The organism is Allobosea sp. BH3, from assembly GCF_025499465.1.
GTDB lineage: Bacteria > Pseudomonadota > Alphaproteobacteria > Rhizobiales > Beijerinckiaceae > Allobosea.
The window spans coordinates 112,735-224,681 of record NZ_JAIMCA010000002.1 but is presented as its reverse complement, the minus strand read 5'-3'; the positions used below and the strand labels follow the sequence as shown (position 1 = coordinate 224,681).

The following is a 111,947-nucleotide window of genomic DNA, read 5'->3' as shown; positions in this document are numbered from 1 at the left end:
GCGTGCCGTCGATGGGATCGACCACCCAGACGAAGCGGTGCGACAGGCGCCTCGCATCGTCCACGGTTTCCTCGGAGAGCCAGGCTGCTTCCGGCAGCAGAGCGGAGAGCCGCACGCGCAGGAAGGTGTCGACGCCGATATCGGCTTCCGTGACAGGCGAGCCGCCGTTCTTCGACCAGGTCCGCGCCGCTGTCCTGGCCCCGGGCCGGAAGAGGTCGAGCGCCAGCGCGCCCGCCTCGATGCAGCTCTCACCGGCCGCCTTCAGCAGTTCAGACGCGATCGGTGGCGTGATGGCGTTCATGCTTTGGTATCGGCCTCGAAACGCGCGGTTTCAAGCTGAAAATGCGGCGCTGCATCCTAAAAATGCGGCACTGCGTCGAATCCCGGTGCCTCTCGCTGCGGGGCTGACTACGTCACGCGTCACAGAAGCTGGAGCAGCCTCCAGCCGGTCCAGCCGAAGGCCGCGATCCAGGCGGCGGTTCCGGTGAGGGCCAGCAGCGCATTGGCCACGGCGACATCGATGGCGCCCAGCAGGCGCCGCATGAGGAAGATCGCCACGGCTCGCGCTCGGTCGGTTTCGGCGCTCAGATTTCAATTCGTCGAGATGAAACGTGCACCTCCCAAATGGGGGCCTGACCCAAAGCACCTGCCTCGATCGGGCAGGGCAGGGACTTGGATCGAATGCGCTCTCGCTCAGTGACAAGGCGTAAACCATTGATCTCGTTAAGGCGTCTTTCACCGAACGCCTTAAGTGCTCGGACACGGCCTGCCTCCATCCTCATACGACAAGCACGAGAGCTCCCGCATTCACAGAGGGCTCCGCTGCACAGGGATCAAAGAGGCGTTAAAACCGATGGCCAGCGTCACGCCGGCTGCCGGGGAGGGCGGTTTTGCGCCGCATCTCCCCGGTGGGTCGACCTACACAGCGATCGTTTCCCACAATCCGATGCCGGCCCGCCCGGCCGCGCCCGCGATCGAGCGCGTCGGTTCCGTGCGGATCCTGCAGAGCTCTCCCCGTTGGCGCGGCGTGGCGCTGCGCCTCGCCGACCCGATGGGGGACGACGAGCGTTTCGAACTCGCGCTGACCGCCGGTGACGGTCGCTCCATCGTGGTCGCCTGCGTGGATCGCGAGGAGGCTGTCGCGCTCTGGCGTGATTTCGGCCGGACGAGCGGCCTGCCGCTGTTGCTCGAGACGCCGGATGGCGTCGTCAGCGAGCCGTTTCCCCAGATCGGCCGTCTCGCGCTCGGCCCGGTGCGGATCAGGCGCCGCTACGGCTTCCTCAACGGCCGCCGCCCGCGCTTCCTGACCCGCCGCAAGACCGGCCGCCTCGCAGAGCTGCCGGTGATCGTCGCCGGCGACCGGCTGACGGATTGATTCAGACCCCGAGCACCGCGCGGCTGATGGGATCGAGAGCGAGCCCCGCGGCCAGAAGCAGGCCGGCATACTGATTCGAGCGGAAGATCCGGAGAGCGACCGGCGAGGTCGCGCCCGGAATGCGCTTGACCTGCCAGGCGAGATGGACGGCGAAGGCGGCAAAGCCCAGCCAGGCGAAGAGGCCTCCGCCGACGAGCCAGATCGCGACGCCCGAAAGCATCAGCGTCAGCCCGAAGCAGAGCGCGACGGCCTCGCGGGTGTGGTTTCCGAAATAGCGCGCGCTCGACTTGATGCCGACGATGACGTCGTCCTCGATGTCCTGCATCGCGTAGATCGTATCGTAGCCGACGGTCCAGGCGACGGCGGCCGCATAGATCAGGAAGGCCGGCGGATCGAGCCGCCCGAAGACGGCGCTCCAGCCGAGCAGCCCGCCCCAGGAGAAGGCGAGTCCCAGCACGAACTGCGGCATGTTCGTGACGCGCTTCATGAAGGGGTAGATCGCCACGATCGCGAGCGAGGCGATGCCGAGCCAGATCGTGAAGCGGTTGAATTGCAGCAGCACGACGAAGCCGAGGAGCGCCTGCGCGACCATGAACAGGGCGGCAGCCTTTGCCGTGACCTGCCCGGATGGCAGCGGCCGGCCGCGCGTACGCGCCACCTCGGCGTCGAGCTTGCGGTCGATGATGTCGTTGAAGGTACAGCCTGCGCCGCGCATGAGGACGGCGCCGACGAAGAAGAGCAGGCAGTGCCAGGGATTGGGATAGGGCTGTCCGGCTGCGATGGCCGCGAGCCCCGCTGCCCACCAGCAGGGCATCAGCAGCAGCCACCAGCCGATCGGCCGCTCGATCCGCGCGAGCTTCAGGAAGGGCCTCGTCGCACGCGGCGCGCGCGTGTCGACCCAATGGTCCGTCAGGGCGTCGGGGAGGGGGGCGTCATGCCCCGGCATGGCGGGCACAGCTCGCCCGCGGCGTCAGAGGGCGCCCTGCGGAATGCGCAGGCCGCCGCCCGCGCCGCTGGTGATGGAGTCGGCGCCGCCGAAGGGGTTGGCGCCCTGCGCCTGCTGGCGCGCGCGACGCTCCATATCGGCCTGCTGCTTCACGGCGTTGCAGGCCTGGCCGCGGAAGGTCAGGACCTTCGCGTTGTCGGCCTTCATGCCTTCGATGAAGGTCGGGGGAATCTGGCACCAGTCCTGATTGGCCGTGGCGAACTTGATCGCAGCCTCGCCATTGTTGACCAGGCGTCCGAAGGTGCCGCAGGCCTCCTGCGGCGTCATCTTCTTCTTGGCCTGCTGGGAGGAGGCGAGCCGCTGGACGATGGTCTGGCGCTCGCCCATCAGCTTCTGGAGCTGCTCGCAGCCGGAAGCCTGGGCCCTGGCCGGTGCGGCGTCCAGGAAAATGGCAAGGGACATCGTCGCCGCAAGGCCGAGTGTCGCGGTGAATCCCGAAGCCGTCCTGCGCCGCATGGTCCCCTCTCCAGATTGCGGCCTGCCTGGCCGATCTTTAAACATGTCCCTAACAGCAGGCGCTGTTAACGCCAACGACCCTTGCGAGTCTACTCGCCATATGTTGGGGAGCTGTCCTCCTAATAGAGGATTGTGGCGTTTTTCTTGAGAGGGCGCCTGCGCGCATGGCCATTCCCGATTTCGCCCGTCACCGCCTCTTCATCGAGGGGACCTTCACGCCTTCCGCGACGCTCCCCCTGGAGCGCGAGCAGGCGAACTACCTGCTCAACGTCTTGCGCCTGAAGGCCGGCGACACCGTGCTCGTCTTCAACGGGTGCGACGGCGAATGGCTCGCATCCATCGCGCCGGAAGGGCGCAAGCAGGCGAGCCTCTCTCTCCTGCGGCAGGTGAAGGCGCAGCCCCCGGCCTCCGACCTGCATTATCTCTTCGCGCCGCTGAAGCATGCGCGGCTCGACTACATGGCGCAGAAGGCGGTCGAGATGGGGGCAGGGCTCCTTCAGCCGGTCATCACCCGCCGCACGCAGGTTTCGCGCCTCAATCTCGATCGCATGCGCGCCAACGCTGTCGAGGCGGCAGAGCAATGCGGCATCCTGAACCTGCCGGAGGTCGCGGTTGAAAAGCCCCTGGAGGCTGCGCTTGCCGATCTCGAACCCGAGCGGCTCCTGATCTTCTGCGACGAGGCCATGGAGGAGGCGAGCCCCGTTTCGGCGCTGGCCGCGCGTACTCCTGCATCGCTGGCTGTCCTGATCGGCCCGGAGGGCGGCTTCGACGAGGCCGAGCGGCGCCTGATCGCCGCGCGGCCGAACACCTTGCCGATCTCGCTCGGGCCGCGCATCCTGCGCGCCGACACTGCGGCGGTCGCGGCGCTAGCCCTCGTCCAGGCCGTCCTGGGCGACTGGTCGCGGCGCTGAACGCCGATCGGACGCACCCGCGTCCCTCCATCTGCCGCGGGGGCGACCTTTCACGAATGCAAGGAGCCGGTCGTTGTCGAGCGTCCGGCGCTCGCCTATGTGTGACGTCCACAATGCTGCCACCTTCCGGCTTTCGCCGGTGGGACGGTGGCTCACGCCTGATATTCTGCCGGAGCACCCATGGCTCGCGACGTGTCCGATTCGACCCCGATCGGTTCGAAGGATGAACTGATCTCCTGGATCGCCGCCGGGGAGAAGCCGGCTTCCGCCTTCCGGATCGGCACCGAGCACGAGAAGTTCCCGTTTTACCGGAGCGATCTTGCACCTGTGCCCTATGAGGGCCGGGCCGGTGCCGGCGGCATCCGCGCCTTGCTCGAGGGCATGCAGCAGCGCCTCGGCTGGGAGCCGATCCTCGATGCCGGCCACATCATCGGCCTGGCCGGGCCGGATGGCGGCGGTGCGATCTCGCTGGAGCCCGGCGGCCAGTTCGAGCTCTCGGGCGCGCCGCTGGAAACGCTGCACGAGACCGACAGCGAGCTCGCGGCGCATATCGCGGACGTCAATGCCGTCGCAGCCCCGCATGGTATTGCCTTCGCCGCGCTCGGCGCCTCTCCGCTCTGGACGCGTGGCGAGACGCCGGTGATGCCCAAGGGCCGCTACAAGATCATGGCGAACTACATGCCGAAGGTCGGCACGCTCGGCCTCGACATGATGTTCCGGACCTGCACCGTGCAGGTCAATCTCGACTTCGGCAGCGAGGCGGACATGGTCCGCAAGCTGCGCGTCTCGCTTGCCCTGCAACCGCTCGCCACGGCGCTCTTCGCCTCCTCGCCCTTCCTCGAGCGCAAGCTCAACGGCTTCCAGTCGATGCGCTCGGAGATCTGGCGCGATACGGACAATGCCCGCTCCGGCATGATCGCCTTCGCCTTCGACGAGGGCATGTCCTACGAGTCTTATGTCGATTGGGCGCTCGACGTGCCGATGTATTTCGTCAAGCGCGGCGATACCTATCACGACGTTGCCGGCGCCTCCTTCCGCGACCTGCTGGCCGGCAAGCTGAAGCAGTTGCCCGGCGAATGCGCCACGATGTCGGACTGGGCCAATCATCTCTCGACGCTCTTCCCGGAAGTCCGGCTGAAGCGCTTCCTGGAGATGCGCGGCGCCGATGCCGGCCCGGCCGACATGCTGACCGCTTTGCCGGCCTTCTGGGTCGGGCTGCTCTACGACCAGTCCGCGCTCGACGCTGCCTGGGACCTCGTCAAGGGCTGGAGCGATGCCGAGCGCCAGGCGCTGCGCGATGCCGTCCCGAAGCAGGGGCTCGCGGCGACCATCGCCGGCCGCAAGCTCGCGGAGATCGCGGGCGAAGTGCTGGAAATCTCGCGTGCGGGCCTGGCGCGGCGGGCGCGGCACAACCGCCAAGGGCAGGATGAGGGCATCTTCCTGGCGCCGCTGCAGGAGATCGTGTCGAGCGGGCGGAGCCTCGCCCAGGTGCTCGAGGCGCGCTATCGTGGGCCCTGGGGCGGCAAGGTCGAGCCCGTGCTGACGGAGCTCGTGCTCTGAGGTTTTGCGCGCCGTCCCGGTTGGGTTGCCGAATCTGCAACTCAACCGTGTATTTCGGCGACTGCATTAACGTGTTGGAATGAGTTGTCGCCTAACCTAGCGGCATGAAGCAGCTCGCCGCCAGCTTTGTCAGGTTCATCCGCAATGAGCGCGGCACCACCGCGATCGAGTATGCGCTGATCGCCGGCCTGATCTCGATCGTCATCGTTGGGGCGGTCACCGCGGTCGGGGTGAACGTCGGCAATCTCTTCGCCAGCATTCTGCCCGGCCTGGGCTAGCAGCAGGTCCTACTCCGCCGCCGTCTTGAAGCTCGCCAGGTTGTCGAGGCTCTGGATGATGTGCTCCGCCAGCGCATTGGAGAGCACCGATGGGTCGAAGCGCGTGCGCAGCAGCCCGATCTTGCAGGAGGGCAGGGTGGCGAAACCTTCCGACGGGCCGAGGATGCGCATGCCGGGCCTGACCGCGCTTTCGGGGAGCACCGAGACAGCGAGCCCTGCCAGCACTGCCGCACCGACCGCCGTCGAATTCCAGCTCGCATAGAGCACGCGGAAGCGGCGGCTCTTGGCCTCCAGCGCATCCACCGCGGCCTGACGCCAGTTGCAGGTCGGCCGGCCGAGCGCCAGCGGCAGCGGGTCCTCCTCATGCACGCCATGGCGCGCCGAGGTGACCCAGAGCAGCGGCTCGATGCGGATGATCTCTCCCTGCCCCTTGCTCTCGACATGGGTGATGATGGCGAGGTCGATATCGCCGGTCGCGATCCGCTCGGCCAGCATAGGCGTCGGCTCGCAGACGACTGTGACCTCGGCGCGCGGGTTCGAATGGGAGAAGCGCGCCAGGATCTCCGGCAGGTAGCGATCGGCGTAGTCGTCTGGCACGCCCAGTCGGATGCGGCCCTTGAGATCCGCATCGGCGAAGGAGGCGACGCATTCGAGGTTCAGCCGCACGATCCGGCGGGCATAGTCGAGCAGCCTCTCGCCATCCTCGGTGAGCTTGGCGTGGCGTCCGTCACGGCCGAAAAGGGGCCGCCCGATACGCTCCTCCAGCCGCTTCATCTGCATGGAAACGGCCGACTGCGTCTTGAAGACGATCTCCGCAGCGCGCGTGAAGGAGCCCGTATCGGCAATGGCGACGAAGGTCTTGAGCTGATCCGCGTCGAGCACATGGGCCATGGCGATCCCTCGTCCGCTGTCCATCAATATCCGTGTTGTGAGACATCATAACCATTCGTTTGGCTGATGACCAGAGCCTTGATAACGTTTCGTCATTCTCCGCATCTGTCGGTCAACGGTGCGTCCGGACCGGGCGGAGATGTCGAATATCGCCGATCCTGTCCTTTCCGCCCCCTGGAGGTCGTCATGCTACTCATGACCGTTGCCGCGAAGTCGCTCTCGTCCGTTTCGGCCGGCGCCACGCGCGTCGCCGTGGTGGGCAGCAGGCGCATCATCCGCCTGACGCGGGCGCTCATTCACCGCCGCGAGGTGATGTTTCTGGGCGAGCTCGACGAGCGCGGGCTGAAGGATATCGGTCTCGTCCGCTCCGACATCGCCGGCGCGCTCGCGACATCCTGGCTGGATGATCCTTCGACCGTGCTGGCGGCTCGCTCGCAGGCCCGTTCGGGTGTCGCCGCCGCCCGGCGCGAGCAGGCCCAGCGCCATGCCGAGCCGAAGCCGGCAGTCCCGGCCAAGCCGATCGCCGTCGCACGCTGCGCCTGACCCCTCGGGAACAGCGTCTTCTGGGCGGAAGCCAGGTGCTTCCGCCCTTTTTTGTTTTTCCAGGATTCGCAGAAAAGCGGCACGCTCCAGACGTGTGGTGCGCCTCAGCGCCGGCCCTGGCCGCCGCCGAGCATGGCGTCGAGGATATCTTTCATCGCGTTCTGGTGACCTTCCTGGATCTGCCGGCCGGTCTTGAACATCTCGTTCAGGGCATCGAGGCCGATCGAACCCGGACCCGTTTCCGAGGATGGGGGCGGCATCTCGTCGTCCATCTCCGGCCCGGGCTCCGGCGCGCGACGGGGCGGGGCGCTGCGTCGCTGCGGTGCCGGCGCTTCGGGCTCCGGCTCGGGCTGGGAAAACGCACCGCCGCCCAGCATGCCCTTGAGGACCTGTTCGAACAGGCCGCCGAAAGGATCGGTCGGCGCGCCCTGCCGCGGATCGGACTGCGGCGGCGCGGCGCCCTGCGTTCCCCCCGGCGTTCCCTGGCCGAACATGCCGCCGAGCATCGCTTCGAACGGGTTCTGAGGCATCGGCGGCATTTGCGGCGGCCGTTGCGGAGCCGGCTGGGCGCCGCCCATCTGGCCGCGCATCGCCTCCGCGAATTGCCCTAGGATGCCGCCGAGTCCCGTATTGCTGCTCGACTTGAACAGCCCGCCCATCAGCATCGAGGCGATGATCGGCAGCATCTGCTTGAGGATGGCCTGGCTGACGCCGCTCGTCGCCGCAGCCTGCGCGGCGAGCGCCCGGCTGACCTCCGGAGAACCGAAAAGCTGGCTCAGCACGTCGTTGCCGGCGGTCTGCGCTCCGCTGGGGATGCCCTGGCCCGCGGCCTCGAAGAAGCGGGCGTAGGGCGAGGCCGTCATCATCTGCGCCAGCGAGCCGAAGGCGTAGGGATCCTGCGTCTGCCGCTGCAGCCCCATCGAGAAGGCCGGCAGCAGCGCGTCGAGCGCGGCCTGTGTCTGCTGCAGCGTCAACCCGTATTGCCGGGCCAGGTTCTGCATTGCCTGGCCGTTCTGGGCGGATTGCATGATGTCGAACAGGTTCATCGCGATCGCCTCCCGAGGCTGGCATCGATCATGCCGCCGGCACGGACGATAGCAGGCCGGGCATAGCCGGCCAATCGACAGAACGTCAGCGCTCCGGTTCGCCGACCCCGCCGACCGCGACCTCGGCGCCGCCATCCTCGATGACCTGCTGCGTCTCGGCGTTGAGCGCCTTCGACTTGCCCTTGGGCAGCACGAGCGGCTCCGGCGTGACGCGGGGCACCCGGTCGAGCGCCGCGGCCAGCCCCTCGCTGAACTGGATCTCCATGCGCTGCGCATCGCGGTCGCGGACATGGTCGATGATCAGATCGGCCTCGTCCCGCGTCAGCCCGACCGTCTCCAGCGTCACCCGGCCGAAATCGAGCGCCGATTCAAAGGTCTCGCGCATCTGGAAGTCGACATTCGCCTTCATCAGCTCGATGGCGTGGATGCGGTCATAGGCCCGCACATGCAGCCGCGCATTCGGGAACTCGGCCTTGGCCATTTCGACGATGCGCAGCGCGGCCTGCTTGTCGTCGATGCAGATGCAGATGACCTTGACCTTGGCCGCGCCGGCGGCACGCAGCACGTCGAGGCGCGTGCCGTCGCCGTAATAGATCTTGAAGCCGAAACGCGCCGCCGAGCGGATGCGCTCGACGTCGGATTCGATGACCGTGACGTCGATATGCTGGAGCAGCAGCGCCTGCGTCACGATCTGGCCGAAGCGCCCGAAGCCGACCACCATGACCTGGCTGCCCTCGGCGCCATCGAAATCCTCATCCATGGTCTCGGGCTTGATCCGCGCCAGCAGGGCACTGTCGATGAGCTTGGCGAGAATGGGTCCGATCAGCATGCTGATCGCAGCCAGGGCGGTTGCGATCGCTGCCTGCCTTGCATCGAGCAGTCCCTGGGCGAGGCCGAGTGGCAGCAGGACGAAGGCGAACTCGCCGGCCGGCGAGAGCAGGGCACCGGCCCGGATCGATTCGACCCAGGACGAGCAGGACAGCCGCATGATCGAGGCGACGACCGCGATCTTGAACAGGATCAGCAGCGGCGCGGCGAGCGCGAGCAGAAGCGCGTTCTCGGCGACCAGCTTGAGATCGATCGACATGCCGACCGCCATGAAGAACAGGCCGAGCAGCACACCGCGGAACGGCTCGATATCGGCTTCGAGTTCATGCCGGAAATGCGAGTCGGCCAGCATCACGCCTGCGAGGAAGGCACCCATCGCCATGGACAGGCCGACATGCTCCATCAGCAGCGCGGCGCCGAGCACGATCAGCAGCGCTGCGGCCGTCATCACATCCTTGGCGCCGCTGTTGGCGAGGATGCGGAAGAACGGGTTCAGCACATAGCGTCCGGCCAGGATGATCGCGACGAGCGCGACCAAAGCGATGCCGAGGCTCGCCAGCGCCGGCATCATCGGCGCATCGGCCGCCCGGCCCGTGGTGGCGAGCAGCGGCAGCAAAGCCAGCGCCGGCGCGATCGCCATGTCCTGGAACAGCAGGATCGAGAAGGTGCGCCGGCCATACACCTCGCCCACATCGCCGCGCTCGTCGAGCAGTTGCAGCGCGATCGAGGTGGCGGAGAGGGCCAGCGCCGTGCCGACCACGACGGCGCCGGGGCCGGACAATCCGAGCCACCAGGCGATCAGGCCGATGCCGGCGGCGCTCAGCGCCATCTGCGCGATGCCGGAACCGAGGATGTCCTTGCGCATCGAATAGAGGCGCGACGGCTGAAGCTCGAGCCCGACCAGGAAGAGAAGCAGCACGACGCCGATCTCGGCCGTGCTGCGGATCGCATTCGGGTCCTTGATGACGCCCAGAAGCGAGGGGCCGATGACGACACCGGCCGCGAGATATCCAAGGACCGCCGATTGCCCGAGCTTGCGGAACAGCGGCACGGCGATCACCGCCCCGGCACAGAAGGTCAGGATTGGCGGCAGGTAGCTGGCATGCGAGGCGGCGTCGGCCATGCGGGACTCGTGAACGTAAGCGGGGGGCGGGCATGACGTCGCGGCGTGACGCGGCGAGGCTTCCTGCTATCTAGGCGCTGGAGCGCCTTCCTGCGAGGGGCAAGGCACGTGCCAGGGACGGGGCGCGGTTGCGCTTCCTTGACATCGCCACGCTCCCGCCGAAAGAAGACGCTGACCGATCGGAGTTTCCCTGCGCGTGACCAAGCCGCCGCTCGACATCCTGCTCTGTGCCCCGCGCGGCTTCTGCGCCGGGGTGGTGCGCGCCATCGACGCGGTCGAGAAGGCGCTCACGCTGCATGGTGCGCCGGTCTATGTCCGCCATGAGATCGTCCACAACAAATACGTCGTCGAATCCCTGAAGCGGAAAGGCGCGGTTTTCGTGGCCGAGCTTTCGGAGGTCCCGGACGCGACGCGCCCGGTGATCTTCTCGGCGCATGGCGTCGCCAAGGCCGTGCCGGCCGAGGCCGCATCGCGCAATCTCTTCGCCATCGACGCCACCTGCCCGCTGGTCACCAAGGTCCACCGCGAGGCAGAGGTCCATCACAAGCGCGGCCGTCACATCCTGCTCGTCGGCCATGCCGGCCATCCGGAGGTGATCGGCACCATGGGTCAGCTGCCCGAGGGCGCGATCACGCTGATCGAGACCTTGGCCGATGTCGCCGCGCTTGAGCCGCCGGCCGGCCGGCCGCTCGCCTATGTCACCCAGACGACGCTCTCGGTGGACGATACCCGCGGGATCGTCGAGGCACTGCAGGCCCGCTTCCCGGAGCTGATCGCCCCGCACAAGGAAGATATCTGCTACGCCACCACCAACCGCCAGGAAGCGGTGAAGCGCGTCGCCCCGCTGGTTGACGGGCTGATCGTCGTCGGCTCGCCCAATTCCTCGAACTCGCAGCGCCTTCGCGAAGTCGCCGAGCGCGCCGGCTGCCCGGTCGCGCGGCTGGTGCTGCGCACCGACGAGATCGACTGGTCGGTCTTCGGCGATATCCGCAGCCTCGGCATCACGGCCGGCGCCAGCGCTCCTGAAGTGCTGGTCGAAGAGATCATCGACGCTTTCGCCGAGCGCTACGAAGTCCGCGTCGAGACGGTCTCGACCGCCGACGAGAACGTCTTCTTCCCGCTGCCGCGCGAGCTGCGCGGCGAGGCGACGCCCACCGCGGCGGAATGATTTCCAGCAAGAGAGCCCGATCTTGGCCGTTTATACCGAAGTGCCCGATGATGAGATGGCGGCGTTCGTCGCGCGCTATGGCATCGGCGATCTCCTCTCCGCCAAGGGCATTGCCGAGGGCGTCGAGAACTCGAACTTCCTGATCCATACGACGCAGGGCACCTATATCCTTACCCTCTACGAGAAGCGGGTGAATCCGGACGATCTGCCCTTCTTCCTCGGACTGATGCAGCACCTCGCCACGCGCGGGGTCATCTGCCCGCAGCCGGTCAAGGATGGCCGTGGCGAGATGCTCGGCCGCCTCGCCGGGCGCCCCGCAGCCATCGTCACCTTCCTTGACGGGCTCTCGGTGCGCCGGCCGACCGCCGCCCATTGCCAGGAACTTGGGCGCGGTCTCGCGCTGCTGCATCAGGCCGGAGCGGATTTCGCGACCGAGCGGGTCAATGCGCTCTCCGTGCCGGGCTGGCGGCCGCTGGCGGAGCAGGCCGGCACTGACGCGGACAAGGTTTCACCCGGCCTCAGCCAGCGGATCATGGCCGAGATCGGCGTGCATGAGGCGAGTTGGCCGCAGGACCTGCCGCGCGGCGTCATCCATGCCGATCTCTTCCCCAACAACGTCTTCTTCATCGGCGACAAGCTCTCGGGGCTGATCGACTTCTATTTCGCCTGCACCGACACCTTCGCCTACGACCTCGCGATCTGCCTGAACTCCTGGTGCTTCGAGGCCGACGGCTCGTTCAATCTCACCAAGGGGCAGGCGCTGCTGGCGGGCTATGAGAGCGTGCGCCCGCTCAGTGAGGCAGAGATCGAGGCGCTGCCGCAGCTTTGCCGCGGCTCGGCGCTGCGCTTCCTGCTGACGCGGCTGGTCGATTGGCTCAACGTCCCGCCCGGCGCGCTGGTCAAGCCGCATGATCCGCTCGAATACGACCGCAAGCTCGCCTTCCACCAGCGCGTCGCCGACGCACGCGACTACGGGCTGAAGCGGTGAGCGACACGGTCGAAGTCTGGACGGATGGCGCCTGTTCCGGCAACCCCGGCCCAGGCGGCTGGGGGGCTATCCTGACCTTCAACGGGGTCGAGAAGGAGCTCTCCGGCGGCGAGCAGCTCACCACCAACAACCGCATGGAGCTGATGGCCGCCATCGCGGCGCTGGAGGCGCTGAAGCGGCCCGTGACCGTCGCGCTCCACACCGACAGCCAGTATCTGCGCCAGGGCATCACCGGCTGGATCCATGGCTGGAAGAAGAACGGCTGGAAGACCGCCGACAGGAAGCCGGTGAAGAATGCCGAACTCTGGCAGCGCCTCGAAACCGCGCTCGGCCGCCACAAGATCGAGTGGAAATGGGTCAAGGGCCACGCTGGCGACGAGATGAACGAGCGCGCCGACGCGCTGGCGCGCGCCGGCATGGCGCCGTTCAAGCCGGCTGCGAGATAAGCTGCAGGCGATCCCCCGAGATTATCCGCTGCTCAGGCCGAGTATGTCGTCGCGATCAGCTACGAGCTGGAGCGCGAGCTGAACGAGCGGCGTCTCGACCTCGCCATCCTTGTCAATCCGATCGGGCGCCGGGGCATGAAGCTGCTGCCGCTGGGTGTGCAGGACACGGCCTGGGCGGCGCCGCGATCATGGAACATCAACCCCCTGGCTGGGCCGGCCGATCTCTACCACCTGCCGATCGTCAGCAATCCGCCGCGCTCCGCGATGTTCAGGCAGATCAAGGACTGGTTCGCCACGGCGGGCCTCGAACCGGCCCGGCTCGACATCTGCAGCAGCGTCGCCGTGATCGGACATCTACCTCAAGGTTCTCGGCTGAGCGCGACGCGCCTCCACGAAAACGTCGCACGCTCCGGGCGGCTTGGGCTCGTCAGATTTGCGACCTTGCGAGGCTGGAGAGCCAATCCGAGAACTTTTCGTTGGCCGAGCGGTTCTGCCAGTCGGAATGCGTGTAGGGCCTGGCGGCTGCGGCATCCTTGTCGAACAAGGCCGCCTGCGTGGCGGCGAATTGCCGGTCGAACAGGTTGATGTTGGCCTCGTCGTTGAGCCTCAAGGCGCGGTCATCGATGTTGGTCGAGCCGACCGATGTCCAGATGTCGTCGACGATCACCAGCTTGCAGTGAAAGAACGTGGGCTGATACTCGCTGATCCTGATGCCGGCCTGAAGCAGATCGCCCCAAAGATGCCGCGACGCCTTTCTGACGATGCGCGCATCGGTCTGGGAGCCGGGAACGAGAATCTGGATATCGACGCCGCGCTTGCGGGCCTCCAGAAGCTGCTGCCTTGTCAGTTCGTCGGGCACGAAATAGGGCGTGGCGATCCGGACGCTCGCCTGCGCGGACGCAAGCGCGGTCATCAGCATGAGATGCATGACGTTGCGCTGATGGGTGGAGCTCATGACGACCTGGACCGCGTGATCGCCCGCCGGGGAAAGCTCCGGAAAGAAGCGATCCCCCAGCAGCAGCTCGCCGGTCGCCTCGATCCAGTGCTCCGCGAAGGCGGCCTGGAACTCCGCTGCGGCCGGCCCTTCCACGCGGTAGTGAGTGTCGCGCCATTCGTTCGGGGAGCGCGCATCCCCGTTCCATTCATCGGCAATGCCGACCCCGCCGGTGAAGCCCATGCGCCCGTCGACGACCAGCAGCTTGCGGTGGGTGCGGTTGTTCACCCGGTCGAGCGTGTACCAGGTGAGAGGGCGGAACCGGACGACCTCGACGCCGGCATCCTTCATGCGCTGGACCAGCCCCTCGTCCATCGGAAGGCTGCCGACCCAGTCGAGCAGCACCTTCACGCTCAGCCCCTCGCGGGCCTTGGTCGAGAGCGCCTCGGCGAATTCCTCGGCGATGGCGCCGCGCCAGTAAATATAGGTCTCGAAACTGATCGTCTGCTTCGCCTCGCGTATGGCCTGCAGCATCGACGGAAAGATCTGGGCGCCGTTGACGAGTGTCTCGACCCTGTTGCCGGGGACATAATTCGAGCCAAACAGAGCGCCCATGGACGTCTTGAGCTGGCGATCCGAGAAAGCGAGATTGTGCGGAAGCGGCTGCCGCAGTTCCTGCGGCTCCGGCAGCAGGTTGCCGACGACGAGGCTGCCCAGGACGCCGAGAGCCGCCGAGACGATACCGATGATGAGGGGATGGCGCCGGAGCTTCATGGACATGCGAACCTGGAAGGTGCAGGCGTCAATTGCGCCCTTGGTCGTTCTTCGGAGGCTGCTGCCTGGCTGCCGAATCGCCGGGTGGAACCGACCATGTCGCGGTCCAGGTCTCGCTCAAGGTTCGGTTTCGCGTTCTCAGGAACATGCGCAGCTCGGCTGACTGACCGTCCGGCAGCGTCGCATCGACGATGGCGCGCGCGCCCTTCAGCGGGGCGTTGAAGGTCAGGATCCTGGATGTGATCGTCCCGCCCGTGGTGGTCGCGACGAGTTCCAGGCGATCGGGATCGTTCTGGTAATAGGCGAGGTCGCCACCGGCGAAATCGACGATGAAGCGCTTCGTCCCGTTCCCGTCGACGACGCCGTCCTCGACGTCCGAGCCGTTGAAGGACTGCTGCACCTGCGCATAGGGGTGCAGCTGCGAGGTCGTCGATATCGCCGAGATGCGATACCGGAACTCCGTGGCCTCGCCCACCGGCAAGGGCTTGTTGGGCGTCCAGCAGGCGACGATGTTGTCGAAAGCCTCGTTCACCGTGGGGATTTCGATGAGGTCGATCCGGCCTTCGCCCCAGTCGCCTTGCGGCTCGACCCAGTAGCCCGGCCTTTGATGATAGCGTGCCTCGAGGTCCTGATAGCTGCCGAAGTCGCGGTCCCGCTGCATCAGGCCGAAGCCGCGCGGGTTCCTGTCGCCGAAGCTCGATATGCGCAGCGCCTTTGGGTTGCGAATGGGCCGCCAGATCCATTCACCGCCGCCGGACTGCATCATCAACCCGTCGGAATCGTGAATCTCGGGGCGGAAATCCGTTCGCTGGCTGAGGTCGCCCTCGCCGGCCTGGAACATCGAGGTCAGCGGGGCGATGCCGATCCGTTCGATCTCCTTGCGCGGGATGATCGTCGCGGTGACGTCCATATGGGTTTCCCGGCCGGGACGGACGACATAGCGAAAGGCTCCGGCGACCGAAGGCGAATCGAGCAGCGCATAGATGACGAGCTCGGTGGAGTCGCGCGAGGGTTCCTCCAGCCAGAGCGCCCGCATGAACGGAAACTCCTCGGGCTGCGCGCCGCCGACATCCAGCGCCAGCGAACGCGCCGAAAGCCCGTAGCTGTGCCCCCGCCCGATCAGCCGGAAATAGCTGGCTCCCAGGAACGAGATGATCTCGTCCTGCACCTTCGGGTCGTTCAGATTGGTGGTCACGGCGAAACCCGCGAAGCCCAGGGCAGGCGAGAGACCTTTCGGAACGGGCACCTTGCCGTATTCGAACAGGCTCGTCGTGAAGGGGATCGGGATCGCGTTGCCGTGATTGATGATGTGAAGCTGGACCGGCTTGTCGTGCAGGAAGCCGAGATGGAACGGCAGCAGGCGGAAATCTGAACCGCCGTCGCGCCAGAAGGCCCTGTCGCGGCGAAAACGAATCTCGCGGTAGCTGTCATAGGTCAGCTTCGACAGCTCGGCCGGAATCTTCGCGCTTTCCGCATCGAAGGGCTGCTTCGCCAGCGCCAACGCCTGCTGGACGACATCGCTGAAGCCAAAGCCTTTAGCGGTCCCGGCTGGCGGCTGCTGAGCCTGGACGGCGCGTGTCCCAGCCATGCAGGCACTCGACAGCAGCGCGAGCGCCGCGCGACGAGACAATCCAGACATCGAAGCCCCCTACAACCACATCCGCTTTCGGCGCAGATTCTAGAACGTCGATAGGTGTTGGGGGTTCCGGGGCATTTCTATGTCGCTGGCAGGCCCGGCAAAGGGCAGCCGATCCTGCCATAGCGCGCCGCGGCTACGACGCTGGAACGCGGCTGCCGGTCTTGAGCATGCCGGAAAGATAATCGCGGAGCGGATCGAAGGCGATCTCTCCCGTGAAACCGATATGGCCGTCCGGCCGGACCAGCGTCAGCGGAGACAGCGCCCCGCCGAAGGCGGCGGCCACGCTGCCATCCGGATCGGCGATGATCGTGACACCCGGCGGTTCGTCCCAGGTCGCATCAGCCGGACTGAAGGCAACGACCGAGACGAGCCCGGGCCACTTCGCCTGCAGCCGGGCGGCGAGACCTTCCAGCTCCGCGAGCTGATGCGGCGCGGGCGCGGCCAGCAGGGTGAACCAGGGCCCCTTCGCCAGCTCGTGCAGGCGCAAGGGGAAGCCGATGCCGGCCTGACGGAGACCGGTCGCGTCGGGCAGGCGGTCCCCGGGGCGCAGCGCTCCGGACGCAGGGCCACTCGCAAGCCGCCCTCCGGCATAGCTCACCAGAACCTGAGTGTCGTGCAGGCGATGCTGTGGAGCGGCCGGCTTGCCGAAACCCACGCTGCGCCGGACCGTATCCTCGATGACACCGGCGGCCACGGGTTGCCGCTCTTCCTCGTAGCTGTCCAGCAGGGTGGGATCGGCCTCGCCGCGCGCGACCAAAGCGAGCTTCCAGGCCAGGTTGCAGGCGTCCTGGATGCCGGTGTTCATGCCCTGGCCACCCGTCGGCGGGTGGATATGACAGGCGTCGCCGGCAATGAGGACGTTGCCTTTCCGGTAGTGCTCGGCGAGCCGCATGCTGATCCTGAAGATCGACGACCAGCGCAGGTCCGACAGCGTCGGCTTGCCCGGCACCAGCTGGTCGGCGACCTCCTGGAGTTGGGCGAGGCTGGGTCCGGGCCATTCCGATTGAATGCCATGCCCGGTGTCGGCGCGATCCGCATCCCCATCCAGCGTCGTCGGCGCCATCATCGAGACGCGGTAGCGCCCGCGCCCGGGCAGCGGGATCGCCACGAAGAAATCCGGGGGCGCGTCCTGTGCCGGGCGGATCGCCTGGAACGTCGCTCCACGGGCCAGGTCCCAGTCGATATGGACGTCGCCCAGCATGAATTCATAGGGGAAGGCCTCACCCTCGAAAGCGAGCCCCAGCGCCTTGCGCACCACGCTATGAGCACCGTCACAGCCGACGACGTAATCGTAGCGCTGCCGCTCGATGCCCTCGCCACGCTGCAATGTGACGGTTCGGGCATCCGCTCCCTCCTCGAGACCGAGCAGCTTCGTGCCGCGCCCGACCTCCACACCAGCGCGCTGCAAAGCCCGTTCGAGAACGGCCTCCGTCCGGTCCTGCGGCACGCAGAAGGGAGCGAAGGGGAGATCCGGGAATGCGATCGGTTCGTCCTGGACAAGCGTCTTCTCGCCGCGATGCAGGACCGCGCGGCGCAGGCCGACCCGCAGCCCTTCGGCAATGAGTTCGCGGGCGACACCGACAGCATCGAGTTGCTCGAGCGTGCGCGGACTGACGCCGAGCGCCCGGCAATAGGGGGAGGGGCGTAGCGCGCCGTCGACGATGTCGGCGCGGACGCCGCGAACCGCAAGTCCGAGCGCCAGCGAAAGCCCGACCGGGCCGGCACCGACGATGAGGATGCTCGACGCCATCCTTGCCTCTCAGGACTGCTGCACGGAGTCGGAGCCGCGCGCTCCGCGCTGGCTCTGCGTGAACTTGAACGCCCCGACCAGCGCGACCACGATCACGAACACCGGCATCCGGTGGGGCAGCGCCGGCCAGGCGAGCATCGCAAGCTCGGCGAGCACCATCACCAGGAAGGCGCCGGCCCAGACCATAGAGATTACGTCGTTCTTCCGCTTGAATTCCGGGCTGGACCAGAGCTCCGGCGCCACGCTCTCTTTCGCATATTGGAGGGTGAATGGCAGTCCGATCAGGATCGAGAGAACCACGATCAGGAACAGTCCGAGGTCGACGGCGAACTTCGCGCCGATCAGGGAAAGGCGGGCGCCGCTCAGATACTCGAAGCCGGCGAGAGCGCCGAAGAGAACCAGCGATCCGACTTCGAGGAGCTTCGCGGACCGGCCGCTCAGGAGACCGTGGCCGACGAGGATCGCCGAGGCCAGCGCGCCGAGCAGCAGCGCTGCGACAGACCCCAGCTCCGAGATGCTGACCGCGAAGACGATGAACGGCATGAATGCGAGAAGCAGCTGCATGACGGCCTTCCCTTCAGTGTTGGCGGGTTGGAAATGCGGTGCAGTCAGTCGGCGGGTGATGTGGGCCGTGTCAGCCCTGTTGAAAGTACGGCTTGGAGCGCAGGCGCAGCATGACGATCGGATAGGCCATGATCAGTGCACCGCCGACGATCGCGCCGAGCGTGGTTCCGAGCGTCAGGACGCCGTCCGCTGCCGCCCGCAGCCAAACCGAAATTCCGACCGGCAGGAACAGGATCACCGCCGTCGCGACCCCGGGCGAGAAGCGTCCACGGGTTACCAGCATCGGGCCGACATGAAAGAAGACTGCATTGATCAGCATCAGCGAGGCGAAGATCAGCGGGGCGAGCGGCAGGCTCGGCGCCAGCATCGCCTGGGCGATCCCGAGCGCGATGACGATGGCGTTCGTGACATAGAAATCAGTCCATTCGACCGGCAACTTGATGACGCCGCGCGCCCAGCCGCGCCAGTCGAAGGAGAACTCCTCCATGATGTGCAGCGCATAGGCGGCCATGGCCAACCAGGCCAGCGTGGTCAGCGAAAGCGAAGACATTGGCGAGATTCCTTTCGAGGCGGATCGGGGGCGGGCGCCGGAGCACCCGCCCCCAGCCTTCGGCTCAGTAGATGACCACCGGACCCCAGGGGCCCCAGGGTCCGAAGTCGAAGGCATCCTGGTTCATGGATGCCGTCATGCGCCGCTCGTCGGCGAGGTTCTTCTGGAAGACCATCTGACGGTACTGCCCATAGGCGTCCTGGCTGCCGACATAGACGCACTGGCAGACGATCGGATCGGCATAGACGTAGACGAAGTCGCTGCCGTTCGCCTGCCGGACGAACTTGTTCGGGGGCAGCTTCTTCATCGAGGCCTGGCGCTGGGGCGTGTTGGCGGGCTGGGCGACGAAGCCGGCGGCGGCGAGCAGGTTTTCCTTGTTCTCGATCTTTTCCGGCACCGATTGGCAGGCGCCGAGCGTCAGGGCCGCACCGGCAAGCATCGGCAGTATCGCAAGTCTGGTCATCTCAAGTCTCCAGGGGTTTTTCGGTCATCGTCAGAGGCCGAGATTGCTCTTCTCGTTCCTCAGGAACATCATCTGGTCGGTATAGGCGTCGACGAGGCAGTCGATGTCGGCACGGCAGGCGTTGCGACGCGCGACGAACCGGCTCTGCATCTGTTTGACGCGGGCGACTGTGGCTGCGGGTGCTCCGCCGCCGACGATCTGGAAGTACGTCCCGGCGGTGCTCTCATCGAGCCTGCCGAGATTGGCGTCGGAGCAGATCGTCCTCTCGGCGGGCAGCGTGGCCCGGCGGCAATCGAAGGATGCCGCCTCCGCCCTCGGCGAAAGCAGGCTTGCGAGGGAGGTCAGCATGGCGGCTGCGGCCAGCAGCCGGGCGCCATGGACTTGGGAGGTTCCGGACATCGGCGCACCTCGTCAGCGGGTCGAACAGGACTGGGTGCTGCCACCACGCCGCAGCGTCGCGCCATTGCCCTTGATCCAGAATTCGACATCGCCTGCTGCGTAGCGCCCTCCGTCAGCCGCCATCACCTGAGGCAGGGTCAACGACCGGCCATTGCCGAAGGTCAGTTCGACCTGACCCGTGGCATAGCTCGGCGGCGAAAAGCGCGCGGTGAGCGAAACGCCCTCGCTGCACTTGTAGGTCGCCGTCGTTGCGAAAGCGGCATCGATGCAGGCGACAGTCAGGGCGGCGACGGCGCCCCGACGCAAGGCAGACCTAGTCATGGCGTGTCCTCCTACGCGGCGCCGCTGCGGGATGCCGGGCTGTGCTCAGCCTTCGTCCTCGAACAGCCAGAGCTCGACCAGCGGCTGCGGCTGGCCGAACCGGCCTTCGCGCAGGCCGAGGAAGGCCGGGATCCGTCGCCGCTGTGCCTCGGACAGCGCTGCGACGAGCGGCTTGAGCGCCCCCCCGACTGTCTTGACGTCGGCTGCCCGGGCGGCTTCCGCGTCGGCGGAGCGCTCAAGCATCTCGACGAAGCTCGCAGCCTGCGGAGCTTTCTCGCGCTGATCACGGCGTTCGATCGCGTTCTTCGCGACCTGCCGGATGGCAGTCTCGACAGGAGCCCACAGCTTCTCCTGTTCGGTCGTCATAGCGATGACGACCTTCAGCGCAGCGAGGCGGGCGTCGAGCACGGCCGCCGCGTCGGTGGGGGTGACGAGTTCGATGATCGGAAGCGGCTCCGGCTGCGGAGGGGTGGGCTGAACGGTCTGGGCATTGGCGGAGCCGAAGCTCAGGGCCACCACCGCGATGGCGGCAGCCGAAAGGGATGTCTTGATCATGGATTTATCCAGTCGATGAAGCGAGGGAACGGAACCGGTCACTTCCAGCCACCGCCGGGAAGACGACCGTGATACGCCGTGTTGCGGCAGTGACCCCAGGGGCCGTGCCAGTAGCCGGGAGGGCAGCCATTGCCGAAAAAGTCGGCGGCGCGCTCCGGAGCACCAGCCCAGCCGCCGCCGGGCAGCGGTCCGGTATAGGGCGTATCGCGGCAGTGGCCCCAAGGACCGCGCCAGGCATAGGGGCCGCAGCCGCCTGAAACCGTGACGATGTCGCTGGGAGCGGCCGTCGCAGCGATCGCCGTGATGCCGGGTATCGATGCAGCCGTGGCCGGAGCCGACAGGGCCGCCGCGAGGCCGAAGCTCGCGGCGAGAAGGGCAATCGTCTTCATCATGATCCTCTCTTTCCGATGCTAAAGGCGACGTCTGTGTCGCCGAATTGACGTTTGGTAATGCTGCTGGCACGGCTATTCCGCGCCCGGCAGGGCTTGGAGCGGAGTCGGCCAAAGGCCGGAAGTCGGTAAGCTTTAAGCGTAGGTTCTCGGTCCGGGGCGACGGCACCGGGCAATCTTGGTGATCGCTTTTCCAAGCAGGTCGCCGGGCGGAGCCGGAGGCCTTATTCGCCGTTGCGGCGGATGCGTTGACTCATGCGCAGCTCCGCTTCACGGGAAGTCGATGACGTCGAGCACGACGTCGAAAAAGGCTTCGGGCGTCATGCCTTCCGGCAGGCTCGCGAAGGTCGGGCCGAGGCGGCCATCGATGTAGAGCATCGAATAGCCGTGGATCATGGCGCGCAGGGCCGTGCGCTCCGCAGCCGCCCGGACCGGATCGAGCTTCTTCTTTTTCTGGTTCTCCGAGGCGATTTCGTCGACCATGCGCCGTGCCTCGGCATCGGCTTCCTTGATCGACGGGCGGTCGCGATAGAGGCGGTTGCTGCGCGACATCAGCGTCACCAGCCCCGGATGCTCCACGGCGAACTTGAAATAGGTCCGCGCGATCGCATGGGCCCGTTCGCGCAGATCTGGGCCTGCTTCCTTGACCGCCGCGGCCTGCCGCGCCGCCAGGCGCCGGATCCCGTCGGCCGCCAGCTCGCTGAGCAGCCCCGGCAGATCGCCGAAATGATTGGCCGGTGCCGCATGCGTCACGCCCAGGGCTTTCGAGATCCCTCGCAGCGAGAGCGCATCGAGGCCGTCATTGTCGATCACCCGCTCCGCCTCGGCCAGCAGGGCGGCGCGAAGGTTTCCGTGGTGATGGGCGCTGGGGTCTTTGACTTGGGGCATGACTCGATCCGTGGACGGCGGCTGTTTACGGTGGTAACTTTCCACCGTCAAGTGACGTAACGTTGCATGCCGTGCATGGCAGATTTGCATAAACTTACCTATGGTGACTTTCTGACGGTAAGTTGCGGGAGCGCCGTCATGGTCGAGCTGTCGGCGCCCGCGCTCTTGAAGCGGGCATGATGCCTCTTTGGGCTGTCTCGCCGGGGCCGCGATCAGAGCGAGGAGGCTTTCGCCAGCGCCCGCGCATGGACCGGCACGGAGAGATTCTCGATCGCCGATTGCTGCTGGGCGCCGAACACGTCGCGCTCGTCGGGCGAGGCCGAGATGTTCTGCCGGTCGACCGACACCTTGATCGCATTGCAGCTGTCGACGAAGAACGTCCCGACGACGCGGTCGAACGGAACGCCCAGGACGCGCGCCATGTTGCGGCGCGTGAACACGTTCGAATTCAGTGCGATCTCGTAGTTTTCACCGGAGGTGAAGATGATGTCGAAGGTGAGTCGGTTGATGCCGGCATCCTTCGAGCGGATGACGACGGCCATGTCGAGCAGGCGGTGATCGCCTACATGGTCCCCGGGGGCGGGAACCTCCTGGATGAGCGAGAGCGTGCGGTCGTCGAGATTGCCGGTGTAGCCGGTCTCGCCGATGTCGAAGTAATGCGGCCGCGCCTCTCCGGTTTTCGTCCAGTTCGCGCCCGTCGCGTCGAAATAGGCGATCGGGAACATCACGTTCTTGATGACGTCCTCGTTCTGGAGAAGGTGGTAGAGCGTCCACTCATAGGCGTCGGGTGCGTCGAGCCCGATCAGCGAGCCGGATTTTGGGGTGACGAGCCCGGTGATCCGCGCCACCTCGTCGGCATGCCGGGAGGCGAGTGCCGCCGGGTCGCGGTCGATCGTGCGCAGGAGGATGGCCGGCGCCGTCTCGTCGGCGTCGATGATCCGGTAGGTCGCTTCCTTGAGCGCGTTCGGGAACTCGGCCTGGATCAGCTCGATGACGGCCTGCTTGATCCTGGCGTAGTTGGCGAAGAACACCGGATCGCGTGTGCCGCTCGGCACGATGGCGCCGTAGCTGCCGTCTTCCCTTCGGAAGCTGACGAGGTTCGGCGACAGCGGGTAGGCGATGTTGCCGGCCGTCGCCTTGCGCCCCGCATAGCCGTAGTGGATCAGGTAGTGGGTCAGCAGGCTTGCGAGCATCACCGCCGCCTCGGCGGTCTTCGCCGTCGTCTCGATGATGATCCCGAGCTCGCGCTGGCCGGGGCCGACCGGCCGCGCCTGGACGCCGTTGCGGCCATAGACCAGCACGTCGGCCGGCACCTTCGCGAGATCGGCTGGGTCGATGTGGAGCAGCGACACCTTGCGGGCGCCGAGCCGGCGCGAACCTTCCAGCTTGATGCTCCATGGCCAGGGCTTGGTGGAGCGCACGAAGCGGCTGCCGCGGATGCCGGCTGTCCGCGCATCCCGCGCGAAGAAGCTGGTCTTCTCCATCGCGAGGATGCCCTCGGGATAGAACTGGAGCTGAGGGTGGCTCTCCTCGTAGAGCGAATGGGCCGCGATCGAATAGGAGGTGCAGCGTCGCGCGGGGTTGGGCGCCACGAACAACGCCGAGCCGTCATCATAGATCTCGGCGACGAGGCAGTCCGACGGCGAGCCCGGATCGCAGGCCAGCGCGCCGCATTCGAGGACATGCCCGACATGATAGGCGAGGCCGGCATCGATGCCGCGGCGGATCATGTCGGAAGCGAACAGGGCGATGTCGCAGGAGCGCCCCGCGAAGATGTACTGCGCGCCGCTCTCCAGCGCCGTGATCAGCGGGTGGATGCCCATCTGGCCCACGATCGTGCTTTCGCGCAGCGCGGCCTCGTCGAGCTGCGGACCGGCACCGGTCGCGCGCAACGCGCCGGCCTTGAACTCGGACACCACGATCTCCGGATCGAGCTCCGCACTGATCACGGCCACCTTGGCACCGGCGATCCCCAGCTCGGCGAAGACCTCCCTGGCGATGGCCAGCATGTATTCGAGGTTGCGGTCGCCCCCGGCCATGCCGCAACTGCCGAGGATGACGGGCACGCCGAGCCGGGCGCCGGCTTCGACCATGTGCCTGTAGTCCAGCTTGACGGCGTCGCGCTCGAAATACTCGGTGCCGGTGCCGAGATAATAGGGGCCGGCATCCATGGAGCCGGCGTCGGAAACGATCGCATCGACGCGATCCTTCAACGCCTCGTCCAGGGACTCCTTCGGGTAGCCGTAGCCCAAAGCTCCGCACGCGGAGACCACGCGGTAGACCAGTTTTGCCATCGTCTTGCTCCTGTGAGCCGGCTGCCGTTGTCAGCCCGGTTTCGCTGGGGCGCAGACAAACCTTGGCGATGGCGACGGCACAAATACCGTCTCGATATGCAGCTATATCCGCTGCCGATACGTCATCCTTCCCCGCCATCCGGGTGTCCTGCCTCCCGTCCCCGTGCTTGATCGTTCAGGCTGCACCGACGACGCTTCCATCCCTCGGTCATCCGTGGAAAATGCCTGCCTTACGCGGATAGCAAGCGCTCCGGCTGCGGCCGGCCCAAGGGAGCCGACCGACCCCATGAGCGCGAAGTGGCATCATCGCCTTGCAGGAGCACGCCTCGCCTGGGTGCCGCTATGGGGCTCCCTGGCGCTGGCGGCGTCCTTCGCGGTTGTCCTCCTCCTTCCGGCCGCGACGCCCCACGCTGGACTCGTCCTGCCGCTGCTCGGAGGCTTCGCCTTGGCGGCGCTCGCACGCCGCGTCAGGCTGCTTCAGGGCATCGGCGCCGCGCCGCTTCTGGCGCTGCTCCTGCCATCGTGGCTGGTTTCCATCGATGTGATCCCGGAGGCGAGCCTCTCCTCCCTGCGCACCATCCTGCGTGAGACCGACGCCCTCGGCCTCTTCGTCACAATGCTCGTCATGGGCAGCGTTCTGGCCCTGCCGAAGGAGATGCTGTCGAAGGCCGCCTGGCGCGTATTCTCGATCAGCGTGGTCGCAAGCGCGGCTGCGCTCGCCGCGGGCGCCCTCGCGGCAGGCCTCCTTGGGCTGCCGGTCCGGGAGGTCGCCTTCCTGGTGCTGGCGCCGGCTTCGGCGGGCGGCATCAGCGCAGGAGCCATGCCGCTGGCGAGCGGTTACGCGCAGCTGTCGGCTGCGCCGCTCGGCGAATTGCTGGCGCGGATGCTTCCATCCATTTTCGCAGCAAACCTTTTCGCCATGCTGCTGGCCGGCATCATCCGCTCTGATCGCGGCAGGGAGGAGATCACTCTCGTCGACGTCGCGTCTCCGGTTGCCGCGATCTCCACGCGTCCGGTTTTCTCTCGTGCTGCGTGGCTTTTCGTTGCCGCCCTGGCCCTCTGGCTTGTCGACGAAGCCGTCTCGGCGCTCGCCTTGGCCAGCGGCTGGCCGGCGAGCCTCCTCATGCTCGTCGTGGCCGCAACCTGGTGCCTCTTGGGATGGGGGCGGCGTCTGAGAGATGGCATCGTCGATCTGTACCGGCTCTGCCTGCGCTTCCTGATCTACCCCATCATCTTCATTGTCGGCCTGCTGTTGGTCCCGTGGAGCCAACTGGTCGAGGGCTTCACTTCGCCGGGCCTGGTGCTGCCCGTCGCCGCCGCGGTAGCGGGAATGGCGACGGGCGGCGCGGCCGTTTCTCGCCGGCTGGGGCTGACCCGTGCAGAGGGCGCGATCCTTGCGCTGACCCGGGCCGCAATGGGCGGCACGGGTGCGGTCGCGATCCTCGGTGCGGCCGGGCGGCTGGATCTGATGTCGCACGCCCAGATGATCACGCGTTTCGGCGGGGCGCTGACCCTGGCCGTCGCGTTGACGGCGGCCGGGATCGTCGGCATCTGATGTTCACGTTCCTCGTCGTGTCCCGGCGAGCCCAAACGGCAGTGGCGATACCCATGCGCTCCTGATATCCGACGGATACGGGGCGAACGGCGCGGGGGGCGGCGTGCAACTGCGGCATCTGCGATATTTCGTGAAGATCGTCGACGCCGGCAGCTTCTCGCGCGCGGCGGCGATCGTGCATGTCGCCCAGCCGGCTCTCAGCCAGCAGATCTCGGAACTCGAGGAAGAGTTGGGCGTGGCGCTGCTGCTACGCCATCCGCGCGGGATCGCGCCGACCGCCGCCGGCGAGACGTTCTACCGGGAGGCTGTCGCCATCCTCCGTCAGATCGAGCAGCTGCCCGGGATCGTGCGCTCGACGGGAAGCGAGCCGCAGGGCGTCGTCGATTTGGGAATGTCCTCCACGCTCGCGGCGACGATCGGAGGGCCGTTCATCCAGTCCTGCCGGGAACGGCTCCCCAAGATCATGATCAAGTTCCACATATCCGACAGCGAAACGCTGAAGCGCAGTGTCGCCGCAAATGCGCTCGATCTTGCTCTGGTCTTCGAGGATGAGCTCACCGCGGGCTATTCCCGCACGCCGCTATATCGTCAGCGCCTCTACTTCATCACCGGCACCCCCCACGACGATCCCGCCGGTTCGATATCGAGCGAGCGCCTCGCTGAATTTCCCCTCGTGATGCCGACCGCGCCTAACATCTCCCGCTCGGTGCTCGAACGCCGGTTCGCCGCGATGGGCGCAACGCCGAACATCGTCAGCGAAGGCGACCAGCTGAGCTCGATCATGTCGCTCGTCCGGCAGGGCCTCGGCGGGACCGTGCTGCCGCGCGGCTCGGCCTTCGATGACAGCGCCGATCTCGGGCGGCCGCTGTTGATCGAGCCACCCCTCTTTCTGACGGCCTCCGTGCTCTGGTCAGGCGATTCCGCTCTGGGCACGGCGGCGGAAGCCGTCAAGCTGGCCCTGACCGCGCATATCGGCGCGCGGATGGGCGATGGCATCGAGCCGGGTCTGGAGCCGATCGAACCCGACCGCTCGTAAACCACGCAGGCATCGAGGTCTCGGGGCCCGAATCGCGCGCAGCCATGCGATGTCCGAACCGCCGGCGCTCGGCCGCTACACCCTTTTCTCGTGCGGCAGAGCATCGTCCGCCGCCGCGACGGCCGCCCAGGGGCTGGTCGGATGGGCCATTCCGATGAAGCCGCCTTCGATGGCCATCACGGCCGAGGGGATCGAGAAATTCACGGGATAGAGCGTGTCCTCCACCACCTCGACGGGGAAGGCGCGCGCGACGGTCGCCGCGACATTGGGCTCGGCGCGTGCATCGATCTTGATGCGCGGCGTCGAGGCGTCGAGGCGCGGACGGTGGAAGATCTCCTCCAGCGACAGGCCGAAATCGGCCATGCCGGAGATCAGCTGCAGCAGCGTCGGGAAGATGGTGCGTCCGCCGGCCGCGCCGATGGACAGGACCGGCCGGCCCGCCTTGCTCAGGATGAGCGGGCACATATTCGCCAACGGCTTCTTGCCGGCCGCGATGGCGTTGGGTTGGCCAGGGCGCGGGTCGAACCACATCATGCCGTTGTTCATGATGATGCCGGTCTGGGGCAGCGCAACCTTGGCGCCGAAGCGCGAGAGCAGCGTGTTGGTCAGCGAGACCATAGTGCCCGTGCGGTCGACGACGCTGACATGCGAGGTGCATCCGGCCTGTGGTGTCGCGGCATGGCCGAGCGTCGTCAGGCGCTTCTCATAGGCCCCGCGGATGGCGGTGGCATAGAGCAGTGCCGCCTGTGCCGGCGAGGTATCCCGCGACAGCGGCCCGTTGGTGAGACGCTCGGCCGCGTCGAAGAAGGTCGGCCCGCCGCTCAGTCCCGGGATCGCCGCGATGTCGAAATCGCGATAGCGACCGGTCAGCGCCGGCGCCCAGACGACCTGATAGGAGGCGAGGTCGCCGGCGCGCAGCGGCGAGCCGCCGGCCTCGAGATCGGCCGCGATCGCCGCGGCGCTCTCACCCTCATAGAAGTCGCGCGCGCCGGCCTTGGCGAGCCGGCGCAACAGCTTCGCCTTCAGCGTCATCGGCTTGAAGCGCCGCGTATCGGCGCCGGCCTTCGGGCCATGGCCGTCATCGAGCAGGATCGCCGACAGCGCCGGGTCTCGGGCGAGACCAGGCGCTTCGATCGCGATGCACAAGGCGGCGAACCAGTCGATCTCCAGCCCGCGCTCGGCATGCTCGATCGCGGGCTGGAGCGCCTCTTCCCAGGAGATCGAGCCGTGGCGCTCCAACGCGGCGGCAAGGCCTGCGATCGCGCCGGGCACGCAGATCGAGCCATAGCCGGAGACGTTGCGGTCCCCGACAACCGAAGGCCAGCTGAACCAGTTGCCGGCCTGGGCATCCGCCAGCGGGTAGTCTGCCGGGTCTAGCTCGGTGGCCGAGCGGACATTGAAGTCGAGCGTTTCGGTCACTCCGGTCCTGCCATCGGCATGGACGAGGAAACCGCCGCCGCCGATGCCCGAGAGCCAGGGCTCGACGGTGCTGAGCACGAGCGTCGCGACGACGGCCGCATCCATCGCATTGCCGCCGCGCGAGAGAACATCGGCGCCCGCCTGCGCCGCATGGCGGTTCTGTGCAGCGACGAGCCCGTGCGCCGAATGAACGGCAGGCCTCTGGATGGTGAAGGTCTGCATCAGCGCGGCGCTTTGAAGCGATGCGGGGCGCTGGCTTCGGGCAGGCGCATGGGCACAGCGAAGCGCTTGGCATTGGTGCTGGCGGCGTGATGGGCGGCCAGCTCGCCGACGGTCGCGATCCAGGTTCCCGGCGAGGCGATGACGACGTCGAGGAGCTTCTCCAGCATGCGGATGCGGCCGGCCCGGCCCGAAATCCAGTCATGGATCGTCAGCATCATCATCCGGCCCTCGCGGTGCAGCACATGCCATTCGTCGAGCCAGGCATCGAGGATGCCTCCCTGCGGAGAAGGCGGGGCGCGGTCCGTCGGGCTGCCGGTGAAGCGGAAATAGATCGCATCGTCGACGGCCCAGAGCACCGGCACCTGTGTCACGCCATCGATGGTGTACGGGTGGTCGAAGCCCATCAGCGAGGAATCGTAAAGGCCGCGGCGCTTCACCTCGGCCAGCATGAAGGGCGTCATCTCCCAGGCCGGCGAGCGGAAGCCGGTCGGCACGACGCCAGCCTGGCTCTTGAACAGCGCCAGCGATTCATCGAGCGCGCGGGCAAACTCTTCCGGCCCCGCTTCGGTGGCGAGTTCGTGGAAATAGCCATGCAGGCCGATCTCGTGGCCGCGCGCGACGAAGGCCGGCAGCAGCTCCGGATGGTTCTTGGCGACCAGGCCTGGCACGAACAGCGTCGCCTTGATGCCGTAGCGGTCGAGCAGGTCGAGGATGCGCCAGATGCCGATGCGCGGCCCGAACAGGCGCTGCTCGATCTGGCCGAGCGTCTGCGGCGCGTCGACCGGCAGGTTCCATTGATAGGGGCTCTCGGCATCGACATCGACGCTGAAGCAGAAGGCGCTGCTCTTGCCCTGCGGCCATTCATAGGCCGAGACGGGGAAGTTTGCCGGTGGCAGTATGGCCGGGCTCATGATGCGGCCCTCACAACGCGCTCTTCTTGTCCTGATGGACCGCCAGCGTCCCGGCCGAATTGCCGCCATCGACCGTCAGCGTCGCGCCGGTGACATAGGAGGACGCGTCGCTGGCGAGATAGAGCAGCGCGTTGCCGACATCCTCCCGCGACGATGGGCGGCCGAGCGGGATTTGCGAAACCGTGTTGCGGATATGCGCATCGGACAGGTTGCTGACCGTGCTGCCGGCGGCGAAGCCGGGCTCGAGCGCGTTCGAGCGAATGCCGTACTCGGCGAGCTCGACGGCAAAGCCCTTGGTCAGGCGGTCGAGCGCGGTCTTCGAGGTGGAGTAGACGGTCGCCGTGCGCCGCATCTTGCGCGAGGCGCCCGAGGAGATGTTGATGATCGAGCCCTTGACGCCCTTGCGCACCATCTGCGTCGCCAGCTCGCGGCTCAGGATGAAGGGCGCGCGCAGGTTGATGGAGAAGATGCGGTCGAAATCCTCGGTGGGCGTGTCGAGCAGGAAGGCGCTGGGATAGATTCCGGCATTGTTGACGAGGATGTCGACGGCGCCCCAGCGCTTTCCGATCTCTTCGGTCAGGGCTTTGATCGAAGCCTCCTCGGTGAGATCGGCGGTCTTGACGAAGCTGTCGCCGCGCAGGCCCAGCGTCTTGGCGAAGGCTTCCAGTTCGCCTTCCTTGGCGTCCGTCAGCGCGAGCGTCGCGCCGGCTTCGTGAAGCGTCTCGGCGATCCATTTTCCGATCACGCCGCAAGCCCCGGTGACGAGCGCGCGCTTGCCCTTGATGTCGTCGAACATGGTCCGCTCCTCAGCGAAAATGGGGGTCGAGGCGGTCGCGCAAGGCGTCGCCGGTCAGGTTGACGGTGAGCACCAGCGCGAACAGGCAGAGCCCGGGTAGCGTTGCGACCCACCAGGCAGTGGCGACGTAATTGCGGCCGGTGGAGAGCATCGAGCCCCAGCTCGCGGTCGGAGGCTGCACGCCGAGGCCGAGGAAGGAGAGCCCCGCCTCGAACAGCACCATCAGGCCGAATTCCAGGGTCGCCACGACGATCAGCGTGCCGGCGATGTTGGGCAGGATATGCAGGAAGAGGATGCGCGCATTGCCGGCGCCGGAGAGCACGGCATTCTCGACATAGGACATGCCGGCCGTTGCAAGTGTCTGGGCGTGTGCCACGCGGGCGTAGCGGGGCCAGCGCGTCAGCGCGAGCACCAGCACGACATTGACCAGGCTGGGACCGAGAACCGCGACCGTGATGATGGCGAGCAGCACGGCTGGGATGGACAGGAACACGTCGGCGACGCGCATCACGACGGTTTCGATCCAGCCGCGCCGATAGCCGGCGATCAGCCCCAGCGCGGTTCCGACCGCGCCGGACAGCAGCACGGACAGCACCGCGACGAGCAGCGAAACGCGCGTGCCATGGATGATCCGGCTGAGGAGGTCGCGGCCAAGCTCGTCCGAGCCCAGCCAGTAGTGGAAGCTGCGCGAGACAGTTCCCGGAGGTTTCAGCCGCCCGACCAGGTTCTGGGCGTTGGGATCGTACGGAGCGAGCAGCGGAGCGCAGATCGCGACCACCACGAACAGCGCCAGGATGGCGATGGGCCACCAGCGCTTCAGCGGGAAGCGGCGGCGTTGGGGAAGGGCAGGCGCGTTCATCGTCCGCCCCCCAATGCGATGCGCGGGTCGACGATGCTGTAGAGAAAGTCCGAAAGCAGGTTGAGCCCGATCGTGACGAGGGCTCCCAGCATGACGACGCCCTGCACCACCAGGAAGTCACGGGCGAGGATGGCCTGGACTGTGACCTGGCCGAGGCCCGGCCAGGCGAACACCGTCTCGACGATGACGGCGCCGGCAAGCAGGTTCGAGATCTCGAGCGCGGCCACGGTGATGAGCGGGATCGCGGCATTGCGCGCGACATGGCGCAGCAGCAGGCGCACGGGGCCGACGCCGCGGGCGCGCGCGGTTCGGACATAGTCGCGGGTGAGCTCCTCGATCAGCGCGGCCCGTGTGATCCGCGCGAAGGTCGCCATCGAAAGCAGCCCGAGCGCGATCGAGGGCATGACGAGATGCGAGAAGCCGCCGGTGGAGGATGGCGGCAGCCAGCCCAGCGTGACGGCGAAGAGCAGGATGAGGAGAATGCCGCTCCAGAAGGTCGGCATGCTCTGGGCGGCGAGCACGAAGCCGGCTGCGAGCTTCGCGGCGGCGCTGTCCCGGAACAGCGCGAGCAGGATTCCGACCGGTATCCCGATGCCACAGGCGACCGTCAGCGCCCCGCCGGCCAGCATCAGCGTATAGGGCAGGCGCGAGCCGATGATGTCGATCACCGGCACGCGCTGCACCACCGATTGCCCGAGATCGAAGCGGGCGAGGTCGGAGAGGAAGCCGAGATACTGGACGAAGAGCGGCCGATCGAAGCCCAGCGCGTGGCGCAGGGCGTCGATGTCGGCCTTGGTCGCGGTCTCCGGGACGAGCAGATAGGTAGGGTCGCCCGTCAGCCGCTGGACGAAGAAGATCAGTGTCGCGACGCCGAGGATCGTGACGAGCGCCTGCCCGGCGCGTTGCAGCAGAAAGCCGGGCACTCTGGCTCAGTCCTTCCAGCTCATGCGGTTGACGAAGATGCTTTCGTTGGGCGTCGGCGTCCAGACGAGGTTCTTCGACGTGCCGTACATCTGCGCCGCCTGATAGAGCGGGATCACGAAGTGCTCGCTGGCGATGCGTTCATGTACGGTCCTGTAGGCGGCGAGGCGCTTGGCGGGATCGAGCGTCTGGCGTCCGGCCTCGAGCGCATCCTCGATCGTCTTGTCCTTGGCGTTGGCCCAGCCGCTGGCGCTGTGCAGGATCGGGAACAGCACGCCGTCGGCGTCCTGGCAGCCGCAGGACCAGCGGCTGAAGGCCATGACGGGGATGGAATCGGGGCCGCTCTGCATGCGCTTCAGCCAGGAGCCCATGTCGGTCATCTCGATTTTCACGTTGAGACCGGCATCCACCAGCATCTGCTGCAGCGCCTGCACCACGCGCTGATCGTAGACCGGCGCCGTCACCAGCGCGATCTCCTGCTTGGCCTTGGGGCCGACCTCGGCGAGCTGCGCCTTGGCCTTGGCGAGGTCGAAGGGGAGATCCTTGATGCCCTCGACGAAGCCCTCATGGGCCGGCGAGAGCATCTGGGCCAGCGGCTTCTCGGTGCCGCCGAGCACGCCGTCGGTGATCGCCTGCTTGTCGATGGCCTGGGCGATGGCGCGGCGCACGCGCGGGTCGTTCAGCGGCTCCTTCTGGACGTTCATCGCCAAATAGGCGACGCGCTCGGTCAGCACCGGCACCGGCATGGCGCGCTGCGAGGTCTTGAGCTGCGCGGCGAGATCGCCGTCGAGATTGGCGGCGAGGTCCGAGGTTCCGGCCATCAGATTGGCGACGCGTGTCGACGCGTCCGGAATGGCGCGGAAGACGACGGTCGGGAACGGCGCCTTGGTGCCCCAATAGGCGTCGTTGCGTGCCAGCGTCACCGACACGCCGCGCTGCCAGGCGCCGAACTTGTAGGGGCCGCTGCCGATCGGCGCGAGGTTGAAGGCGTCCTTGCCCATGGCCTCGACGGCCTTCTTCGGCACGATCGAGAGCTTCACGAGCTGTGCCAGCAAAGCGGGATAGGCGCCGTTAGTGGTCAACGTCACCGTCTTGGCGTCGGTGGCGACGGCGTCGGTGATCTTGTCGAACTGGCCGAGCTGAGGGCTGGCGAACTTCGGATCGGTGATGCGCTTGACGCTGAAGACGACATCCTCGGCGGTCAGCTTCGAGCCGTCATGGAAGGTGATGTCGTCGCGCAGCTGGAACTGGATCTGCGTGTCGGAGAGCTGCTTCCACGAGCTCGCAACCTGCGGTGCGATCGCGCCCTTGTCGTCGCGGGTGACGAGATTGTCGAAGATGTTGCGGTAGACGTAGTAGCTGTCAGGGTTCCACTGGACATGCGGGTCGAGCGAGTTCGGCTCTCCCACGAGATCGATCGTCAGGCGTTCCTTGGCGGCGAAGGCCGCGCCGCCCGGCAAGGCCAGGCAGGCTGCGACCAACGCGCTTGCGAGCATTCGGCGAGTTCGCTTCATCGATTGTCTCCGCTCGTTTTTGGCGGCGGCGCGCGGTTCTCCTCCCGACGCCTGGCCATGCGGTTTCAGTGGCTGGTGCGACCGGTCAGTCGCTCCAGCTCATCCGGTTCAGGAACATGCTTTCGTTCGGCGTCGGCGTGAAATTCAGGTTCTTGGTCGCGCCATAGATCACGACGGCCTGATAGAGCGGGATCACCGGCGCCTCAGCCGCGACGATCTCGTGGACCTGCTTGTAGGCGGCGAGGCGCTTATCCTTGTCGAGGGTCTGGCGGGCTTCTTCCAGCAGGCCGTCCGTCTTCTCGTTGCGATAGGCCGACCAGCCGCTGCTCTTGTGCAGCAATGGGAAGAGCACGCCATCGGCGTCCTGGCAGGCGCAGGACCAGCGGCCGAAGCTGAGCGTCGAGGTGCCCTCGGGCCCGGCCTGCGCGCGCTTCAGATAGCTCGCCATGTCCGACATCGCGATCTTGACGGTGAGCCCGGCCTCGCCGAGCTGCTGCTGCACGGCTTGGACGATGCGCTGGTCGAAGACCGGCGCTGTCGAAAGCTCGATCTCGGCCTTCGCTGCCGGGCCTGCCTCGGCGACCAGCGCCTTCGCCTTGGCGAGGTCGTATTTCGGCCCCGGCATGCCGTCGATCCATCCGAAGATCGCGGGCGTCAGCAACTGCCCGACCGGCTTGTCGAAGCCGCCGAGCAGGCCCTCGACCAGCCCTTCCTTGTCGATGGCGAGCGCCGCCGCCTGGCGGACCTTGACGTTGTCGAAGGGCGGCTTGGTGGTGTTAAGGCGCAGATAGGCGACGCGCTCGGTCAGGCCGGTCAGAGGCTTGGCCTTCGCCGCGGATTTCAGCTGTGCCGCCTGATCGCTGTCGAGCGTCACGGCGAGATCGCTGGTGCCGGTCTGGAGGTTCGCGAGGCGGGTCGCGCTGTCCGGCACGGCCCGGAAGACGACGCTCGGGAACGGACCCTTCGTGCCCCAATACGCGTCGTTGCGGGAAAGCGTCACCGCGACGCCGCGCTGCCAGCTCTCGAACTTGTAGGGCCCGCTGCCGACCGGCTTCAGGTTGAAGGCATCCTTGCCCACCGCCTCGACGATCGCCTTGGGGACGATCGAGAGCTTGACGAGCTGCGCCAGCAAGGCGGGATAGGCCCCGCTGGTCGTCAGCTTGAGCTTGGTCGGCGAGAGCGCGACGGCATCGGTGATCTTGTCGAATTGCCCCAGTTGCGGGCTGCCGAAGCTGCGATCGGTGATGCGCTTGACGCTGAAGACGACATCGTCCGCCGTCAGCTTCGAGCCGTCATGGAAGGTGATGTCGGGGCGAAGCTCGAACTCGATCTCGGTATCAGACAGGTATTTCCATGACGTCGCCACTTGCGGGACGATCTCGCCCTTGTCGTCGCGGGTGACGAGATTGTCGAAGATGTTGCGGTAGACGTAATAGCTGTCCGGGTTCCACTGAACCTGCGGATCGAGCGAGGACGGCTCGTTCACGAGGTCCACCACGAAGCGCTCTTTCGAGGCCTGGGCCGGGGCGATGCTTCCCAGAGCGAGCACCGCGGCGCAGGCGGCCGCGAGAGGATAGGTTCGCCAGGCAACTGTCATGACTGCTTCTCCTTCGACAAGGGGATCGGCCGATCGGCTGCGATGAGCGGCGATAGCGGGGCGCCACGTTTGCGGGCGGAACGAGCGTGCGGGCGTGGCGGCTGCGCCGAGATCGCGAGGAAGCCGTGGGCGACCGCATCGGCGAATTCCCGATGCTCGCGTTCGATCGCCCGCCTGGCCAGATCGGCATCGCCTGCCTTCAGCGCCGCAACGAGTTCGCCGAGGTCCGCCGGCGGGATGGCATGGCCGCTGAGATCGAGCATCCGCACGATCCGGTCCCAATGATCCCAGATGCCGCCGAGCCAGTCCCCGGCGAAGACGCCTGCGCCGGCAGCGAGCAGATTGCGCAGCTGGCGCTCGGCGGCGCGAGCGGTCGCCAGCGCTGCGAGCTCGGTCCGTCCCGATACGGATTGCACCATCCCGAGCAGCGTCACCGCCGTCGAGAGCGCGGGCTCCGACAGCCTGTGCGCCGCCAGCGACGGTTCGAGCCGGCGGCGCCCGTCGAGCACAGCCGCGATCAATGCGCCGTCGATCGGCGCGATCCGCCACCCCTGCCGCGCATGCCGGCTGACGAAGCGAGCCGCGGCGAGTTCCGTCAGCGCGACGCGAACGCTGGCACGGCCCAACCCGAAGCGCTCGGCGAGCCCCGCCTCATGGGCAAAATCGCCGGGGGCGAGTTCGCAGGTGACGATCGCCTGGCGCAGCCGCCGCGTGGCGACATCGAGCCGGGCTTCGGCGATCGGGGCAGGGGCGAATGGAGAGGCGGCGTCGAGCATGAAGCCGAGATTGGATCGCCGCGTGAGATTTCACAAGACCGTTGTAAGATTTTATGTGAGCTTCCACAGACGCGCCTGCGCTGGCGCCCGCGGACTTGTTCCGCGCAGCGCCCCGCAGTTCAGCGATGAGGTGAGGACCGGGAGGTCGAGTGCGACGTAGCCTCAGCGCCAGCCGAGCGCAGGCGCAACGTGCTTCAGGATCGCCTCGATGACATGGGCGTTGTAGTCGACGCCGAGCTGGTTCGGCACGGTGAGCAGCAGCGTGTCGGCCTCGGCCACCGCCTCGTCCTTCTTCAGCTCCTCGATCAGCTTGTCCGGCTCGGCGGCGTAGCTGCGCCCGAAGATCGCGCGGGTGTTCTCGTCGATGAAGCCGATTGAATCGTCGCTCTGGTTGCCGCGGCCGAAATAGGCGCGGTCGCGGTCGTCGACGAGCGCGAAGATGCTGCGGCTCACCGAGACGCGCGGCTCGCGCGCATGGCCCGCTTCCTTCCAGGCCTCGCGATAGGCGCGGATCTGCTTGGCCTGCTGGATGTGGAAGGCCTCGCCGGTCTCGTCGTCCTTCAGCGTCGAGCTCTGCAGGTTCATGCCGAGCTTCGCCGCCCAGACGGCCGTGGCGTTGGAGCCGGCGCCCCACCAGATGCGCTCGCGCAGCCCTTCCGAATGGGGCTCCAGCCGCAGCAGGCCGGGCGGGTTGGGGAACATCGGGCGCGGGTTCGGCTGCGCGAACCCCTGGCCCTGTAGCACGTTGAGGAACACCTCGGCATGGCCGCGGCCCATATCGGCATCGCTCTGGCCTTCGCCCGGCTCATAGCCGAAATAGCGCCAGCCATCGATGACCTGCTCCGGCGAGCCGCGGCTGATGCCGAGCTGCAGGCGCCCGCCCGCGATCAGGTCGGCCGCGCCGGCATCCTCCGCCATGTAGAGCGGGTTCTCGTAGCGCATGTCGATGACGGCGGTGCCGATCTCGATCTTGCTCGTCCTGGCGCCGATGGCGGCGAGCAGCGGGAAGGGCGAGGCGAGCTGCCGTGCGAAATGGTGCACGCGGACATAGGCGCCATCGAGCCCGAGCTGTTCGGCCGCGACGGCGAGGTCGATCGATTGCAGCAGCGCATCGCCCGCCGAGCGCGTGCCCGATTGCGGGGAGGGCGCCCAGTGCCCGAACGAGAGAAAGCCGATCTTCTTCATGTTTCCACGCCTCGCGCTCGCCCCAGGGCGATCATTAACCGCCGATATAGTGCGGTTTGCGACGAGGCGCGCATGCGCTCATGCACGCTGATCTCTGCGCCGATGCCATGGAGACGTCATGCCCGGGCTTGACCCGGGCATCTCTCGAAGGAAAGGCGCTTCTTTCGGCATGAGATTCCTGGGGTAAGCCCGGGAATGACGCGCAGTCGGCTCAACCCAGGGGCTGGCGGTAGACGATGAAGCCCGACTTGTCGGCGACCTTGTTGTAGAGTTCCTGCGCCTGCACGTTCGTCTCATGCGTCTGCCAGTAGACGCGGAAGCAGTTCTTCTCGCGCGCCATTGTGTTTACGGCCTCGATCAGCATGCGGCCGACGCCGGTGCCGCGCGACTCCGGCACGGTGAAGAGGTCCTGCAGGTAGCAGATGTTGCGCTCGCTCCAGGTGGTGCGATGGATCACCCAGTTCGTCATGCCGAGCGCCTTGCCGTCGCGCTCGGCGATGAAGCCGCCCATCGGCTCCTGCCCGCCGGTCAGCCGGCCGAAGGTGACGTCGTCGATGTCGGCAGGCAGCGTGGCTTTGTAGAAATGCAGATAGCCGTGCCAGAGCGGCAGCCAGGCGGCACGGTCGCTCGCGACGAGGGGGCGGATGGTGATGGTCGACATAGGCAGGTTCCTCCGCGGCATAAATTAGCTGCGCCGTGGCGGCATGTCTCATGACAAGCAGCGATCGGATCGATCAGCAGAATAGACTCAACGGCGGGGCTGCCGCCGCTAGAATATCCGACTTCCGTTAGCCGATTCCATCTACGCCGAGCTGCGATCTGCCATGAACAGCCTTCCGAACTTCGACGAGCGGATCGAGCGCCGCGGCACTCACTCCGCCAAATGGGATATGATGGAGCGCCTCTACGGGGTGCCGTCCGATTCCGGCATCTCCATGTGGGTTGCCGATATGGATTTCCGGCCGCCTGCCTGCGTTCAGGCTGCGCTGGAGGGCATGACCACGCACGGCATCTATGGGTATTTCGGCGACGATCGAGCCTATATCGAGGCCATCCGTTGGTGGATGTTGCATCGGCACAATTGGGACGTCGCGGCGTCCTCGATTTTCACGACCCACGGCCTCGTTAACGGTACGGCGCTGTGCGTCGATACCTTTACCCAGCCAGGCGACGGCGTCGTCCTGATGACACCGGTCTATCACGCCTTTGCGCGCGTGATTTCCTTTGCGGGTCGGAAGGTCGTCGAATGCCCCCTTGCTGTGGAAGATGGGCGCTATGTCCTCGACGTCCCGGGCTGGGACGCCCTGATGAGCGGCAACGAACGGATGCTGATCCTCTGTTCGCCGCATAACCCGGGCGGGCGCGTCTGGTCGCGCGACGAACTGCAGCAAATCGCGGCCTTCTGCGAACGCCACGATCTCATCCTCGTCTCGGACGAGATTCATCATGACCTGCTCATGCCCGGCCAGAAGCACATGGTCATGCCGCTCGCGGCACCGGAGGTCCTGGATCGGCTCGTCATGATGACGGCGACGACCAAGACCTTCAACATTGCCGGCGCGCATATCGGTAACGTCATCATTCCGGACGAGGGATTGCGGGGCCGCTTCCAGCGACGCCTGAGCGCAATGGGCATCTCCCCGAACTCTTTCGGCATGGCCATGGCGACCGCAGCTTACAGCCCTGAGGGCGCAGCCTGGGTCGATGCGCTGAAGGGCTATATCGACGGCAATCGCCGTCTCTTCGACGAAGGGGTGAATGCGATCCCGGGGCTGCGCTCGATGGCGCTCGAAGCCACCTATCTCGCTTGGGTGGACTTTGCCGGGACCGGAATGGAGGCGGCCGAGTTCACACGGCGGGTCGAGAAGCAGGCACGCATCGCGGTCAATCATGGCCCGACCTTCGGAAAGGGCGGCCAGAGCTTCCTCCGGTTCAACATAGCGACGCAGCGAGATGTCGTGCGGGAAGCCGTGGAGCGTCTGAAGAACGCCTTTGCCGATCTGCAATAGCCAGTCGGAACACTCACTGCGCCGAACGGGTCGGCCCCATGCTAATGAAAAAGCCCGCGCGGCAGCACCGCGCGGGCTTCAGAACATTGTCGTCAAAGGCTCAGAGCTGGCCGAGCATGGTCTCGGCACCGGACATGTCGGCCTTGCCGGGTGCTTCCTCGATATTGAGGGACTTCACCACGCCGTCCTCGACCAGCATCGAGTAACGCTTCGAGCGCGTGCCCATGCCGAAGCCCGAGCCGTCCATGCTGAGGCCGATCTCCTTGGCGAAATCGGCGTTGCCGTCGGAAAGGAATTCGAGGGCGCCGTCCGCGCCGCTCGCCTTCGCCCAGGCGTCCAGCACGAATACGTCGTTGGTCGAGGTCACCAGGATCGCGTCGACGCCCTTGGCCTTGATCGCGCCGGCCTTGTCCACATAGCCGGGCAGGTGATTCTTGTGGCAGGTCGGCGTGAAGGCGCCGGGCACCGCGAAGAATACGACCTTGCGGCCCTTGAACAGATCGTCCGTGGTCTTCGGCGCCGGGCCGTCGGCCGTCATGACGCGGAACGTCGCCTGAGGAAGCTTGTCACCAACCTTGATCGTCATGCGCCAGTTCTCCGTGAAGCTCGCAGCCGGGTCGAAATCCCCGGCCGCCCGGCACGGGATTAGAGCATCGGACCGAAAAGTGGAAACCACTTTTCGGAAGGACCCGATGCTGGAGCTAATGGGTGGATCGCCACTTCGCATCCGACAGGACGCGCGATGATCTACGGCTTCGTGGCGGGGATATCGAGTTCGAGCCGCGTCTCGACCGGCTTCGGCCGGCCGCGCATCGTGAAGATCAGCGGTATCTGCCCGCTCGCACCCTTCGGCCGCTCGTTGATCCGGACCTGCGCGACCAGGGTGCCGTCCGCCTGCGGCGTCATCCGGGGCTTGCCGAAGGACCACATGCCCGGCCCCTCGACGAAGATGTCGTCGACCTTGCCCTCGGGCGGGACCTGCAGCGTCAGCCGCAATCCGGGATCGACCACCGTGTCGTCGAGCTTTGCCTCGACAACCGAGGCCTTTTCCTTATGGGTGCCGGGCTTCACAGCCACCGGCACCTTGGCCTCGAAGCTTTCCAGCCGCGGAGAGGTCACGGTCGTGACGCCGGGCTCCAGCCACAGGCTGGCCTCGCCCCGGGCCGGAATGCAGATCTTGTCGCAGACGGCGTATTCGAGCTTGAGCACGACCATCACCGGCTTTGCGGGATCGACCGGCTGCACCGAGACGGGGATCACCACCTCACCGACATAGCCGATGGAATAGCCCGCCGAATCCTGGAAGCGCTCCGGCACCGGCCAGCGCACGTCGAGCCCGCCGATATTGGACGAGCCGGTCCAGTCGAAAGAGGGAGGCACGCCGAACTGGCCGGGGCTGCGCCAATAGGTCTTGTAGCCCGGCGACATCACGATCTCGACGCCGATGCGCTGCTTGCCGCTCGGCAGGGTCGGGCCGGCGATCAGGCGCAGCTTGGCGTGTTCGCTTGTGGACCAGGACGAGGTCGCGGCCTCCGTGAACGCCTCCTGCGCGAGTGCGACTGTACCCGGCGCGAAAGGCGCCCAGGCGAACAGGGGTGCGGCCAGCAGGGGAAAAACTCGGTTCACCGCCTTGCCTTATCCGTTGCCAAGCCGAAATGCGAACAAAACCTGCTCCTTGCGCCAGTTCCGGCGATATCTGGAATCCCTTGCGCGGAGCAGGACCCTCGCGTGGAAATGGGGCGCAATCGCGAAGGTGGCGTGGGGCGGTCGGCCTTCCCAGCCGCCGCACGCGAATGTGATCGACGGGGCATCGCCGCCGCGCGCCGCGATGGCCGGCGGGCCTTCAAGCGCGGCTGCCGAAGCTTACCTATGGAATGCCTTGCCGATCATCCCTAACAGACTCTAGCATGCGCAGATGAAGATCGGCTCACAACCACGTCTGGGCGGCCGCAGCTATCTCGACGGGCAATGCCTGATCGCGATGCCCGGCATGGCCGACACGCGCTTCAGCCGCAGCGTGGTCTATGTCTGCGCGCATTCCGAGGATGGGGCGATGGGCATCATCGTCAACAAGCCCGCCGCGGACACGAAATTCCCGGACCTGCTGGTTCAGCTCGACGTGATTCCCTCCGATGAGGTGATCCGCCTGCCGAGCCGGGCCGAGCGCATGCAGGTGCTGCGCGGCGGCCCGGTCGAGACCAAGCGCGGCTTCGTGCTGCACACCGCGGATTTCTTCCTGGAATCGGCGACGCTGCCGATCGACGACGGCATCTGCCTCACCGCGACGCTCGACATCCTGCGCGCTATCGCTGTCGGCAGCGGGCCGGAGAATGCGGTGCTGGCGCTGGGCTATGCCGGCTGGGCGGCGGGGCAGCTCGAAGCCGAAATCCAGTCGAATGGCTGGCTGCATTGTGCTGCTGATGCCGAGCTGCTCTTCGACGAAAGCCTCGACACCAAATACCAGCGCGCGCTGGGCAAGATCGGCATCGACCCGGCCTTCCTCTCACGCGAAGCCGGGCACGCCTGAGCAGCGGGCGTCATGCGCGGGCTTGACCCGAGCATCTCTGAAACCAGTGCCCTCTTGTCCCGAGATTCGTAGGGTCGAAGCTTCGCTCCGCCCGAGAATGACGGGCGCCCTGGTCAGGCCGCTTCCGTCGCCGCAGCAGCGGCCGCACCCATCAGGCGGCGTGCTTCCGCCGCCGTCATCGGCTGGCCGAAGATGTAGCCCTGCGCGTATTGGCAGCCGAGCTGGTAGAGCTCGATCGCATCCGACTCGCTCTCCGCCCCTTCCGCCACAACGTCCATGCCGAGATCGGCGGCGAGCTGCACGATCGAGCGCAGGATCACCGGCGGGCGGCCATTGCCCATCTGGCGGACGAAGCTCTGGTCGATCTTGATCGTGTCGAAGGGGAAGCGCTGCAGATAGGAGAGCGAGGAATAGCCCGTGCCGAAATCGTCGAGCGACAGGCCGGCGCCGAGGTCGCGGATGCGCTGCAGCATCTGCGAGGCATATTCCGGGTTCTCCATCACGAGGCTCTCGGTGATCTCGAGCTTCAGCGTGCCAGGCAGCACGCGCCGGCGGCCGAGCACGGTCTTCACGTCGTGCAGCAGGTCGTGGCGCAGCAGCTGCCGGCTGGAGACATTGACGCTGGCGAAGATCGGCGGCTCCACTTCGAGCGCCGCCTGCCAGGCTTCGAGCTCGCGCGCGGTCCGGTCCATCACATAGACGCCGAGATCGACGATCAGCCCGGTTTCCTCCGCGATGGCGAGGAAGTCCTGCGGCATCAGCCGGCCTTCGCGCGGATGGTCCCAGCGTACCAGAGCCTCGAAGCCGGCGATGGTGCGATCCTCCAGCCGGACGATCGGCTGGTACATGACCTGGATCTCGCTGCGCTCGATCGCCCGGCGTAAATCGCTCTCCAGCGCCAGCCGGTCGTTGCGGTCGGTCCGCATGGCCGGCACGAAGACCTCGATCTTGTTGCCGCCCTGCCGCTTGGCATGGGCCATGGCGAGCTCGGCGTTCTTCAGCGCGTCGTCCTTGCGGGCGGCGGGAGCGGGGTCGAACAACGCAAGCCCGATCGAGGGCGTCAGTACGATCTCCCGCTCGGCATAGGTGATCGGCGTCGACACGGCGCGCCGGACCAACTCCGCCAGCGCCAGGATACGCTCCGGATCGCGCTCGGAAACGAGGATCATCGCGAAGGTGTCGCCGCCGATGCGGGCGAGCGTGTCCTGCGCCCTGAGCAGCCGCCCAAGCCGGCGCGACAGCGTCAGCAGGATCGAGTCGCCCGCCGAGAAGCCGACCGATTCGTTGACCTGCTTGAAGCGGTCGACGTCGATGACGAGCACGGTCGGGCGGATGTTGTCGTCGGCGCGGGTGAAGCCGAAGATCGCCCCCAACCGGTCCTGGAACAGCTTGCGGTTGGGCAGGCCGGTCAGGTTGTCGTGGACGGCGTCATGCAGCAGCCGCTCCTGCGCCGTGCGCTGCTCGGTGACGTCGGAGAGCGTGCCGATGACGCGGATGACCTCGCCGTCGGACCCGATGACGGGCCGCGCCTTGACGTTGAACCAGTGATAGGCGCCGTTGGCGGAGCGCAGGCGCAGGTCGAGATTGAGCTTGCCGCGCCGCTGCTCCAGCACGGCATCGAGCGTCACCCGGTAACGATCCCGGTCGGCGACATGCATGTGCTCCAGCCAGCGCGCGGCCGAGCCGTCGAGCGCGCCCTTGGGCAGGCCGAGCAGTGACTCGATCTGCGGCGAGACGAAGACCCTGTCGGAGCTGACGTCCCAGTCGAAGACAAGATCGCCCGAGCCGGAGAGCGCCAGCGCGCGCCGCTCGGTGTCCGAAACCAGCCCCTGCGAGATCGCGCCGCCCGCGAAGGCGTGCTGGATGACGGTGAAGCCGATCAGCAGCACGATCAGAACTAGCCCGCCCAGCAAGGCAGGCGCGACCAGATCGCGCTGGAACTGCCCGGTCACGGTGAAGCTCGCCGCCGTGACCCAGACCGCCAGCAGGAACCAGGTCGGGATCAGCATCAGCGCCCGCTCGTAGCCATGCGTGGCGAGATGCACGACGAGCACGAAGCCCACCGCCGCGACGGCGGCGATCGAGATGCGCGCGATGCCGGACGCCATCGGCGCATCGAAGACGGCAAGACCGATCAGGCCGATGAGCCCGAGAATCCAGATCGCGGTGACATGGCCGTAGCGCACATGCCAGCGCTGAAGGTTGAGATAGGCGAAGAGGAAGACGAGCAGGGTTGCGGCCAGCACGACCTCCGCGCCTGCCCGGTAGATCCGCTCGATCGCAGGCGTGAGCGGGAAAAGCCGCTGGAAGAAGCCGAAATCGAGACCGGCATAGGCCAGAACCGCCCAGGCGAGCGCCGCCGCCGCCGGGAAGATGACCGCGCCCTTGACCACGAAGATGATGGTCAGGAACAGCGCGAGCAGGCCGGCGATGCCGATGATGATGCCCTTGTAGAGCGTCAGCCCGTTGGTCTTCTGCCGGTAGGCTTCGGCCTCGTAGAGATAGAGCTGCGGCAGGTTCGGCGATTTGAGCTCCGCCACGAAGGTTACGGTCGTGCCGGGGTCGAGCGTGATCAGGAAGACGTCGGCATCGGGGCTGGGCTCGCGGTCGGGCGAGAGGCCCTGGCTCGCCGTCACCGCCTCGATGCGCCGGTCGCCGAGATCGGGCCAGACCACGCCGGAGCCGATCAGCCTGTGGAAGGGCGCAACCAGCAGCCGGTCGATCTGCTCGTCGGAATCGTTGGTCAGCGCGAAGACGATCCAGTCCGGCCTTGCGCCCGATTCGCGCGCCCTGACCGCGATCCGCCGGACGATGCCGTCCGGCCCCGGTGCAGTCGAGATCTGGATGACGTCGCCGTCGGATTTGTTGCGTTCGACGACATTGGTGAGGTCGATCACCGGCACATCGACCGGCACCCGCACCGCGTCGACCGCGGCAGCAGGTGTCACCGCCCCGAGGCTGAGCCACAGGGCAAGGCCGGCGACGGCAAGACCGATCCGGAGGATGCGCTCGGAAATGGACAAGCGGTGCTCGGCTGACAGACGTAAGATGATCGTTCGAATTGGAACCATCCCTACCGGCCCCTCGTGGCGAGGGCAAGGCGGAGCGGAGGCTTGGCTGGCCGCCGCGTTCACGGCCTCTCTCTGACCTGTGGATCGGTGGAGAGCGCGGCGTAGAGCAGGTGGTCGGCCCACACGCCGTTGATCTTGAGATAAGCGCGTGCCAGTCCCTCATGCTGGAAGCCGACCCGCTCCAGCAGCCGCCGCGACGGTTCGTTGTTCGGCAGGCAGGCGGCCTCGACGCGGTGCAGCGCCAGGTCCGAGAAGGCGAAGCGCACGGCGCCGCGCACGGCCTCCGTCATATGGCCCTTTCCGGCATGGCGCTTGCCCATCCAGTAGCCGAGCGTGCAGGCCTGGGCGACACCGCGCCGGATCAGCCCGAGCGTAAGCCCGCCGAGCAGCGCCTCGGAATGCGCCTCGAAGATGAAGAGCGAGTAGGCCTCGTCGGTGGCGATCTCGCGCGCCGCGCGCTTGGCGCGCAGCCGGAAGGAGTTGCGGGTGAGGTCGTCCTCGTTCCAGCTCGGCTCCCAGGGCGTCAGGAAATCGCGGCTCTCCATCCGCAGCATCGCCCAGGACGAGAAATCGCTGGCATCGGGCGCGCGCAGGAAGAGGTTCTGCGTCCGGATCAGCGGGCGGCTCGGCGGCTCGCTCGGGAAACGGAAGAGAGCCATCGCGTTCAGTCCGCCGCGCGGGCCGCCTGCCGCAGCCGCTTGGCCGGGGGCAGGCCGTGGATCGGGCCGATGGCCGCGATGGTCGGCTGGTGGCCGAGCAGCGAACGGCCGGCCGCGCGCACATCCTCGAGCGTCACCGCGTCGAGCCGCGCCGCCAACTCCTCGCGCGGGATCGCCCGGCCGAAGATCAGCACCTGCCGCGCCATCTGCTCCAGCTTGCCACCGGGGCTTTCGAGGGAGGCGAGCAGCCCCACCTTCATCTGGGCGCGGGCGCGGGCGACCTCGACCTCGCTGACATCCTCCGCCGCCTGGCGCAGGCAGCCGAGCGCGACCTCGATCAGCTCGCCGACATCCTCCGGCGCGGTGCCGGCGCCAATGCCGAACACCCCACAATCGGAGAAGGGCCAGTGGAAGGCGTCAATCGCATAGGCGAGGCCGCGCTGCTCGCGCACCTCCTGGAACAGCCGCGAGGACAGCCCGCCGCCGAGAACCGAGGCGAAAATCTGCATCGGGTAATGCGCGCCGCCCGTGAAGGGCAGGCCGGGCAGGCCGAGCACGAGATGGACCTGCTCCTCGTCGCTGCCGATGCGCGCCTCGCCGCCGCGATACTCACCGGATTCCCGCAAGGGAGGCTGGGCGGGCCTGGCGGGCAGATTCGCGAGATGCTGGCGGGCAAGCGCCACGAGTTCGTCGTGATCGACCGCGCCGGAGGCGGCGAGCACCATGTTGCCGGCATGGTAGTTCCGCGCGAGATAGGCGCGGATCGCATCCGACGTGAAGCCCTTCACGGTCTTGGCCGTGCCGAGGATCGGCCGGCCGATCGGCTGATCGGGGAAGGCCGCCTGCAGGAAACGGTCGTAGACGAGGTCGTCGGGGGTGTCCTGCACTGCCGAGATCTCCTGCAGGATCACGCCCTTCTCGCGCTTCAGCTCCTCCTCGGTCAGGGCCGGGGAGGAGAGGATGTCGGCGAGGATATCGACGGCGAGGCTGAGATCGGAGCCGAGCACGCGGGCGGTGTAGCAGGTGTATTCGACGCTGGTCGCGGCGTTGAGGTCGCCGCCGATGTTCTCGATCTCCTCGGCGATCTGCAGCGCGCTGCGCCGGGCCGTGCCCTTGAAGGCCATGTGCTCGAGCAGATGGGCGATACCGTGCTCATCCGGCAGCTCGTCGCGCGCGCCGGCGCCGATCCAGATGCCGAGCGACACTGTCGCGGCATGATCCATGCGCTGCGAGACGATGCGCAGCCCAGAGGGCAGGGTGGTCAGCGCGACGTCTGGGTCGTGTATCCCTTCCGGCCGCACCGAAGCGGCGACCTCGACCGGTCCGGTGACGTTCACGCTGCCGCCCCACGTACGGCGCGGGCATGCTCGCGCACGAAATTTTCGATTGCGGCGAGATCGTTGGGCAGGAGCGTCAGGCGCTCCTTCCGCTCCATCAGGTCGGCAAGATGCGCCGGCAGCACGGGCTCGACGCCGCTCGCAGCCTTCACCGCCGCCGGGAACTTGGCGGGATGGGCCGTTCCGAGCACGATCATGGGCGTCGCCGGGTCGTGCTTCAGCGCCTGCCGGGCCGCGCCGACGCCGATGGCGGTGTGTGGATCGAGCAGGTAACCGGCTTCGGTCCAGCTTTTCCGGATCTCGCCCGCGACCTCGTCCTCGCTCTGGGCCGCCGCATCGAACTCGCCGCGGATGCGCGCGAGCGGCTCCGGCCCGATCTCGAAGCGGCCGGACTGCGTCAGGGACTGCATCAGGCGGCGCAACGCCGCGCCGTCGCGGCCATGGGCCTCGAAAAGCAGCCGCTCGAAATTCGAGGAAATTTGGATGTCCATCGAGGGCGACGTCGTCGCCGCCACGCCGCGCATCTCGTAGACGCCCGTTTCGAGCGTGCGCGTCAGGATGTCGTTGCTGTTCGTGGCGATGACGAGCCGCTCCATCGGCAGGCCCATCTGCTTGGCCACCCAGCCGGCGAGGATGTCGCCGAAATTGCCGGTCGGAACCGAGAAGGAGACCTTCCGCCCCGGCCCGCCGAGCGCGACGGCCGAGGTGAAGTAATAGACCGCCTGAGCCGCGATACGCGCCCAGTTGATCGAGTTCACGCCGGAAAGCCCGATCTCGTCGCGGAAGGCGTGATGGTTGAACATCGCCTTCACGAGGTTCTGGCAGTCGTCGAAGGTGCCTTCGACGGCGATGGCGTGGACGTTCGGCGCATCGACCGTGGTCATCTGCCGGCGCTGCACGTCGGAGACGCGGCCCTGCGGATAGAGGATGAAGACATCGACGCTCTTCAACCCCTTGAAGGCGTCGATGGCCGCGCTGCCGGTGTCGCCTGATGTCGCGCCGACGATGGTGGCGCGCTGGCCGCGCTGGCCGAGCACATGGTCCATCAGCCGCCCGAGCAGCTGCATCGCCACGTCCTTGAAGGCGAGCGTTGGGCCGTGGAACAGCTCCAGCACGAAGAGGTTGTCGCCGATCTGCGTCAGCGGGCAGATGGCAGGGTGGCGGAAGCCGGAATAGGCCGCGCGGATCATGCCGGAGAGCGCGCCGCTCTCGATGTCGCCATCGGTGAGCGCGCCGAGCACGCGCTCGGCCACGGCCGTGTAGGGCTTGCCCGAAAAGCCTTCGATCTCGCTCGTGGAAAGCTGAGGCCAGCTCTGCGGCAGGTAAAGCCCGCCGTCACGGGCGAGCCCGGTCAGCAGGGCATCGGAAAAGCTGAGCGCCGGGGCTTCACCCCGGGTGGAGACGTGCAGCACGATCTTGGCCTCGGTGATCTTTGCCGAATGCTATAGGCCGGTCCGGCGCGTTCGGCAAAAAGGTTGAAAGGGTCAGGCGGCGGCTGCGCCCCTGCGCGTCTGCCAGGCGTAGGCCGCGAAGACGCCGATGAGCGTCAAGGCCAGCCCGAACCAGGTCAGCGCATATTGCAGATGGTTGTCGGGGATGCGTGCGATCAGCTCGCGCACATCGACGCCGGCCGGAGGTGTCAGCCCGTCGCCCTCGCGCGCCGCCTCCAGGTAGAACGGAGCCGGCGGCAGCCCGAGTGCGGCAGCGATGGCTGCAGGATCGCGCGTATAGAATTCGCGGATTTCCGGCAGATCGTGCGGGGTGAAGCTGTTGCGGCTTTCCGGCGCCCGCAGGAAGCCACTGATCGTGTCCGGCCCGCTCGCCGGGCCGATCTGGCCGATCCTGCTTTCCGGCACGAAGCCTCGATTGACCAGGATGACCCCGCCATCCTCGAGCCGGAAGCCCTGGAAAACCCAGCGGCCGAAGCCGGAGAGCTGACGCGAGCCCGGCGGACCGGATGCGATCGTCGTCCGTACCCCCGCGATCGGGCCATCGATGAAGCTGCCTTTGGCAACGACATGGGTGAGGTCGAGCGAAGCCGGGTCGAGCTTCGCCCAATTCGCACTCGGCGGCATGGTCGCTGGCTTGCCGGCGGCTTCGGCCTGCAGGCGGTCGATATACGCGTGCTTCTCGCTCATGCGCTCGAGCTGCCAGGTGCCGAGCATGCACAGCACCAGCGTACCGACGACCGTCAGCAGCGAGGGCCAAAGGAGGCCGGGCCTGCGGGGCTGGGCGGATGGCGTGGTCACTGCTGCCGCCTGCCTTCCTCGGCCTTGTGGGCATATTGCAGCGCCACGGCGAGCCCCTTCATCGGTCTCAGCAGCGCCAGGCAGACGATGACGGCCAGCGGCAGCCATATCGCCAGATGCAGCCAGATCGGCGGCTCGTAGCTGATCTCGACATAGAGCGCCGCGCCGAGCACGAGGAAGCCGGCGATCAGCATGATGAACACAGCCGGGCCATCCGCCGAATCGGCGAATTTGTAGTCGAGCCCGCAAGCGCTGCAGCGCGGCTTCAGCTTCAGGAAGCCGTCGAACAGCGCGCCTTCGCCGCAGCGCGGGCAACGCCCGGCGAGACCCGTGGAATAGGGCGAGGGCGGGGTGTTCTGATGGTCGTCGGCCATGTCGGCCTCCCGAAATAGCGAAAGGCGGCCGAGGCCGCCTTCCAGTGTTTCTGCCGGGCGGCCCGCCTCAGTGCGCGGCGGGAACGCCCGCGCCCCAGACATAGATCGCCGCGAAGAGGAACAGCCAGACCACGTCGACGAAGTGCCAATACCAGGCGGCGAACTCGAAGCCGAGATGCTGCTGCGGCTTGAAGTGCCCGAGATAGGCCCGGTACAGGCAGACGGCCAGGAAGATCGTGCCGATGAAGACGTGGAAGCCGTGGAACCCGGTCGCCATGAAGAAGGTGGCGCCGTAGATGTTGCCGGAGAAGGCGAAAGTGGCGTGCGAGTACTCGTAGATCTGGCAGATCGTGAACAGCACGCCGAGGATCACGGTCAGCCACAGACCCTGCTTCAGGCCGGCGCGATCGCCGTTGATCAGCGCATGGTGCGCCCAAGTCACGGTGGTGCCGGAGGTCAGCAGGATCAGCGTGTTGAGCAGCGGCAGGTGCCAGGGGTCGAAGGTCTCGATGCCCTTCGGGGGCCAGTGGCCGCCGGTGAACTCATAGCGGACGTAGTTGATGTGCTCGCCGGAGAACAGGCTGGCGTCGAAATAGGCCCAGAACCACGCGACAAAGAACATCACCTCGGAGGCGATGAACATGATCATGCCGTAGCGGTGATGGATCTGGACGACGCGGGTGTGGTGACCTTCGGTCTCCGCTTCGCGCACCACGTCCATCCACCAGGACAGCATGGTGTAGAGCACGCCGAGCAGGCCGGCGCCGAAGACGAGCGGGCCGAGGTGCATGCCGCCGACGGGCATCGCCTTCATCCACATCACGGCGCCGATCGCCATCACCGTCGCGCTGGCGGCGCCGATGAGCGGCCACGGGCTCGGATCGACGAGGTGGTAGTCGTGGTGCTTCGTATGGGCCCCGGCCATGATATTCGGTCTCCGCGACGTCTTGTCCGCGCTGATGCTCCAGCGCGTTCTACAGTTTGGAATTGCTCGCGTCACCCTTCGGCGAACCGGCCTTGTCCTCGGCGACAGGCTGGCCCGACTTGGAGGCGAAATAGGTATAGGACAGCGTGATGGCGTGGACGCCGTCGAGTTCGCGATTCTGCGCGATTTCGGGGTCGATATAGAACACCACCGGCGCCTCGAAGCTCTCGCCCGGCTTGAGCGTATGCTCCGTGAAGCAGAAGCACTGGATCTTGACGAAATAGGCCGCGCCCTTGTCGGGGGCGACATTGTAGGTCGCGATGCCGGTCACCGTGCGATCCGAGCGATTCGTCATCTTGTAGAACACGGTCTGCGTCGCGCCGACCTTGACCTTGATCTCGGGGCTCTCGGCCTCGAACTTCCAGCCGAGCCCCGGCGCGACATTGGCGTCGAAGCGGACCGACATCTCGCGGTCGAGGATCTTTCCCGCGCCGGCCGTGCCGACCATCGGCGTGCCGCCGAAGCCGGTGACCTTGCAGAACAGGTCGTAGAGCGGCACCGCCGCGAAGGAGGCGCCGAGCATCCCGAAGGCCACGCCGACGCAGATCAGCGCGGTGCGGCCGTGCTTCGCGGAAGGGGCAGGGGGCAAAGGGGCGGGAGGAACGGCGCCGGTCATCACAGCGGCCTGTTCAGTATCGCGGGGCCGGTCTTCACCAGCGTCACCACGAAGAAGAAAATCACCAGCCCGCCGAGCACGAGCGCGAGCGCGACGGAACGCCGGCGGCGTCGTGCCATGTCCTCGGGTGAGAACGGGGCCGGTGCGACCTGCTTGGGGGGCTGCTCGCTCATCCCAGCACCTTCGGCAGGGCCCACATCAGCCCGAAGCCGTTCTCGGCGATGAGCACGGCGAAAAGCAGGAAGAGATAGAGGATCGAGAAGCCGAACAGCGCATAGGCGGCCTTGGTCGCGGCCTGGCCTTCGGTGCGGCGCCAGACGCGGACAGCTAGCCCGATCATGGCGAGCCCTGTCGTCACCGAGACGACGAGATAGATCAGGCCGCCGAAGCCCATCAGTGCGGGCAGGACCGCGACGGGCGCCATCAGCAGCGAATAGAGCACGATCTGCCGGCGCGTCGCCTCGGGACCCGCGACGTTCGGCATCATCGGGATGCCGGCGCGCGCATAGTCGCCGGACTTGACGAGCGCGAGCGCCCAGAAATGCGGCGGGGTCCACAGGAAGATGATCGCGAACAGCACCAGCGAGTGCCAGCCGAAATCGCCCGTTACCACAGCCTCGCCGATCATGGGAGGGAAGGCGCCTGCCGCGCCGCCGATGACGATGTTCTGCGGCGTCCAGCGCTTCAGCCACATCGAGTAGACGACGGCGTAGAAGAAGATGGTGAAGGCCAGCATCGCGGCCGAAAGCGCATTCGCCACGAGGCCGAGCACCAGCACGGAGCCGATCGAGAGCGTGAGCCCGAAGGCAAGGGCTTCGGAAGGCAGGATGCGACCCGACGGGATCGGCCGCTTGGCGGTGCGGCTCATCAGCGCGTCGATGTCCGCGTCGTACCACATGTTGAGGCAGCCCGAGGCGCCGGCACCGACCGCGATCGCCAGCAGCGCGGCGAGGCCGAGCACGGGGTGCACCGAACCCGGCGCCGTCATCATGCCGGTCAGTGCGGTCACCACGACCAGCGACATCACCCGCGGCTTCAGCAGCGCGAAGAAATCGCGGGCTTCGCCGGTGGAGGCGGTCAGGGCATCGGTGCGGGTTTCGAACGCGGCGGACATCGATCTGATCGTCTTCGTACTCTTGCAACAGCGCCCATGGACAAAAGCTCCAGGGCGCGGGGTGTTCGCAGCAGGGATTCTGCCGCCCGTCTCCGGAACGCCTGTCGCGAGGCGCTCGGGGGAAGGGCGGCGGCGGGCCGGTGAGGCCCGCCGCCTGTATTCTTAGTGGTCCGAGCCGGTGATGCGCGGCAGGGTCTCGAACTGGTGGAACGGCGGCGGCGAGGACAGCGTCCACTCCAGCGTCGTCGCGCCTTCGCCCCACGGATTGTCGCCGGCGAGTTGCTTCTTCGTGAAGGCGACCACAAGGCCGTAGAAGAAGATCAGCAGACCGCCGGCGAAGATGTAGGAGCCGATCGAGGACCAGTAGTGCCAGCCCGCGAAGGCGTCCGGATAGTCCACATAGTGACGCGGCATGCCGGCCAGCCCGAGGAAGTGCTGCGGGAAGAACAGCAGGTTGGCGCCGACGAAGGCGACCCAGAAGTGCAGCCGGCCGATCCAGTCCGGGATCACATAGCCGCTCATCTTCGGGAACCAGTAGTAGAAGCCCGCGAAGATGCCGAACACGGCGCCGAGCGACAGCACGTAGTGGAAGTGCGCCACGACGTAATAGGTCGCATGCAGCGAGCGGTCGACGCCGGCATTGGCCAGCACGACGCCGGTGACGCCGCCGACGGTGAACAGGAAGATGAAGCCGATCGCCCAGATCATCGGCGCGGTGAAGCGGATCGAGCCGCCCCACATCGTCGCGATCCAGGAGAAGATCTTCACGCCCGTCGGCACCGCGATGACCATCGTCGCGAACACGAAGTAGCGCTGCGTGTTGAGCGAGAGGCCGGCGGTATACATGTGGTGCGCCCACACGATGAAGCCGACGACGCCGATCGCGACCATGGCGTAGGCCATGCCGAGATAGCCGAAGATCGGCTTCTTCGAGAAGGTCGAGATGATGTGGCTGACGATGCCGAAGGCCGGCAGGATCATGATGTAGACTTCGGGGTGGCCGAAGAACCAGAACAGGTGCTGGTACAGGATCGGGTCGCCGCCGCCGGCCGGGTCATAGAAGGTCGTGCCGAAGTTGCGGTCCGTCAGCAGCATGGTGATCGCGCCGGCGAGAACCGGCAGCGAGAGCAGCAGCAGGAAGGCGGTAACCAGCACGCCCCAGGCGAACAGCGGCATCTTGTGCATGGTCATGCCAGGCGCGCGCATGTTCAGGATCGTGGTGATGAAGTTGATCGCGCCCAGGATCGAGGCCGCGCCGGCAAGGTGCAGCGACAGGATGCCGAAATCGACCGAGGGGCCGGGGTGGCCGGCGGTCGAGAACGGCGGATAGACCGTCCAGCCCGTGCCGACGCCCTTCGCGCCCGGAGCACCCTCCACGAACATCGAGATCACCATCAGGATGAAGGCCGCGACGGTGAGCCAGAACGAGATGTTGTTCATGCGCGGGAAGGCCATGTCCGGCGCGCCGATCATCAGCGGCACGAACCAGTTGCCGAAGCCGCCGATGACCGCGGGCATGACCATGAAGAAGATCATGATCAGGCCGTGGCCGGTCACGAAGACGTTGTAGCTCTGGCCGTTCGCGAAAATCTGCATGCCGGGGTACTGCAGCTCGATCCGCATCATGATCGAGAGGAAGCCGCCGACGAGGCCCGCCATGATCGAGAAGATCAGGTAGAGCGTGCCGATGTCTTTGTGGTTGGTGGACAGGAGCCACCGGCGCCACCCGGTCGGATGGTCGTGATGGGCTTCGTCGTGGTGGCCGGGAGCGTGCTGAGCCGCGGTTGCCATGGTCTAGTCTCCTCGGCGAATTACTTGGAGGCGACAGCGAGCTTGGAGCTCGCGTCCTCGGCATTGGCGAATTTCTGCTTCGCTTCCGCGAGCCAGGCGGCGTAGCGCTCCTGGCTGACGACGCGGAACGCGATCGGCATGTACGAGTGGTTCTGGCCACAGATGAACGAGCACTGACCGTAGTAGATCCCCTCGCGCTCGGCCTTGAACCAGGTTTCGTTCAGGCGGCCGGGGATGGCGTCGATCTTAACGCCGAAGGACGGCACCGTGAACTTGTGGATGACGTCGGCGCCGGTGACCTGGACGCGGACGATCTTGCCGACCGGCACCACGGCCTCGTTGTCGACGGCGAGCAGGCGCGGGGCCTCCGCGGCGGCGATCTTGTTGGAGGCGATCGCCTCGGCGCGCTGCTTCTCGTCCAGCATCAGCGAGTCGAAGCCGAAGGCGCCGCCTTCCTGGGCATACTCATAGGACCAGTACCACTGCTTGCCGGTCACCTTCATGGTGATGTCGGCCTGCGGCACCTCGAGCTGGAGCTTCAGCAGGCGGAAGGACGGGATCGCGATCACGACGAGGATCAGCACCGGGATGACGGTCCAGGCAACCTCGAGCAGGGCGTTGTGCGTGGTCTTGGACGGGACCGGATTAGCCTTCTCGTTGAAGCGGAAGGCGACATAGATCAGCAGCCCGAGCACGAAGAGCGTGACGATGGCGATGATGATGTTCAGCCAGTCATGGAACCAGTGGATGAACTCGGCGACGGGGGTCGCTGCACCCTGCAGGTTCATCTGCCAGGGGGAGGGCATGCCGGTGCCGGCGATGGCCGGGACGGTCGCCAACGCGGCGAGGCCGAGGGCCGTGGCGGCCGCGGTTGCAAAGGTCCTGCTCAGAAATCGCATCGATCCGACATGCTCCTCAATCGACTTGCTTGGGAGCCGACCGGCTTTGTCCCACGCATGAAGGGGCGACCGTGAAGCCGCCTCATTCTTCGAGATTGCGATAAATCAAAGATCACGCTTGCGCCAGTGGGGCAATGAACACTGCCCACCTCCATCATGCGGCATAATCACGCGAGACCTTGCAGCTCGCGTTAGGGCACGCATGGCGCTCGCCTCCGCGCCTTGACAGGACCCTGTCTGCATGGTCCCAACACTTTTTATGTTGAAGGGGCCGCGGGATTCTCTGGCGCAGCCGGCGTTTTGCCTGAATTCTGCGTTCCTGCTGCGGCTTTGGTTCCGCATTGGAAGGATGGCAGGATGATGAGGATCATCAGGGCGGCTGGCGCATTGGCGCTGGCGCTCGTGGGGACTAGCCTTGCCGCCGGCTCCGCTTTCGCGCAGGGCGCGGTGCGTTCCACACATGGCGACTGGCAGATGCGCTGCGAGGTGCCGCCAGGCGCCAAGGCCGAGCAATGCGCGCTCGTCCAGAACGTCGCGGCCGAGGACAGGCCGAATCTGACGCTGCTCGTCATCGTGCTCAAGACGGCGGATCAGAAGAGCCGGCTCCTGCGCGTGGTCGCGCCGCTCGGAGTGCTGCTGCCCTCCGGCCTCGGTCTGAAGATCGACGACAAGGACATCGGCCGTGCCGGCTTCGTGCGCTGCCTCACCACCGGCTGCGTCGCCGAAGTGGTGATGGACGACACCCTTCTCGGCCAGCTCAAGGGCGGCAAGAGCGCGACATTCATCGTATTCCAGACGCCGGAGGAGGGGGTGGGCGTGCCCGTCTCGCTCAACGGCTTCGGCCCTGGCGTGGAGGCGCTTCCGTGATCGACCTGACTTTCCGCGCGAGCCGCTTGCTCGCGCTGCCGTGCCTGTGCCTGACCCTGGCTGGTTGCGGATCGTCTTCCTCATCGTCCTCCGGCCAGCCGAGCACGCTGCAGACGCTCGGCAATGTGGTGATGTTCCAGTCGACGAAGCCGCCGGCGCCGAACCAACTTCCCAAGGACGCGGAAGAGGAGGTGATCTGCCCTGAGGTCATCATCGCCGATGGCGGCGCGGCGCTGCGGGCCCAGTCCGGGCAGGACAGCGGCAGCCTGCGTCACCAGATCTCGATCGTGAACGTTGCACGCGAGTGCACAGCCACCGGGAACGGCTCCTTCCGCCTCAAGGTCGGCGTCGAGGGCCGCGTGCTGCTCGGCCCGGCCGGCAGCCCCGGCAGCTATGGCGCGACGCTGACCACGACGGTCACTCGAGGCACCACCGTCGTTGCGCGCCGCACGGCCCGCGTCGGCGGCACGATTCCATCCGGCCAGGGCGGTGTCGACTTCTCGCATATCGAGGAGGGCATCGCAGTGCCGGCAGGAGGGAGCGACGTCGAGGTCATCGTCAGCCTCGGCCAGGGCGGCGCGGTCACGCCCGCGCGCTCGCGCCGCAGATAGCGGCTTTCCAAAGCAGCTTTGCCGTTAAAGGAGGCGCCGCCCGGATTGACTGGGCCGGCGCCTTCTGTATCTCTGCCCGAAGCCGCATATCCCCGCGGGAGAGACCGGGACTGATCCGTCAGGCCCGGCGCCGAAGGCGCAACCGCCCCGGAAACGCTCAGGCAAAAGGACCGCTGGGGACTTGGCGCTCTGGAAAGCGGCGGAAACAATTCCGCCCACCGACGGGTGTAACTCGTTCGGCCTCATGGGCTGGCGGGGAAATCTCTCAGGTCCCGAGACAGAGGGGGCGCGTTCCGGACGATACCGTCCGGGACTTGCGCTCGATTCTGGAAGGGGCATGCCATGGCTGCCGAGGCCGAAGCCACAACCCACGATGCCGGCGCGCCCGCGCCGCTCAAGACCCCGCTCCATGCCCGGCATGTGACGCTCGGCGCCCGCATGGTGCCCTTCGCCGGCTACGACATGCCGGTGCAGTATCCGATGGGTATCCTGACCGAGCATAACTGGACGCGCGAGAAGGCCGGTCTTTTCGACGTCTCGCATATGGGCCAGGCTTTCCTGATCGGCCCCGATCACGAGACCACGGCCAAGGCGCTGGAAGCGCTGATTCCCGCCGACATCCTGAACCTCGCCCCCGGCAAGCAGCGCTATTCGCAGCTTCTCAACGAGGAAGGCGGCATCCTCGACGACCTGATGGTGACGCGTTCCGCCGATCCCGACGAGGACGGCGCGCTCTATCTCGTCGTCAACGCGGCCTGCAAGGAGGCCGACTACGCCCATATCGAGCCGCGCCTGCCGCCGAATGTGAAGCTGATCCGCGCCGAGCATCGCGGCCTTATTGCCCTGCAGGGGCCGGGCGCCGAGGCTGCGCTTGCCGCCATCGCGCCGGACGCCGCTGAGATGGGCTTCATGACCTCGCGCACCATGAAGGTCGCCGGCATCAAGGCCAATGTCAGCCGTTCGGGCTATACAGGCGAGGACGGCTACGAGATCTCCGCCGCGGCCACGAAGATCGGCGAGATCTGGGACACGCTGCTGCTCGACGCCAACGTCAAGCCGATCGGCCTCGGCGCCCGTGATTCGCTCAGGCTTGAAGCGGGCTTGTGCCTCTATGGCCACGACATCGACACCACGACCTCGCCGGTCGAGGCCGCGCTGAACTGGTCGATCCAGAAGCGCCGCCGCGAGGAGGGGGGCTTCCCGGGCGCTGCGCGCATCCAGCGCGAGTTTGCCGAGGGCACCTCCCGCATCCGCGTCGGCCTCAAGCCGGAAGGCCGCGCGCCGGCCCGCGAGGGCACCGAGATCGCGACGCCCGAAGGCGAGGTGATCGGCACCGTGACCTCCGGCGGCTTCGGCCCGACGCTGAACGGCCCCTGCGCCATGGGCTATGTCGCCAAGGCCCATTCGGCGCCGGGCACCCAGCTCAATCTCATCGTGCGCGGCAAGCCGCTGCCGGCCGTCGTGGCGACGATGCCTTTCGTCCCGAACGGCTACAAGCGCTGAGCCCTTTTCCAGACATCTGACGCCAATTCTGATCGAACGCCAGGAGGAAACCATGGCCGAGACCCGCTACACCAAGGACCACGAATACATCCGCATCGAGGGCGATACCGGCACCGTCGGTATCAGCGATTACGCCCAGGGCCAGCTCGGCGACGTTGTCTTCGTCGAGCTGCCGGCCGTCGGCAAGGCGCTGACCAAGGGCGGCGAGGCAGCCGTCGTCGAGAGCGTCAAGGCGGCCTCCGAGGTCTACGCCCCGATCTCCGGCGAGGTCGTCGAGGTCAATGGCGAGCTCGAAGCCACGCCGGGCACCGTCAACGAGGACCCCGCCGGCAAGGGCTGGTTCCTCAAGATCAAGATCGCGGACGCAGCCGAGCTCGAGGGGCTGATGAACGAGGCCGAGTACCAGAACTACGTCAAGACGCTCTGACCCGAGGCGTCATCCCGCACGCGCCGCAGCACGAAGTGCTGCTGCGCAGATGCGGGATCGTCGTCAGGACAAGGCGCCTTCTCGTCATGCGATCCCGTGTTTGCGCAGCGGCACTTCGCGCCGCAGCGCGCACGGGATGACACCTAGCACCGCGACCCATCACGGAAGCACACCATGCGCTATCTCCCGCTCACCGATACCGACCGCGAGGACATGCTCGCGCGAATCGGCATCTCCGATATCGACGCGCTGTTCAGCGACGTGCCTGCAGGCAAGCTGCTGAAGGCGCCGGTCGACCTGCCGCGCGCCAAGGGCGAGCTGGAGGTCGAGCGCATCCTCGGCAGGATGGCCGGCAAGAACGCGGCCGCCTCGGCCGTGCCGTTCTTTGTCGGCGCGGGTGCCTACAAGCACCATGTCCCGGCGACGGTCGATCACCTGATCCAGCGCTCCGAGTTCCTGACCAGCTACACGCCCTACCAGCCCGAGATCGCGCAGGGCACGCTGCAATATCTCTTCGAGTTCCAGACGCAGGTCGCGGCGTTGACCGGCATGGAGGTCGCCAACGCCTCGATGTATGACGGCTCGACCGGCACGGGCGAGGCCGTGCTGATGGCCCACCGCGTCACCAAGCGCCGCAAGGCCGTGCTCTCCGGAGGGCTCCACCCCCATTACTCCGAGGTGGTGCGGACGCTCTCGCACATGGCGAATGACGAGGTCGTCTCGCTCCAGCCCGATGTCGCGGCCAGCGAGGACATCCTGTCCCAGATCGACGACAGCGTGTCCTGCGTCGTCGTCCAGTCGCCGGACGTGTTCGGCAACCTGCGGGACCTGAAGCCCATCGCCGAGAAGGCCCATGCCCATGGCGCCCTGCTGATCGCGGTCTTCACCGAGGTCGTCTCGCTCGGCGCGGTGTCGCCTCCGGGCGCACAGGATGCCGACATCGTCGTCGGCGAGGGCCAGTCGATCGGCAATGCCCTGAACTTCGGCGGCCCCTATGTCGGCCTCTTCGCCGCCAAGTCGAAATATATCCGCCAGATGCCGGGCCGGCTCTGCGGCGAGACCGTCGATTCGACCGGCCAGCGCGGCTTCGTGCTGACGCTCTCCACCCGCGAGCAGCATATTCGCCGCGACAAGGCGACCTCGAACATCTGCACCAATTCCGGCCTCTGCGTGCTGGCCTTCACCATCCATATGACGCTGCTGGGCCAGGCGGGCCTCGCCCGTCTCGCCGAGGTGAACCACGCCAATGCCGTGAAGCTCGCCGACCTGCTGGCCGGCGTGAAGGGCGTCTCGGTGCTGAACGAGAGCTTCTTCAACGAGTTCACCGTGAAGCTGAAGAAGCCGGCCGCCGAGGTCGTTGAGGTTCTTGCCGCCAGGGGCATCCTGGCCGGCGTCCCCGTCTCGCGGCTCCTGCCCGGGGCCGGGCTGGACGACCTCCTCATCATCGCCTCGACCGAGGTGAATACCGACGAAGACCGGGCGGCCCTCGTGGCGGCGCTCGTGGAGGTGCTGTGATGCTGAACCGTCAGGGACGTCCCACTCAGGCCGGCGAAGCCGCTCAGGTCGAGCACGCCACCTTCACCGGCAACAAGGCTCTCCAGCAGATCGAGCCGCTGATCTTCGAGATCGGCCATCACGAATCGACCGGCGTCGATATCGAGAAGCCCACGCCCTTCAAGCCTCGCCTGGGCAAGCATGCGCGCAAGGGCGAGATCGGCCTGCCCGGCCTCTCCGAGCCCGAGACGATGCGCCACTATGTGCGCCTCAGCCAGAAGAACTACGGCATCGACACCGGGCTCTTCCCGCTTGGCTCCTGCACGATGAAGCACAATGCCCGCCTCAACGAGAAGGTGGCGCGGCTTCCGGGCTTCTCCGATGTCCACCCGCTGCAGCCGCTCTCGACCGTGCCCGGCGCGCTCGACCTGATGCTGGAGCTCGCCCGCTACCTGATGACGCTGACCGGCATGCCGGCCGTGGCGCTATCGCCGAAGGCCGGCGCCCATGGCGAGGCCTGCGGCATGATGGCGATCAAGGCGGCCATCGAGGCCAAGGGTGAGGGCGCGACCCGCAACGTCGTGCTCGTGCCCGAATCGGCGCATGGCACCAATCCGGCCACCGCCGCGCTGATCGGCTTCTCGGTGAAGGCCGTTCCCGCCCGTCCGGATGGCACGGTCGCGGTCGAGGACGTCAAGGCGCTGCTCGGGCCTGACATCGCTGCGATCATGCTGACCAACCCGAACACCTGCGGCATCTTCGAGCCTCAGATCGTCGAGATCGCCGCGGCGATGCATGAGGCCGGCGCCTATTTCTACTGCGACGGCGCGAACTTCAACGCCATCGTCGGCAAGGCGCGTCCGGGCGACCTTGGCGTCGACGCCATGCACATCAACCTGCACAAGACCTTCTCGACGCCGCATGGCGGCGGCGGTCCCGGCGCCGGCCCGGTCGTGCTTTCCGAAAGGCTCGCGCCCTTCGCGCCCGTGCCCTTCATTCATGTCGAGAACGACAAGCCGCACCTGATCGAGACGCGCGAGGAAGCACCCGCGGGCAACCAGCCCTTCGGCCGCATGACCGCCTTCCACGGCCAGATGGGCATGTATGTCCGCGCGCTCGCCTACATGCTGAGCCATGGCTCGGACGGCATGAAGCAGGCTTCGGAGGATGCAGTGCTGAACGCGAATTACATTCGCGCCGGCCTGTCCGACCTGATGTCGCTGCCCTTCCCGGACCATCCCTCGATGCACGAGGTGCTGTTCGACGATGAGTGGTTGAAGGGCTCGGGTGTCTCGACGCTCGATTTCGCCAAGGCGATGATCGACGAGGGCTACCACCCGATGACGGTCTATTTCCCGCTCGTCGTCCATGGCGCCATGCTGATCGAGCCGACCGAGTCGGAATCGAAGGCGGCGCTCGACCTCTTCATCGCGACGCTGCGCGATCTCGCCATGGCGGCAAAGGGCAATGACAAGGAGCGTTTCACCAGCGCCCCGCATCACGCCCCGATCCGCCGTCTCGACGAGACCCGCGCCGCCCGCCAGCCGGTCCTGAAATGGGAAAAGCCGGCCCCGGCCCAGGCGGCTGAGTAAGCGATCTCGCACCATGCTGACGGCATTCGTCAGCATGGTGAATGCCGTTGCGTCGCTTCTTAAGCATTCCTTGACCATGTAGCGGAATGATCCCCCGGTGCCGCTCTGTGCGGCCCGGGGGTTTTCATGTCTGCGCGTCCCTCAATCCTTGCTGCTGCGGCTGCCATTCTGCTGGCTTCCACGGCGCTCGTGCGTGCGAACGAGCCGAGCTATGGCCCCAACACCTATGATCGCACGCTCGAGGCGCTGATCGCCCATGAGGATGCCGCCAGCCGCGGCGGCTGGCCCAAGGTGCCCGGCGGCGTCACCGCGCTGAAGCCTGATTCGCAGGGTCCTGACGTTGTCGCCCTGAAGCTGCGGCTGCTCGCCAGCGGGGACCTTCCGCCGGAGGCGATGGCTCACGACGTCTATGACGAGGCCGTCGTCGCCGCGGTGAAACGCTTCCAGCTTCGCCACGGCCTGTCGGATCTCGGCACGGTGGGGCGCCTGACCCTCAAGGCGATGAACGTGCCGGTCGAAGTGCGCCTCAACCAGATCACGGCGACGCTGGAGCGGCTCAAGGGCAACGGCTTCAACTTCGCCAGCCGCTATGTCGTGGTGAACATCCCCGGCGCCAGCGTCGAGGCGGTCGAGAACGGCGCGGTTGCGCAGCGCCACCTCGCCGTGGTCGGCCGGCCGGACCGGCCCTCGCCGGTGATCCAGGCCAACATCACCTCGGTCAACCTCAACCCCTACTGGACGGTGCCGACCTCGATCGTGAAGGCCGACATCATCCCGCACATGCGCAAGGACCCGGGCTTCGTCGCCAAGTCGAACATGAAGCTGCTCGGCGCCGAGAACAAGGAAATCGACCCGGCGAGTGTGAACTGGGCGACGATCACCAGCCCCTATTTCACCGTGCGGCAGGAGCCGGGCCCGACCAATTCGCTCGGCCAGCTCAAGATCGACATGCCCAACAGCGAGGCTGTCTATCTGCATGACACGCCGAAGAAGACCCTGTTCCGCAACGATGTCCGCTTCAACTCCTCGGGCTGCGCCCGTGTCGAGGGCGTGCGGGAGCTTGGCGCCTGGCTGCTCGAAGGCTCGGAATGGACGCTCGCCTCGCTCGAGGAGGAGATCGCCAAGGGCGAGCGCAAGAACATCCCGCTGAAGAAGCAGGTTCCGGTCGCCTGGGTCTATCTGACGGGCTGGCAGGGCGCGGATGGACAGGTCCAGTTCCGCGACGACATCTACGGGCTCGACACGCCGCAAGGCATCGTCACCTCGACGATCCAGCCCCGCAAGCCCAAGCCGAAGGCGGCCGCGCTGCCGCCGGCACGCCCGGTCACCGCGGCGGCGGAAAAACCGCCTGGCCCGGCCGCGACGGCGAGCAACTGAGGCTCGCAAACCGCTGCCGTCATTCTCGGGCGGCGCTTAGCGATGACCCGAGAATCTCAGGCCGGGCAGGCACTGGAACCGCGATCGTCATGAGATGCTCGGGTCGAGCCCGAGCATGACGCTCCCTTCGACATGCTCCCAAACGAAAAACGCCGCGCCCGAAGGCGCGGCGTCGATCTCTTGCGATCCGGCTAGAAGCTCAGTTGAGCTTGGCCTTCACCTCGCCCAGCCCCGCAGCGAAGGCGGCGTCGCCGGCCTTGCCGGCCATCTGGCTGCGCAGGATGGTCTCGGCAGCCTTGGTGGCCGCTTCCGCAGCCGCCGCGCGAACCTCGGCCTCGGCCTGGCTCTCGGCCTGCGCGATCTTCTCCTCGGCCGCCTTGGTGCGGCGGGTGACGAAGTCGGCGAGCTTGGCCTCGGCCTCGGCGGCGAGGCGCTTGGCCTCCTCCTTGGCAGCGGAGACGATGCCGGCGGCCTCGGCCTCGGCGGCCTTGCGCTTGGCGTCGTACTCGGCCAGCAGCTTCTCTGCCTCCTGACGCAGGCGGCGGGCTTCCGCCAGTTCCTGCGCGACCTTCTCGCCGCGGGCGTCAAGCCCCTTCACGATCATCTTCGGCACGCCGAACTTGACCAGGATCGCGAGGAAGATGACGAGGGCGACGCCGACCCAGACAGTATCCATGGAACCTCTCCTCAGCCCTGAGTCAGAGCCTGGTCGACGGCTTCCGCCGCCTCGGTGGCGCTGGGCGCCTGGCCGGTCAGCTTGGCGACGATCGCCACAGCGATGTCGCTGCCGAGATCGCGAACATTGCCCATCGCCTTGGTCTTGGTCTTGGCGATGGACGCCTCAGCCTTGGCGAGCTTGCCGGCGAGCTCGGCCTCGGTGGCGTGGCGCTTGGCGTCGCTTTCCTTGGCGCCGGTCTCCCGCGCCGCCTGGGCGATGCCCTGGGCGTTCTTGCGGGCCTCGGCCAGCGCCTTCTCATAGGCCTGGGCCATGTCCTCGGCCTTGGCCTGCATCTGCGTGGCCTGGTCGAGATCGCGGCCGATCGTCTCGGCGCGCTCCTCCAGGACCGAGCCGAGGCGCGGCAGGGCGACCTTGGACATCAGCCAGTAGAGCGCCCCGAAGGTGATCGCGAGCCAGAACAGGTTGCTGGCGAAATGCGCGGGGTCGAAGGGCGGGAAGGAGGCCTTCTCGCCGCTCAGGCCCGGAGTGGCAGCCTGCGCCGCACCCGCCAGCAGAGTGGCGAACGAGGCGATAGCCACCGGCCATCCTTGTCGCACGAACCCTGAAGATCGAACCGGCATAGCGTGCCTTTCAGCGCTTGGGATATGGAACCGTCGCGCGCTGGCCATGCTGGCCGAGGCGCGCGACGAGAATGCGGTCGACGAAAGAACGTCAGACCACGAAGAGCAGCACGAGCGCGACGACGAACGCGAAGATGCCCAGACCTTCGGCGAGCGCCGCGCCGATGAAGGCGCGCGGGAACTGGCCGTCGGCGGCCGACGGGTTGCGCAGGGCGCCCGAGAGGAAGTTGCCGAAGATGGTGCCGACGCCGATGGCGGCGAGGCCCATGCCGAGCGAGGCGAGGCCGGCGCCGATGAACTTGGCTGCAACAGGATCCATGGTCTTTCTCCAGTGTGGAACGTTTTGACGGGTGGGATGAACTCTCGCGAGCGCTGCCCGGGCCTCAGTGGCCGGGGTGCAGCGCGTCGTTGAGATAGACGCAGGTCAGGATCGCGAAGACATAGGCCTGCAGGAAAGCGACGAGGAATTCGAGCGCCGTCAGCGCGACCGCCAGCAGCAGCGGCAGCGGCGCGATGATGGTCGCCGCGCCGCCCGCGGCGATCAACGCCACGACGAAGCCGCCGAAGACCTTCAGAGCGATGTGGCCGGCGAGCATGTTGCCGAACAGACGAAGCGACAGCGAAACCGGGCGCGACAGGAAGGAGACGACCTCGATCAGCACCATGAAGGGCAGGAGCCAGCCGGGCACGCCCGACGGCACGAAGAGGCCGAAGAAATGGCTGCCATGCTTCACGATGCCGTAGACCAGCACGACGGAGATGACGAGCACGGCGAAGGCGGCGGTGACGATGATCTGGCTGGTGACGGTGAAGGAGCCGGGGATCATGCCGAGCATGTTGCTCGCCAGCACGAAGCTGAACAGCGAGAACACGAAGGGGAAGAACTTCATGCCTTCCTTGCCCATCACGCCTGTGAGGGTCGAAGCCACGAATTCGTAGATCATTTCGGCGAGCGACTGCAGCCGGCCGGGGACGACCGCACGCTGGCTCGAGCCGTAGACCATGATCGCCGAGACGGTGGCGAGCACGATCACCATCCACAGCGAGGTGTTAGTGAAGGACAGATTGAGGCCGAACGGCTTCAGCGCCACGATCTCGGTGATGTGGAATTGGTGGATCGGATCGATTCCGCCGCCAGCCGCCATGTTTCCGTTCCCTATCGTGCGGCCCTCGCGGGCCACCCCTCGATCAATTCGCCTTCGGGCCGCCGCTCGACCCGGAGGTCGGACGCGAGCCGAGCCGATAGACGGATCTGAAGCCCGCGATGGTTCCGATCACCAGGAAGGCGATCAGCAGGAACGGGGACGTTCCTAGCCACCGGTCGCCGAGGTACCCGATAAGGGCGCCCGCGATGACACCGCCTGCGAGATCCGTCGCGGCGCGAAAGCCTGAAGACATCGCGCCCGCGAGCGCTTTGTCTTCTCCAGCCGGGCTCGCGCCCGGCTTATCGTTCGCCTCGGCCCGCTGGATGGCGGACTTCAGGGAACCCAGTCTTGCGCGCAACTCCGAGTCTGAGGCGTTTGGGTCGGGTTCGGTCATGGTCTTCGAGGCTCCGTCCTGATCGCGATCACGCCGCGATCCAGCGAAAAACCACTATAACCCTGCCCAAACCCGCGCATCGAGCCGTCGTCAGCACGGCCTCCTTTATTGACAGCCCCCCGCCCTGTCAAGGCGGGTAGATAACACCTAACACATTGGAATAGTTGGAAATTCAGGCCGAGTGCGACATTCTAGCCGCATTGCAGCGCCGATTGTGGCATTTTTTCAGCCGGGAAGAACGGCCTCAGCCGGCTTCTTGTCGTCATTGCGAGGAGCGAAGCGACGAAGCAATCGAGGGGACGGGATGGAACGGTTTAGCCGAGTCTCCCTGGATTGCTTCGCTGTGCTCGCAAGGACGGCCTAACCCGCCTCGCGGATCTGTTCAGCGGTGGCGAGGTCGACCGAAACCATCTGGCTGACGCCGCGCTCCATCATGGTGACGCCGAAGAGCCGCTCCATCCGCGCCATCGTGATCGGATTGTGGGTGATCAGGATGAAGCGCGTCTGCGTATTCTGCGCCATTTCGACGAGCAGGTCGCAGTAGCGCTCGACATTGGCGTCATCGAGCGGGGCGTCGACCTCGTCGAGCACGCAGACCGGCGAGGGATTGGTCAGGAACACCGCGAAGATCAGCGCCGTGGCGGTCAGCGCCTGCTCGCCGCCGGAGAGCAGCGTCATCACCTGGGGCTTCTTGCCGGGCGGGCGGGCAAAAATCTCGAGGCCCGCATCGAGCGGATCGTCCGAGTCGACCAGCTTCAGCTCGGCCTCGCCACCGCCGAAGAGCACGCCGAACAGCCGCTGGAAATGGCCGTTGACGATCTCGAATGCAGCCAGCAGTCGCTCGCGGCCTTCGCGGTTGAGTGCACCGATGGCCTGCCGCAGCCGGCGGATGGCCTCGGTCAGGTCGTCGCGCTCGCCCGAGAGCCCTTCGCGCCGGGCCTTGATCTCCGAGAGTTCGTCCTCGGCGCGCAGGTTGACCGCGCCGAGCCGTTCGCGTTCGCCCCTGAGATTGGCAAGGCGTCGCTCGACAGCATCGGGCTCCGGCAGCGCGTCGCCGGGCTTGAACCCGGCGATTCCCTGCAGGCCGTCGAGTCGCGTCTCCAGCCGGTCGAGAATCTCGCGGGTGATGTCCGCGAGGCGCTGGCGCGAGGCTTCGAGCCGGGCCTCGGCCGAGGCCCGGCGCTCGCGGGCGCCCGAAAGCCCTTCGAGCGCGAGTCGCGCCTGCCGGTCGGCTTCCGCCAGTGCCGCCTCGCCGAGCGCGAGCCTGTCTGCGGCCGCACGGCGGGCGATTTCCGCCTGCTCGATCTCGGCGACGAGCCGGCGCCGCTCGCTCAGGAAGGTGTCCGGCGCTTCGAGCAAGGCGTTCCGCTCGGCGCCGGTGGTCTCGATTCGGCGTTTCGTCTCCTCTGCGGTCTGGAGGCTCGCGGTCGCGCGCTCCTTCCAGGCGGCGATGTCGGCGGCGATGGCGGCCCGGCGGCGGGCGCGCATCTCGGCCTCCCGCGCCAGCGTCTGCACCCGCGCCCGTGCATCAGAAGCAGCTGTTCGGCATTCACCCAGCAGGATGCGCGCCTTGAGCAGGACGTTCTCCAGCTCAGCAGGCTGGCTGAGCACCGCGAGCCCGTCCTGATGCATTGCGGCTTGCGCAGCTGCTTCCGAGACGGCCTGGCCGAGCCGCTTGATCGCTTCGGCCAGGGTCGAGCGCTTGACCAGCGTGTCGGCGGCCTTGCGCTCGGCGATGGCCAGTTGCTCGCGGCTCTGATCCACGGCGCGCCGGGCCTGTCGCGTGGCCTCGATCGCGGCGGTCTCCGCCTGTGCGGCCTGCCGCGCCTCGGCGGCTACGGTGTCGAGCGCCTTGCGGGCAGTATCCGCCGCCTCACGCGCGGCCTTGGCCTCGCGCTCCAGGTCGACGAGCCGGTTCTTCTCGGCGAGGCGACGAGCAGCAGGGGAGGGCGCATCGGCCGCGCTGGTGAAGCCGTCCCAGCGCCAGACATCGCCCTCGCGGGAAACCAGCACCTGCCCTTGGCTCAGCTTGCCGCGCAGGTCCGCCCCGGCGCCGCGAGCCACCACGCCGATCTGGGCGAGCCGCCGCCTCAGCGCCGCGGGCGCCTGCACATGGTCGAGCAGTGGCTCGGCCCCTTCCGGCAGGGCCGGGTCACTGGGGCCATCGGCACCGGCCCAATGGACCGGGGCGGCGGTGTCGGAGGAGGCATCGAGATCGTCGCCCAGCGCCGCGCCCAACGCGACCTCATAACCCTTGGCGACGCTGACGGCTTCCAGCACAGCCGGCCAGCGATCCCCGGCTGCCGGGGCGAGCAGCTTGCGCAGCGTGCCGATCTCTGTGTCGAGCCGCTGCGCCTTCCGGTCTGCCTCCGCCAGCGGACCACGCATTCCGGCCTCGCGCTCGCGCGCCGCGGTCACGGCCGAGCGGGCCGCGCCGAGCTGGCCTTCGGCCTTCTGCGCGGCTGTTTCCGAAGCGGCCAGTGCCTCGCGCAGACTGATGAGCCCCGCTTCGGCATCGGAGGCGAGGGCCGCAAGGTCACGGCTCAGCTTCTCGCGTTCTGCGGTCGCTCGCCCTTCGCGTTCGCGCGCTTCCTTCAGGGTGCGTTCGAGCGCGCCACGCCGCGCCGCCAGCTCCGACAGCGCGGCCTGCGCGGCGGCATGCTCCGTCTCGGTGGCGGCGAGCGCGTTTTCCGCCTGCTGCTGCGCGGCGGCCGCTTCCTGCGCGCCGGCTCCGGCGCCCTCGGCCTCGCGGGCGAGAGAGGCGTCTTCCTCGGCCAGCTTCGCCAGGCTGTCGGTAGCGTCCTTTCCGGCACGCTCCTGCCGAGCCAGGTCACCTTGCAGTTCATCGAGGCGCCGGCCCAGTTCCTCGGCCCGCTGCCGCGCCCGTCGGTTCGCCGCTTCCAGCTCGTCGAGGCCGCGCTTCAGCCGCACCAGCGCGGAGGAGGCCGCCGCCTCGCCCTCGCGCAGCGTCGGCATTTCATGGGCGGCGACGGCCTGCTTGCGTGCGGCCTCGGCCTGAATGCCGGTCTGGTCCGCGACATCCTTCGCTGTTTCTTCGAGCGTGCGCGCAGCCTGCGCCTCCTGAGCACGCGCGTCGTGCAGCGCGATCAGCGCCAGCGTCGCCTCGGCCCGGCGGATGTCGGACGCGAGGCTGCGATAGCGCCCGGCCTGCCGCGCCTGCCGCTGCAGCCCGTCGATCTGCTCGTCGATCTGGCCGAGCACATCTTCCAGCCGGACGAGGTTCTCTTCGGCGCCTCGCAGGCGCAGTTCCGCTTCGTGGCGGCGGCTGTGCAGGCCGGCAATGCCGGCAGCATCCTCCAGGATGCGCCGGCGCGACTGCGGCTTGGCCGAGATGATCTCGCTGATCTGCCCCTGCCGGACCATGGCGGGAGAGCGCGCCCCGGTCGCGGCGTCGGCGAAGAGGAGCTGCACGTCCTTGGCGCGCACCTCCTTGCCGTTGATCCGGTAGGTCGAGCCTTCCTCGCGCTCGATCCGGCGCGTCACCTCCAGCACCTCGGCCTCGTTGAAGGCGGCGGGCGCCTTGCGGTCGCTGTTGTCGAGGGTGAGCGAGACTTCGGCCATGTTGCGGGCCGGGCGCTCGCTCGAGCCGCCGAAGATGACGTCGTCCATCCCCGAGCCGCGCATGTTCTTGAACGAGCTTTCGCCCATCACCCAGCGCAACGCTTCGACGAGGTTGGACTTGCCGCAGCCATTCGGCCCGACGACGCCGGTCAGCCCCGGCTGGATCGAGAACTCAGTTGGCTCGACGAAGGTCTTGAAGCCGGTGAGCTTGAGGCGCGTCAGCTGCATCGGCGCACGCCCCCGGCCTGGAATGGCTCAGCCCTCATCCTGATGAGCCGCCCTCGGGTCCGGCTTTTGGCCGGCCCAAGGATAAACGCCGCGGCGTCTCGAAGGATGTTTCCAGTGCGCTCCGGAACATCCTTCGCGACGCGGCCGAAACGGCTGCTCCTCAGGATGAGGGCTGAGATCGGTGTCGTGCGCTGGTCGCGCACGCAAAAAGAAGCCCGTTCAGCCGCCGAGCAGCGGCTGCAGGATCTTGTCGAACTCCTCGATCGTGATCGCACCGTTGCGCTTCTGCCCGTTGATGAAGAAAGTCGGCGTCGAGTTCACGCCAGCCTTGGCCCCGCCGTCCTTCACCACCGTAACGGCGTCATAGATATCCTGCCGTTTCAAGCAGGCCTCAAACGATTCTTGTGTGAAACCGGCCTGTTTCACCAGCGCGGACAGCGCATCGACCGGCTTGTCCGTGAAGGCCCAGTTTTTCTGCTGCGCGAACAGCAGATCCGTCATCGGGTAGTACTTCTCGTTGCCGTTGCAGCGGGCGAGCATGAAGCCCGCCGTCGCCAGCGGATCGAGCGGGAATTCGCGCAGGGTGAAGCGCGCCTTGCCGGTGTCGATGTACTTCTTCTTCAGCTCCGGCCAGGTCGCCTCGTGGAAATGGGCGCAGTGGCTGCAGGTCAGCGAGGCGTATTCGATGATCGAGACCTTGGCGTCGGCCGAACCGATCCAGACATCGCCCAGCGGGCCGGCGGCGGGGAGGGCGGACTGGGCCCGCGCGGCGCCCGTGCCGGCGAGCGCAACGGCCGCGATCCCGGCCGCGCCGGTCAGAAGCTGTCGCCTGTTGGTCATCACAGAAAATCCTCGAAAGGTCGAAATCGGTTCGGACCTATAGAGGCCCGCGCGATTGTGGCAAGAGCGCATCTGCGCCCATGCATGGCAGCTCACGAAGCCGTGTCGTGGCGGCGCGCCTTTGCATCGAGCGCGACGGCGCGGCCGAGCCGGGCCAGCGCCTCGCGCAAGCCTTCGTCCGCGATCGGGGCGACCTGCTCCTCGACGCGGGCAGCCGCGGCGGCGTCGAGCACCGGCGCGGGCTTGCGGGGTTCTACGGTCGCGACAGGCCCTTGCTTGAGCACGAGCTTGCCGACGGCGCGCCAGCCGAGATGGGTGTTGACCCGCTCGATCACGATCGGGCCGAGCTGCTGCATCTCCAGCGCGAAGGCGCCCTCGACGCGCACCACCATCGTCGCCGGCTCCGAGGCCTCCCCCGGAGCGGGCCTGCGGCGCGGCCAGTCGATCTTGAGCGGCCGCGAGCGCGCACCCAGCCGCTCGCCGACGATCTCCGGCCAGAGCGCCACGATGGTGCGTCCTGCAAAACCCTGCGCGGCAAGCGCGGGCGCGATGCAATCGTCGATCAGCTCGGCGAGGGGTTTGGCGACCATGCGCTCATTGTGAGGCTGTGGGGGGAGGGGCGCAAGCGGGAGACGTGGAGGGCCTGCTATGGGTCGAAAGCGGTTTTTAATCAGCGAGATTGCATAAGTCGCTGAGTGAGCATCCAAATCGCACAAGACAGTTCCGGCATCTGCCTCTTCGCCTCAACGCGGATCGCGAGCCCCATGGATCAAGTCGCCCCAAGCAACCCGATTGATCGCGGGCGCAGGGCTTTTGGCCTCGGCCTGGCCGCCTGCGCCCTAAATGCATGCGGCAGCGGCGCTCTTACCTATCGGTTCCGTTTGGCCATCGAAGTCATCGATGAGGGAAAACTGAAATTCGGCTCCAGTGTGATCGAGGTAACTAACTGGGTGAGCGGCGGATGGGGATCTTCCGAGGCGGGGGGATCGAGGGCAAGTGATAGAGGCGAAACCGCATTCGTCGATCTCGGCCCTAAGGGCCATCTTGTCCCGCTGTTTGTGTTTCCCTTTCCGGGGACCGGCTTTCTGGTCAGATTGGCTCCGCTGGCGTTTGGCCGCGTCTATCCACCCAGAATAAGCATCAAGCAGCTTTCAAAGCTCAAAGGCGAAACCGAACTACGCGACGACCTGCTTCCCTACCTTGCAGTGTTCCCTAATCCACTCGATCCGGAATCCGTACGGCTGGTACCAGGAACCGATGTGAGTGCGATCTTGGGTTCGGACAGTCAGTTCAAGCGAATTTACATCGAAATGACTACCGATCCTCCTCAAATTGGCAACCTTCAACAGAGGCTGCCTTGGGTCACGGATCATCAGAGTGCCGTTCGAACTGCCCAGAAGCTGGCGTCGCAAGGGTTGTCGTTTGGGGGTGCTCTTGGTGACAGCAATATGTTCGTACGAGGGAAATAGGCGGAGAGTCGCTGATTGGCCGGCATCTGGGTTTTTGCTCATGTCCGCTTTGGGCCGAAACCGCCCCTCCTCACCAAGCCAAGCGCGGGGAACCCTTCTCCCGGATGGGAGAAGGGCAGGGATGAGGGCCTGCCGCCGATCGTTGGGAGCAACGGCGGCGGTGCATCTTCCCTCCCAACGGCACACCCTCATCCGGCGCTCCGCGCCACCTTCTCCCCCCGGGAGAAGGAAGGGGCGTCGAGGCGGCGGCTCCCGTAAGGGCGGATTTCGATAGCTTCGGCTCCGGCCCGCCTCAGGCGTTCGCTCCGCCGTCTACCGTGATGCCCGTTCCCGTGATCTGCCGCGCGGCGGGGCTGGCGAGGAAGGCGACGGCCGCCGCGACGTCTTCCGGCTTGCCGAAATGGCCGAGCGCGCTCATGCCGCGCTGGAAATCCGCCGTCTCGCCATTGGCGGGGTTCATGTCGGTGTCGGTCGAGCCCGGATGGACCAGATTGACTGTGATGCCGCGTGGCCCGAGTTCGCGGGCGAGCCCCCGCGTGAAGGAGAGCAGCGCGGATTTGGTCATCGAATAGATGGTGATGCCACCGAAGGCCACGCGGTCGGCGAGGTTGGAGCCGATCGAGACGATGCGCCCGCCGTCCCGCAGATGCGGAATCGCGGCCTGCGAGGCCAGGATGACCGAGCGGATATTGACGGCGAGCAGCGCGTCGATATCGGCGAGGCTGGCATCCGCTAACGGGCCGCCGCGGGCGATGCCGGCATTGTTTACGAGGATATCGAGCCCGCCGAGGCTGCGGGCGGCCTCGTCGACCGAGCGCTTGACGGCCGCGGCATCGGCGCTGTCGGCCTGGATCGCGAAGCCGCGCCGGCCCTTGGCCTCGATGGCGCGCACGACCTCGGCGGCACGGTCTGCCGAGCGCTCATAGGTGATGGCGACATCCGCGCCCTTCTCTGCCAGCGCCACGGCAATCGCGGCGCCGATACCACGGGAGGCGCCGGTGACGAGGGCGCGCTTGCCGCTGAGGTCAGTCATGACTGAATCTTTCTGTGTTGATCGATACAGAAATAGCTAGGAACGTTGCCCTCCGGCGTCAAGGGAATTATATACCGAGCGATGCAGAAATCGGGTGGACAGAATCGGCAGGCTCCGGCGGAGCAGATGGCGGCGCGGTCGCGCGGTCGCCCGCGGGCCTTCGATCGCGATGCCGCGCTGGAAGAGGCGACGCGGCTGTTCTGGCGCAAGGGCTATGCCGCGACCTCGATCTCCGACCTGACGGAAGCGATGGGCATCGGCTCGCCCAGCCTCTATGCCGCCTTCGGCTCCAAGGAAGGGCTCTATGCCGAGGCACTGCGCCATTATGGCGAGCGCTACGAGCTTCGGGTCTGGGGGAATTTTCGCGCCGCGGCGACGGCGCGCGAGGCCATCATGGCTTTCTTGATGGATTCCGCCGCAGCCCTGACCGGCTCCTGCGACCAGGGGGGGCCGTTGGGCTGCATGGTGACCTTGTCCGCTGTCGGCAGCGAAGGCCATGCCGAACTTGGCGAGCGCGTGCGGGTCGCCCGGGGCGAGGGCATAGCCCGGATCGCGGATCGCCTGTCTCGCGCGGCATCAGAGGGCGAACTGGCCGGGGATGTCGATATTCCTGGCCTGGCGCGCTTCTTCGTGGCGGCGCAGAGCGGCATGTCGATCATGGCGCGCGACGGCGCCACGCGCGCCGAGCTCGAGGCCGTCGCCCGCAACGCCATGCGGGCCTGGCCGGAAACAGCCGAATGACATCGGACGCCCGGGCCTTGCCGCTTGCCCGGCCGCGCGTAGACGCTACACCGGCACCATGACCGCGCCCGCCGCAGCCGACCTCCTCGCCTGGTACGACCGCCATCGCCGCGCGCTGCCCTGGCGCGCCGTCGCCGGAGAGCGGTCCGATCCTTATCGGGTCTGGGCCTCCGAGATCATGCTGCAGCAGACCACCGTGACGGCGGTGAAGCCCTATTACGAGCGCTTCATGGCGCGCTTCCCGACCGTGAGGCACCTTGCGGAAGCGCCTTCCGAGGAGGTCATGCAAGCCTGGGCCGGGCTCGGCTATTACTCCCGCGCCCGCAATCTCCACGCCTGCGCGCAAGCGGTGATGGCGAGCCATGGCGGGCGCTTTCCCGACACGGAGGATGGCCTGCGCGCCCTGCCGGGCATCGGCGCCTATACGGCCGGCGCCGTTGCGGCGATCGCCTTCGACCGGCCGGCGGCGGCCGTCGACGGCAATGTCGAGCGCGTGATGACCCGTCTCTTCGCGATCGAGGAGGTGTTGCCCGGCGCCCGCCCGCTCGTCCGCGAGAAGGTGCTGGCGTTGCTGCCGAAGGACCGGCCGGGCGATTTCGCTCAGGCCCTGATGGATCTGGGCGCCACGATCTGCACCCCGCGCAACCCGGCTTGCGGGCTCTGCCCATGGCGCGAGCCTTGTGTGGCGCGCGTCGAGGGCATGCAGGAGAGCTTTCCGCGCAAGGCGCCGAAGAAGGCGGGCGCGACGCGCTATGGCGCGGCCTTCGTGCTGGCGCGCGCCGATGGCGCGATCCTGCTGCGCACGCGGCCCGCCAAGGGCCTGCTCGGCGGCATGGCCGAGGTCCCGACCAGCGAATGGAGCGCGGGATACGAGATGGATGGCGCGGCGCAGGATGCGCCTCTGCCGCTGCGCTGGCAGCGCCTGCCGGAGCCGGTGCGCCACGTCTTCACGCATTTCCCGCTGGAGCTGTCGGTGTTCACTGCGAAGGTCCCGGCGGGCACGGCGGCACCAAGCGGCATGCGCTTCACCCCGGCCGAGCGGCTCGGCGACGAGCCGTTCCCGAGCGTGATGCTCAAGGTGCTGGAGGCGGCGGGGCTTCGTTGACCGTCATTGCGAGCGTTAGCGACGAAGCAATCCAGGGGCGGCAGAGCTCCACGTCCCCCTAGATTGCTTCGTCGCTGACGCTCCTCGCAATGACGGGAAAGGCGGATCGCTCCGGCAGCTATCAGGCAGCCGCCATCTGCGCCCTGATCTCGCCGCGCAGCGCATCGAGCACGGTGAGCGAACCCTCGCGCTCGACATGCCAGAAGGTCCAGCCATTGCAGGCCGGAAGGCCCTGTGCCAGCGCGCCGACCTTGTGGATGGAGCCGACTGCCGGTCCGAGCATCAGCGTGCCGTCGGCGCGGATCATCGCCTTGTGGCGGCGCTTCTCGTCATGGACTGTCTCGCCGGCCTTCACCAGCCCGGCCTCGACGAGGCTCAGGAAGGGAACACGCGGCTCGCTGCGCTTCGAGGGCGCGGTGGCGAAGGCCTCCGGCGACAGCGGCGTGACCGCCGCGATGCGCTCGCGCGCAGCCTTCGCGTAGACCGGATCGCGCTCGAGCCCGATGAAACGGCGGCCGAGCGCCTTGGCGACGGCGCCGGTCGTGCCGGTGCCGAAGAACGGATCGAGGATGACGTCGCCGGGATTGCTCGCGGAGAGCAGCACGCGGGCGAGCAGGGCTTCCGGCTTCTGTGTCGGATGCACCTTGGCGCCGCTCTCGTCCTTCAGGCGCTCGTCGCCGGTGCAGAGCGGCAGATACCAGTCCGAGCGCATCTGCAGGTCGTCATTGCCGCCCTTCAGCGCCTCGTAGTGGAAGGTGTATTTGGTGTTCTCGCCGCGCGCGGCCCAGATCAGCGTCTCATGCGCATTGGTGAAGCGCCGGCCGCGGAAATTCGGCATCGGATTGGCTTTGCGCCAGACGATGTCGTTCAGCACCCAGAAGCCGAGATCCTGCAGCGTCGCGCCGACGCGGAAGATGTTGTGATAGGAGCCGATGACCCAGAGCGCCCCGTCCGGCTTCAGTACGCGGCGCGCCGCCGCGAGCCAGTCGCGGGTGAAGCGGTCGTAATCGGCAAAGGAGGCGAACCTGTCCCAGTCGTCGTCGACGGCATCGACGAGGCTGTCGTCCGGCCGGCGCAGATCGCCGCCGAGCTGGAGGTTGTAGGGTGGATCCGCGAAGATCAGATCGACGCTCGCCGGAGGCAGAGCATTCATCGCCGCGACGCAGTCGCCGACGAGGATCTGATCGAGCGGTAGTTCCAGAGGAAGGCTTGTAGCCTTCATCCGGGCCCCCAGCGCAGGCCGTCCGGTACGCGAAACCTGAATCCGGACGGGAGCGCTGGCGGTCCCGGTACGCGAGATACCCATGACGCCAAGACCGTTACGCAACTTCAATGAGGGCGATATTGGTCAGGCAGGGTAAAAGCCGGGTTTCCGCATTGAAAAAAATGCGTCCCGTTTTGGGGCTGCAGTTTTTGCCTAGGCTGTTGGAGCTTAAGGGAAATTCCTAATCGGACGTTAACGCGCCGGGTGTCGTTGGGGCAGGCCGGCTTCACGCGCGTCATGCTCGGGCTTGACCCGAGCATCTCATGCCGGCGGAGGCCCCGGCACCTTTGTCGTCCTGAGATTCTCGGTTCGCTGCTGCGCAGCGCCCGAGAATGACGGGCGCCTGACGACCCGTTCCTACCGGAACCACACGCCCTTGACCGGCGCAAAGGAATAGCGGTGCTCGGGGCAGGGGCCATGTTCGGCGATGGCCCGGCGGTGCTGCGGCGTGGCATAGCCGACATGGCCGGAGAAACCATACGCAGGATAGCGGCGGCACAGCCGCGCCATCATCCGGTCGCGCGTCACCTTGGCGACGATCGAGGCCGCCGCGATGGAGGCCACGGCACCGTCGCCTTGGATAATCGCCTCGCAGCCGCAGGCGAGCACCGGCGGATCGTTGCCGTCGACCAAGGCATGCAGCGGGTTGAGCGGCAGGCCCGCCACGGCGCGGCGCATGGTCAGCAGTGTCGCCTGTCGAATGTTGAGCGTGTCGATTTCGATCGCGGTGGCGCTGGCGATCGAGACGGCAAGCGCGCGCTCCATGATCTCGGCGAAGAGCTCCTCGCGCGTGGCGGCTGACAGCTTCTTCGAATCGTCGAGCCCGTCCGGCACGCGTTCGGGATTGAGAATCACGGCTGCTGCCACGACCGGCCCGGCGAGCGGCCCGCGCCCGACCTCATCGATGCCGGCGAGCGGCCAGCGGCCGGCGGCAATGGCGAGCGTCTCTCGGCTGAAATCGGCGGGCATGGCCGGGTTATGGAACAGAGTGCTGTCCGGAGCCAGAGCGACTTGCCGCCTCTCCACTGTTCCGGCGTCGCGTCTCTCAAGCGTCATGCTCGGGCTTGACCCGAGCATCTCGTGACGAGTGAGAACGGGAAGCGCGGGGAACCCCTCTCCTTACAGGAGAGGGGTTCCCCGCGCCCTCTTGCCAAATGGCCTGAGAATGACGCCCCGCCTCTCAAAACAGGCTCAGCTGCGCCTTTTCCCTCTCGGGCTTGAGGAAGAGATCGGTGCGCAGCCGCCGCCGCGTCGCGTTGAAGCCGATACGCTCCGCCGCCATCTCGAAGCGCCGGCCGATCATCCAGGCATAGGGGCCGGAGCCGACCATGCGCTGGCCCCATTGCGAATCGTAGTCCTTGCCGCCGCGTGTCGAGCGGATCAGCGACATCACATGGCGCAGCTTGTCGGGGTGGTGCGTCAGCAGCCAGTCCTGCACGATGTCGCGCACCTCGAGAGGCAGGCGCAGCAGCACATAGCCGGCGCCTTCCGCTCCCGCCGCCTTCGCGGCATCGAGGATGCGCTCGATCTCGTGCTCGTTGATCGCCGGGACGATCGGCGCGACCAGAACCGTCACCGGGATGCCGGCCTCGGTCAGCCGGCGTATCGTCTCCAGCCGCTTGGCGGGCGAGGCGGCACGCGGCTCCATCCCGCGGGCGACCTTCGGATCGAGCGTCGTCACCGAGATCGCCACCTTGGCGAGCCCCTTCTCCGCCATCGGCGCCAGGATGTCGATGTCCCTCTGCACCAGCGCCGACTTAGTGACGATGCCGACCGGATGGTTGAACTTCGCCAGGACCTCCAGCACCGAGCGCGTGATGCGCAGCTTCCGTTCGATGGGCTGGTAAGGGTCGGTATTGGTGCCGATGGCGATGGTGCGCGGCTGGTAGGATGCGGCTGAGAGCTCCTTTTCCAGCAGCGCGGCGGCCTCTGGCTTGGCGGTCAGCTTGCTCTCGAAGTCGAGCCCCGGCGAGAGGCCGAGATAGGCATGGGTCGGGCGCGCAAAGCAGTAGACGCAGCCATGCTCGCAGCCGCGATAGGGGTTGATCGAACGGTCGAAGGAGATGTCCGGCGAATCGTTGCGCGTGATGATGGTGCGCGCCTTCTCGTAGGCTATCTCCGTCTTGAAGGGTGGCAGCTCGCCCATCGAGCCCCAGCCATCATCTTCCGCGACGCGCTGCTCGGCCTCGTAGCGCGCGCCCGGATTGATCGTGGCGCCGCGCCCGCGCCGCCGTTCCGGGTCGATCTGGTGGCCGACATAGGCCATCGGGTCCGCCGGTGCGACGGCAGGAGCGGAGATCGAAGGCTCCCGGTCCTGCCGCCGGAGCTGCCGGGTGGCGGGCCGTTCGATGGGTCTTGCCTGTGCCATGCTCGTTGAACCGGGCGCCGCGCCGAGAATCGACGCTTTCTGCTGCCCGTGATAGTGAACAAAAAGAGAACGTATAGCAAGTGACAGGATTGCGACGTGTTGCGCCGCGTCATAAGACATTGCGCATGCTCACAGCTGTTATTCGGGCAGACGATTCCGCGCGGGCGCTCGCCGCGACACTCTCCATCCTGATCCCGGCGGTAGCGGAAGGCTTTCTCGGCCATGCTGTGATCGTCGATGCGGCGGGCGCTCCCGAGATCGAGAGCATCGCCGACACCACGGGGGCGAGCTATCTGCACGCCAGCCCCGCCGAGGCCTGGCGCCAGGGAGCGGCGGCCGCGCGCGGCGAATGGCTCTTGCTGCTGGATGCCGGGGACGTTCCGCAGGCCCATTGGGCCCAGGTCGTGGAGCGGCATCTCCTGATCGCGCCGGAGCGGCCGGCACTGCTGCCGCTGCGCAGCGCGGCCGGTTCTCTGCGCGAGCGCGCTGCGATCTCCTTCGGCGCCCGCCGGCTCAGGGCCGGGCTGGTCGTGCCGAAGGCAGCGGTCCTGGCCGGCCGCCTCGGCCGCCCGCCACAGCGCCTGTCGGTGCGGCGGGACAGGGCCGATCCCTGACGGCAGCGCGGCTCGCGGAACTATCGTGCACGGCGCCGGATCGCGAGGGTTCGCCGATGAGCCACTCCGCGCGCGGCACCCGGAAGGACGCCGATCGTTCGCTGTAGGTGGTGACCGTCACATAGCGCATGACGCCGCCGGGCCAGCATATGGCGAGCGGTGCGCGGAAGTTGATGGGTGAACCGAACCTGCCCTGTATGAAGCCGACATAGTATTCGCCGCAGGTGCTGGGGGCGTAGGAGCAGGTTACGGGAACCCTGTCGCAAGGCGGCAGGAGGGCATGGGCTTTTCCAGTCAACCAAACCGCGCCCGGAATGTCCGTTTCGGCGTTGTATTTTTCAAGCACGGTCGCACTCCATACGTTGAACAGCTAGGTCAAGGCGGAGGCTTTATTCTGGTATCCCGTAACTGGTCGTGGCCGAACTCGGCCGCCATCTGTCCGGGGTCTCGTGACACGGCAATGACGCCATCGGTTCGTCGCAAAGGCGGGAAGGGTGCGTCCGTGAGCGACGTCACACTCCTCCTATAAAAAGAAAAGCCCCGCCGGAGGGCCGACGGGGCGAGGCAGGGGTCTCGGAACAGGCGACCGAAGATTGTGTCCACCCATTGGTCGCGGGCCGGGGCGGATCGGTTCAACTGTCAATGCAGAAAGTCGGGGGTCGACGTAGAAAGGCGGGCCGTGCGCCGGGCTGCCATGCAAGGCAGTCTCGTTTCGAAAGGTCGGCGCCGGCGAAGCCTCGCACAAATCTCGACGGGGATTTCAAGAGTCGTAAATTTACCTTACGATAGATCGTTAAAATGTCGGAGGTGAGCTTATGGGCACTTTCAAGAAGATAGCCTGGAATACGAGCCGGCTCGTTGCGCAGAATGGCGGAGCAGTGTCTCGGGCGCTCTATCACGCGGCCAATCTCTACAAGAAGACGTACAATAATCTGAATTACGATATGGAGACGAACGGCGAGTTCCATGTTTTGGACAAGCTAAAAAAAGTCGGAGTGAAGACGATCTTCGATGTCGGTGCGAACAAGGGGGATTATACGAGGGCGTGCCTCAGCCGTTTCAGCGACGCGACGATCCACGCATTCGAGATCGCGCCGCCGACCTATCAAAAGCTGAAAAAGAACGTCTCCTCGGAGCGGGTGGTGCTGAATGAATTTGGCTTGTCAAACGCCGCGGGAGCGTTCGACCTCGACTATAATCGAGACGATGATGGCTCATCTTCGTTGCTGGAGAGCAGCAAGCTCCACGGCGGTAATTGGGCAAAGATCAGCGTCAATGTCAGGACCGGCGATAGCTACTGCGAAGAGAAAGGTATCGGTTCGATCGATTTGATTAAAGTCGATGTCGAAGGGGTAGAGCATCTCGTCTTCGATGGATTTTCAAAACAATTCGAGAGAGAAGGCATATCGGCGGTTCAATTTGAATTTGGCATGATAAATATATATTCTAAGTTTTTGCTGAAAGATTTCTATGATTTATTTAGTAGTCATGGATTTGTATTGGGTCCAATAATGCCGCGTGGCGTCAATTTCAGGGAATACAATACAAAGGACGAGGATTTCCAGGGGCCGCCGAATTTTTTCGCGGTCCACAGGTCGAAGCCCGAAATCATCGAAGCCGTCAGACTATAACGAGCTTCCGGCCGAAACGCCGGAGGCTGGCGCGGACGATACTGGCGCTGCCAATGCGGCGAGAGACTTCGATCCCGTCTTATACGGTCCCCCGCCGGGCGCGTAATGTCGATATGGTATTTCCGAGCGCAGCGGCGCCGGATCGCTTGAAGCAAGCGCGCTAGACCTGATTCCGGAACGTGTCGCAGCTCTGCATCGAGCCCGACTGGAAGCCGATATTGAACCAGCGCGTGCGCTGCGCCGCCGAGCCGTGGGTGAACGAATCCGGCACGACGACGCCTTGCGAGGCCTTCTGCAGCTTGTCGTCGCCGATGGCGGACGCGGTCCGCATGGCTTCGTCGATGTCGCCCTGGTCGAGGCGGCCCATCGCCTGGATGTTGTGCGCCCAGACGCCGGCGAAGCAGTCGGCCTGGAGCTCGATCCTGACGGAGATGTTGTTGCTCTCGCGCTCGGAGGCGCGCTCGCGGAGCTGGTTGGCCTTCGGCAGGATGCCGAGCAGGTTCTGGATGTGGTGGCCGACCTCGTGTCCGATCACATAGGCATAGGCGAAGTCGCCGCCGCCGCCGAGCTTGCGCTGCATTTCCTGGAAGAAGGAGGTGTCGAGATAGACCTTGCGGTCGTTCGGACAGTAGAACGGGCCCATCGCCGCCTGGGCGGTGCCGCAGCCCGAGCGGTCCACGCCGGAGAACAGCACGAGCCGCGGCGGCTGGTAGCGGGTATTCGCCTGCTGCGGCAGCAGCTTCGACCAGATGTCCTCGTTCTGCGCCAGCACGGCCGAGACGAAGCGCCCCATCTCGTCGGCCGGCGGGCCGGAGGATTTGCGCGTTTCCTGCGTCTGCGGACGCCCGCCGATGCCGCCGACGAGTTCCGCCCCGCCGATCAGCAGCCGCGGATCGATGCCGAGAGCCCAGCCGAGCAGGCCGAGCACGACCATGGTGCCGATGCCGATGCCGCCGCGGCCGCCGGGCATGCCGGCGAAGCCGCCGCCGCTGCCGCGCCGGTCCTCGAGGTTTTCGGACTGACGGTAGTCTTCCCACTGCATGGTCAGCTCCCCGACGAAACTCTATGCAATCTCGCCAAGCGGCGCAGCGAACTCAAGCCGTGTTAGCGGCCGTCGGCTGAACGAATTGTGACTTCCGCGGTTCCGCCGGTCGTGAGCTTCGCCGCATCATTTCTTGTCGTCCAGCGCCGCCTTGAGCGCGCGCAGGTCTCGCCAGGCGAGCCGCTTCTGCAGCGGCTGTCTCAGGAGATAGGCCGGGTGCAGCGTCGCCATGGCCGGAATGCGCCGGGAGCCCGTGTCGTATTCGACCCATTGGCCGCGGGAGCGCAGGATGCCGGTGAAGCCGAGCAGCCCCTGCGCCGAGGGGCCGCCGACGCAGATCAGGATGTCGGGGTCGGCAAGCTCGATCTGGCGCTGGATGAAGGGCAGGCAGATCGCCACCTCCTGCGGCGTCGGCGTGCGGTTGCCGGGTGGCCGCCAGGGCAGGAGGTTGGCGATATAGACGTCCTCCTTCCGGGAAAGGCCGATGGCGGCCAGCATCCGGTCAAGCAATTGCCCTGAGCGCCCGACAAAAGGCAGGCCGATCCGGTCTTCGTCGGCGCCCGGCGCCTCGCCGACCATCATGATGCGGCCTTTGGGGTTGCCGTCGGCGAAGACGAGGTGCTTCGCAGTCGCCTTCAGCGCGCAGCCCTCGAATTTGGCGAGCGCCTCTTTGAGCTCGTCGAGCGTGCGGGCCTCGCGGGCCATGGCCCGGGCCGTCAGGGCCGCATCATCCGGCGCGGTCGCAGCAGCCGCCATGGGGCGCACGGCAACGGACTCACGGCCGGGCAGAGGGCGAAGCGCGGGGCGCTGGCCTTCCGCGGCGCGCGGGGCCGGCTCGGCGAAATGATTATGCGGCGTTTCGTCGAGCGCTTCCGTCACGCCCATCTCGGCGTACCAACTCAGCAGCTCGTATGGCGACGGCTCGTCGGGGATGGCTGCGTCGGACAGGCTCATGCACTCATCCTATACCCTGCGACGCTGCTTCGCGAGCCGATGTGGTTGCAAAATGGAACGTGCACTTGGATAGAGGGGTTCCAGACTGGACAGAAGCCGGGCGTTGAACGGGTCGGTCTTATTGTTCATATGTAAACTAACCGCTGCAGGGCGGGGATGCCGGCGGAGGGCAGTATGGATCTGAAGGAAGCGCAGAGCGAGCCGCGCGAGAGCATGGACTACGACGTCGTCATCGTCGGCGCCGGTCCTGCGGGTCTTTCGGCAGCGATCCGGCTGAAGCAGCTCGACGAGAACGTCTCCGTCGTCGTGGTCGAGAAGGGCGCCGAGGTCGGCGCGCATATTCTCTCCGGTGCGGTGATCGATCCCGCAGGCCTCGACCGCCTCCTGCCGGAATGGCGGCAGGATCCCGACCGGCCGCTCACCACCGAGGTCGCGGAAGACGTCTTCTATTTCCTGACCGAGCCCAACGGCATCCGCCTGCCGAATTTCGCCATGCCACCGTTGATGAACAACCACGGCAATTTCGTCGGCTCGCTCGGGCTGGTGGCGAAGTATCTGGCGGCGCAGGCCGAGGCGCTGGGCGTCGAGATCTATCCCGGCTTCGCCGCCGCCGAGCTGCTCTACAATGAGGACGGCTCGGTCGCCGGCATCGCCACCGGCGACATGGGCATCGCCAGGGACGGCACGGTCTCTGACCGCTTCACCCGCGGCATGGAGCTGCGCGGCCGCTACACGCTGCTGGGCGAGGGCGCACGCGGCTCGCTTTCCAAGATCGCCATCAGGAAGTTCGGCCTCGACGCCGGCCGCGAGCCTCAGAAATACGGCATCGGCCTCAAGGAGATCTGGCAGGTCAAGCCTGAGAAGTTCCACAAGGGCCGCGTCCAGCACTCCTTCGGCTGGCCGCTCGGCAACCGCACTGGCGGCGGCTCCTTCCTCTACCATTTCGACGACAACCTGGTCTCGGTCGGTTTCGTCGTGCATCTCAACTACGACAACCCGACGCTCTCGCCCTTCGACGAGTTCCAGCGCTTCAAGACCCATCCGCTGATGCGCGACACCTTCGAGGGCGCCAAGCGCATCGCCTATGGCTCGCGCGCGATCACGGAGGGCGGCTACCAGTCCGTGCCGAAGCTGACCTTCCCGGGTGGCGCGCTGATCGGCTGCGCGGCCGGCTTCGTCAACGTTCCCCGCATCAAGGGCAGCCACAACGCCGTGCTCTCGGGCATGCTGGCGGCGGAGAAGCTGGTGCCGGCGCTGCAGGCGGGCCGTCAGCACGACGAGGTCGTTGAGATCGAGTCGAGCTGGCGCGACAGCGCCATCGGGAAGGACCTGAAGCGCGTCCGCAACGTCAAGCCGCTCTGGTCGAAGTTCGGCACCTTCCTCGGCATCGGGCTTGGCGGCCTCGACATGTGGCTGAACCAGCTCTTCGGCTGGTCGCCCTTCGGCACGCTCAAGCACGGCAAGCCGGATTTCGCGACGCTGAAGCCGCTCGCCGAGGTCAAGCCGATCGTCTACCCCAGGCCCGACGGCAAGATTTCCTTCGACAAGCTCTCCTCGGTCTTCCTCTCCTCGACCAATCACGAGGAGGATCAGCCGGCGCATCTGAAGTTGAGCGACCCCTCGATTCCGATCGCGCAGAACCTGCCGCTCTACGGCGAGCCGGCGCGGCTCTATTGCCCGGCCGGCGTCTACGAGGTGGTCTATGACGATGCGCAGGCGAAGACCAATCCGCGCTTCGTGATCAACGCGCAGAACTGCGTCCACTGCAAGACCTGCGACATCAAGGACCCGGCGCAGAACATCACCTGGACGGTGCCCGAAGGCGGCGGCGGCCCCGGCTACGCGAATATGTGATCGACCTGGAAGGCTGCGCAGGCGGCATGCTCAAATAAAAAGGGCGCCCCAGAGGGCGCCCTTTTCTGTTTCCCGAGAGGAAATCAGCCCTTCCGCACGACCTTCGGAGCTTCCTTGACCGGGGTAGTGGCGCAGCCGGCAGCGAAGCCCGCGAGCAGGGCAACAGCGGCAATGCTCAGAACAATCTTCTTCATTGGAATGGTCCTAATAGAATCGCTGCACAACTTGCGAGCGGGCTGGATATAGCCCGTTCATGCGGCGTCGATGACTGTCCTTTTTCGATGGAGCCCTTTCGTCATGCGCTTTGCGGCGACTGTTGCGCCGGTGCTACGAAACCGTCGCATTCGCATGGTCGCCCGCTTGCCGGTTTGCCCGGAAACCGCCATCTTGGATGCTTAACGCGAAGTGATCACGGTCCGCTGGATGCGCGCGCCCCCGGTGAGGCAGCGGACCGAGGGAGAATGGCCGTCGTGACATTAGTTAAGAAGCTGCGTGCCTCCGGTACGGCCGCCGCGTTGTCGTTGTTGATGGTCCTGCCGGTCGCCGCCCAGGGCGCTACGGCTCCCCGCTCCGCCGATTCGCTAGAACCCGCCGACAGCCTCGAGGGAAACTACCTCGCGGCGATCGTGGCGGGTGCGTCGCGTGATCTCGGCGCGGCCTCGGTCTATCTGCGGGAGGCGGTTCGGGAAGACCCCGGCAACAATGATCTGCTGGAGCGCGCCTTCGTCGCCTTCCTGGCCGACGGGGCGATGCCCGATGCCTTCCGCGCGGCCGATCGACTGATCCAGCAGGATCCCAGCAACGGCCTGGCGCAGCTCGTCATCGGCATCCGCGCCATCAAGCAGAAGAACTACCAGACGGCGCGCAACCATCTCCAGCGCGGTGGACGCGGCCGCGCTGCCGACATCACCGCGACGCTGCTTTCTGCCTGGTCCTATCTCGGCTCCGGCAACTCCAAGCGTGCCGTCGAGACGCTGGAGCGGCTGAAGGGCGAGCCCTCCTACAACCTCTTCCGCGACTACCATGCCGGCTTGATTCTCGACGCCGCCGGGCGCAAGGCCGATGCCGAGAAGCGGCTGAAGGCGGCCTATGACGCCGAGAAGACGACGCTGCGCCTCGTCGATCTCTGGGCGCGCTTCCAGGCCCGCAACGGCGATTTCGCAGCCGCTGCCTCGACCTATGCCGATTTCGACCGCCTGCTGCCCAACCATCCGGTGATCCGGGAGGGCATGGGGCTGGTGGCGAAGAAGGACGCTCCGTCGCGCCAGATCGCGACCGCGCAGCAGGGCGCGGCCGAGGTGCTCTACGGCCTCGCCAGCGCCGGCAACCGCCAGGGCGATGAGGCCGCGGCGCTGCTCTACCTGCGCATGGCGATCTATCTCGATCCCAGCCACGACCTCGCGATCCTGACGCTTGGCGACATCCTCGAACGCGCCCGCCAGCCGGAGGACGCTGTCGCGGTCTACGACAAGATGCCGGTCTCCTCGCCGCTGCGTCCCAATGCGGAGATCCAGGCGGGTCTGGCGCTGGAGAATCTCGGCAAGCCCGAAGAGGCCGTGAAGCATCTCGACAAGGTCATCGCCGAGCGGCCGGACGACGTCGACGCGCTGTCTGCGCTCGGCAACATCTACCGTTCGCGGAAGCTCTTCAGCGAGGCGGCGGCGACCTATGACAAGGCCATCGGCAAGCTCGCCTCGCCGGGCCGCGCCAACTGGGACCTGTATTATTTCCGTGGCATCGCCCGCGAGCGCATCAATCGCTGGCCGGAGGCCGAGGCCGATCTGCGCAAGGCCCTGGAGCTTCTGCCCGAGCCGCTGGGCCGCGAGCGCGCGCTGGTGCTGAACTATCTCGGCTACTCGCTGGTCGACAAGCATCTCAAGCTCGACGAGGGGCTCGACATGCTGCGCCGCGCCGTCGAACTCAGGCCGCGCGACGGCTACATCATCGATTCGCTCGGCTGGGCCTATTACCGGCTCGGGCGCTACGACGATGCGTCGCGCGAGATCGAGCGCGCTGCCGAGCTTCGCCCCTCCGACCCGGTCATCAACGACCATCTCGGCGACGCCTATTGGCGCACCGGCCGGCAGCTCGAGGCCAAGTTCCAGTGGAACCATGCCCGCGATCTCAAGCCTGAGCCGGAAGACCTGTCGAAGATCCTGCGCAAGATCGAGCGTGGGCTCGAGGAGCCCTCGGCCAACGTGACCGAGGAGACCAAGAAGGACGGCGGCTGACGCTCCGCGCGTCGCTGCGCCCTTTCAAATCGGGACCGCCGTGGCTCCATCGCTGACGACGCGCGCGCGCGCCAAGGTCAATCTGGATCTGAGGGTACTGGGCCGCCGCGAGGACGGCTATCACGAGCTCGAAAGCCTCGTCGCCTTCGCCGGCATCGGCGATACGCTGACGCTCGTTCCGGGTGAACCGCTCGCGCTGTCGATAGCCGGGCCGCGCTCGGCGGGGCTCGAGGCCGATGACGGAAACCTCGTGCTGCGGGCCACCCGCTTGCTCGAAAAGATGTTTCCGGGCCTGCGCGCGGGGCGTTTCCATCTCGTCAAGCGGCTGCCGGTGGCGGCAGGAATAGGTGGAGGCTCCGCCGATGCGGCGGCGGCTCTGCGCTTGCTTGCGCGCCTGAACGGCATCGCCTCGAACGATTCGATTTTGCGGGAAGTCGCCGCCGGCGTCGGCGCCGATGTGCCGGTCTGCCTTGATTCGCGCGCCCGGCTGATGGCCGGGATCGGCGAGGAGCTCGGCCCGAGCCTGCGCCTGCCGCCACTCTTCGCCGTGCTGGTCAATCCGGGCGTGGCGGTCGAGACGGTCGCCGTCTTCCGGGCGCTGGGATTGAGCCATGGCGAGCGCCTCGCCGCGCCGCGAGGGCAGGGCGACTACGGCAAGGGCGCGGATGTCCTGCCGCGCCTTCTCCGGTCCGAAAACGATCTGGCTGCGCCGGCGCGCCGTCTCGCGCCTGTGATCGACGAGGTGCTGGAGCGGCTGTCCGCGCTGCCGGGCTGTCGGTTCGCCCGCATGTCGGGCTCCGGCGCAACCTGCTTCGCGCTGTTTGACGATTGCCGTGCCAGCGCCGCGGCAGCGAAGGCGCTGGCGAAAGTCCGGCCGGGCTGGTGGGTGAAGGCGACGTTGCTGGGCTAGCTGCCGGGCGTCATGCTCGGGCTTGACCCGAGCATCTCTTGCAGGAGCAGGCTGGTTTCCGAGGCGGTCGGGTCAAGCCCGACCACGACGCGCAAGCTCTATACTCAATGCGCCCGCGCGACGCAGAAATCGACCGCCGCGTTCAGCGCCTGCTTCATCGGCGAGGATGGGAACAGGCCGAGCGCGTCCTTGGCCATGTTCGCATAATGCTCGGCGCGGGCGATGGTGTCGTCGAGCGCGCGGTGGCGGCGCATGATCGCCTGCGCTTCCTCCAGATCGCCCTCGCGGACCTCGCCCTGCGCCAGCGTGCGCTTCCAGAAGGCGCGCTCCGCCTCGTCGCCGCGCCGGAAGGAGAGCACGACGGGCAGTGTGATCTTGCCCTCGCGGAAATCGTCGCCGGTGTTCTTGCCGAGCTTGGCCGCGACGCCGCCATAGTCGAGCGCGTCGTCGATGAGCTGGAAGGCGATGCCGAGATTGAGGCCGTAGCTGCGGCAGGCGGCGGTATTCGCCTTTGAGGAACCGGCGATCACCGGCCCGACCTCGCAAGCGGCGGCGAAGAGCTCGGCCGTCTTGCCGCGGATGACCGCGAGGTATTCGTCCTCGGTCGTCTCGGTGTTCTTGGCGACGGAGAGCTGGAATACCTCGCCCTCCGCGATCACCGCCGCGGCGGTGGAGAGGATGTCGAGCGCCCTGAGAGAGCCGACCTCGACCATCATGCGGAAGGCCTGGCCGAGCAGGAAGTCCCCGACCAGAACGCTCGCCTCGTTGCCCCAGAGCATGCGGGCCGCGAGCTTGCCGCGGCGCATGTCGCTCTGGTCGACGACGTCGTCATGAAGCAGCGTGGCGGTGTGCATGAACTCGACCGAGGCGGCGAGCTTGACGTGCCCCTCGCCCTCGTAGCCGCAGAGATTGGCCATGGCGAGCGTCAGCATCGGCCGCAGCCGCTTGCCGCCCGACGAGATCAGGTGGTTGGCAACCTCGGGGATCATGGTCACGTCGGAGCCCGTGCGCGACAGGATCATCGCATTGACGCGCTCCATGTCCTCGCGCGTCCGCGCGACCAGCGGCTCGATGCTCGCCTGGCTCGCTTCCCGTTCCTCGAAGGATAGGACGACACCCACTGAACGCACTCCGGCTCGAACGCGCGCCAGCGCGGCGCGCGCTCGCAAGCCATGCCACAATCGGCGCATGGGGCGCCAGCCCCCCGCGATTGGCCGCGACGCCGCAGTCGCTCTTCGAACCCTTGCGCCGGAGGGCATGCTCGGGCTCCATGGGCCGATGCATGAGCTGCTGCGCACCAACGATCTCATCCTTCTCGGCGCCGTCGAGGCGCTGCTGGCTTCGGCCGGCCTCGACTGCTTGATCGCCGATCAGCATATGAGCGCGCTCGAAGGCATGATCGGTGCCTTTCCGCGCCGGCTGCTGGTGCGGGAGGAAGACAAGCGCCGGGCTCGCGCTCTCTTGATCGAGGCCGGCTACGGCGCCGAGCTGCGCGATGAGTGAGTCGGACGGACAGTCGGGACTGGGCGAGATCGTCGAGGACCATCTGCTCGACGGACGCCTCACCCTGCGCCAGCCGCGCAAGGGCCACCGCGCCGGCAGCGACGCGATTCTTCTGGCGGCCGCGCTGCCGCAACTCGGCGCCGGCTCGTTGATCGACATGGGCGCGGGCGTCGGCACGGTCGGGCTCGCGGCGGCGCTGGCGCAGCCGGAGCTCAAGGTCACGCTGCTGGAGCGCGATCCCGAACTCGCGGCGCTGGCAGCGCAGAACGCCGCTCTCAACGGCATGGCGCAGCGCGTCGGCATCGTCGCGGGCGATGTCACGGCTGGGGCGTCTACGCTGTCGGCGCTCGGCCTGAAGCCGGCCTCCTTCGACGCGGTCGCGATGAACCCGCCCTTCTACCCGCCAGGCGAGACACGCGCCTCGCCGACGCCGAATCGAAGGGCGGCCCATGTCGCAGAGGGAGGCCTCGCGCCCTGGCTGAAGACGGCGCGGCGCCTGCTCAGGCCCGGCGGTCTCGTTGCGATCATCCACCGGGCCGAGGCGCTGCCGGAACTCCTGGCCGATCTCGGCACCGGTTTTGGCGGGCTCTCGATCCGGCCCATCCACGGCTTCGCGGAAAGGCCGGCGATCCGCGTCATCGTCTCGGGCGTCCTGAACGGCAGAAAGCCGGCAGAGTTGCTGCCGGCTTTCATCATCAACGGGGCCGATGGCCGCCTCACGCCCGAGAGCGACGCGGTGCATCGCGGCCGGGCCGCGATCGGCTAGCTACCAGTAGTAGCGCGGGCCGTAATAGGCCGGCGGCGGACCATAGAAGCGCGGCGGGCCGTAATAGCGCCGGGGACCATAATAGCGCGGCGGACCATAGTAGCGTGGCGGGCCGTAATAGCGGCGCGGGCCGTAATAGCGCCGGGGGCCGTAGTAGTATTGCGCCGGCTGGAGCAGGTCGCCGCCATCGGCGGCGAGAGCCGGCATCGATCCGGTCGCGACCGGTGCCGCTTCGGCGGAAGGCGCACTGAGGGCGGCCAGGCCCAGGGCACCGGCAGCAAAGGCAAAAACGAACATCGGTCGGACCATGACATCCTCCATGAGATAGAGCGCCGGCAACACCTGCCGCCTGACGAACGCCCCTTGGATCAAAGCCTGCGCCTCGGAGGCTGAACGGCGCCGGACGGCGATGTTCAGCCAATCTTCAGCTCAGCGGCAGACCCGCACGGGACGGATCACCCAACGATAACCGTTCCAGACCCTGCGGTCGGACCAGAAACAGCGCGGGCCGTAATAGCGGCGCGGGCCATAGTAGCGCGGCGGCCCATAATAGCGGCGCGGGCCGCGATAGTAATACTGCGCCTGCTCGACGAGGCCTTGCCCCGCCTGCGCGGTCTGCGTCGCGGCTGCGGAAACCGGCGCGGCGGAGGCGGGGGCGGTCATCAGGGCGGCGCCGCCCAGGGCGCCGGCCGCCGCAGCGGCGAGTAGCGTTGTCCTGAACATCCTGTTCTCCGTAAAGGGGCCACCGGCTGTCGCCGATGGCCAGCAAGTCGTCCCGCCGCGGAGCTTGGCTCGGATCGCCTGAACGGGGCGGGAATGCGCCGTTCAGGCTGGCTTCATCGCGCCGGGCGACCGGCGGCTCCTGCACTCAGCGGCAGACGCGCACGCGACGGTTGACCCAGAAGCGCCCGTTCCAGACCCGGCGGTTCGTCCAGAAGCAGCGCGAGCGGTAAACGGGGCGGCCGTAATGCGGACGCCCGCGGTGCCAGGCCTGCTGGACGAGGCCGGTCTCGGCCCCCAAAGCCAGCGCGGGCGCAGCCGAAATCGGGGCAGCGGAAGCCGGCGCGGCGCTGATGGCGGCGCCGAGCAGGGTGGCGGCGCCGAAGGCCGCGGCAATGATACGATTGGTCAGCATAGGCTACTCCTTGTCGTCTCCCCGCTGGCGCGGCCCGGATGCTCGCCCCGAACACTGCCGGCCATACGGTTGCTTCAGTCGATAGCAGACCGGATATGAACGAAAACTGTCCGGCTGCGGTTCCGCTGCCGCGCTTGACCATGGCTGAGCCTAACCCTAATCACCCGGGCACTCCTTTGTCATTCGGAAGGCTGCCGGCTGTTGTCCGCCCTCGCTCCGCTCACCACCGCCGCTTCCCCGGCCATGGACCCTACCCGCTCCTTCCAGGGGCTGCTGCTGACGCTGCAGCGCTTCTGGGCCGAGCGCGGCTGCGTCGTGCTGCAGCCCTATGACATGGAGGTCGGCGCCGGCACCTCCCATCCCGGCACGATGCTGCGCTCGCTCGGCCCGCTGCCGTGGCGCGCCGCCTATGTCCAGCCCTCCCGCAGGCCGAAGGACGGACGCTATGGCGAAAACCCCAATCGGTTGCAGCACTATTACCAGTTTCAGGTCATCCTGAAGCCGAATCCGCCCAATCTTCAGGAGCTCTATCTGGAGTCGCTGGCCGCCATCGGTATCGACATGGCGCTGCACGACATCCGCTTCGTCGAGGACGACTGGGAGAATCCGACACTCGGCGCCTGGGGCCTCGGCTGGGAATGCTGGTGCGACGGCATGGAGGTGAGCCAGTTCACCTATTTCCAGCAGGTCGCCGGCATCGAATGCGCGCCGGTTTCCGGCGAGTTGACCTATGGTCTCGAACGACTCGCCTGCTACCTGCAGAATGTCGAGAGCATCATGGAGCTCAATTTCAACGGGCTCGAAGGCGATCAGAAGGTCACCTATCGCGATGTTTTCCTACAGGCAGAGCAGGAATACTCGCGCTACAACTTCGAATATGCGGACACGGACGCGCTGTTCAGGCGCTTCGCCGAGGCAGAGGCGGAATGCCGCGCCCTGCTGGAAAAGGGCGAGGCCGGGGACCGACATCTCATGGTCCAGCCCGCTTATGACCAATGCCTGAAGGCCGGCCATACCTTTAACCTGCTCGATGCGCGCGGCGTGATCTCGGTCACCGAGCGGCAGAGCTACATCCTACGCGTGCGTGAGCTCGCCAAGGCCTGCGGCGCAGCCTGGCTGAAGACCGCCGGCGGGGGGGCTGCGTGATGCCTGATCTTCTGCTGGAACTGTTCTCCGAGGAAATCCCCGCGCGCATGCAGCGCAAGGCGGCGGAGGACCTGAAGAAGCTCGTCACCGATGCGCTGGTCGAGCGCGGCCTCGTCTATGAGGGCGCCAAGGCCTTCGCCACGCCGCGCCGTCTCGCGCTGCATGTCGCCGGCCTGCCCGTGCGCGGTCGCGACGTGCGCGAGGAGCGCAAGGGTCCGCGCGTCGGCGCGCCCGATGCCGCGATCCAGGGCTTCCTGAAGTCGGCGGGGCTTTCCTCGCTCGATCAGGCGACCATCGTCAGCGACCCGAAGAAGGGCGACTCTTACGTCGCGATCATCGAGAAGCCGGGGCAGGAGACTCATCTCGCCATCGCCGAGATCGTGCCGGCCGTGATCCGCGCCTTCCCCTGGCCGAAGTCGATGCGCTGGGGCAAGGCCTCCGCCGCCGGCGCCAGCCTGCGCTGGGTGCGCCCGCTCCACTCGATCCTCTGCACCTTCGGCGCCGAGACCGAGGAGCCGGAGGTCGTGCCCTTCGAGGTCGACGGCATCGTCTCGGGCAACACCACCTATGGCCACCGCTTTCACGCGCCCGGCCCGATCAAGGTGAAGCGGCTCGACGATTATGTCGCGTCGCTCGAGAAGGCGAAGGTCGTGCTCGATGCCGACCGCCGCAAGGAGATCATCCTCGCCGACGCCAAGGATCTTGCGCTCGCGCAGGGCCTGGAGCTGGTCGAGGATGAGGGGCTGCTGGAGGAGATCGCCGGTCTCGTCGAATGGCCGGTCGTGCTGATGGGCTCCTTCGAGGAGCGCTTCCTCGACATTCCAGGCGAGGCGATCCGCGCCACGATCCGCGCCAACCAGAAATGCTTCGTGCTGCGCGATCCTGCGACGGGCAATATCGCCAACCGCTTCATCCCGGTCTCGAACCTGATCGCCAGCGATGGCGGCGTCGCGATCACCGCCGGCAATAGCCGCGTCGTGCGCGCGCGACTCTCCGACGCTGCCTATTTCTGGCAGACCGACCGCAGCCCGCTGCCGGACCTCGACACCTTCAAGGAGAGCGCCGCCAAGCTCGGCCTCGATCTCGCCAAGCCGCTCGACCAGCGCATGGCCAAGCTCGACAAGCTCGGCGTCGTCTTCCACGCCAAGCTCGGCACGCAGGGCGAGCGCGTGCAGCGCATCGCCGCGCTGGCCAAGGAACTCGCGCCCATCGTCGGCGCCGATCCTGAGAAGGCGGAACGCGCCGCCAAGCTCGCCAAGGCCGACCTGCCGACCGAGATGGTCGGCGAGTTCCCCGAGCTTCAGGGCCTGATGGGCCGGAAATATGCAGAATTGCAGGGCGAGGAGGCTTCGGTCGCCGCGGCGGTCGAGGAGCATTACAAGCCGCTCGGCCCGTCCGACCGCGTGCCGACCGATCCGGTCTCGGTGGCTGTGGCGCTGGCCGACAAGCTCGACACGCTCGTGGGCTTCTGGGCCATCGACGAGAAGCCGACCGGCTCCAAGGACCCCTATGCACTGCGCCGCGCGGCGCTGGGCGTGATCCGGCTGGTGGTTGAGAACGGGGTGCGTTTCCCGCTCACGCAGGCCGTGAAGGACGCAGACCTCCTTTCCTTCTTCCACGACCGCCTGAAGGTCATGCTCCGCGACCAGGGCGCGCGGCATGATCTCGTCGACGCGGTGCTGGGCGAGGGCTCTTCGTCGAATGACGACCTCCTGCTCATCACCCGCCGCGTCGCCGCGCTCGGCCGCTTCCTCGAGGCCGAGGACGGCACGAACCTGCTCGCGGGCTACAAGCGCGCCGCCAACATCCTCAAGGCCGAGGAGAAGAAGGACGGCGAGGGCGCATTCGCGGGCGCCGCCGATCTCCACCTCATCGCCGAGGCCGGCCTGATCGAGGAGAAGGCGCTCGCCGTAGCACTGGCACAGGCCACGCCGAAGGCCGAGGCCGCGGTCGCCGCCGAGGACTATGAGGGCGCGATGGCCGCGCTCGCCGAAATCCGCCCGGCGGTCGATGCCTTCTTCGATAAGGTCATCGTCAACGATCCCGACCCGGCGCTCCGCGCCAACCGCCTGAAGCTGCTGAACCAGCTGAGGCAGGCGACGCGTGCGGTGGCCGATTTCGACCGCATCGCCGGCTGAATTAGCTCGGATAGCGCGGGATCCCCTCTCCGAGTGGGAGAGGGGTAGGGGTGAGGGCCTGCCGCCGATCGCGAAGGCTCACGATGGCCGAGCGCTTTCCGGTCAGCGCCAACTGGTTTTCCGTCCTTCCCTCACCCCTGCCCCTCTCCCATCCGGGAGAGGGGTTCTGCGTTTGCGGCTCGTGAGTTCATTTCAGGATCGCATCACCTCTTCGCCGGCGCACCGCCCATCGGAACCTACGTCCCCCTGCGACGTTGTGTCTCCGGGCTGACATGCCGCGAATGCGTCGCGGCGGGGCTCCCAGGGGGGCCGGTTCTCCGGCCGAGATACGGAGTTTTCAATGAGCATCCTGATTTCCCTGCTGATCACCATCCTGGTCATCGGCCTCGTGCTGTATCTGGTGCGGATGCTGCCGCTCGACGGCGCGATCAAGAACGTCGTCCAGATCATCGTCATCGTGATCGGCATCATCTCGCTGCTGCGCTATCTCGCGGTGTTCTAGGGGCAGTGCCGTCATGCTCGGGCTTGACCCGAGCATCTCGGAAACCAGTGCCATAGCGTTCTGAGATTCTTGGGTCGTCGCTGACGCGCCGCCCGAGAATGACGCTCACGCATCCTGATTGACGCCGAATCGCGCTTGCGTCACAATTGGTGAGGTCCAGAGGGCCCCGGACATCCGTCTCGGGGCCCTTTCCTATTCCGGGGCGACACCGCCATGAACGCGCCGAACCGCACGGGCCATATCAGGCTCACCTCGCATCCCGAGCCGGGCAGCGCCGCCGCGCGCTTCCCGATCCGATGGGGCGCCCCGACGGCGGCCGAGCGCGGGCCGATCATCGCCTCGACCACCAACCCGGCAGACCGCAACGTCATCGGCGCCCATGGCGGCTCCTACTCGGTCTATCGCGCGCTCGCCATCTCGGCCCGCGCGATGAATCCGTCACAGCGGCCGGACCTGACCAACACCCATCCCACCGCCGAGATCCGGCCGCAGCCGCAATGGGCCGATCCGAAGAGGATCGTCTCGCTGGACCCGTTCGGGCATACCGTCGCGGATGATTTCGGCAGGGCGATCGGCGAGGGCGTCGATATCCGGCCGACCATCGCCGTGACCAAGGCCAGGCTCAACCTGCCCGAGATCCTGGCGGCGATGGGTGCCCATCGTCTCGCTGCCGACGGCAACATCCTGCACGCCTCCGGCGATATCAGCGTCACCAAGATCGCGGTCGATCCCGTCTGGTATCTGCCCGGCATCGCCGAGCGCTTCGGCACCACCGAGAACGAGTTGCGCCGCACGCTCTTCGAGCAGACCGGCGGCATGTATCCCGAACTGGTGACGCGGCCGGACCTCAAGGTCTTCCTGCCGCCGATCGGCTCGATCACCGCCTATGTCATGGGCGAGGTTTCGGCGCTCTCCGACAGGCGCAGCCGCATCGCCTGCCGCGTCCATGACGAGTGCAACGGCTCCGATGTCTTCGGCTCGGATATCTGCACCTGCCGGCCCTATCTCATACACGGCATCGAGGAATGCGTGCGCGAGGCTCAAGGAGGCGGCGTCGGCCTCATCGTCTACAACCGCAAGGAGGGCAGGGCTCTCGGCGAGGTCACGAAGTTCCTCGTCTACAATGCCCGCAAGCGCCAGGAAGGCGGCGATTCCGCCGCGACCTATTTCGAGCGCACCGAATGCGTCGCCGGCGTGCAGGATGCCCGCTTTCAGCAGCTTATGCCGGATGTGCTGCACTGGCTCGGCGTGACGCGGATCGACCGCCTGATGTCGATGTCGAACATGAAATACGACGCGATGGTCGAAAGCGGCATCGAGATCGGCGAGCGTGTGGCCATCCCGCCCGAGCTGATCCCGCCGGATGCCTCCGTCGAGATCGAGGCCAAGAAGGCTGCGGGCTATTATGCGCCCGAGGGCGCGCCCGGCGATAATGCGCTCAAGGCGACCGTCGGCCGCGACCTCGACAAGTTCTGATATACTGAGCTGATCATGCCTTCGTTCGCTCGCAACGTTTTGGCTGCGCGCGCCCATCGCCCTCCCGCCGCTTGCGGTGGGGAGGGCGGAGAACTCCGGCTTTCTGCCGCCCTATCCCTGGCCCTTCCCCACCGCGAGAGGGGGGAAGGGAACATATGGTATGCTCCCTGATGCCCCTCCTGGACCCCGAGGCGTTCCGCGCCCTGCTGAAGCCTGCCGCGATCCGCGCCCGCGCGCATGAGATGCTGGAGCTCGGCCTTGCCGGCCGGCTGCTGCATTTCGGTGTCCTGCCGGGGCGGCTGGAGGCCTGCGCCGACTATGTGCTCGACACCATCCGCGCGAATTATCCCACGCTGGACATCCCGTTCCATGCGCGTTGGCGCCATTTCGTCGTCGGCGGGGAGGATCGCTGGAAGCGGCTCGACCGGGCGGCCGGCTTTCGCGATGCCGGCGAGCGCGGCCGCGCGGCGTATGACCTCGCCGTGGTCAGCGTCCTGCTCGATGCCGGCGCGGGGCCGGACTGGCGCTATCGCGACCCGCTGAGCGGAGAGGCGATCGGCCGCTCTGAGGGGCTGGCTCTGGCTTCGCTCGACATGTTCGCCGCCGGCCTGTTCTCCAGCGACCCGGCCAAGCCGCTGCGGGCCGATGCGATGGCCCTGAAACGCCTCGATTCGGCTGCGCTGGCGCGTGGCTTCCAGGCGGGCGCACAGAATCCGTTGCTCGCAGTGGAGGGGCGTTCGGCGTTGCTGAACCGGCTGGGCGAGGAGCTCGAAAGGCAGGGGCTGAGCCGTCCGGGCGAGCTCTTCGACCGCTTCGTCGCCGCGGCGGATACGGGCACCATCCGGGCCGCCCATATGCTCAGCGAGGTCCTGGCGACCTTTGGCGGCATCTGGCCCTCGCGGCTGACGCTCGCCGGCGTGCCGCTGGGCGACACCTGGCGCCATCCCCTGATCGCGCAGGGCGAACCCGCGGAGGGTCTCGTCCCCTTCCACAAGCTCTCGCAATGGCTGACCTACTCGCTGATCGAGCCGCTGCAATGGGCCGGTATCGCGGTCATCGACATCGACGACATGACCGGCCTGCCGGAATATCGGAATGGCGGGCTCTTCCTCGACCTGGGCGTCATCGCGCTGAAGGACGAGGCGGATCGCGGCCGGGTGCATGAGGTCTCCTCGCCGCTGGTCGTCGAATGGCGAGCGCTGACGGTCGCGCTGCTCGACGAGGTCGGCGCCCTGGTCCGCAAGCGGCTCGGCCGTTCGCGCGAGGAGCTGCCGCTCGCCAAGGTGCTGGAGGGAGGCACCTGGGCCGCCGGCCGGCGCATCGCGCGCGAAAAACGCGTGGATGGCGGCCCGCCCTTGACGATTATCAGCGACGGAACGGTATTCTAGGCTTGAATAAGCCAGCCCTCATCCTGAGGAGCCGCGAAAGCGGCGTCTCGAAGGATGCTCCAGAGCGTGCTGGATCATCCTTCGAGACGCGGGCTCGCGCCCGCTCCTCAGGATGAGGGCTGGGAAGAAGAGAGGGAAACGATGACTTCGAGCCAGGACGGCGTCACCGTCGTCGACCACCCGCTGGTGCAGCACAAGCTGACGCTGATGCGGGAGAAGGACCGTTCGACCAAGAGCTTCCGCCAACTCCTCAACGAGATCGGCATGCTGCTCTGCTACGAGGTGACGCGGGACCTGCCGACCGAGCTGGTCGAGATCGAGACGCCGCTGACCAAGACCATGCAGCCGCTGATCGCCGGGAAGAAGCTCGTCTTCGTGCCGATCCTGCGGGCCGGTGTCGGCTTCCTCGACGGCATGCTGGAACTGGTGCCGGCGGCGCGCGTCGCCCATATCGGCCTCTATCGCGATCCGGACACGCTGCAGGCGGTCGAGTACTACTTCAAGGCGCCCTCCGATATCGCCGACCGTATGGTCGTTGTCATGGACCCGATGCTGGCCACGGCGAACTCTGCGGTTGCCGCCGTCGACCGGCTGAAGGAGCGCGGCGCCAAGGATCTGCGCTTCGTCTGCCTGCTCGCAGCGCCGGAGGGGATCGCCCATCTGCGGGGTGCCCATCCCGACGTCCGCATCTGGACGGCCGCGATCGACGAGAAGCTGAACGATCACGGCTATATCGTCCCCGGCCTCGGCGATGCCGGGGACCGCATGTTCGGTACGCGCTGATAAAAAAGGCCCGCTCCGTGTGGAGCGGGCCTCGTCCGAAGGCAGGTGGTTGTCGCGGCCCAGTGCCTTCTTCGTGGTTATCAGTCGATGACCTGAATGATGCGACGGGTCTGCGGCTCGACGATGACCGCGCGGTCGTTCACGACCGTGTAGCGATACTGCGACGGGCCATACTCCGCCGGCAGCGGCCGGTAGACGACGCCCTGCTCGGGCAGGACCGTGCCGACGGCGACCGGATCGGCATAGCGATAGGACGGCACGCGCTGCTCGACGACATAGGTGCGGAACTTGGGCTCCGCCGCGTCGCCGATGATGGCGCCGACCACGGCACCGCCAACGCCGCCGACAGCCGCGCCGACCGGGCCGCCGACGATGGCGCCACCGATGGCGCCCGAGGTCGCGCCGCTCACGGCACCGCCCGTGGCGCCGCCGCTGGGCTGGTTCTGGGCAAGAGCAATGGCCGGGGTAGCGGCAAGCGCCGCAACGAGAATGAACTTCTTCAGCATGATCGTCTCTCCTTCCGAAGTGAACTTCGGCGAGACAACCGTAAGAGAGGTCAAACGGTTCCCATTCATTGGTCACGAGATGTTAACGGCGTGACATGGCAACAGGAAAACTGCGTTTCCTCAAGAGCTTACCAGTTCAGCGGAGGAGCCTTCGCCGATTGGCGGTATCCGGAAACGAAAGCGGCGGGCCCGGAGGCCCGCCGCGGAAAGGCTCGGCTGAAGCCTTGCTTTACTGCTTCGGCGCGGCCGAGAGCGCAGGCGTCAGCTTGTCTGCGTCACGCTTGATCAGGGCTGCGAAGCCGGCAGGCGTCCGCTCCTCGGCCGTCGGCAGCACAGTGCCGAGATCGAGCAGGCGCTTCTTGGTGCCCTCGTCGTTGAGCGCCTTGTTCAGAGCGTCGACGAGCTTGTCGATGGCCTCCTTCGGCATGCCCTTTGGGCCGGCGATGCCGTTCCAGGCCTCGATCTGGTACTCGGGCAGGCCGGCTTCCTTGGTGGTCGGCACGTCGGGCAGCGCCGGCGAGCGCTGGGCCGAGGCGACCGCATAGGCCTTGATCGTGTTGGCGCGGACCTGTTCAGCCACGGAGACGATCTGGTCGCACATGAAGTCGACCTGGCCGGAGACGAGGTCGTTCAGCGCCGGGCCGGTGCCGCGATAGGCGACGGCGTTGATCTTCGGCGTGCCCAGGACGCCCTTGAGCAGGGTGCAGGTCGTCCAGGAGACCGAGCCGAGGCCGGCATGGGCCTCGTTCACCTTGTCGGCGTTCGCTTTCACATAGGTGACGAACTCCTTCAGGTCCTTCGGCTCGAAATTCTTGCGCGCCACGATCAGGATCGGCGTGCCGCCGGCAAGCCCGATGGTCTGCATGCCGTTGATCGGGTCGTATTTCAGGCCGGGATAGGTGGCCGGCGCAGCCGAGAAGGTGCCCAGATGCCCCATCGCGATGGTGTAGCCGTCCGGCGCGGCGGTGACGGCGCGCGCGATGCCGGTCGTGCCGCCGGCGCCGGCGACGTTCTCGATCACGATCTGCTGGCCGAGCGTCTTCGACATGTGGTCGGCGACGATGCGGGCGATGATGTCGGTCGGCCCGCCGGCGGCGAAAGGCACGATCATGGTGACGGGCTTCGTCGGATAGGCTTGGGCGTGGGCGTTGCCGGAAACGGCCAGCGCCGCGGCAGCGGCGAGGCCGAGAACGAGCTTCTTCATGCGTATTCCTCCGAAAGCTTGATCATTTTTTGAGCGTGGTCGGGCTTACACTGACGAGGTGCCGCGGGAGCGGCAACCCCGTCATTCGGTGAACACCTCGTCACGCTTCTTCGACATCGAGGGCAGCAGGGCGATGGCGAGCACAGCCACGGCGACGAGCAGCAGGCCTGCCGAGATCGGCCGCTCGACGAAGGTGAAGAACGAGCCGCGCGAGATGATCAGCGCCTGCCTGAGCTTCTCCTCCATCAGCTTGCCGAGCACGAACCCGAGCAGGAGCGGCGCCGGCTCGAAGCCGAGCTTGATCAACAGGTAGCCGAACAGGCCGAACAGCGCCGTGAAGGCGACGTCGAGCGGCTGGTTGTTCACCGAGTAGATGCCGATGCAGCAGAAGATCAGGATCGCCGGGAACATCAGCCGGTAAGGCACCTGCAGCAGCTTCACCCACATGCCGACTAGCGGCAGGTTGATGACGAGCAGCATCAGGTTGCCGAGCCACATCGAGGCGATCATGCCCCAGAACAGGTCCGGGTTGCGGGTCATCACCTGTGGGCCGGGAATGATGCCGTGGATCGTCATCGCGCCGACCATCAGCGCCATCACCGCATTCGGCGGAATGCCGAGGGTGAGCAGCGGGATGAAGGCGGTCTGCGCACCGGCGTTGTTAGCCGATTCCGGTCCGGCAACGCCCTCGATCGCGCCCTTGCCGAAGCGGGACGGATCCTTGGCGAGCTTCTTCTCCATCGTATAGCTGGCGAAGGGGCCGAGCACCGCCCCGTTGCCGGGCAGGATGCCGAGGATGCCGCCGATGGCGGTGCCGCGCAGCACCGGCTTGATCGACTGCTTGATGTCATCCCAGCCCGGCAGCAGCCGGCCGATCTTGTTCTTGACGACGTCGCGCGCCTCCGGGGCTTCGAGATTGCGCAGCACCTCGGCGAAACCGAAGACGCCCATCGCCAGCACCGAGAAGTCGATGCCGTCCGAAAGCGAGGGAATGCCGAAGGTCAGCCGCTCCTGGCCGGTCTCGAGGTCGGTACCGACAGTTGAGAACAGCAGGCCCAGCATGATCATGCAGAAGGCCTTGAGGATCGAGCCGCGCGCGAGCACCACCGCGAAGCACAGGCCCATCACCATCAGCGAGAAATATTCCGCCGGGCCGAAGAGCAGCGCGAGCCGCGTCAGCGGGGCGCCCAGGGCTGCGATGATGACGGTGGCGACGCAGCCGGCGAAGAAGGAGCCGATCGCGGCCGTGCCGAGCGCCACGCCGGCGCGGCCCTGCTTGGCCATCTGGTGGCCGTCCAGCGTGGTGACGACGGAGGTCGCCTCGCCGGGGATGTTGACCAGGATAGCCGTGGTCGAGCCGCCATACTGCGCGCCGTAATAGATGCCGGCGAGCATGATCAGTGCGCCGGTCGGGTCGAGCCCGAAGGTGATCGGCAGCAGGATCGAGATGGTGGCGATCGGTCCGACGCCGGGCAGCACGCCGATCAGCGTGCCGACGAGACAGCCGACGAAGCAAAGCCCGATGTTCTTGAGCGTCAGTGCGACGCTGAAGCCGAGCGAAAGGTTGGCGAGCATATCCATCGCGTCAGATCCCCAGGAGCCAGGGCGCAAGCGGGATCGGCAGGCTAAGCGCGTATTTGAACAGAAGGATGCAGGCGGTCGACATCGCCACTGCGAAGATCAGCAGTTCCTTGATCCTGCGATCATCGGCGGCGAGGCCGGAGAAGAAAATCAGCAGCGGCCCGGAGACGAGCAGGCCCAGCGCCGGAACCCGGATCGGACCGAACTCGAAGCCGCGGATGGTGAGCGCGAAGAGCAGGGCGCCGCCGAGCGCGAAGAAGATGCCTTTCCAGGACCAGCCGGAAAGCTTCTCGCCATTGTAGCGCAGCGAGGCCAGCGCCAGCATGGCGCCGAGCCCCGCGCAGATCACGGCGAAGGCCTTCGGCAGCATGCCCGGACCGAGCTGGCGCAGCGTGCCGGACGGCAGGTCCCACGTGAAGACGAAGGCGCCGAGCGCCAGCGCGATCATGAACAATCCGCCGGCGAGATCCTGCGTCGATCGCACGCGCAGGCCCTGCGCCCGCTCTATTTGATTTAAACTCATCAGGCTCCTCCGGCAGACGCCCCGGTCCGGGCTGTCCGTATCTGCGATGGGTTGGATGGGGGGAAGGTGAGCACGTGGCGGTCGTCGAGCAGGGTCACGCTCTCCCGCAGGATCGCCAGGAAATCGTCGCGCGCGGGCAGTTTCTGTTGCGGCCTCCACGCCACGCCGACCAGCGCGCCGGGCGGCGGCGGGTCGAGTAGCGCCCCGCGCAGCCTCCGCATCGTCACGCCGGGGAAGGAGAGCCGCGAAACCCAGTCCGGCGCCAGCGCCATGCCGAGACCGGCGGCGACCGCAGACATCATGGCCGGCTTTTCCGTCGCTTCGATGACGACGTTGGGGACGGCGCCGACACTCTCGAAATAGGCCATGACGAGATCGTAGGCATAGGGCCGGATGCGCTTCGACGGCACGACGAAGGGCTCGCCGACGAGATCGAGCATCGTCAGGTTCTCGCGGGCGGCGAGCGGGTGCTCTTCATTGAGCACCACGATCGGCCGCTCGACCCGCAGAATCTCGAAGGCGCAGTCGGTCGGTTTGCGCGGCGGCCGCGAGAGCGCGACGTCGAGCTTGCCGGATTCAAGCATCTGGACCAGCCCAGCAGTCATCGCCTCGACAAACTTGATCTCGATGCCGGGGAAGCGGGCGCGGAACGTCACGAGGGCCTCCGGCAGGAAGCTCGACGACGCTGCATCGATCGCGCCGACGCGCAGCACCTTGCCCGAGGCGAGGGAGGCTTCCCGCACCGCGCGCGATGCGTGCTCCATCTTGACGAGGATGCCCTTGGCTTCCTCCAGCATGATGAGACCGGCGCGCGTCATCGCGACCTGACGGGTCGTGCGCGTCAGCAGGCTGACGCCGAGCTCGTCCTCAAGGGCGCTGATCTGCCGTGACAACGCGGGGGGCGCGACGCCGAGCCGTTCGGCCGCGCGGCCAAAATGCAGCTCCTCTGCCACCGCGATGAAACATCGCAGTTGCCGCACATCCATGACCGTTCCCCGTTCCCCGTGCCGCTTGTCGCGGCATCTGCATTGACAGGCTGTAGACGGGGGCGACCCTAGAGCCATTCATAATTTTTTGGCAATAAAGTTTTTCAACTCAACCCCGCCTAAATCGCACCAATCCGGCGATGCGCCCATCGATGAGGGCCAGCCCCATGGCGATGGCGGCCATGCCGGCCAGATGCCGCGGCAGGAGTGCCTCCCCGAGGAAGGCCCAGCCGAGCAGGATGGCGCTGACAGGGATGAGGAAGGTCACGAGCGTGACATTGGTGCCGCCGGCCCGCCGCATGATCCGGAAGAAGATGACATAGGCCAGCGCCGTCGAGAGCAGCGCCAGGCCGACTAGCGCCAGCCCGACCGTCGCGCCAGGCACAGGCAGCAGCCAGGGCGGATGGAAGATCAGCACGAGCGGCACGGCCATGATCGTCGTGGCGCTGACCTGTCCGGCGGCGGTGACCAGCGGCGGCATGGCGCGGAAGCGGCGCCCGTAGAGCGCGGCAAACCCATAGGAGAGGGCGGCGGCGAGGCAGGCGAGCTGCGGCAGAAGCGCTCCGCCAAAGCCATGCACCGCATCCGGCCCCATCAGCACCGCGACGCCGACGACACCGGCCGCGACGCCGGCGAGCTTGAGCCCGGTCGCCTTCTCATTCTGCCCGAAGAGATGGGCGACGACGACGCCGAACAGCGGCGTGGTGGCGTTGATGATCGAGGCGAGCCCGCTCGCGATCTCGGTCTGGCCCCAGAAGATCAGCCCGAAGGGGATCAGGTTGTTGATCAGCCCCATGCCGAAGAAGGACAGCCACATGCCGCGGCCGACCCGCATCGAGAGCCCCGACAGCCGGACGACGAGAAGCAGTGCCGCAGCAGCCATCGCGACGCGCGCCAGCACCACGACGAGCGGCGGCCAGGCGGAGACCGCGATCTTGCCGAAGAAGAAGGAAGCGCCCCAGAGCAGGGACAGCAGCAGGAGCAGCAGCCAGTCGCTCAGGTCCATGGCCTGCGGCGGCGCTGGCGGAGCCTGGGTGGGCGAAGCGGGGGGCGTCGAGGTCGATGACATGGGCAAGCTCAGACAGTCGCCGCGCAAAAAGAGACAGCCGGGGCGATAAGCTCGCCCCGGCTTGTCCTCCACCCGTTTCCTGCCGTCAGGCGGCTTCGGCGTCGCGCGCCTGCCACATCGCCTTGAAGGCCTGCCGGGACTGGCAGGCGTCGAGCCAGGCTTTCACATGGGGATTGGCGTCGAAGAGCTGCGTCGCCGGCTTCGCATACCGGATGATCTCGGCGACGTTGATGTCGGCGACGGTGAAACGGCCGCCCATTACATAGCCGTTGCCCTCGGCGAGCGTCTTGTCGAGCACCGCGAAAGGTGCGGCCAGGGCGGCGAGGGCCGCCTCGACCAACTCCGGCTTGCGCTTCTCCGGCGGATAGGCGGCGAGATGGTACTGGAGGTTCAGTGCATGCGTCTCGCATTCGGTCGCGGCCCAGAGCGCCCACATCACGGCAAGCCCTTCCTCCTGCGCATTCTGGGGAGCGAGCGGCCCGCCATGCTTACGCGCGAGGTAGAGGTTGATCGCCAGCGACTCGTGCAGCTTGAAGCCGTCATCGTCGATGCTGGGGATATGGCCGTTGGGATTGATAGTGAGGAAGTCGCTGCTGCGGGTGTTCAGCGGCGCGTCCGGCGCGTTCGGGTCCGGCAGACGATAGGCCTGGACCACCGGCACATGCACGAAGGGCAGGCCGAGTTCGTTGGCGAGCCAGATGTTGCGCGATGCGCGCGAGCGATAGCAGCCATAGATGGTCAGGGGCATCGGCGGGGTTCCTGCGCAGAAAAGATCAGGAGGGCGAATCGAGATCGGTTCGCGACGCGAGCCGGTTCAAGGCCGATTCCGTCGCCGCGACAATAGGCCCCGCTTCGCTCTTGGCAACCGCCGCAATGACGAGATGCCCGCAACGGCCGCGATACGCCGCGTGGTCATAGGGAGAGCAATTCTCCTAATGATGCTGCCCGTTCTGCAGCGCGAAAAACCGTTTGACGCGGGCACGATGCGGGTGCATTGGCCTCCCTGCTTCCGGCCCGCGCGGCTGGTTGCTCACAGGAACCCCCGACCCGATGCCAAGCGACAGTCCCAGCCGACAGTCGAAGCCGTCTGCCGCCGTCTCGCGCGCGTAAACCGGGTCCCCCGGCTCGCTGCGATCCGGCCATGACGGCCCGATCGCAGAGTAAGAGCCATGAATGAAACCGCCGAAAAGACGGACCTGCTTGCCGTGACGCTGGCCCACACGCTGGCGCAGGAGCATGTCGCCGACATCGTCGAGACGCTGAACGACCAGGACAGCGCCACGATCGCCCATGTCCTGGAGGAGTTGCCCTTCGAGCGCGCCGTCGAGGTGCTCGACCAGTCCGAGTTCACCGCTGCGGCCGAGGCACTGGCCCTGCTGCCCGAGGCGCGGGCCGGCGCGCTTTTGTCGGGCATGTCCGCCGACCGCGCCGCCGACGTCTTCCAGGAACTCGACGAGCCGGCCCGCCAGCGCCTTGCCGGCCGCCTGGACTGGCAAACACGATCCGACCTGAAGAAGCTGCTCGCCTATCCCGAGCACAGCGCCGGCTCGATCATGACGACCGAGTTCGTCAGCGTGCCCTCGAACTGGACGGTGCAGCGCACGCTCGAGCATATCCGCCGCGTCGAGCGCTCTCGCGAGACCATCTATGCGATCTATGTGCTCGATACCGAGACGCGCAAACTCGTCCGCGCAGTATCGCTGCGGCGCCTCATCAGCGGCGATCCGGAGGCGCCGGTCGAATCGGTCGTGCCGGCGCACAAGCCGATCACCGTCACGCCGGAGGTCGATCGCGAGGACGTCGCCCGGCTGATCACCAAATACGATCTGCTCGCCGTCCCCGTCGTGGACGAAGAGGAGCGGATCATCGGCATCGTCACCTTCGACGACGTCATCGACGCCATGATCGAGGAGACGACCGAGGACGTGCAGAAGCTCGGCGGCATGGAGGCCCTCGACGAGCCCTACAAGGAAATCGGCTTCTTCGCGATGATCAAGAAGCGAGCGGGCTGGCTCTCGATCCTGCTGCTCGGCGAGATGCTGACCGCTTCCGCGATGCAGCATTACGAGCACGAGTTAGCGAAGGCGCTCGTGCTGACGCTGTTCATCCCGTTGATCATGAGCGCAGGCGGCAATTCCGGCTCTCAGGCGACCTCGCTGATCATCCGGGCTCTGGCGCTGCGCGAGCTGACGCTGAAGGACTGGTGGCGCGTGGTGCTGCGTGAGCTGCCCTCCGGGCTTGTTCTCGGCTCGATCCTCGGGCTGATCGGCGTCGCGCGCATCGCGGTCTGGCAGGTGGCCGGTCTCTACGATTACGGACAGCACTGGATGCTGATCGCGGCGACGGTCGGCGCGACGCTGGTCGGCATCGTCACCTTCGGCTCGCTGATGGGCTCGATGCTGCCCTTCGCGCTGAAGCGGCTAGGTTTCGACCCGGCAAGTGCGTCGGCTCCGCTGGTGGCGACGCTGGTCGACGTGACCGGCCTCGTCATCTATTTCGGCATCGCCGCGGTCATCCTGCGCGGCGCGCTTCTGTAGTGAGCTGTCCTCAGCCCGTGGCGGAGCGGACGACGACGCGGTTGCGCCCTTGGCGCTTGGCTTCGTAGAGCGCGCCGTCGGCCGCCTTCAGCAATTGCGGCCAGACGTCGGGGTTAGCGGGCACCCGCGCCACGCCGAGGCTCGCGCTCAGTTTGATCGTGCTGCCGTCGTCGATCGGAAACGGCGTGTCGCCAATGGCGCGCCGCAGCCGCTCGGCCATTTCGAGCAGCCTTGCTTCGCCCGCATCGGGCACGACGATGACGAACTCCTCGCCACCGAAGCGCGCGAGGATGTCGCCCTGGCGCAGGGTGTGGCGCAGGCGGGCAGCCGTCACCCGCAGCGCCGCGTCTCCGGCGGCGTGGCCGTGCTGGTCGTTCACGGCCTTAAAATAATCGAGGTCGAGCATGATCAGGCCGATCCACGCCGGCGGCTGCGGCGCTTCGGCGAGCCGCTTCACCGCCCGCTCCAGCGCGCCGCGGTTCAGAACGCCTGTCAGCCCGTCGGTATCGGCCTGTACCGTGAGCGCAGCGGTGAGTCGATTGCGCTCGGCATCGAGCTGCTCGCGCTCGATCAGTCGGCTCCTCAGGACGGCGAGCGCCTGGAAGAGATGGAGCATCTCGCGCGTCAGTCCGCGCTTGTCGATCGGCCGCGCAAGCCGCCCTTCGGCGAGGTCGATGACGCGCTCGCGGGCCCGCATCAGCGGCGCGAAGAGGAAGCTGCGGCTCGCCAGCAGCAGCAGCAGGACGAGGCCGAGAACCACCGCTGTGATGGCATAGGCGAAGAAGAGTGCCGTCCGGGCTTCGGTGCGAACATCCTCGAGCTGGGCGAGGGCGGCATCGAAGAACGTATCCCGCAGCTTTTCGATCGGCGCGAAGCTCGGCACGATCGCATCTGTGAAGCTCTCCGGCGTGTCTGCCGCCCCCGGAGTGCCCTGGCGCTGATGGGTCTCGTCGATCAGGCGCAGCCCGTCGGTGAAGAACGCCCGCTCCGTGGCGCTGTGTGCCTCCCGCACCGAAGCCGCCGCATTGGCGGTCATCTGTTGGCTGATCATGTCCCGGATCTGCATGATCCGCCCCTGCGCCTGTTCGAAGGCCGCCCTGTTCGCTCCCGATAGCGGCCCGCCATGAGTAATGGCGATGACGACATAGGAGCCGAGGCGCCCGGCATAATCGCGCAGCTCCGCGACCATCTGCGCGATGAGAGCGAGGCCGATCAACTCCGCGTCGGACGCCAGAAGCTCCGTCATCGCGGTGCCGATAACGGGTTGCGTCGCGTCATAGGCCTTGAACATCGCGAAGATGGCCTGCTCGACCTTGTCCTGGCCGCGCTCGGCGAGGGGCTGCGCCAGCAGCACGTCGACCGCGCCGCGTGATTGCGCGAGGCGCTCGCGCAGTCGCTTGGTCTCGGCAGCCAGCAAAGGCCCCGGCGCGACGCGCGCGATGGCTTCGTCGCTGGCCTGCCGATAGCTGGCGAGGCGCTCCAGAATGGGGTCGTTCGCGACGCTGTCGCGCCCCAAGGCGACGTTGGTCGGGCCGCGCTCGGCGGAGACGCGGTTGGCGGCGGCCAGCACCTCCCGGAACGAATGGAGCCGCACAAGATCCTGGTCGCTCTCCCGCAGGGCGCGATGGTACTGGCCGACAAGGCTGATGCCGAGGACGAGGGTGCAGGCCAGGATCAGGCTAATGGCCACCAGGAAGAGCTGGTTCAGCGAGATATCCCGGGCGCGTCCGACGCGAAAAATGATGATCCGATCCTCGAAGGGCAGCGGTTGCGGGAGCAACGAGGCAACATTTCGTCGCGGCCCATATCACGCTGCGTCAGTCCGCGGAACAGCGCTGCGCAGCAGCACAACAGGCTGCGGCAGGAGGTCGCAGGGATCAGGCCGTAGGGAGATGGAGAGCGCAGCGGGTGCCGGCGGCGTCAGCTCGCCAGAACGCGCTGGGGCGGGAAGGTGATCTCGACGAGCGTGCCTTCCTTCTTGACGCTGGTGATCGACATCGCGGCACGGTTGGCCTCGACGAGCGCCTTTGTCAGCGGCAGGCCCAGCCCCGTGCCACCGGAACGGCGCGTCGTCGGCACCTGCCGGAACGGTTCGAGGGCGAGCTTGAGTTCGTCGTCGTCCATGCCGATGCCGGTGTCCCGCACGCGCAGGATGGCCTCGCCCTGGTCGCCCAGCGCCGTCGAGATGATGACCTGCCCGCCGGCATCGGTGAACTTCACGGCGTTGGAGAGCAGGTTGATCGCGATCTGGCGGATCGAGCGCTCGTCGGCGACCACGGGCGGCAGCTTGGGCGAAAGGCCGGAGCGCAGCACCACGCGGCCGCGCTGCGCCTCGGACTGCAGCAGCGAGACGGTGGAGAGCGCGATCTCGTTCAGGTTGACGCTGGCGAAGTCGAGCTCGAGCTTGCCGGCCTCGATCTTGGCGAGGTCCAGCAGGTCGTTGACCAGGCTGATGACATAGCCGCCCGACTGGTGGATGTCGCGCAGGTATTCCTTGTAGCGTTCGTTGCTGATCGGCCCGAAGCGCTCCTCCGCCATCACCTCGGCGAAGCCGATGATCGCATTGAGCGGCGTGCGGATCTCATGGCTGATCTTGGCGAGCACGTCCGACTTCTGGGCGCTCGCCATCTCGGCCGCCTTGCGCGCGTCGACGAGCTCGCCCTCGGTCTTCTTCCAGGCCGTGATGTCGCGCAGCACCGCGCAGAAGCGGGGCTCGGCGCCATGCGCGATCTGGCCCATGGTCATGAAGAGCGGGATGCGGCCGCCCTGGCGCACGCGGCCGATGACCTCGCGGCCGTCGTTCAGCACCGAGGCGACGCCGCCACCCTTGAGTCCTTCGAGATAGTCCAGGGCCGGGGCATGGCTCTCGCTGGCGAAGAGCAGCGTGAACAATTCGCCGGTCACCTCCCGCTGATCGTAGCCGAACAGCGCCTCGGCCGCCTTGTTGAGGGAGAGGATGCGGCCGCGATCGTCGACGGTGACGACGCCGTCCGTCGCGGTGTCGAGCATGGCGGTGAGTTCGGCGATGCGGGCGTCGCGCATGTCGGCATCGAGCCTGAGCGACTCGACGCGGGCCGCACTTTCGGCCTCCTCGGCTTCGAACTCGGCTTCGAGAGCCCGTTCCTCGGCCTCTTCGGGCGTCAGTACCGGCACCTCGCCGCCGCCGGCTTCGGGGTGGCGGAAGGCCATCAGTGTCGCCGGCTCGTCCTGCCAGTTCACACCGGAGAGCACGGCATCGACACTGACCAGATGGCCGAGCCGATCGATCAGCGTCATGGCGCCGCCGCCGGCGCGCGACGCCTCCTTGATCAGGCGGCTGACATGGCCGCCGGCCTTGAGGTCGGCGAGGTCGGCATAATCCAGCAGGTCGAGCAGGGTGCGGTTGGCGTAGAGCGCCTCGTCGCCCCGGTTGACCAGCACGGCGACGGGCAGCTTGTCGAGCACGTCTGCATGCGAATTGCGCTGCCGCGCGGCGGCGGATTCGGGTTCCACTCCCGGCTTCGTCGCAAGGGTGGTCTCATCCTCGCCGGTCTTGACCTGCGGCGGGGCGGCCGTCGGCGAGGCCGAGCCCGTGGCGTCCTCATCGTCGCCGGCGAGCCGCGCGCCGAGCGCCTTGGCGATCTCGCGGAAGGCGTTGCGCTCGTCCGAGCTCAGCGGCGGCTTTGATGGCTCGAGGACCGGCCGCAGCATGGTCAGCCGGCCGGTCTCGCTACGCAGCGGCACGATGTTGTTGCGGTCATTCGCGGCCGGCCTGGCTTCCGTCTCGCTCGGCTGCCGGGGCTTCTCGGCTGCGGGGGCGTCGCGCCGGCTCTGTTCGGGCGAGGCTGGATCGCCCGCCGCCGGGGACTTGCCTGAAGGTGTCGGCTCGTCCTGTGCGACGACCTCGGCCTCACCGGCAGTCGGCGGCATCTCCCGCTCCTCCGCCTGCAGGGCGAGGGCAGGGGCATCTGAGACGTCTTCCGCAAGCGCTGCGGGTGCGATCTCGGCATATTCATCCGCGCTTCCGGTCGCGGCTTCCGGCTCTGCAGCGGCAGCCTCCGTCACCGGGAAGGGCTCGCGCTCGTCGAGGCGCGCCAGGCCGAAGCCGCGGAAGCCGGCGAGCGCGCGCTGGGCATCGAGCACGGGCATGCCCGAAAGCTCGACCCTGGCGCCTTCCCCCGGCGCATCGGTGCGCCAGAGCAGGGCATGGCCGCTCCAGGTCGCGCCCGCGGCGAAGCGCTCGCTCAGCCCGCCGTCGCGATCCAGGATCGCGGAGCCGACAAGATCGTGCCAGCGCCGACCGACGAGCCCGGCCGCGGAACCGGCGAGCAGGGCAATGTTTTCGGACACCGAGGTCAGCCGGCCTTCGCGGTCGCTCTGCCAGAGGAAGCGCACCGTCGCCGGCTTGGGAGCGGAGGCGGCTGCCTTGGGTACCTCGGCCACAGGCGCGGCGGCGTCGGCGGCCCGCGGGACAACGATCCCCAGACGCCGCAGCTCTGTCGCGGGAATGGCGATGGCGAGAACCGTCCCGCCCTCCGGCAGCGTCAGCAGCTTGCACCCGCAGGTGACGGGCAGGGCCGCGAAGCCGGTGGTCAGGCGCAGCCGCTCCATGCGGATGCCGCTGGTTGACGCCAGGCCCCCGGCCAGTGCATCGAGCCGCTGCCGGGCTTGCGCCGGCAAATGGACTTGCGCCGCATCTGCGCCGAGAAGTGCTCGGCCCGCGGCATTGGCGAAACCGGGGCGGCCGGCCGCAGCGTCCCAAAGCAGGAGCGCGCCGCCGGACGCAAAGGCGGTCAGGGCGGCGTCCTCAGTCGCCACCGCGCCCGTCAGCGCCCAGTCTTGTCCGGCCTCGACCATTCTCGCCTGCTCGTTCGAATCCGCGCCATTATAGCTAACAAAGACTTAATAGTCCTCAAACGGCGACGAATCCAAGGAAGCTAACTTCGTTCTCCCGCTTCACATCGAAACAGCGTTAACATCCGCTCAGCAGGTTCACGTGATTGTCACTGCGACACATCAGTGATATTGCACTGCACAATGATGGCAGGGTTCGGATACGCGATCACAGGAGGCCACCATGGACGGCAAGCTGCCCTACGAAGTTCCGACCGAGATGCGTGAATTCGCCGAACGCAGCGTCGAGCAGGCCCGCAAGGCTTTCGACGGCTTCATCGGCGCTGCCCAGAAAGCCGTGGATAGCGCGCATGGCTCGGCCGAGAGCGCCCGCGTCAGCACGCAAGACGCGACGATGAAGGCCATCGCCTACGCCGAGAGCAACGTCGCGGCCGCCTTCGATTTCGCCCAGAAGCTGGTGAAGTCGAAGGATCTGGGCGAGGTGATGCAGCACCAGTCCGATTTCCTGAAATCGCAGGTGGCGGCCTTCCAGGACCAGCTCAAGGATCTCGGCTCCGCGGCCCAGGATGTTGCGGCCAAGGCCGCCGAGACCGTCAGCAAGGCGACCAAGGGCCGCTGACAACACGCTATCCGACGGCGCCGCGAGGCGCCGTTGTCGCATTAGAGCCGGATCCGATCAGGTTGGAACGACCTGGTCGGTGAATCCGCCTCTCAACGATTGATGGAGAACGCGTG

Annotated in this window: 107 protein-coding genes, 1 pseudogene and 1 riboswitch (1 of these 109 running past the window's edge); of the genes and pseudogenes, 38 read left to right on the top strand and 70 right to left on the bottom strand. The window is 67.0% G+C overall.

Annotated features, from left to right (window positions below; all coding sequences use genetic code 11):
- Positions 1-301, bottom strand: the 5' portion of a protein-coding gene (locus BoBH3_RS06085) for a 3'(2'),5'-bisphosphate nucleotidase CysQ (protein ID WP_262329878.1). Its footprint begins 527 nt before the window's first position; 301 of the gene's 828 nt are visible here — the first part of the coding sequence; the start codon lies at positions 299-301; the stop codon falls past the left edge of the window.
- Between the two features lie 119 nt (positions 302-420).
- A complete protein-coding gene (locus BoBH3_RS06080; RefSeq protein ID WP_262329877.1) occupies positions 421-558 on the bottom strand; it encodes a hypothetical protein in 138 nt (45 codons plus the stop codon).
- 295 nt (positions 559-853) lie between these two features.
- On the opposite strand from BoBH3_RS06080, the gene BoBH3_RS06075 reads away from it, so the two are divergent.
- Positions 854-1,375 carry a DUF6101 family protein gene (locus tag BoBH3_RS06075; RefSeq protein WP_262329876.1) on the top strand — a complete coding sequence of 174 codons (522 nt, stop codon included), beginning with the start codon at positions 854-856 and terminating at the stop codon, positions 1,373-1,375.
- Position 1,376: 1 nt separating this feature from the next.
- On the opposite strand, the gene ubiA is transcribed toward BoBH3_RS06075, so the two are convergent.
- Together ubiA and BoBH3_RS06065 are read right to left on the bottom strand one after the other, a co-directional pair.
- Complete coding sequence (ubiA, locus tag BoBH3_RS06070; RefSeq protein ID WP_262329875.1) at positions 1,377-2,321, bottom strand: 4-hydroxybenzoate octaprenyltransferase; 945 nt, start codon at positions 2,319-2,321, stop codon at positions 1,377-1,379.
- Positions 2,322-2,345: 24 nt separating this feature from the next.
- Positions 2,346-2,837, bottom strand: a complete 492-nt coding sequence (locus BoBH3_RS06065) for a hypothetical protein (RefSeq protein WP_262329874.1) — start codon at positions 2,835-2,837, stop codon at positions 2,346-2,348.
- A gap of 164 nt (positions 2,838-3,001) precedes the next feature.
- On the opposite strand from BoBH3_RS06065, the gene BoBH3_RS06060 reads away from it, so the two are divergent.
- The 3 genes from BoBH3_RS06060 (at position 3,002) to BoBH3_RS06050 (ending at position 5,586) form a co-directional block, all read left to right on the top strand.
- Positions 3,002-3,748 carry a 16S rRNA (uracil(1498)-N(3))-methyltransferase gene (locus BoBH3_RS06060; protein WP_262329873.1) on the top strand — a complete coding sequence of 249 codons (747 nt, stop codon included), beginning with the start codon at positions 3,002-3,004 and terminating at the stop codon, positions 3,746-3,748.
- A gap of 180 nt (positions 3,749-3,928) precedes the next feature.
- A complete protein-coding gene (locus BoBH3_RS06055) occupies positions 3,929-5,308 on the top strand; it encodes a glutamate--cysteine ligase (protein WP_262329872.1) in 1,380 nt (459 codons plus the stop codon).
- A gap of 104 nt (positions 5,309-5,412) precedes the next feature.
- Positions 5,413-5,586, top strand: coding sequence for a Flp family type IVb pilin (locus tag BoBH3_RS06050; protein ID WP_262329871.1), 174 nt, complete (start codon positions 5,413-5,415; stop codon positions 5,584-5,586).
- Between the two features lie 9 nt (positions 5,587-5,595).
- Here the strand turns inward: BoBH3_RS06050 and BoBH3_RS06045 are convergent, their stop codons facing one another.
- Complete coding sequence (locus BoBH3_RS06045) at positions 5,596-6,477, bottom strand: LysR substrate-binding domain-containing protein (protein WP_262330440.1); 882 nt, start codon at positions 6,475-6,477, stop codon at positions 5,596-5,598.
- 186 nt (positions 6,478-6,663) lie between these two features.
- On the opposite strand from BoBH3_RS06045, the gene BoBH3_RS06040 reads away from it, so the two are divergent.
- Complete coding sequence (locus BoBH3_RS06040; RefSeq protein WP_262329870.1) at positions 6,664-7,020, top strand: DUF1127 domain-containing protein; 357 nt, start codon at positions 6,664-6,666, stop codon at positions 7,018-7,020.
- Between the two features lie 104 nt (positions 7,021-7,124).
- Here the strand turns inward: BoBH3_RS06040 and BoBH3_RS06035 are convergent, their stop codons facing one another.
- Together BoBH3_RS06035 and BoBH3_RS06030 are read right to left on the bottom strand one after the other, a co-directional pair.
- Entirely contained in the window at positions 7,125-8,066 is a 942-nt protein-coding gene (locus BoBH3_RS06035) for a DUF937 domain-containing protein (RefSeq protein ID WP_262329869.1), read from the bottom strand.
- Between the two features lie 85 nt (positions 8,067-8,151).
- Complete coding sequence (locus BoBH3_RS06030) at positions 8,152-10,017, bottom strand: monovalent cation:proton antiporter-2 (CPA2) family protein (RefSeq protein ID WP_262329868.1); 1,866 nt, start codon at positions 10,015-10,017, stop codon at positions 8,152-8,154.
- Between the two features lie 196 nt (positions 10,018-10,213).
- Between BoBH3_RS06030 and ispH the strand changes: the two genes are divergently transcribed.
- The 4 genes and pseudogenes from ispH to BoBH3_RS24515 all read left to right on the top strand — a co-directional run.
- On the top strand, positions 10,214-11,185 hold the full coding sequence (ispH, locus tag BoBH3_RS06025; RefSeq protein WP_262329867.1) for a 4-hydroxy-3-methylbut-2-enyl diphosphate reductase: 972 nt from the start codon (positions 10,214-10,216) through the stop codon (positions 11,183-11,185).
- Positions 11,186-11,207: 22 nt separating this feature from the next.
- Positions 11,208-12,173 carry a homoserine kinase gene (locus BoBH3_RS06020; protein WP_262329866.1) on the top strand — a complete coding sequence of 322 codons (966 nt, stop codon included), beginning with the start codon at positions 11,208-11,210 and terminating at the stop codon, positions 12,171-12,173.
- On the top strand, positions 12,170-12,619 hold the full coding sequence (gene rnhA, locus BoBH3_RS06015; protein ID WP_262329865.1) for a ribonuclease HI: 450 nt from the start codon (positions 12,170-12,172) through the stop codon (positions 12,617-12,619). Before BoBH3_RS06020 ends, rnhA begins: the two co-directional genes overlap by 4 nt.
- A gap of 54 nt (positions 12,620-12,673) precedes the next feature.
- Positions 12,674-12,955: pseudogene (locus BoBH3_RS24515) on the top strand (LysR substrate-binding domain-containing protein); the annotation flags it as partial.
- Positions 12,956-13,046: 91 nt separating this feature from the next.
- Here BoBH3_RS24515 and BoBH3_RS06010 read toward each other — a convergent pair.
- The 12 genes from BoBH3_RS06010 to BoBH3_RS05955 form a co-directional block, all read right to left on the bottom strand.
- Positions 13,047-14,333, bottom strand: a complete 1,287-nt coding sequence (locus tag BoBH3_RS06010; protein ID WP_262329864.1) for a phospholipase D-like domain-containing protein — start codon at positions 14,331-14,333, stop codon at positions 13,047-13,049.
- Positions 14,334-14,355: 22 nt separating this feature from the next.
- Entirely contained in the window at positions 14,356-15,966 is a 1,611-nt protein-coding gene (locus tag BoBH3_RS06005; RefSeq protein ID WP_262329863.1) for an OpgD/OpgG family glucan biosynthesis protein, read from the bottom strand.
- 133 nt (positions 15,967-16,099) lie between these two features.
- Positions 16,100-17,716, bottom strand: a complete 1,617-nt coding sequence (locus BoBH3_RS06000; protein ID WP_262329862.1) for an FAD-dependent monooxygenase — start codon at positions 17,714-17,716, stop codon at positions 16,100-16,102.
- A gap of 9 nt (positions 17,717-17,725) precedes the next feature.
- Positions 17,726-18,280: a hypothetical protein gene (locus BoBH3_RS05995; protein WP_262329861.1), complete on the bottom strand. Its 555-nt coding sequence runs from the start codon at positions 18,278-18,280 to the stop codon at positions 17,726-17,728.
- A 70-nt stretch (positions 18,281-18,350) separates the two neighbouring features.
- Positions 18,351-18,830, bottom strand: coding sequence for an HXXEE domain-containing protein (locus tag BoBH3_RS05990; protein WP_262329860.1), 480 nt, complete (start codon positions 18,828-18,830; stop codon positions 18,351-18,353).
- A gap of 64 nt (positions 18,831-18,894) precedes the next feature.
- Entirely contained in the window at positions 18,895-19,293 is a 399-nt protein-coding gene (locus tag BoBH3_RS05985; protein WP_262329859.1) for a hypothetical protein, read from the bottom strand.
- Positions 19,294-19,323: 30 nt separating this feature from the next.
- Complete coding sequence (locus BoBH3_RS05980; protein WP_262329858.1) at positions 19,324-19,692, bottom strand: lysozyme inhibitor LprI family protein; 369 nt, start codon at positions 19,690-19,692, stop codon at positions 19,324-19,326.
- Positions 19,693-19,704: 12 nt separating this feature from the next.
- Positions 19,705-20,013 (bottom strand): MliC family protein, encoded by a 309-nt coding sequence (locus BoBH3_RS05975; protein ID WP_262329857.1) that lies wholly within the window; start codon positions 20,011-20,013, stop codon positions 19,705-19,707.
- 45 nt (positions 20,014-20,058) lie between these two features.
- Entirely contained in the window at positions 20,059-20,568 is a 510-nt protein-coding gene (locus BoBH3_RS05970) for a Spy/CpxP family protein refolding chaperone (protein ID WP_262329856.1), read from the bottom strand.
- 38 nt (positions 20,569-20,606) lie between these two features.
- Positions 20,607-20,957, bottom strand: coding sequence for a GCG_CRPN prefix-to-repeats domain-containing protein (locus BoBH3_RS05965; protein WP_410050571.1), 351 nt, complete (start codon positions 20,955-20,957; stop codon positions 20,607-20,609).
- A gap of 270 nt (positions 20,958-21,227) precedes the next feature.
- Positions 21,228-21,935, bottom strand: coding sequence for a TetR/AcrR family transcriptional regulator (locus BoBH3_RS05960; RefSeq protein WP_262329854.1), 708 nt, complete (start codon positions 21,933-21,935; stop codon positions 21,228-21,230).
- Positions 21,936-22,057: 122 nt separating this feature from the next.
- Positions 22,058-24,139: a DUF4387 family protein gene (locus BoBH3_RS05955; protein WP_262329853.1), complete on the bottom strand. Its 2,082-nt coding sequence runs from the start codon at positions 24,137-24,139 to the stop codon at positions 22,058-22,060.
- Positions 24,140-24,425: 286 nt separating this feature from the next.
- On the opposite strand from BoBH3_RS05955, the gene BoBH3_RS05950 reads away from it, so the two are divergent.
- The gene (locus BoBH3_RS05950) at positions 24,426-25,694 is read left to right on the top strand and encodes a 2-hydroxycarboxylate transporter family protein (protein ID WP_262330439.1); all 1,269 of its coding nucleotides are present in this window, start codon (positions 24,426-24,428) and stop codon (positions 25,692-25,694) included.
- A 103-nt stretch (positions 25,695-25,797) separates the two neighbouring features.
- Entirely contained in the window at positions 25,798-26,730 is a 933-nt protein-coding gene (locus BoBH3_RS05945; protein WP_262329852.1) for a LysR substrate-binding domain-containing protein, read from the top strand.
- 75 nt (positions 26,731-26,805) lie between these two features.
- On the opposite strand, the gene BoBH3_RS05940 is transcribed toward BoBH3_RS05945, so the two are convergent.
- From BoBH3_RS05940 to BoBH3_RS05895, 10 genes are all read right to left on the bottom strand, one after another.
- Entirely contained in the window at positions 26,806-28,371 is a 1,566-nt protein-coding gene (locus BoBH3_RS05940) for a gamma-glutamyltransferase (RefSeq protein ID WP_262329851.1), read from the bottom strand.
- Positions 28,371-29,282: a polysaccharide deacetylase family protein gene (locus BoBH3_RS05935; protein ID WP_262329850.1), complete on the bottom strand. Its 912-nt coding sequence runs from the start codon at positions 29,280-29,282 to the stop codon at positions 28,371-28,373. Before BoBH3_RS05935 ends, BoBH3_RS05940 begins: the two co-directional genes overlap by 1 nt.
- A 10-nt stretch (positions 29,283-29,292) precedes the next feature.
- Positions 29,293-30,078 carry an SDR family NAD(P)-dependent oxidoreductase gene (locus BoBH3_RS05930; protein ID WP_262329849.1) on the bottom strand — a complete coding sequence of 262 codons (786 nt, stop codon included), beginning with the start codon at positions 30,076-30,078 and terminating at the stop codon, positions 29,293-29,295.
- 10 nt (positions 30,079-30,088) lie between these two features.
- On the bottom strand, positions 30,089-30,937 hold the full coding sequence (locus BoBH3_RS05925) for an ABC transporter permease (protein WP_262329848.1): 849 nt from the start codon (positions 30,935-30,937) through the stop codon (positions 30,089-30,091).
- On the bottom strand, positions 30,934-31,860 hold the full coding sequence (locus BoBH3_RS05920; RefSeq protein WP_262329847.1) for an ABC transporter permease: 927 nt from the start codon (positions 31,858-31,860) through the stop codon (positions 30,934-30,936). Before BoBH3_RS05920 ends, BoBH3_RS05925 begins: the two co-directional genes overlap by 4 nt.
- Positions 31,861-31,866: 6 nt before the next feature.
- Complete coding sequence (locus BoBH3_RS05915; protein WP_262329846.1) at positions 31,867-33,372, bottom strand: ABC transporter substrate-binding protein; 1,506 nt, start codon at positions 33,370-33,372, stop codon at positions 31,867-31,869.
- A gap of 85 nt (positions 33,373-33,457) precedes the next feature.
- Complete coding sequence (locus BoBH3_RS05910) at positions 33,458-34,969, bottom strand: ABC transporter substrate-binding protein (RefSeq protein ID WP_262329845.1); 1,512 nt, start codon at positions 34,967-34,969, stop codon at positions 33,458-33,460.
- On the bottom strand, positions 34,966-35,745 hold the full coding sequence (locus BoBH3_RS05905; RefSeq protein WP_262329844.1) for a GntR family transcriptional regulator: 780 nt from the start codon (positions 35,743-35,745) through the stop codon (positions 34,966-34,968). The genes BoBH3_RS05910 and BoBH3_RS05905 overlap by 4 nt, the downstream gene beginning before the upstream one ends.
- Before the next feature lie 162 nt (positions 35,746-35,907).
- The gene (locus BoBH3_RS05900; protein WP_262329843.1) at positions 35,908-36,930 is read right to left on the bottom strand and encodes an LLM class flavin-dependent oxidoreductase; all 1,023 of its coding nucleotides are present in this window, start codon (positions 36,928-36,930) and stop codon (positions 35,908-35,910) included.
- 211 nt (positions 36,931-37,141) lie between these two features.
- Entirely contained in the window at positions 37,142-37,591 is a 450-nt protein-coding gene (locus tag BoBH3_RS05895) for a GNAT family N-acetyltransferase (RefSeq protein WP_262329842.1), read from the bottom strand.
- A 163-nt stretch (positions 37,592-37,754) separates the two neighbouring features.
- Between BoBH3_RS05895 and BoBH3_RS05890 the strand changes: the two genes are divergently transcribed.
- Positions 37,755-38,939: a MalY/PatB family protein gene (locus BoBH3_RS05890; protein WP_262329841.1), complete on the top strand. Its 1,185-nt coding sequence runs from the start codon at positions 37,755-37,757 to the stop codon at positions 38,937-38,939.
- Positions 38,940-39,039: 100 nt separating this feature from the next.
- On the opposite strand, the gene BoBH3_RS05885 is transcribed toward BoBH3_RS05890, so the two are convergent.
- Positions 39,040-39,525, bottom strand: coding sequence for a peroxiredoxin (locus BoBH3_RS05885; protein WP_262329840.1), 486 nt, complete (start codon positions 39,523-39,525; stop codon positions 39,040-39,042).
- Positions 39,526-39,686: 161 nt separating this feature from the next.
- Positions 39,687-40,565, bottom strand: coding sequence for a protein-disulfide reductase DsbD domain-containing protein (locus tag BoBH3_RS05880; RefSeq protein ID WP_262329839.1), 879 nt, complete (start codon positions 40,563-40,565; stop codon positions 39,687-39,689).
- A gap of 289 nt (positions 40,566-40,854) precedes the next feature.
- On the opposite strand from BoBH3_RS05880, the gene BoBH3_RS05875 reads away from it, so the two are divergent.
- Positions 40,855-41,466: a YqgE/AlgH family protein gene (locus BoBH3_RS05875; RefSeq protein ID WP_262329838.1), complete on the top strand. Its 612-nt coding sequence runs from the start codon at positions 40,855-40,857 to the stop codon at positions 41,464-41,466.
- Between the two features lie 113 nt (positions 41,467-41,579).
- Here the strand turns inward: BoBH3_RS05875 and BoBH3_RS05870 are convergent, their stop codons facing one another.
- From BoBH3_RS05870 to coxB, 12 genes are all read right to left on the bottom strand, one after another.
- On the bottom strand, positions 41,580-44,537 hold the full coding sequence (locus BoBH3_RS05870) for an EAL domain-containing protein (protein ID WP_410050564.1): 2,958 nt from the start codon (positions 44,535-44,537) through the stop codon (positions 41,580-41,582).
- A gap of 59 nt (positions 44,538-44,596) precedes the next feature.
- A complete protein-coding gene (locus BoBH3_RS05865; protein ID WP_262329837.1) occupies positions 44,597-45,196 on the bottom strand; it encodes a GNAT family N-acetyltransferase in 600 nt (199 codons plus the stop codon).
- A gap of 5 nt (positions 45,197-45,201) precedes the next feature.
- Complete coding sequence (locus BoBH3_RS05860; protein WP_262329836.1) at positions 45,202-46,533, bottom strand: M16 family metallopeptidase; 1,332 nt, start codon at positions 46,531-46,533, stop codon at positions 45,202-45,204.
- On the bottom strand, positions 46,530-47,945 hold the full coding sequence (gene thrC, locus BoBH3_RS05855) for a threonine synthase (RefSeq protein WP_262329835.1): 1,416 nt from the start codon (positions 47,943-47,945) through the stop codon (positions 46,530-46,532). The genes BoBH3_RS05860 and thrC overlap by 4 nt, the downstream gene beginning before the upstream one ends.
- A 72-nt stretch (positions 47,946-48,017) precedes the next feature.
- Complete coding sequence (locus BoBH3_RS05850) at positions 48,018-48,782, bottom strand: SURF1 family protein (RefSeq protein WP_262329834.1); 765 nt, start codon at positions 48,780-48,782, stop codon at positions 48,018-48,020.
- The gene (locus BoBH3_RS05845; RefSeq protein ID WP_262329833.1) at positions 48,779-49,156 is read right to left on the bottom strand and encodes a DUF983 domain-containing protein; all 378 of its coding nucleotides are present in this window, start codon (positions 49,154-49,156) and stop codon (positions 48,779-48,781) included. The genes BoBH3_RS05850 and BoBH3_RS05845 overlap by 4 nt, the downstream gene beginning before the upstream one ends.
- Positions 49,157-49,223: 67 nt before the next feature.
- A complete protein-coding gene (locus BoBH3_RS05840; RefSeq protein ID WP_262329832.1) occupies positions 49,224-50,081 on the bottom strand; it encodes a cytochrome c oxidase subunit 3 in 858 nt (285 codons plus the stop codon).
- A gap of 49 nt (positions 50,082-50,130) precedes the next feature.
- Positions 50,131-50,757 carry a cytochrome c oxidase assembly protein gene (locus tag BoBH3_RS05835; protein ID WP_262329831.1) on the bottom strand — a complete coding sequence of 209 codons (627 nt, stop codon included), beginning with the start codon at positions 50,755-50,757 and terminating at the stop codon, positions 50,131-50,133.
- Positions 50,757-50,930, bottom strand: a complete 174-nt coding sequence (locus BoBH3_RS05830) for a hypothetical protein (RefSeq protein WP_262330472.1) — start codon at positions 50,928-50,930, stop codon at positions 50,757-50,759. Before BoBH3_RS05830 ends, BoBH3_RS05835 begins: the two co-directional genes overlap by 1 nt.
- Positions 50,927-51,871 (bottom strand): heme o synthase, encoded by a 945-nt coding sequence (locus BoBH3_RS05825; protein ID WP_262329830.1) that lies wholly within the window; start codon positions 51,869-51,871, stop codon positions 50,927-50,929. Before BoBH3_RS05825 ends, BoBH3_RS05830 begins: the two co-directional genes overlap by 4 nt.
- Before the next feature lie 162 nt (positions 51,872-52,033).
- Positions 52,034-53,662, bottom strand: a complete 1,629-nt coding sequence (ctaD, locus tag BoBH3_RS05820; RefSeq protein ID WP_262329829.1) for a cytochrome c oxidase subunit I — start codon at positions 53,660-53,662, stop codon at positions 52,034-52,036.
- A 20-nt stretch (positions 53,663-53,682) separates the two neighbouring features.
- Positions 53,683-54,561: a cytochrome c oxidase subunit II gene (coxB, locus tag BoBH3_RS05815; protein ID WP_410050563.1), complete on the bottom strand. Its 879-nt coding sequence runs from the start codon at positions 54,559-54,561 to the stop codon at positions 53,683-53,685.
- Between the two features lie 357 nt (positions 54,562-54,918).
- Here coxB and BoBH3_RS05810 point away from each other — a divergent pair, with 357 nt between their 5' ends.
- The 7 genes from BoBH3_RS05810 (at position 54,919) to BoBH3_RS05780 (ending at position 62,432) form a co-directional block, all read left to right on the top strand.
- Positions 54,919-55,428 carry an invasion associated locus B family protein gene (locus BoBH3_RS05810; RefSeq protein WP_262329828.1) on the top strand — a complete coding sequence of 170 codons (510 nt, stop codon included), beginning with the start codon at positions 54,919-54,921 and terminating at the stop codon, positions 55,426-55,428.
- Positions 55,425-56,039 carry a hypothetical protein gene (locus BoBH3_RS05805; protein ID WP_262329827.1) on the top strand — a complete coding sequence of 205 codons (615 nt, stop codon included), beginning with the start codon at positions 55,425-55,427 and terminating at the stop codon, positions 56,037-56,039. The genes BoBH3_RS05810 and BoBH3_RS05805 overlap by 4 nt, the downstream gene beginning before the upstream one ends.
- Positions 56,040-56,124: 85 nt before the next feature.
- Positions 56,125-56,222, top strand: a riboswitch (glycine riboswitch).
- A 159-nt stretch (positions 56,223-56,381) separates the two neighbouring features.
- Positions 56,382-57,542, top strand: coding sequence for a glycine cleavage system aminomethyltransferase GcvT (gene gcvT / locus BoBH3_RS05800; RefSeq protein WP_262329826.1), 1,161 nt, complete (start codon positions 56,382-56,384; stop codon positions 57,540-57,542).
- A gap of 52 nt (positions 57,543-57,594) precedes the next feature.
- Positions 57,595-57,969, top strand: a complete 375-nt coding sequence (gcvH, locus tag BoBH3_RS05795; RefSeq protein WP_262329825.1) for a glycine cleavage system protein GcvH — start codon at positions 57,595-57,597, stop codon at positions 57,967-57,969.
- Between the two features lie 174 nt (positions 57,970-58,143).
- A complete protein-coding gene (gene gcvPA, locus BoBH3_RS05790) occupies positions 58,144-59,484 on the top strand; it encodes an aminomethyl-transferring glycine dehydrogenase subunit GcvPA (RefSeq protein ID WP_262329824.1) in 1,341 nt (446 codons plus the stop codon).
- Positions 59,484-61,055, top strand: a complete 1,572-nt coding sequence (gcvPB, locus tag BoBH3_RS05785; RefSeq protein ID WP_262329823.1) for an aminomethyl-transferring glycine dehydrogenase subunit GcvPB — start codon at positions 59,484-59,486, stop codon at positions 61,053-61,055. The genes gcvPA and gcvPB overlap by 1 nt, the downstream gene beginning before the upstream one ends.
- A gap of 126 nt (positions 61,056-61,181) precedes the next feature.
- Positions 61,182-62,432, top strand: coding sequence for a L,D-transpeptidase family protein (locus tag BoBH3_RS05780; RefSeq protein WP_262329822.1), 1,251 nt, complete (start codon positions 61,182-61,184; stop codon positions 62,430-62,432).
- A gap of 199 nt (positions 62,433-62,631) precedes the next feature.
- Here BoBH3_RS05780 and BoBH3_RS05775 read toward each other — a convergent pair whose 3' ends face one another.
- The 8 genes from BoBH3_RS05775 to BoBH3_RS05740 all read right to left on the bottom strand — a co-directional run bounded on the left by BoBH3_RS05775 (position 62,632) and on the right by BoBH3_RS05740 (position 70,510).
- A complete protein-coding gene (locus BoBH3_RS05775) occupies positions 62,632-63,108 on the bottom strand; it encodes a F0F1 ATP synthase subunit B family protein (RefSeq protein ID WP_262329821.1) in 477 nt (158 codons plus the stop codon).
- Positions 63,109-63,119: 11 nt separating this feature from the next.
- Positions 63,120-63,689, bottom strand: coding sequence for a F0F1 ATP synthase subunit B family protein (locus BoBH3_RS05770; RefSeq protein ID WP_262329820.1), 570 nt, complete (start codon positions 63,687-63,689; stop codon positions 63,120-63,122).
- A gap of 133 nt (positions 63,690-63,822) precedes the next feature.
- Positions 63,823-64,050, bottom strand: coding sequence for a F0F1 ATP synthase subunit C (locus BoBH3_RS05765; RefSeq protein ID WP_038360954.1), 228 nt, complete (start codon positions 64,048-64,050; stop codon positions 63,823-63,825).
- Between the two features lie 64 nt (positions 64,051-64,114).
- Positions 64,115-64,876: a F0F1 ATP synthase subunit A gene (locus BoBH3_RS05760; RefSeq protein WP_262329819.1), complete on the bottom strand. Its 762-nt coding sequence runs from the start codon at positions 64,874-64,876 to the stop codon at positions 64,115-64,117.
- A 43-nt stretch (positions 64,877-64,919) separates the two neighbouring features.
- Positions 64,920-65,270, bottom strand: a complete 351-nt coding sequence (locus tag BoBH3_RS05755; protein ID WP_262329818.1) for an AtpZ/AtpI family protein — start codon at positions 65,268-65,270, stop codon at positions 64,920-64,922.
- 360 nt (positions 65,271-65,630) lie between these two features.
- On the bottom strand, positions 65,631-69,080 hold the full coding sequence (smc, locus tag BoBH3_RS05750) for a chromosome segregation protein SMC (protein ID WP_262329817.1): 3,450 nt from the start codon (positions 69,078-69,080) through the stop codon (positions 65,631-65,633).
- A 219-nt stretch (positions 69,081-69,299) separates the two neighbouring features.
- A complete protein-coding gene (locus BoBH3_RS05745; protein WP_262329816.1) occupies positions 69,300-69,923 on the bottom strand; it encodes a DsbA family protein in 624 nt (207 codons plus the stop codon).
- An 89-nt stretch (positions 69,924-70,012) separates the two neighbouring features.
- A complete protein-coding gene (locus BoBH3_RS05740; protein ID WP_262329815.1) occupies positions 70,013-70,510 on the bottom strand; it encodes a DUF721 domain-containing protein in 498 nt (165 codons plus the stop codon).
- A gap of 174 nt (positions 70,511-70,684) precedes the next feature.
- On the opposite strand from BoBH3_RS05740, the gene BoBH3_RS05735 reads away from it, so the two are divergent.
- The gene (locus BoBH3_RS05735) at positions 70,685-71,389 is read left to right on the top strand and encodes a hypothetical protein (RefSeq protein ID WP_262329814.1); all 705 of its coding nucleotides are present in this window, start codon (positions 70,685-70,687) and stop codon (positions 71,387-71,389) included.
- Positions 71,390-71,681: 292 nt separating this feature from the next.
- Here the strand turns inward: BoBH3_RS05735 and BoBH3_RS05730 are convergent, their stop codons facing one another.
- On the bottom strand, positions 71,682-72,422 hold the full coding sequence (locus BoBH3_RS05730; RefSeq protein WP_262329813.1) for an SDR family NAD(P)-dependent oxidoreductase: 741 nt from the start codon (positions 72,420-72,422) through the stop codon (positions 71,682-71,684).
- Between the two features lie 81 nt (positions 72,423-72,503).
- Here BoBH3_RS05730 and BoBH3_RS05725 point away from each other — a divergent pair, with 81 nt between their 5' ends.
- Together BoBH3_RS05725 and mutY are read left to right on the top strand one after the other, a co-directional pair.
- The gene (locus BoBH3_RS05725) at positions 72,504-73,163 is read left to right on the top strand and encodes a TetR/AcrR family transcriptional regulator (protein WP_410050562.1); all 660 of its coding nucleotides are present in this window, start codon (positions 72,504-72,506) and stop codon (positions 73,161-73,163) included.
- 58 nt (positions 73,164-73,221) lie between these two features.
- Positions 73,222-74,268 (top strand): A/G-specific adenine glycosylase, encoded by a 1,047-nt coding sequence (gene mutY / locus BoBH3_RS05720; protein WP_262329811.1) that lies wholly within the window; start codon positions 73,222-73,224, stop codon positions 74,266-74,268.
- 121 nt (positions 74,269-74,389) lie between these two features.
- Here mutY and BoBH3_RS05715 read toward each other — a convergent pair whose 3' ends face one another.
- From BoBH3_RS05715 to BoBH3_RS05705, 3 genes are all read right to left on the bottom strand, one after another.
- Positions 74,390-75,574, bottom strand: coding sequence for a site-specific DNA-methyltransferase (locus tag BoBH3_RS05715; RefSeq protein ID WP_410050561.1), 1,185 nt, complete (start codon positions 75,572-75,574; stop codon positions 74,390-74,392).
- A gap of 315 nt (positions 75,575-75,889) precedes the next feature.
- Positions 75,890-76,501: a ribonuclease HII gene (locus BoBH3_RS05710; RefSeq protein ID WP_262329809.1), complete on the bottom strand. Its 612-nt coding sequence runs from the start codon at positions 76,499-76,501 to the stop codon at positions 75,890-75,892.
- Positions 76,502-76,712: 211 nt separating this feature from the next.
- Positions 76,713-77,900: a PA0069 family radical SAM protein gene (locus BoBH3_RS05705; RefSeq protein WP_410050560.1), complete on the bottom strand. Its 1,188-nt coding sequence runs from the start codon at positions 77,898-77,900 to the stop codon at positions 76,713-76,715.
- Between the two features lie 125 nt (positions 77,901-78,025).
- Between BoBH3_RS05705 and BoBH3_RS05700 the strand changes: the two genes are divergently transcribed.
- Complete coding sequence (locus BoBH3_RS05700) at positions 78,026-78,514, top strand: glycosyltransferase family 2 protein (RefSeq protein WP_262329808.1); 489 nt, start codon at positions 78,026-78,028, stop codon at positions 78,512-78,514.
- An 815-nt stretch (positions 78,515-79,329) separates the two neighbouring features.
- Entirely contained in the window at positions 79,330-80,145 is an 816-nt protein-coding gene (locus BoBH3_RS05695; protein WP_262329807.1) for an FkbM family methyltransferase, read from the top strand.
- 160 nt (positions 80,146-80,305) lie between these two features.
- Here the strand turns inward: BoBH3_RS05695 and ypfJ are convergent, their stop codons facing one another.
- Entirely contained in the window at positions 80,306-81,187 is an 882-nt protein-coding gene (ypfJ, locus tag BoBH3_RS05690; protein ID WP_262329806.1) for a KPN_02809 family neutral zinc metallopeptidase, read from the bottom strand.
- Between the two features lie 126 nt (positions 81,188-81,313).
- Entirely contained in the window at positions 81,314-82,141 is an 828-nt protein-coding gene (locus BoBH3_RS05685; protein WP_262329805.1) for a uracil-DNA glycosylase, read from the bottom strand.
- Between the two features lie 174 nt (positions 82,142-82,315).
- Between BoBH3_RS05685 and BoBH3_RS05680 the strand changes: the two genes are divergently transcribed.
- The 3 genes from BoBH3_RS05680 (at position 82,316) to BoBH3_RS05670 (ending at position 87,136) form a co-directional block, all read left to right on the top strand.
- On the top strand, positions 82,316-83,995 hold the full coding sequence (locus BoBH3_RS05680) for an electron transfer flavoprotein-ubiquinone oxidoreductase (RefSeq protein ID WP_262329804.1): 1,680 nt from the start codon (positions 82,316-82,318) through the stop codon (positions 83,993-83,995).
- 461 nt (positions 83,996-84,456) lie between these two features.
- Positions 84,457-86,226: a tetratricopeptide repeat protein gene (locus tag BoBH3_RS05675; RefSeq protein WP_262329803.1), complete on the top strand. Its 1,770-nt coding sequence runs from the start codon at positions 84,457-84,459 to the stop codon at positions 86,224-86,226.
- 40 nt (positions 86,227-86,266) lie between these two features.
- Positions 86,267-87,136 (top strand): 4-(cytidine 5'-diphospho)-2-C-methyl-D-erythritol kinase, encoded by an 870-nt coding sequence (locus BoBH3_RS05670; RefSeq protein ID WP_262329802.1) that lies wholly within the window; start codon positions 86,267-86,269, stop codon positions 87,134-87,136.
- A 104-nt stretch (positions 87,137-87,240) separates the two neighbouring features.
- Here BoBH3_RS05670 and BoBH3_RS05665 read toward each other — a convergent pair whose 3' ends face one another.
- Positions 87,241-88,257 (bottom strand): polyprenyl synthetase family protein, encoded by a 1,017-nt coding sequence (locus BoBH3_RS05665; RefSeq protein WP_410050559.1) that lies wholly within the window; start codon positions 88,255-88,257, stop codon positions 87,241-87,243.
- Positions 88,258-88,393: 136 nt separating this feature from the next.
- Between BoBH3_RS05665 and BoBH3_RS05660 the strand changes: the two genes are divergently transcribed.
- Entirely contained in the window at positions 88,394-88,639 is a 246-nt protein-coding gene (locus BoBH3_RS05660; protein ID WP_410050558.1) for a putative signal transducing protein, read from the top strand.
- Positions 88,632-89,405: a tRNA1(Val) (adenine(37)-N6)-methyltransferase gene (locus BoBH3_RS05655; RefSeq protein ID WP_262329801.1), complete on the top strand. Its 774-nt coding sequence runs from the start codon at positions 88,632-88,634 to the stop codon at positions 89,403-89,405. Before BoBH3_RS05660 ends, BoBH3_RS05655 begins: the two co-directional genes overlap by 8 nt.
- Here the strand turns inward: BoBH3_RS05655 and BoBH3_RS05650 are convergent, their stop codons facing one another.
- From BoBH3_RS05650 to BoBH3_RS05640, 3 genes are all read right to left on the bottom strand, one after another.
- Positions 89,406-89,714, bottom strand: a complete 309-nt coding sequence (locus tag BoBH3_RS05650; protein ID WP_262329800.1) for a hypothetical protein — start codon at positions 89,712-89,714, stop codon at positions 89,406-89,408.
- A 120-nt stretch (positions 89,715-89,834) separates the two neighbouring features.
- A complete protein-coding gene (locus BoBH3_RS05645) occupies positions 89,835-90,128 on the bottom strand; it encodes a hypothetical protein (protein ID WP_262329799.1) in 294 nt (97 codons plus the stop codon).
- A gap of 145 nt (positions 90,129-90,273) precedes the next feature.
- Positions 90,274-90,540, bottom strand: a complete 267-nt coding sequence (locus tag BoBH3_RS05640; protein WP_262329798.1) for a hypothetical protein — start codon at positions 90,538-90,540, stop codon at positions 90,274-90,276.
- 243 nt (positions 90,541-90,783) lie between these two features.
- On the opposite strand from BoBH3_RS05640, the gene BoBH3_RS05635 reads away from it, so the two are divergent.
- The 6 genes from BoBH3_RS05635 (at position 90,784) to upp (ending at position 97,973) form a co-directional block, all read left to right on the top strand.
- Positions 90,784-91,686, top strand: a complete 903-nt coding sequence (locus BoBH3_RS05635; RefSeq protein WP_262330433.1) for a glycine--tRNA ligase subunit alpha — start codon at positions 90,784-90,786, stop codon at positions 91,684-91,686.
- Positions 91,686-93,824 (top strand): glycine--tRNA ligase subunit beta, encoded by a 2,139-nt coding sequence (gene glyS / locus BoBH3_RS05630; protein WP_262329797.1) that lies wholly within the window; start codon positions 91,686-91,688, stop codon positions 93,822-93,824. Before BoBH3_RS05635 ends, glyS begins: the two co-directional genes overlap by 1 nt.
- Positions 93,825-94,164: 340 nt before the next feature.
- Positions 94,165-94,326, top strand: a complete 162-nt coding sequence (locus BoBH3_RS05625) for a Thivi_2564 family membrane protein (protein ID WP_262329796.1) — start codon at positions 94,165-94,167, stop codon at positions 94,324-94,326.
- Positions 94,327-94,539: 213 nt separating this feature from the next.
- Positions 94,540-95,802, top strand: a complete 1,263-nt coding sequence (locus BoBH3_RS05620) for a GTP cyclohydrolase II (protein ID WP_262329795.1) — start codon at positions 94,540-94,542, stop codon at positions 95,800-95,802.
- 170 nt (positions 95,803-95,972) lie between these two features.
- A complete protein-coding gene (locus BoBH3_RS05615) occupies positions 95,973-97,190 on the top strand; it encodes a URC4/urg3 family protein (RefSeq protein WP_410050557.1) in 1,218 nt (405 codons plus the stop codon).
- Between the two features lie 141 nt (positions 97,191-97,331).
- Positions 97,332-97,973 carry a uracil phosphoribosyltransferase gene (gene upp, locus BoBH3_RS05610; protein WP_262329794.1) on the top strand — a complete coding sequence of 214 codons (642 nt, stop codon included), beginning with the start codon at positions 97,332-97,334 and terminating at the stop codon, positions 97,971-97,973.
- 80 nt (positions 97,974-98,053) lie between these two features.
- On the opposite strand, the gene BoBH3_RS05605 is transcribed toward upp, so the two are convergent.
- The 7 genes from BoBH3_RS05605 to BoBH3_RS05575 all read right to left on the bottom strand — a co-directional run bounded on the left by BoBH3_RS05605 (position 98,054) and on the right by BoBH3_RS05575 (position 104,590).
- Entirely contained in the window at positions 98,054-98,479 is a 426-nt protein-coding gene (locus tag BoBH3_RS05605; RefSeq protein ID WP_262329793.1) for a DUF1236 domain-containing protein, read from the bottom strand.
- A 229-nt stretch (positions 98,480-98,708) separates the two neighbouring features.
- Positions 98,709-99,683: a tripartite tricarboxylate transporter substrate-binding protein gene (locus BoBH3_RS05600; RefSeq protein ID WP_262329792.1), complete on the bottom strand. Its 975-nt coding sequence runs from the start codon at positions 99,681-99,683 to the stop codon at positions 98,709-98,711.
- A gap of 81 nt (positions 99,684-99,764) precedes the next feature.
- Positions 99,765-101,264 carry a tripartite tricarboxylate transporter permease gene (locus BoBH3_RS05595; protein ID WP_262329791.1) on the bottom strand — a complete coding sequence of 500 codons (1,500 nt, stop codon included), beginning with the start codon at positions 101,262-101,264 and terminating at the stop codon, positions 99,765-99,767.
- A 4-nt stretch (positions 101,265-101,268) separates the two neighbouring features.
- Positions 101,269-101,787, bottom strand: coding sequence for a tripartite tricarboxylate transporter TctB family protein (locus BoBH3_RS05590; RefSeq protein WP_262329790.1), 519 nt, complete (start codon positions 101,785-101,787; stop codon positions 101,269-101,271).
- Complete coding sequence (locus BoBH3_RS05585) at positions 101,787-102,773, bottom strand: LysR family transcriptional regulator (protein WP_262329789.1); 987 nt, start codon at positions 102,771-102,773, stop codon at positions 101,787-101,789. Before BoBH3_RS05585 ends, BoBH3_RS05590 begins: the two co-directional genes overlap by 1 nt.
- A 109-nt stretch (positions 102,774-102,882) precedes the next feature.
- Positions 102,883-103,779: a DMT family transporter gene (locus BoBH3_RS05580; protein WP_262330431.1), complete on the bottom strand. Its 897-nt coding sequence runs from the start codon at positions 103,777-103,779 to the stop codon at positions 102,883-102,885.
- A gap of 148 nt (positions 103,780-103,927) precedes the next feature.
- Positions 103,928-104,590 (bottom strand): glutathione S-transferase family protein, encoded by a 663-nt coding sequence (locus BoBH3_RS05575; protein WP_262329788.1) that lies wholly within the window; start codon positions 104,588-104,590, stop codon positions 103,928-103,930.
- Positions 104,591-105,011: 421 nt separating this feature from the next.
- Here BoBH3_RS05575 and mgtE point away from each other — a divergent pair, with 421 nt between their 5' ends.
- Positions 105,012-106,379 (top strand): magnesium transporter, encoded by a 1,368-nt coding sequence (gene mgtE / locus BoBH3_RS05570; protein WP_262329787.1) that lies wholly within the window; start codon positions 105,012-105,014, stop codon positions 106,377-106,379.
- Between the two features lie 10 nt (positions 106,380-106,389).
- On the opposite strand, the gene BoBH3_RS05565 is transcribed toward mgtE, so the two are convergent.
- Positions 106,390-108,159, bottom strand: coding sequence for a GGDEF domain-containing protein (locus BoBH3_RS05565; protein ID WP_262329786.1), 1,770 nt, complete (start codon positions 108,157-108,159; stop codon positions 106,390-106,392).
- A 140-nt stretch (positions 108,160-108,299) separates the two neighbouring features.
- Entirely contained in the window at positions 108,300-111,215 is a 2,916-nt protein-coding gene (locus tag BoBH3_RS05560; protein ID WP_262329785.1) for a sensor histidine kinase, read from the bottom strand.
- Between the two features lie 220 nt (positions 111,216-111,435).
- On the opposite strand from BoBH3_RS05560, the gene BoBH3_RS05555 reads away from it, so the two are divergent.
- Positions 111,436-111,831, top strand: coding sequence for a phasin (locus tag BoBH3_RS05555; protein ID WP_262329784.1), 396 nt, complete (start codon positions 111,436-111,438; stop codon positions 111,829-111,831).
- The last annotated feature ends 116 nt before the right edge of the window (positions 111,832-111,947 follow it).

Coding starts and splice junctions, on each gene's coding strand:
- BoBH3_RS05870 (WP_410050564.1), bottom strand. CDS start 44,537: ATGGTTCCAATTCGAACGATCATCTTACGTCTGTCAGCCGAGCACCGC.
- BoBH3_RS05585 (WP_262329789.1), bottom strand. CDS start 102,773: ATGGATGTGCGGCAACTGCGATGTTTCATCGCGGTGGCAGAGGAGCTG.
- BoBH3_RS05700 (WP_262329808.1), top strand. CDS start 78,026: ATGCTCACAGCTGTTATTCGGGCAGACGATTCCGCGCGGGCGCTCGCC.
- BoBH3_RS05775 (WP_262329821.1), bottom strand. CDS start 63,108: ATGGATACTGTCTGGGTCGGCGTCGCCCTCGTCATCTTCCTCGCGATC.
- gcvH (WP_262329825.1), top strand. CDS start 57,595: ATGGCCGAGACCCGCTACACCAAGGACCACGAATACATCCGCATCGAG.
- BoBH3_RS05885 (WP_262329840.1), bottom strand. CDS start 39,525: ATGACGATCAAGGTTGGTGACAAGCTTCCTCAGGCGACGTTCCGCGTC.
- mgtE (WP_262329787.1), top strand. CDS start 105,012: ATGAATGAAACCGCCGAAAAGACGGACCTGCTTGCCGTGACGCTGGCC.
- BoBH3_RS05620 (WP_262329795.1), top strand. CDS start 94,540: ATGAACGCGCCGAACCGCACGGGCCATATCAGGCTCACCTCGCATCCC.
- coxB (WP_410050563.1), bottom strand. CDS start 54,561: ATGCGATTTCTGAGCAGGACCTTTGCAACCGCGGCCGCCACGGCCCTC.
- BoBH3_RS05910 (WP_262329845.1), bottom strand. CDS start 34,969: ATGACAGTTGCCTGGCGAACCTATCCTCTCGCGGCCGCCTGCGCCGCG.
- BoBH3_RS06075 (WP_262329876.1), top strand. CDS start 854: ATGGCCAGCGTCACGCCGGCTGCCGGGGAGGGCGGTTTTGCGCCGCAT.
- BoBH3_RS06060 (WP_262329873.1), top strand. CDS start 3,002: ATGGCCATTCCCGATTTCGCCCGTCACCGCCTCTTCATCGAGGGGACC.
- BoBH3_RS05650 (WP_262329800.1), bottom strand. CDS start 89,714: ATGGTCCGACCGATGTTCGTTTTTGCCTTTGCTGCCGGTGCCCTGGGC.
- BoBH3_RS05830 (WP_262330472.1), bottom strand. CDS start 50,930: ATGAGCGAGCAGCCCCCCAAGCAGGTCGCACCGGCCCCGTTCTCACCC.
- BoBH3_RS05925 (WP_262329848.1), bottom strand. CDS start 30,937: ATGAACGCGCCTGCCCTTCCCCAACGCCGCCGCTTCCCGCTGAAGCGC.
- BoBH3_RS05640 (WP_262329798.1), bottom strand. CDS start 90,540: ATGCTGACCAATCGTATCATTGCCGCGGCCTTCGGCGCCGCCACCCTG.
- BoBH3_RS05765 (WP_038360954.1), bottom strand. CDS start 64,050: ATGGATCCTGTTGCAGCCAAGTTCATCGGCGCCGGCCTCGCCTCGCTC.
- BoBH3_RS05980 (WP_262329858.1), bottom strand. CDS start 19,692: ATGTCCGGAACCTCCCAAGTCCATGGCGCCCGGCTGCTGGCCGCAGCC.
- glyS (WP_262329797.1), top strand. CDS start 91,686: ATGCCTGATCTTCTGCTGGAACTGTTCTCCGAGGAAATCCCCGCGCGC.
- BoBH3_RS05590 (WP_262329790.1), bottom strand. CDS start 101,787: ATGAGTTTAAATCAAATAGAGCGGGCGCAGGGCCTGCGCGTGCGATCG.
- BoBH3_RS05975 (WP_262329857.1), bottom strand. CDS start 20,013: ATGACTAGGTCTGCCTTGCGTCGGGGCGCCGTCGCCGCCCTGACTGTC.
- BoBH3_RS06055 (WP_262329872.1), top strand. CDS start 3,929: ATGGCTCGCGACGTGTCCGATTCGACCCCGATCGGTTCGAAGGATGAA.
- BoBH3_RS05605 (WP_262329793.1), bottom strand. CDS start 98,479: ATGCTGAAGAAGTTCATTCTCGTTGCGGCGCTTGCCGCTACCCCGGCC.
- BoBH3_RS05810 (WP_262329828.1), top strand. CDS start 54,919: ATGATGAGGATCATCAGGGCGGCTGGCGCATTGGCGCTGGCGCTCGTG.
- BoBH3_RS06040 (WP_262329870.1), top strand. CDS start 6,664: ATGCTACTCATGACCGTTGCCGCGAAGTCGCTCTCGTCCGTTTCGGCC.
- BoBH3_RS05825 (WP_262329830.1), bottom strand. CDS start 51,871: ATGTCCGCCGCGTTCGAAACCCGCACCGATGCCCTGACCGCCTCCACC.
- BoBH3_RS05905 (WP_262329844.1), bottom strand. CDS start 35,745: ATGCTCGACGCCGCCTCTCCATTCGCCCCTGCCCCGATCGCCGAAGCC.
- BoBH3_RS05625 (WP_262329796.1), top strand. CDS start 94,165: ATGAGCATCCTGATTTCCCTGCTGATCACCATCCTGGTCATCGGCCTC.
- BoBH3_RS05655 (WP_262329801.1), top strand. CDS start 88,632: ATGAGTGAGTCGGACGGACAGTCGGGACTGGGCGAGATCGTCGAGGAC.
- BoBH3_RS05760 (WP_262329819.1), bottom strand. CDS start 64,876: ATGGCGGCTGGCGGCGGAATCGATCCGATCCACCAATTCCACATCACC.
- BoBH3_RS05955 (WP_262329853.1), bottom strand. CDS start 24,139: ATGGCAAAACTGGTCTACCGCGTGGTCTCCGCGTGCGGAGCTTTGGGC.
- BoBH3_RS06030 (WP_262329868.1), bottom strand. CDS start 10,017: ATGGCCGACGCCGCCTCGCATGCCAGCTACCTGCCGCCAATCCTGACC.
- gcvPA (WP_262329824.1), top strand. CDS start 58,144: ATGCGCTATCTCCCGCTCACCGATACCGACCGCGAGGACATGCTCGCG.
- BoBH3_RS05555 (WP_262329784.1), top strand. CDS start 111,436: ATGGACGGCAAGCTGCCCTACGAAGTTCCGACCGAGATGCGTGAATTC.
- BoBH3_RS05995 (WP_262329861.1), bottom strand. CDS start 18,280: ATGCAGCTGCTTCTCGCATTCATGCCGTTCATCGTCTTCGCGGTCAGC.
- BoBH3_RS05965 (WP_410050571.1), bottom strand. CDS start 20,957: ATGAAGACGATTGCCCTTCTCGCCGCGAGCTTCGGCCTCGCGGCGGCC.
- BoBH3_RS05930 (WP_262329849.1), bottom strand. CDS start 30,078: ATGTTCGACGACATCAAGGGCAAGCGCGCGCTCGTCACCGGGGCTTGC.
- smc (WP_262329817.1), bottom strand. CDS start 69,080: ATGCAGCTGACGCGCCTCAAGCTCACCGGCTTCAAGACCTTCGTCGAG.
- BoBH3_RS05875 (WP_262329838.1), top strand. CDS start 40,855: ATGAAGATCGGCTCACAACCACGTCTGGGCGGCCGCAGCTATCTCGAC.
- BoBH3_RS06045 (WP_262330440.1), bottom strand. CDS start 6,477: ATGGCCCATGTGCTCGACGCGGATCAGCTCAAGACCTTCGTCGCCATT.
- gcvT (WP_262329826.1), top strand. CDS start 56,382: ATGGCTGCCGAGGCCGAAGCCACAACCCACGATGCCGGCGCGCCCGCG.
- BoBH3_RS05615 (WP_410050557.1), top strand. CDS start 95,973: ATGCCCCTCCTGGACCCCGAGGCGTTCCGCGCCCTGCTGAAGCCTGCC.
- BoBH3_RS05895 (WP_262329842.1), bottom strand. CDS start 37,591: ATGTCGACCATCACCATCCGCCCCCTCGTCGCGAGCGACCGTGCCGCC.
- BoBH3_RS05970 (WP_262329856.1), bottom strand. CDS start 20,568: ATGATCAAGACATCCCTTTCGGCTGCCGCCATCGCGGTGGTGGCCCTG.
- BoBH3_RS05890 (WP_262329841.1), top strand. CDS start 37,755: ATGAACAGCCTTCCGAACTTCGACGAGCGGATCGAGCGCCGCGGCACT.
- BoBH3_RS05755 (WP_262329818.1), bottom strand. CDS start 65,270: ATGACCGAACCCGACCCAAACGCCTCAGACTCGGAGTTGCGCGCAAGA.
- BoBH3_RS05780 (WP_262329822.1), top strand. CDS start 61,182: ATGTCTGCGCGTCCCTCAATCCTTGCTGCTGCGGCTGCCATTCTGCTG.
- BoBH3_RS05735 (WP_262329814.1), top strand. CDS start 70,685: ATGGATCAAGTCGCCCCAAGCAACCCGATTGATCGCGGGCGCAGGGCT.
- BoBH3_RS05680 (WP_262329804.1), top strand. CDS start 82,316: ATGGATCTGAAGGAAGCGCAGAGCGAGCCGCGCGAGAGCATGGACTAC.
- BoBH3_RS05635 (WP_262330433.1), top strand. CDS start 90,784: ATGGACCCTACCCGCTCCTTCCAGGGGCTGCTGCTGACGCTGCAGCGC.
- BoBH3_RS05915 (WP_262329846.1), bottom strand. CDS start 33,372: ATGAAGCGAACTCGCCGAATGCTCGCAAGCGCGTTGGTCGCAGCCTGC.
- BoBH3_RS05710 (WP_262329809.1), bottom strand. CDS start 76,501: ATGCCCGCCGATTTCAGCCGAGAGACGCTCGCCATTGCCGCCGGCCGC.
- BoBH3_RS05845 (WP_262329833.1), bottom strand. CDS start 49,156: ATGGCCGACGACCATCAGAACACCCCGCCCTCGCCCTATTCCACGGGT.
- BoBH3_RS05600 (WP_262329792.1), bottom strand. CDS start 99,683: ATGAAGAAGCTCGTTCTCGGCCTCGCCGCTGCCGCGGCGCTGGCCGTT.
- BoBH3_RS05835 (WP_262329831.1), bottom strand. CDS start 50,757: ATGACCGGCGCCGTTCCTCCCGCCCCTTTGCCCCCTGCCCCTTCCGCG.
- ypfJ (WP_262329806.1), bottom strand. CDS start 81,187: ATGCAGTGGGAAGACTACCGTCAGTCCGAAAACCTCGAGGACCGGCGC.
- BoBH3_RS05645 (WP_262329799.1), bottom strand. CDS start 90,128: ATGTTCAGGACAACGCTACTCGCCGCTGCGGCGGCCGGCGCCCTGGGC.
- BoBH3_RS05660 (WP_410050558.1), top strand. CDS start 88,394: ATGCTCGGGCTCCATGGGCCGATGCATGAGCTGCTGCGCACCAACGAT.
- BoBH3_RS05950 (WP_262330439.1), top strand. CDS start 24,426: ATGAGCGCGAAGTGGCATCATCGCCTTGCAGGAGCACGCCTCGCCTGG.
- BoBH3_RS05580 (WP_262330431.1), bottom strand. CDS start 103,779: ATGGACCTGAGCGACTGGCTGCTGCTCCTGCTGCTGTCCCTGCTCTGG.
- BoBH3_RS06005 (WP_262329863.1), bottom strand. CDS start 15,966: ATGTCTGGATTGTCTCGTCGCGCGGCGCTCGCGCTGCTGTCGAGTGCC.
- BoBH3_RS05900 (WP_262329843.1), bottom strand. CDS start 36,930: ATGAAGAAGATCGGCTTTCTCTCGTTCGGGCACTGGGCGCCCTCCCCG.
- BoBH3_RS05725 (WP_410050562.1), top strand. CDS start 72,504: ATGCAGAAATCGGGTGGACAGAATCGGCAGGCTCCGGCGGAGCAGATG.
- BoBH3_RS05740 (WP_262329815.1), bottom strand. CDS start 70,510: ATGGTCGCCAAACCCCTCGCCGAGCTGATCGACGATTGCATCGCGCCC.
- BoBH3_RS05985 (WP_262329859.1), bottom strand. CDS start 19,293: ATGACCAGACTTGCGATACTGCCGATGCTTGCCGGTGCGGCCCTGACG.
- ctaD (WP_262329829.1), bottom strand. CDS start 53,662: ATGGCAACCGCGGCTCAGCACGCTCCCGGCCACCACGACGAAGCCCAT.
- BoBH3_RS05560 (WP_262329785.1), bottom strand. CDS start 111,215: ATGGTCGAGGCCGGACAAGACTGGGCGCTGACGGGCGCGGTGGCGACT.
- upp (WP_262329794.1), top strand. CDS start 97,332: ATGACTTCGAGCCAGGACGGCGTCACCGTCGTCGACCACCCGCTGGTG.
- BoBH3_RS06065 (WP_262329874.1), bottom strand. CDS start 2,837: ATGCGGCGCAGGACGGCTTCGGGATTCACCGCGACACTCGGCCTTGCG.
- BoBH3_RS06050 (WP_262329871.1), top strand. CDS start 5,413: ATGAAGCAGCTCGCCGCCAGCTTTGTCAGGTTCATCCGCAATGAGCGC.
- BoBH3_RS05840 (WP_262329832.1), bottom strand. CDS start 50,081: ATGGCCGGGGCCCATACGAAGCACCACGACTACCACCTCGTCGATCCG.
- BoBH3_RS05990 (WP_262329860.1), bottom strand. CDS start 18,830: ATGTCTTCGCTTTCGCTGACCACGCTGGCCTGGTTGGCCATGGCCGCC.
- BoBH3_RS05960 (WP_262329854.1), bottom strand. CDS start 21,935: ATGCAAATCTGCCATGCACGGCATGCAACGTTACGTCACTTGACGGTG.
- gcvPB (WP_262329823.1), top strand. CDS start 59,484: ATGCTGAACCGTCAGGGACGTCCCACTCAGGCCGGCGAAGCCGCTCAG.
- BoBH3_RS06035 (WP_262329869.1), bottom strand. CDS start 8,066: ATGAACCTGTTCGACATCATGCAATCCGCCCAGAACGGCCAGGCAATG.
- BoBH3_RS05715 (WP_410050561.1), bottom strand. CDS start 75,574: ATGGGTATCTCGCGTACCGGGACCGCCAGCGCTCCCGTCCGGATTCAG.
- BoBH3_RS05575 (WP_262329788.1), bottom strand. CDS start 104,590: ATGCCCCTGACCATCTATGGCTGCTATCGCTCGCGCGCATCGCGCAAC.
- BoBH3_RS05705 (WP_410050560.1), bottom strand. CDS start 77,900: ATGGCACAGGCAAGACCCATCGAACGGCCCGCCACCCGGCAGCTCCGG.
- BoBH3_RS05595 (WP_262329791.1), bottom strand. CDS start 101,264: ATGGATATGCTCGCCAACCTTTCGCTCGGCTTCAGCGTCGCACTGACG.
- BoBH3_RS05940 (WP_262329851.1), bottom strand. CDS start 28,371: ATGCAGACCTTCACCATCCAGAGGCCTGCCGTTCATTCGGCGCACGGG.
- BoBH3_RS05935 (WP_262329850.1), bottom strand. CDS start 29,282: ATGAGCCCGGCCATACTGCCACCGGCAAACTTCCCCGTCTCGGCCTAT.
- ubiA (WP_262329875.1), bottom strand. CDS start 2,321: ATGCCGGGGCATGACGCCCCCCTCCCCGACGCCCTGACGGACCATTGG.
- BoBH3_RS05730 (WP_262329813.1), bottom strand. CDS start 72,422: ATGACTGACCTCAGCGGCAAGCGCGCCCTCGTCACCGGCGCCTCCCGT.
- BoBH3_RS05685 (WP_262329805.1), bottom strand. CDS start 82,141: ATGAGCCTGTCCGACGCAGCCATCCCCGACGAGCCGTCGCCATACGAG.
- mutY (WP_262329811.1), top strand. CDS start 73,222: ATGACCGCGCCCGCCGCAGCCGACCTCCTCGCCTGGTACGACCGCCAT.
- BoBH3_RS06010 (WP_262329864.1), bottom strand. CDS start 14,333: ATGTCCATGAAGCTCCGGCGCCATCCCCTCATCATCGGTATCGTCTCG.
- BoBH3_RS05695 (WP_262329807.1), top strand. CDS start 79,330: ATGGGCACTTTCAAGAAGATAGCCTGGAATACGAGCCGGCTCGTTGCG.
- BoBH3_RS05675 (WP_262329803.1), top strand. CDS start 84,457: ATGGCCGTCGTGACATTAGTTAAGAAGCTGCGTGCCTCCGGTACGGCC.
- BoBH3_RS05865 (WP_262329837.1), bottom strand. CDS start 45,196: ATGGCTCTCTTCCGTTTCCCGAGCGAGCCGCCGAGCCGCCCGCTGATC.
- BoBH3_RS06000 (WP_262329862.1), bottom strand. CDS start 17,716: ATGGCGTCGAGCATCCTCATCGTCGGTGCCGGCCCGGTCGGGCTTTCG.